The following is a 114,416-nucleotide window of genomic DNA, read 5'->3' as shown; positions in this document are numbered from 1 at the left end:
GTTCGAAATTATCGCATTCGCAGAAACACTAAGCGTGCTTGTTGCAGCCAGGCTTGGCTCAGATTTTCTGGACTGCGCACTGATTATGGTTTTCGTTCGCCTTCTCAATCTTGCGATCATGCATCGCGCACTCAAGCGCCTGGTGCCGTGGCTACGGGTCGGATTTGCTCACGGCAGCTTCGATGAGTTAAGACGGCTGTTTCTGCCAGCCGTAGCGGCAATGGCCATTCCCGCAGCGCTGGCGATAAATTTGCAGGGATTTGTCCTCGTAACCGGCTTACTCGTCTCCGCCTCTGCGGCGGCCATGCTGACTACCGTTCGGACGATAAGCCGCGTAACCGTGCAACTCGTAGGCACTATAAATAGAGCGACCATGCCCGAACTTTCAGCCGCCGGAGCAAGGCAACAACGAAGCACACTTCAGAAGATTATTTTGCTCAACTTCGCATCTGTCGCGCTGATCTTGATGCCCGGTGCTCTTTTGCTAGCTGTCATCGGTCCGGAACTAATCAGCTTGTGGACCCAGGGACACATTCAGCCTGACTGGATGTTGGTTGGAATCATCTCAACCGCGACCGTAGTGCATGGGCTTTGGTACTACTTATCAAACCTACTCCTCGCATCGAACTCTCATACGAACGTTTCTTGGTCGTTGCTAGCTATCTCACTGTGCTCGATCGCGATAGCTGCGCCAGTCGCCATGGCCTTCGGCTTGACCGGCCTCGGCAGCGTGATCCTTCTTAATGAATCGATTTCACTGCTTGCCGTGCTGCGGGCCGCCTCGAAGCAAAACATATTTAATGCGACCGAATTGAAGGCCGTAGCGAAGGCGACCCTTTGGGGCAGTCGATGAGTTCACTTCATTCCATTGCGTTCGTCTGGGACAATTTCGGTCCGATGCACGTCGACCGCGTCGATGCTGTAGCCGCGCATTTTGCAGGTAAGCGCAAGGTCGTCGGCATCGAAATCTGTAGCGAGAGCGACGTCTACGAGTGGCTTTCGGAAACAGGAAGCAAGTTTCGAAAGATTACGCTATTCCCCCAAAAGCAGCTCGGCACGATCGGCACGGTCGAGCGAGCGCGCAAGATCGTGTCGGCTTGTATAAAGGAGAAATCTACCGACATCTTTCTTTGCCACTATGATCATCCGGCGACCTTTCTTGCGGCTGTCTGCCTGCGCGCTCTCGGCCGGCGCGTGTACGCGATGGGATGCTCCAAATTTGACGACTATCAACGCACTCTATGGCGGGAAGTGGCTAAGAGTTTCTTCTACCTGCCCTATGGCGGGGGCATCTCGTCCGGCAAACGGGCGAGGGATTACATGCGTTTCCTTGGAATCCCGGAGCGCAAGATAAGCACCGAATACAATACGCTCTCGATCGACAGGATCCGCAAGCTCTCGGGACTGGAGCCAGCACCTGGTGGCATTCCGTTCGACCAGCGACATTTCACCTTGGTCGCACGCTTCGTACCCAAGAAAAACATTGCGACTGCCCTCGAGGCATATGCCCTTTACCGAGGCACGTCGGAGTTTCCACGCGATTTGCACCTCTGCGGATCTGGCCCATTAGAGAACGAGCTGAAGGCCCAGGCGGAAAGACTTCAGATTTCGCCTTACGTAACCTTTCACGGGTTCCTGCAAACGGATGGGGTGGCCAAACTCTTGGGCTCGACGCTCGCCCTCCTGCTGCCCAGTATTGAGGAACAGTTTGGCAATGTCGTCATCGAGGCGCAAGCCATGGGCGTTCCAGTGATCTTGTCCGACAATTGCGGTGCGCGAGATAACCTCGTGCGGTCTGGCGTAAATGGATTCGTTGTCGAGCCGGACAACCCTATTGGAATCGCCTATTTTATGGGTCAAGTTGCCAATAATGAGCCGCTCTATCGCCGCTTTGCCACTGCCGCGACCTCGACCGCCGCGCTCGCCGACTCGGACCAATTTGCCGCCGGCATAGCTGCCATAACGAATTGCCCCCCGGAGAGCGGCAAATGATGAGGATCAGCTTTCTTGCGGGATACTATCTGCTCAACTGCATGTTTGTCGCAGAGCCCTTTTCGATCGCGTTGACGCTGCCACTCTTTTTGCTCTGTTGTCTAAACCTGTATCTGATTGAAGAGCCACATTTCGTAGCCAAAGACATGCTTTGGCTGATTGTCTACCTGTTCTTTGTCATTGGCCCCTGCCAAGCGATCGGAGCCGGCTACATAGGCAAGTCGACAGGACCAGTAGTCGGCATACCTTTCTCGGACGCCGAACTGGTCGAGACGTCAGCTCTCGTTTTTCTTTTCTTTTCCGTCGCGACAGTGATTGGACAAATCGCCAAGACACCCGCACAGCATTCGCGGGCCGCCTCGCTCACCATGGAGTCTCAGGACGCGATACTTTTACTGATAGTTAATGTGGGCGCCTTCATGGGATTCGTGTTGTTCTCCGGAGGCATTGGCAACGTCCTCGCTTCGCGAGCGGAAAAATTGCGAGACGAAGCGTCTGCCGTTGCCGCCGTCTTTCTAGCACTCCAAATCGTTTCAACAGCCGTCATCGCCGCGATCTATAGAAGCGAGAACAAATCGCCACTTACTGTATTCGCAATAGCACCTGCAATTATTCTGCTCGTAGTCTCTCAAAACCCATTCAACACTGCGAGATATTTTTTGGTCGCGGCGTGGCTGCCGGTATTCTTCGTGTTCGTGAAGGGGCGAATTGGTAGCATCAAAGCTTATGCTGGAATTTTCGCATCGATCCTCGTACTTATGCCGGTCCTAAGTTTGACGAGCAGGTTCGGCCTTGGCAGAGACGCACTCTCCGCAATAGATCTTCAAGAGACGTTTTTTCGTATTCCTTACATCGACGTTTTTGACATGCTTGCGTATGAGATCAAATATCTTGAGCACAGCGACTATTTCTTCGGCCAGAAGACTTTGGGAATGCTCCTTTTCTTCGTCCCGCGAGCCATTTGGACAAGTAAACCCACAATTCTAGCACAGGATATGGGTGTCGAGCTCGTCGACGCAAAGATCGCCGGCACATCAAACCTATCTATGTTTTTTGCTGGCGAGTTCTACGCCGATTTCGGAATGTTGGGCGTGGTGATGGGTGCGGCTCTCGTTGCGCTGATAATCCTTAAAACCGGGATTGCGACGAAGCACTTGATCAACGGAATTGAGGTTCGCAGCTTTATCTACATGGCTGCAATCCCGATCCTAATCAGAGGCCCTTTCGGGGCCAATGCTCCGCTCTGCTGTCTCGAGTTGATATTTCTGGCAGCGATAAGCTTCTTCCTCGGCAGAAGAGCGCCAATGGTGCAGAAGCCTAACTCCTTACGCGGGAACACCAGACCCAGCAGAGTGTGATTACAACAGCCGGTGATCTAAGTGATATTGTTCAAATCATGCGCATCCTCGTCGTAACTCCATCCGTAACCCGCACAGGAGGAGGTGTCTCTGAGGTCGCAAGACTCGCGTCTTTAGGCCTATCTGAACGGGAACACCATGTGCAGGTTGCGACCTTGGCGGACGACTTCTTTGAACAAGACGTTTGGCGTTGGAAACAGTTGCCAGTGCGAGCACACCAACGCGTGGGTCCCAAGAATTTTGGTTTCTCGCCCGGACTTCTGCTTGGTCTCTTCAACAGTCGCGCTGACCTAGTCCACGTGCACGGCGTTTGGATGTTTCACTGCGCTGCGGTTCTGGCGTGGTCGCTGATCACCGGGGGAAGATACGTCGTCACCCCGCATGGCATGCTGGAGAAATGGATACGGCGGCGCTCGCCGTTACTGAAATGGATCGTCTCGCTACTATTTCACGATTGCTTCTTGCGTCGCGCTTCCTGCTTCCAGGTATTGACGGAAAAGGAAATCGAGGATGTGAGGGAGGTGGTTGAGAGCGCACCCGTACGGCTGATCCCGAACTACGTGGAGGTCGAATTGACCTCGTCAGCACCGACACGCCCCGCATGGTGGCGGCCGGAGTTCGATCAACGTGATGTCTATCTCTACTTCGGTCGAATACACGAGAAGAAGGGTTGCCTGGAGCTTTGCCACGCCTGGCATCAAGCCTGCGCCAAGAGCACAGAATTTCGTCAACGATCGGTGCTCGTTTTTTGCGGTTGGGTGGATCATCTGCCAAGCTTCGAGCCTCTCGTCGCTGAATTGCAAATGGAGTTAGGCAATATACACTTCGCGGGCCCACAATATGGCTCCGCCAAGGCCAGTACGCTCTCCGCCGCTACGTTCTTCATCTTGCCGTCGAAAAGCGAGGGACTTCCAATGGCGATATTGGAGGCATGGGCGCATGCAAAACCTGTCCTCATGACCAAGGAATGCAACCTGAGTGCCGCCTTTGCTGATCGTGCTGCGATCCAGATTGAGCAGGACGCCAGCTCGTTGTCCGAGAGCCTCATGTCTGCATCCCTGTTGACGGTGCAAGAGCGAGTTGAACTCAGCAGAAATGGACAGAACTTTCTCAGGAAGCACTACTCCAAGGCATCGGTCATCGACCAGCTGACCGCTCTGTATACGGAGGTGGTAAGTGCTCCCGGCGACGCACGTGTCGACGCAGGATTGGACGGCCATGAAATCCGCTAGTCGAATGAACCCAAGCCCTAAAGCTGGCGGCGCGACCTATCCGCTGCGCCATCGCATGGAGCGCGCCATCTGGAACGTGGTTTGGCTCCTGCTAGGAATTTGGACGCCCACTCCTCTCCATGCTTGGCGGCGGATGCTGGTGCGCCTGTTCGGCGGAAGGATTTCTGAAACTGCCAAGATTTATCCCGGGGTCAAGATCTGGTATCCGCCCAATCTCGAAATGCACGACTACGCCTGCTTGGGGCCCGGCGTAACCTGTTATTGCATGGACAACATCACGCTTGGACCATTCGCGCTCGTGTCTCAGGGCGCCCATCTCTGCGCAGGGACTCACGACGTGGACGACCCTGATTTCGCATTGGTGACGAAACCGATCCGCGTAGAATCCCACGCATGGGTGGCCGCGGACGCCTTCGTTGGTCCTGGCGTTACAGTACACGCATACGCGGTTCTAGGTGCGCGAGCGGTGACGATGAAAGATCTCGAAGAGCAGACGATATATGCTGGAAATCCAGCCAAGCGCCTCAGGATGCGGGCATCGGCCGTCGAAGTACTCGGCAGGGGTCGATGAATAAATCGATTGCAACTACTCACACGAGGGCATGTCGGCGATGAATTGGCGCAACAGTCTGTTAAGCCTGCGGGCGAGCCGGTTGGGAGAGTTCGCCATTGGGCTGCTTGATTTCGACTTGCCCTGGCGGCTCCCGAATATCTCGTTTCCTGTTTATCTCCAGTCATCCAAAAACCTCACGGAGATGCTGACCGCTGGCGGCAAGGAAGCCGGTGAGCGCGAGATATTTCGATTGATTTCTGGACGGAGCGAAATGCAGGACTTCTGGGATATCGGCGCCAATATTGGGCAATATACCTGGGAATTCATATCGGCCGGCTCCAACAAACGAGCGTTGCTGTTCGAACCTGATCAGCGCAACGTTGCAACGATTGAAAAGACAATTCTGCGTTCATCTCTTTCGACTTGCGAACTGATGAAATTGGCCGTGTGCGACCGGATTGGAACGCTGGAGTTCAAGCGTGACACCATCACCGGAAAGCAGGGCACGATCGTCCAGGATGCAAACATCGAACGAGTGATGGGTCGTGCCGCGCAATCTTCCATCATACCATGCACGACTCTGGATCGCGTCTACGAGGAGAGGCAGCGCGCTCCTGATATCATCAAGATCGACGTCGAAGGAGCCGAGCAGTCCGTCATCAATGGCGGAGCGCAGCTTTTTAGAGAGCACAGCCCAATAATCTTCATTGAGGTTCTTCCTCAGAACTTCGACGGCGTGAAGACTCTTTTGTCGTCATCGGGATATCAGATATTCGATGCCGTCACTCGGGGGGTGGCGCACGAGCATTCTTTCAATCTCATAGCCGTGAACCCTGCCCGGCATCGCGCGATATTTGACGATTTTTTTGCAGCGGGCAGGTAGGCTCAACCATGCTCTCCGTCATCATCCTCACCTACAACGAGGAAAAACACCTCGACCGAGCACTCGAGAGTGTTGCGGGGATCGCCAGTGAAGTATTCGTGGTCGATTCCTTCTCGACCGATAGCACCGTGGAAATCGCGAAGCGTCATAACGCGATTGTGCTGCAAAATCCCTTTGTCAATCAGGCGAAGCAATTTCAGTGGGCTCTCGACAACGCACCCATAAGAAGTGATTGGGTGATGCGACTGGATGCTGACGAGTACATTGAGGCTGATCTTGTCGCGGAGATCCGTGCTCGGATTCCAACACTTCCCTCCGAAGTAACCGGCGTCAACCTCAAGCGAAAGCTCGTGTTCATGGAGCGAACCATCAAGTACGGCGGACGAGGAATCCTCGTCATGACCCGCATTTGGCGGCGCGGCTACGGCAAGATCGAGGATCGCTGGATGGATGAGCACATCTTTGTTCGAGACGGCCGCACGGTGACTTTCCAAGGGGGATTTGCTGATCACAACCTGAGCGGCCTGTCCAGTTTTACCGACAAGCACAACAGGTATGCCACACGTGAGGCTGTCGAGGTCCTGAATCAGCGCTTGCATTTCATGAGGCCGACCGCCGCGCTTTCAAGAAGCGGAAGCTCTTCACAAGCCTCGATCAAACGCTTCCTAAAGGAGAGCTTCTACAATCGAATTCCATTCCAAATCAGCTCTTTAGCCTATTTTCTGTATCGCTATCTCTTCCTCCTTGGCTTCCTGGACGGCAGAGAGGGGCTGATCTACAATGTGTTACAGGGCTTTTGGTACCGTTTTCTGGTAGGATCAAAGGTCGAAGAGCTGGAAAGGGCCGTGCGCCATTTGCGCGAACCTGATGCTGTTGCCGCGGAACTGGCCCGGCTGACAGGGTTGAAGATCGAACCAACCGTTGCGCAGTCTTAGCTCGAGAAATTAATCGCGAGTTGCTGGGCCTTTTGTTTCGGAGCTCACATTGCTTTTGATCAAGACGCCAGTGGCTCCCTCATCCACAATGATTGAATTACTCGCTCGCTGAGACAGCTGATTTTTTTCAATTACCACATCGCGAACGCCGGGAGCAGCTTTTATATAACCCCTCACTTCAATATGCGCATCCTCCGACAACGTATTCGAACGGATGATCGTGGCCAGCGACAACGGGGCCGTATTGGGAGGCTTCTGAGAACCCCATGTTCCAATAAAAGCATCCCGCCACAAGTCGCCCTCGGCGATTTGGTTGTGCAAAAACTGAGAATACCACGTCGGCTGATACGCTCTGTAATACAACCCCCTGTTGAGCAGCCCCCAGGTCCGGCGTGAGATATTGTCCGCAACGACATGCTCAACGGACGAACCAAAGAGCTGCACGCCAGTGCTTGCGTCAGAAAGCTCGTTACCGACTATCAGGTAGCGGCGCTGCAATGTGGTGAGCGAGACGATGGAGGAATTGTCCGTCTGAACGTCGAGCGGATCATCGAGCAGAACGTCCAGCCCTTCAATTGAACGAATCCGCCGCACTTGTCCCATGCCCCGTCCCCCTAGAACAAAGAGACCCGCGCCAACGCATCTTTGTAAATCCTGCGGCCCATCCGTCTGCGATGGCTGCAGAGTTATTTTACGCCTGTCACCGCCAATGGAAGCCGCGTGGCCGTAGTAACATCCTCCAGGGCCATCGGAGGTCACCGCCTCTCGATCCCATCCGTTCATCATCTGGAGGCGATTGTGCAGAAACGCGACGCTTTGGGCGAACATCTCGTGCTTGCTGAGCGTGTTCAAGCCTCCCCCCGTACTCTGTAGGTCGCCTCCGATCACATCGTTGTCCTCGAAGATCACGCGATCTGCGCCACTAATGGAGTACCACCCCCAACGCCCGTTGTAGAGCTTGTTGCCTGTCACCCGCGCCGAGCGGGGACGCTCGAGATACAGGGAACGGCCCGAACCGTAGAGGTCGCAATCCTCGACAATGAGGTTCTTGCCGGTCAGGCGAACCGTATCCGGTCCGCCGGTCGAGAATTTCAGGGCGGCCTTGAGGCGGTCATTGGTCTGGTCCGGAGTGAGATGACCGCGATACATCGATGCGCGCACGGTCACGTTGCGCAAGACGATGTTTTGCGGCTCCGTAGCTTCGTCGCCCGGCGCACGAGAAAATCCACCGCTGATGATATGCGCGTGGTTGGAGGCCACGATCGTGAGGTCCTCGATCGCAAACTCCGTCGAGCCGTCGAGCAGGGCCAAAGGAGGCACAGGGAAGTCTGGCCAGATCAAGCGCACCAGCGTGCGCCCCTCGCCCTTCAGGCGGGTATGGGGTGGCAAGGTCAATCCATCTGAGAGGCGGTAGTAGCCGCGGGGAAGGAACAGCGTTCCTCCGCCTTTTTGCGCGAGGGACAGCAACGCCGACTTGAGCGCGGGCGTGTCGTCGCGCACGCCGTCAGCAACGGCACCAAAGGCCTTGGCATCGAGGGTCAGGTCGGGCCAAACCGCCCTCCCTTTCACCCGCCAGATGCCGACGTCCCGCCAATCATTGGAATCGCCATGACCATTCCAGAGCCTGACCGAATATTCGCCGACATCGAGATCGGCAGGGAGACTGAACGTGGAATCCCACGTGCTCGCGACGGATGGCTGCAGAGAGATCTCCGCGCCGGCGCCGCCAGCAGGCTTCAGCCGACCCACCGCCCCTTGTCCGGACGCAATGTTGCGGCCGAACACGCGAAGCCAGCCCCCCGGGCTGCTGCTCCCGCCGAGATCACCCTGCGGCCAATAGATGGTCGGGGCATTCAGGTCGAGGGCGGGAGCAGCATCGCTGCCAAGCGAGATGCGATAAACTCCTTGGGCCATGTCTTTCGGAATCGTGAATTTCAGCGACTCGTTGCTGACTTGCACGGGAATGACCTTGACGCCCTGAGCCGGAGGAGCTGCGCGCTCCGCTTGGTCGGCGACGCGCGTAACTTCAACGGTCTCGACCTTGGCAAGGCCATCACCAACGACGAGAACCGTCTCGTCCGGTCCCACGGGATCGCTGGCCCAGAACACGGAAGGTGCACCAACGGCCGGCTCGCAAGCCGAAAGGACGAAGGCAGACATCAATGGCGCGATGGTGACGCACGCAAACCGGTGCATGAACGGTCCTGCCCTTCAGCGCTACCGTTGGGTGATGGTGTAGCGGAAAGTCGTCACGCCCTTCATGCTGCCGAGAATCGTATCGACGCGCTTGTATGCCTGCAAGACGACTTCGTTGCAGTGATCGGAGTTCGCGTAACAAACCTTCGCCTTGATCAACTTCGCACAGTTGTTCTTGATGCTCACAATATGGTCTTGCATAGCAGGATTGGCGGCCCCGGCACGAGCAGCTGCCTCGACATCGAGGCACGGCCGTCCCAGCGGATCCCGTATCACGTTCGCTCCCGACTGGTCCAAACTGCGTTGCATGGTCAGCGCCGGGCCTGTGGTGGTGGTCTGCGCACGACCGCTGGAAACGCTGATGCAAAGGATGCACAGGGCCGTCAGCCACAGGCGATCCTGAACGAGACAGGTTGGAGCCATCACCAGGGTCTCTCCTTTTGTTTCACGCCTGGGACCTGAATGTCGTAGCCGTCCCGGAACAGCATGCGTGCGAACGCCTCCCGAGAGACGAGATCGACGCGCTGAAGCCCGGCAAGCAACCGATCGCGATGCGCCCATCCGATGCCGGTCAGATTTGCTTCCGTGTCGTTCCAAAAATCTGCATCCACCATCTCGGCGAACTCATCTACTACGCGTGCCTGAGCTAATTCGCTCAGCAGCGGGAATACGCCAAGCGCAACGCGATTGCGGCGAACCGCAATCCAGCCCTCATTCGGCCCGGCCAGATATGATCGTTCCAGGTGGGCCACCGTCTTTGGATCAAAGCCGCTGCGGCTCGTCTCGACCGAGTAGAGCATCAACCACAGAAACGAATCTGTGGGATTGACAGAGAGCGCCTCAACCAGCTTTTGCTCTGCCGCTGCGATCTCGGCATCCGCCTCATCGGAGCTCTTGCGCGCCATGGCCACTTCGGCAAGCCGAACCCGCGCGAGCGCACTGGCACGAAACAGTTCGGGCGGCGACAGGGCAGCCGCAGCTGCAGGCTCGATGAGCGCAAGGATTTCCGCCAATGCCTGCGCCTTCAACCGGTCATCCGAGATGATCCGTGCCGCTATGTCACGGGCCGGCAAAAGCCCCCGAAAGGACGGCAACACCATAAGAGACCAGAGCACGCTGGCAAGCCCGGACGCAAGCAACAGTCCACGCAGCAGAACCACGAACGGCCTAGGGCGGCTATTCGACATACCCGTAACGGGCATAATATTTCTGATAGTAGTAGCGGCCATGATAGGACTCGTAGCGCGCCAGCGCTTTCGTGTCGGCCTTGTTCAGGACGACGCCGAGAAGCTTGTCCTGGATTTCCGGCGAGCCGCGCAGATTGTGCCGGACCACATCGATCTTGGTCCGGCCCCACTCCACCACGAACACGTAGGAGTCGACGAACGCGGAGGTAACGCGCACGTCTACAACGGGCGCCATTGGTGGCATGTCCAGCACTACATAGTCGAACTGCGCGCGAAGCTGGGTCACCAGCGCGTGCATCGCCTTCGACGCCAGTATCTCGTTGGTGTGCAACAGCTTCGAAGTGGCGCCCGCTGGCAGGATCGACAGCTTCGTCTCGGCATCGACGATCAGGGCGTCCTCGAGCCGCGCCTTCTGCGCGACGACATCGACAAGGCCGATCTTCGCATCGGGCACCAATGCGCGCGACAATGAGGGGTTCCGCAAATCGGCATCGACGAGGATCACCCGCGCGCCGCCATGCGCCATCAGCTGTGCGAGGTTGGTCGACAGCGTACTCTTACCCTCGTTCGGCAAGGTCGACGTCGTAGCCAACACACGGTTCTCGCGCACGATAGAGTTGAGATCGACCGCCACCTTCACCGAGCGCACGGCTTCCGAGAAGCGTGACAGCGGATTGTTCACGATATAGCGCAGCAGATCAGGCTGAGGATTACCCTTCGCGGCGAGCTTGCCGCCCAGCATCCTCTCGCCGAGCCCGGGCGCCGCGGTCGCGGGACCGAGCGCTGGAAGAATCGCGATGCAATTGGCGCCGAGTTGTTCCTCGACCTGGCCAGTGGTACGGAACACTTTGTCGGTGAGCTCGCGCGCCATCGCCGCGCCGAAGGCCAGCATCATACCGCCGAGCAGGCTCGCCGCCAGGATGATCAGCGACTTCGGGTAGCTCTTCACCAGCGGCGTCGTTGCCGCGCTGATCACCCGTGCCTCGGTAATCGGGAACGATTGCTGCTGCACGCTCTCCATGTAGCGCTGGAGGAAGTTGTCGTACATCGCCTGGTAGGACTGGGCGTTGCTCTCGAGCTCGCGGAGCTGGATCTGCGCGTGGTTGGTGAGTTGCGACTCCGACACAGCATTGGCGAGGCTGGATTTGATGCTCTCCTCGCGCGTCACCGCGATGTCGTAATCGCTCTTGTAGGATTGCTGGATGCGCTTCAGCTCGTCGGTGATGTTCTTCTTGATCTCCGCCATCTGCCTGCGCAGGTTGACCGCCGCCAGGTGATCAGAGCCGTATTTCATAGCCCAGATCGATTCCTTGGACGCCATGTCGACGTACTGGGCGCGGAGCTTGACAATAGTGTCGTTCTTCAACGCGTCGGCGACGTTGGCGTCCGGAATGTCCTGCTTGAGGATGTCGTTCATGCGGTCGAGCCGTGCCTTGGCTTCGGCCGTGGCCGCGTGAGCCATCACAAGCTGACTATTGACCTCTGCAAGCTGCTGCTCGTTCATCAGCCGCCCACCGGTGTCGACGATGTTGTTGGCCGTCTTGAAATCCACCACTGCCTTTTGCGCAACGGAGGCTTGGGTGCGCAGCTCCTTGATGCGGTCCTGCAGCCATACGCTGGCCCGGCGGGTCGCCTGGTACTTCGCCTCGAGCTGGTCGACGATGTAGGCGTCTGCAATCGCATTGGCGATCTTCGCGGCCTTATTCGGATCTTTCGAGGTGTAGCCGATCTCCATCACATAGGTCAGGCCGAGGCGCTTGATGGTGCGGTTCTTCTCGAACACGCCAAGCGCCTTGCGAGTTTGCTCGAATTCGGACGATGGGCGGCCCTCCGAGAAAAGCCCCGAGACGGCGCCTATAATTGTGCCGAGCAGACCGCCCGCACCGCCTGTGAACTCGGGATCGTCTGTCAGATGGAGATCGCGGATCACAGCGAGGCTGATGTTCTCGGATTTCAGAATCTCAACCTGGGTCTCCACCGTCGCGGAATCGATCGCGATATCGCCAAGGACGGATTGCTGCTGGAACAGCTGCACCTTGCGGGTGTCGATCACCATCGAGGCGGTGGAGGTGAATTGCGGCGCGGCGGTGAAGAGATAGAGCAACGCCAGGATCACGCAGGCCGAGACGATCGCGACCATGGTCGGGAATTGGCGGCGGACGATCTCGACATACGAGGTGAGCGTCTGGGCCGGAGAGCCTTCAACCTCGGCGTAGTCGCGGTTGATCTCCGACGACGGCTTATTCACCTGCAGCATTGTGCAATTCCTGAAATCGTCCAGCGACTGGTTCTGGAGGACGGCATTGGGATGAGAAAGTCACGCGAGCAAAAACACTCGAAAAGAACCGGCACTTGAAGGCGAATATAACACGCGGCGAAACGCGGCTGAACTCAATTGATGCAGCGCAACGGTGCGCGCACATTATAATTTGCGCGGAAGCTTAACGCCGTAAACGCAAAACGGCGCCGCAAAGCGCCGTTCCGTCGTGGAGCGGTCCGGCCGGACCGCTCCTGCAAGCTCGTCGGCGCTCAGCGGCGCGGGCTGACGTTGTTCGAGGCGTTAGTGATTCCGGCGGTACCTGCGCCCGAGTTCGGTGAGACGGTGTTCGCATAGTGGAATCCGCCGAAGCTCGGCGCACCGTTGTTAGAACCGCCCGTGTTGCCGGGATTGCCACCCGGCCCGCCCGCGCCGGATGAGCCGCCCGCACCACCGCCGGTCGCGGCGATCGCGACGTCGCCGGTCGCGGCCTGGTAGGCGGCGATCACGTCCTGGTTGCCGGTGCCGGCGATCGCGGCCTGGATCTCATTGGCATAGGCCTGGTCGGACTGCGCGGCCATGCGGGCGACTTGGGCGAGGCCGCCGACGATCGCGCGCATCTGGTCCTTGGTCGTCGCGGGATCCTTCAAGAGCGCGATCAGGCCGGGAAGCGTGGTCGGATCGGAGGCGCCGAGATCGCGCACGCGCGAGATCAGCTGCGGGCCGCCGGTCGGATATTGCTGCAACAGGCTGCTGGGGGCAGCCTTGAACTCGGAAATGACGGTGGCCGGCAGCTGGCGCTGCGGCGGATAAATGGCGGCGCTGGCGGCCGACGAGATCGTCGCGGCGAGGGCCGCGGCGGCAGCCATGCGAAGCGCGATTCTGATAACGCTCATAAATCAACCTCCAAAAAATCAGCTGCCCCGATGTGCTTCCTCGGCCCGGGCAAATGGCTGTGCAGTGCGGAACCTATCGGAAGAGACGAGAGCTGTCCACTTATTCTAAAGACTTCGTAAACGGCGCAACTGCTTCAAATCTAGACACTTTTGTGAAGCTCGGGCAGCGTGCGCGCCGTGCGGGCAGCGGTTGTCGGACCGCCCTCGCCTCGCGGCCTGGTAGCGACGTGGTCCGCCCTCGGGCGGCCGTCCCTGGTCGAGAAGGATTGCGCCAGGCCCGCGCCGAAAAGCGCAAAGAACGGAATGCTGTAGCCGGGCACCTGGAGCGTGAAGTCGAGGCATGAATGCAAAAGCGACAGCGTCGCGGTCGCCGCAGCCGCCTGCGCGATGATGGCATCGCGCCGCCGTCCGAACACGCCCCGCGCCAGCACCAGCAGCATAATGGCCCAGCCGAGCGCCACCAGCAGCGCCATGGGAATGCCTACCTCGGAGGCAAGCTCCAGCGGCGTCGAATGCGCGGCATCCCAGACGCCGCGAATCGAGATGTTGGGGCTGCGGTAGGGCGGGAAGGCCCATTGGAAGGTGCCCATGCCGGTGCCGAACCACGGGTTATCGGCGATGATCCGAAGCGTCGATTTCCAGGCCTCGACGCGGCCCTCGTCGACCAGGCCCTGGCTGTCGAAGCGGCTCGAGACGCGGCCGCCGAGCAGCTGCAACAGGCCGAGCGCGACGGCGAGGCCGGAGCCCAGCGAGATCCAGATGCCCGTGCGCGGCGGCAGGTCTTTTCGCAGAAAGAGCGTGAACGCGACGATCATCGCCAGCAGCGACAGGCCGACGCCGGCGCGCGAGGTCGTCATGAACATCGCCATCAGGCAGATCAGGAGGCAGCTCAGCTGCGGCAGGATTTCTCTTGGCGGGATCGTGCGCAGATCGAGCGACAGACGCCGCCATTCGACATGCCGCTCCGGCAGGCGGCGGCGGACGTCCTCCAGGATCAGGAGCATCCAGATCCCCGCGGCCGAGCCGAAATACGCCGCCGCCGTGTTGCGGTTGATGAAGGTGCCGGTGACGCTGCCGAGATAGGCGTTCTTGTCCCGCCACAGGATCATGGTGGGCTCGATCAGGAACGAGAGCACGCCGTAAAGGGCGTAGGCCGCGCCCGAGATCGCGATCACCCACAGCAAGCGGCGCGCGCGCTCACGCTCGGCGCCGACGGTGATACCGAGCACGATGGCGAGGATGTTGGCGAGCGGCGCGCCGAGCGCGAAGAACGCCTCGTTCTTGACGATGGACGCGGACGGGGCGATCGGCACGCCGAGCAGATCCGAGGCCTGCTTCCAGATCGGCTGGAATGGCGCGACCCAGGGATGATCGGACAGCTGCTCATGCAGGACGAACGCGTAAGCGGCGACGATCACGCCGATGCCGGCGAGCAGCCAAAGATGCGGCGCCCGCAGATCGCGCGTCGGCGCGAAGATCACCGCGACCCCGAGACACAGGCACCAGAACGCGATCGACAGATCATTGGTCGAGCCGAACGGAAACGGCGCGCCCGCGGCCACGAAGAACAGGATGAAGGTCGCAGGCAGGCTCCATGACCAGCGAATCCTGGACCAGCTGATGTTGGGAGGCCAAAGGTGCATCGTCGTTCTGGAGCGAGCTCTGTTCGGGCGGGCTTTGCTTGAGCTTAGAGGAAGCAATCGATCGGATAGATCTTCAGATCGACGTTGAGACGGCTGTTCCGGGTCTGGGCCCGGAACGCATAGAATAGCCCAAAGCCATCGCTCCCCTGATCGAGTTTTATTCCGGGGGTTAACTCGTCGGGTGGGACGAGAAGGCCGATGTGCCGGTTGATGGCGGAGACCTCGACCCGCCCCTCCCCTTCGGCAAAATGCCCGCCGAGCTGGGTCACGGTGACCTTCGGCAGGCCGCGGCGCTGATGGCAGACGTCCTCCTCCCAGAGCTTGGTCTGTTGGACCAGCGGTTTGCCCGGGCCGTCAGGCACGACGATATCCGGGAAAGACGGGCGCAGCATCCCGAAGAACTTGCTCTCCTTGGAGTTCGCCGAGAGACGGACGGTGAAGGACAGCTCGCCCTTGGCCCCCTTCAGGCGCGACAAGATCGGAGCATCAGGCTCGGCCAGAACCATCACATCGATGCGGTGGCGGACGCCCAGCTCTGCGGCAGCGCCGAGAACCGTCCCGGCCGGTGCTAGCCCGAAGACGACAGGGACCAGAGCCAGACAGCGGCAAAATGTTCGAAAGCGCATGAAGCCCCTTGCCATGCTGCGGGGTCACCGATGGCCGGCGCGCCGTGCCGAGTGGCGCCCGGATCCAGATGCCGAACGCGTAGCCCCGACAGAACCGCTTCGATTGCTAAACGAAAATGGCACCGGGACAAAGCCCCGGTGCCATCGTCTTTGGTCGATCAAGTCGGCGTCTTACGGCGCCAGCTTGATGTTGTTGCGGAAGATCAGGGCGTCGTTGGAGAGGTTCACGGCATCGCTGCCGGTCGCCATGATCACACGCAGGTAGTTCAGGAACTTGGCAACTTCGACGTTGCGCGAGTTCGAGACGTAGATGATGTCGCCGTTCTTCATCATGACCTTGGTGGCGAGGAAGAAGCCGCCGGGATCGCGGAAGTTCACGTTGAAGATGACCGGGATCGTTTCTGACGTGTACTTGCTCACGTCGATGCCGAGCTGGGCTGCGACCTCGCGCGGCTCGCGGCGATAGAGATAGACGGCAGCCGGATCGGCCTGGCCATCCAAGAGGCCGCCGGCCTTGCCGACCGCTTCGCCGAGGTTGATGCGCCAGGCATCGAAGTTGAACTCGCCGCTCTGGCCGCTGGCGCCGAATGCCAGGAACTTCTGCTGCTCGCGATAGACGTAGATGCTGTCGTCCGGACGCACATAGACGTTGTTCTCGGGCGCCATCACGAGATTTTCGAACGGCACGGTCGCCCGCTTGCCCGCGCGCTCGAGCATGACCCAGGTCTCGAAGCCCTGGCCCTTGATGCCGCCGGCGCGGGTGATCGCATCGAGCACGCGATCCTTGGCACCCGCCGCGCTCGCCGGATAACGCGCCGGCGAATTGACCTCGCCGAGCACGCTGATGAGCTGGGTGCGCTGCGAGGACATCGCCACGACCGCCTGCGGCTCGATGGCGCGGTTGCCGATCTTCTCGATGATGGCGCGCTGGATTTGGACCGCCGTCAGACCCGCCGCCTTGACCTGGCCGGCATAGGGCACGGTGATGAAGCCGTCATTGTCGACCGATTGATCCGGGATGGTCACATAGTTACCCGGGCGGACGCCGGCTTCCGCCGGGATGAACAGACCACCAGCCGCAGCTTCGAAGATGGTGACGCTGACGACGTCGCCGATGCCGAACACGATGCTGGCGGGCGGACGTCGGTCGGTGAACACGCCGGCGAGCCCCTTGGGCTCATGGGTGTGCAGGATCTTCACCGTGGCCGGATTGAGCGGCACCAGCTCGTAGGCCGGCGCGTTTTCAGTCTGGATCTTGTTGTTGACGTCGTCCGTGAGCGGACCCGAGCCGGGATTGGTCGAGCACGCCCCGAGCGCTAAGGCAGCGGCCAGAAACGCCGGCTTGAAAAAATATGACTTGGCAAAGGAATGCATGAATCGCGCCCCAAGAGACCCCAATTAGCCTCGATTGGTACGGCGGCGCGGGCGGTGCGACAAGGGTTCCCGAGTGGTTAACGGTGCGATCGGTCGGCTACTGTTGCGTGTGGGCCACTGTTTGGGGCTTAGTTTAAGCCTTTGTGACTATTTGTTGTATTTCGTGTGCCCGGTCGGCGAGCAAACCGCCCAACTCAAGGGCTCGATGTGTCGAGCGCAAGGCTTCTTGACCTCGCGGCCGTCTGCTAAGGCTGGGTCTATTGAGGATAGGACTCCCGTGTCTGCCCCCCTTCTGATCACGCTGTTGGCAAGTTCCCTGTTTGGCGCGGCTGATCGCCCAGGCGATCCTGGCCCCTCCTGCATTGGCAGCGCGCCATCGTCATGCCAGGGCACATCCATCGTTGCCGTCGCCGCCCCTGCGTCCTCCTCCGTCTGGAAATTCACCCGGACCCAAGGGAGCAAGGACGGCGAGAGCTTCGCCGCCATCATGAAGACGGCGGACACGACCCAGTCGGACCCGGACTTCGCCGGCCTGATCGTCCGCTGTGCACCGAAGGGCAAGATCGACGTGCTGGTGGCCTTGATACGGCCCTTCCCGCCGCGGAGCCACCCCAAGGTCACCATCGCCGCGAGCGGCGGCGGCACGCTGACGTTCGACGCCAGCATGGCGGCCGCGGGCGCTGCCGTGCTGCTGCCCGACGAGGTCTCCGCCTTTGCCGCCGGCAAATGGCAGACGACGCCCTCGCTGTCCGTGGTCGTGAGGGAAAGCGACAGCGAGATCAAGGGTATGGTGGCCCTGAACGGGCTGCGGGAAGCCTACAATTCATTGCTGGCCAATTGCAGCCTATAGGCCAAATTTAGCCATACAACTTAAGGGTCTTTTTAGGGAGGGGAACCTAGGGTCCGGAGCACAGAGAGTGTTTCGGATGACCGCGTTTTTGATTTTCAGCTTTTTGGTAGGTGCCGTGCTGGGCCAACGCTTTCGGGTCCTGGTGCTGCTGCCGTTGACCTTCGTCATGGTGCTCGCCGCCGTCCCGGTCGGCTTGCTGGTCGATCTCACGATGCTCGAGAGCCTCAAGGGCGTGGTGTTCGCGGCCATTGCCCTGCAGGGCGGCTACCTCTTTGGGTCAGGCGCGCGCTTTGGCCTTGCTGCCGCGCGCGCTGGCCGCGTCTTCGCCCGGCCGGTCAAAACTGTGCGCTGACGACGCGCGCAGACCTTCGCTTGAAAACCAACCGCCCGCTTGTATGGTGACCTGACCGTTTCAGGATTCCCTTCGAGCGCCGTTTGTCCCTCGCTTATTTCGCCCTCATCGTTTCCATCGTTTCCGCTTCCGCTCTCGAATTCGCCGACGCCAAATTTGGTGTGCAGCTGGGGACGATGGCCGCAGCGCTCAGCTTGCTGGCGGCCGCCTTGAGCACGCGAAAGGCCGACTACGAGCACTATGTTCGCGCGACGTCCTGGGGCCGCTGGATCCTGATTGCCATTCCGCTGTGCATCGCCGCCCAGCTCGCCCCGCTTCCGCTGGGCGGCGCGCACCCGATCTGGTCCAGCGCTCACGACGTCCTCGGTGGCCTCTCGCTCGGGCCGATCACGGCCGATATCGGCTTGACGGTGAACGCGCTGCTGCTGGCGCTTGCTGCGATCTCGTCGCTCAGCGTCGCGATCCTGGTGGTCCGCAACCGCGGCCGGGCCGAGCTGGTTCTGTTCGTGCTGAGCGGAGTAACCGCGGCCTCCGCCTTGATCTTGGACCTGCATCGGCTCTCGCCGGCGCTTGCTGCAAGCGTACCCCATGACCTCACGACGACCTTGGCCGGCCTCGGCCTCATGCTCAATCTGGCGGTCATGCAGCTCGCAGCCGAACGGGCCGAAACCCGTCACTCGCTGCTTCGCTCGGTCGCGATCGGCCTTTGCGGTCTGGTCGGGGCCTTGGTCAGCGCCGCCGCGATCTTTGGGTTTTCAGGAACGAGCAGCGCGATCGCAGCGGCGTTTGGCGTCGTGCTGATCCTGCTGATCCTCGTCATCCGCAGACTGGACCTGTCGCCATTGGCCGCGGGCGCATTGTCGGTGGCGGCTCTGATCGGCGCGGCGATCGTGCTGACCTTTCTTTTCGACAAGAGCTCCGGACCGATCCTGCTGCGGCTCGTCCCGGAGATGGGGACCGAGACCAAGGCCGCCCTCGAGCGCATGTTGGCCGATACGCGCTGGTTCGGCGCCGGCGCCGGGACCTTTGCCGCGGTGGGCAGGATCTATCAGAGCGATGCCGGCGCCGTTTTATCCACGCCCTCGGCGGCCACTTCCGTGTTTGCGGGGATGGGATGGATCGGCCTGGCTGCCATGATCGCGGTGAGCCTGATCGTTTTGGTCCGCCTGTTCTTAGGCGCTCTGCAGCGCGGACGCGACTCGTTCTTTCCGGCGGCAGCCGCCGCCTGTGTTCTCTTTGCGCTGGTCCAGAGCTTTGCGGGTCCTGGATTGCTGCGCCCGGCAGCGATCCTGTGTCTTTCGGTAATCGTGGGATTGGGGCTGTCGCAGAGCGTCAGCCAATCCGGATCACGATAGAGCGCGGGTGATCAAACCGCACGATCTCCGAGTGAGGCCCAGTAGTTCGGATTCTTGGGCGACTGGATGCGGACCCAGCGATAGGGCTTCTTCGACCACGGCATGATGTGGCCGGAGAGATTGTCCAGCACGAAATCGCCCGAGAAGGTGCGCACCACGACCACGAGATGATGCTCGCCCCAGGTGGTCACGACCTCGCTCAGCAGCACCGCGCGCGCCGGAAAGCCTTTGGCGATCAGATCGTGGCGTTTTGTCACGGCGTAGTCGTTGCAATCACCGCTCGCCGGGTGCAGCAGCCATTTCTCGCCGCGCAGGCCTTCCAGGTTGGGCTCAGGACGGATCGCGGTATTGACCCGCTGGTTGACCTCTTGCATCTGCGCCATGCGCTCGGCCGTCAGCTTCAGGCGTCCGCCCCGGAAGACGATCTGCTGCGGCCGCGGCTTGCACTCGTCCTTGTACTTCAGGCAAAAGATGGTGAACGCCATCGGCGCCAGCGTCGGCTGGTCGAACTTGATGTATTGGATGGCGCCCCGCAGCCCCATGGGCGCGCCGACAAAGGCGGCTTCCGCGCTCCGCTGCGTCCCCGCAGCAACGACGACAGCGGCCACGGCCGCCAGGAACTTTACAACTTTGCGCATGTCGCGCTCCCCGTTTTTGTTGGGAAGGACGCTACGCGAGACCTCTTGAAATACGGCTCAAAGGCCGCGCGATGCTTTAATCAAAATGCGGGCGCGTTGGTTGCAAACAATTAAGAATACCGATGTGTGACTTGTTCTGCTAAGAGCGGTAACGAAGTTCCGCTCGTGACGCCAAGGCGATTCGACCGACCTGATGGGCCTTTCCTCGCGCTTTCGCAAGAAGACCAAGCCTCGGCTTCCCGACGGCGTTCGCGTCTATGCGATCGGCGACGTGCATGGCCGCGCCGATTTGCTTCAATCGCTGTTAACCGTGATCGACGTCGATCTTGCCCGCTCGGCCCCCGAACGCGCCATTCAGGTCTTCCTCGGTGACTATGTCGACCGCGGCCCGGACTCGCGCGCCGTGCTTGATCTGTTGATCGAACGCTCGAAATCGCACGAGACGGTTTGTCTGAGGGGCAACCACGAGGTCTTCCTGCTCGAGGTGCTCAAGGACCCCGCCCGCCTGCAGGAGTGGCGCCACTACGGCGGCCTGCTGACGCTGGTCTCCTACGGCATCACGCCGACCATGAATCCGTCCGCGGAGCAGCAGGTCGAGCTGATCGAGGGCTTGAAACGCGCGCTGCCGGCGGAGCACCTGGCCTTCCTCCAGCAATTGCCCTCGTCCTTCACCTGCGGCGACTTCTTCTTCGTCCATGCCGGGGTCAAGCCGGGCATCCCGCTCGATCGGCAGAAGGATGAGGACCTGCTCTGGATCCGCGAGGAATTCCTGGCCTCCGAGGAGCGCTTCGGCAAATACATCGTTCACGGTCATACCCCGGTCAGCGCGCCCGACATCCGCCCAAACCGCATCAACATCGACACCGGTGCATATGCGACCGGAAACTTGACGCTGCTGACGATCCAAGGCGATAGTCTGATGGCAATTTGAGGGCTCCGGCTGAACCTCAATCCCATCGTCGGCTCGCCCGCACAGGCCTCGTCAATTCCACCATGACCCGCATCAACCTGCTTCGCGTCATCGGCATCGTGACCGCAATCGTGCTGGCGCTTCACGCCGGCTTGGCATTCTATGGCGATCTCGTCCGACCGAACTTTCGCGCCAGCGACTTGTTCTCGGGCGAGATTCCGCCCGACAAGGCCAAGCTGGCGGCCGCCGGCGGCCTGGCACCTTTCTCATGGGATGGCGATCTGCTGGCGAATTATGCGGCCGCGATGGCCGCTGACATTCTTCACCGTCCGTCGATCGATGCAGGCGGACGGGCCAGCGAGAACAAGGCGGTCCAAGCCGCGGTCATCGCCGCCTTGAAAGTCTCACCGATCCGACCCGCGCTGTGGCTGACGCTCGGCACGCTACAGGCGCAGGCCGGCGAGGCGGTCACGCCGGCGGTGAAGATGTCCTACTTGAGCGGGTCGGTGCCGATCGACGTTGCCTTCTCCCGCGTCCAGACCGTGACCTCGAGCGCCGCTGCAACCGACGAAGAAATCAAGCTGCTGGCGCAATCCGACATCCGCGCGGCGCTGGCCCATCGCTCGCGTTACGAGCCGCTGCTGATCGCGGCCTATGTGCAGGCAACGCCGCAAGGCAAGTCGCTGCTGCTCGAGACCGCGAAAGTGACCGATCCCAAATTCAACGAGATCTTGCGGCGGTACTGACTCAGCGCACCGATTTCGGGTTCACGGGCACGAAATCCTGATCGCGGCGCGGCTGATCGGATCGGCCCTGGTAGACGAACATGCCCTTCTTGGTCGTGACGATGTCGCCTCGCTGCAGGCTGTCGTCGCGAAGCAGACGTTCGGTCGCGACGAGGTCCGGATCTTCCGGAATCGGCTTGTAGAGCTCCGGATGCTCCCGCCGCTCGCGCGAGACCTCCTTGGCGCGGCGCCGTGCGTCCTCGATCCGCTGCCGCCATTCGTCGCGCGAAATTTCCGGCTCACTGGGTGGAAGATAGTCGTTGACGGACGGCTCCGGCTCGGTCTGGGCCAGACATGACAGCGGACAGGCACAGAGGACCCATCCGACAGCGGCGGCCACCGCCGCCTTGACCGGCGCGCGCACCGATATCGAGCGATCCGATATGGACTTGCGGCGAGTGGATCGCACTCCGATGACTCCCAAGCGGGCCGCGCAGCAGCGAGGCCGCCGCAACTTCAGCTGATGCGGTTGCCAATTGCAACATTTTAAGAGGGCGTGGCCGTCCTATCAAAATACGAAAACAACCCCATGCACAGTAGCCGGCATCAGCCAAATCAATGGGTTACGCCTTTCCCGAAATTCGATTTGCTCCGTCGGGCAAAACAGGGGTAGGATGGCATGGTCTGGGAAAGGCCGACCGGATGATTGGTCTTTCCTGAGATCCAAATCGTATGATCGGCCTCAGGGCAACAGCTCCGTTCTAAGACCGCGTTAGGTCCTTGCTGCGAACTTTCGGCATCCGCTCGTGGAGTTACCGAGAATGCGTGCAAGATCGGTGTTGCTGTCAGGTGTTGCCTTCGCGGCTTTCGCCATGGCTGGCCCGACGGCGCACGCGAGCCCCCTCTGCATCAAGGACAGGACGCCGTTCGCCTTGTCGCACGATACGGTGAAATGGACGATGTCGATCGCGCCTGGAGCCGACTGCATCCAGGGCCTGCGTTGGTCGTACATGCAGATCTTCAAGGTCTCGGTCGTGAGCGGGCCATCACGGGGACAATTGGCGGTGGTCGGGTCCGGCTTCCGCTATTCGGCAGAACACGAGGCGCGCGGCAGCGACAAGTTCACGCTGCTGATCTCGGGCAAGAACCGGCACGCCGCAGGGACATCGACCCTGGAGGTCGAGGTCAATCCGCAATAGCCCGCTCTGCGATCTTGGCGGGTGTTCAGCGCGACTAAAGCGCGATGCGATTTGGATGAATCGCCATCGCGCTTTAGGTGATTGTTTGAGCATGATCTTTTCGGAAAACCGCTGCACACTTTTCCGGATCATGCTCTAACGGCGGCTTGAGCCACTGCCCCGGGTTCTATTCCCGTGATAGGGGCGGGCGAATCCGCCCCTCGTCACGGGCGGCTCGATCCGGCTCGGGATATTCGGCGTCGCGTTAGGGGGCGAAGGCTGCGACGGGTTGACGATGATCACATTGCGATTGGGCGTCGAGGGGTCATTGACGCCCTGGGCCCAGGCGCCGGCAGCAGGCACGACAAGCGCGAGTGTGATCAAGACTAATCGTTTCATGCGAGATCTCCCGAGCGAGAACGTCAGGGAGGCGACCACCGTTCCTTCACGGCGGTATCACGGTTCGTTGCGTGACCTCAGCGAGGCACGGGTGACCTCAGCGAGGCACCGCGATCAGCTTGCCATCCCTCCAGACGCCTTGGGCCGCCCGTCCGGCAGGAAGGCTCCCCGTCACATTCCGGACAGCGGTGGGCCGCGAGGCAGCCTGGGTCGTCTGTTTCTTTTTATCGGGCGTGGTCACGATGCTGGAGCTGGTGGTGTTGGCCTGATCCTTGGTCCCTTGCGCAGAAGCAGACTGAACCAGGAAAGCCAAGAACATGATTGCTGTCAAAATGCCGCGCATGGTCGAACACCGGAAAGAGGAGCTGGGCGAAATGTCACAGGTTTCTGACCAAAAGCAAGCTCTTCGAGACGGTCGCGCAGGACCTTGCAGCTCGGATCATCAAAGCGATTCACCGCGACCGGAGGGATCCGGGTGAAAAAGCCTAGCGAAACAGCACCATCCGAGCTAGTTGATCGGCCTTGATGACGGAGCCCGGCGACACAGCAGCCAACGCCTCGCAGGCGCAAGAGATCAAGGCCGGACTTGTCCGCCTGCTGACGGAGCGGATCCGCGAAATCTCCGACGACCCCAGGCAGATGCGGGATGCCGTGTACGAGCTGGCCCGCATCAAGCTTCTGGAACAATTCACCCACGCCGATGCGCGGGAAGCGCGAGCGCTCCAGCAAGTCCTCGAGCGCGCCATTCGGGAGGTCGAGCGGTCCTTTGAACGAAGCGGAACATCCTCATCCTCACCGCCAGAGGCCGCCGCAGCCTCCGCGGCGAATTCTCCGCCGGTCAGCCTCCCTGTTCCTCCGCCCATTCCGACGGCTACCGAGACGCCGCGCCATCCTGCCGCGCCGCCAAGATCGCTGGAGCAAGCCAAACGGAGCGGCGCCTTCAATTCTCTCGTTCGACTAACCGCCATCCTCCTGGTGATGGCGGGCGCCAGTACCGCGGTCGTCTATTGGCCACGGTTGAAGACACAACTGACCGCATTGTCGCAGGTGGCGCCGCCCGAGCGTGCGCCGAAGAGTCCGGAGCCTCAGCCAACCGCGATCCCGACCCCCTCGGTGGGCGAGACCGTGGAACGAACGCCTGACAGCTCAAAGGAGCCGGCGCCAGCTGCGCAGCCCTCGATGCCATTGCCGACGACGTTCGGCGTCTATGCCTTGAGCGAGGGCCAGCTCCATGAGCTCAAGCCGGTACCTGGAAAAATCCCGGACCGGCGCGTCGCGATCTCCGCCGCCATCAACACGCCGAGCGTGACCACATTGCCGGACGGCGATGTCAGATTCATCGTGTTCAGGCCCGACGGGGGTGTCGATGCAAGCGGGACCGAAGTTCGGGTGGTCGCGAAAGTCTCCCGGGCCATGGGCGTCGATGCCACCGGGAAGGCCGCCATGGTCAGCGCCGGCGATTCCTGGGTCATCCGCAGCATGTCCTACCCCTACAAGGTAGGTCCGGTCGAAGACCAGTCGAGAATGCTATTGCTCCAACCGGAGCAAGACGGCTTTACGCTCGCGCCCGGCCGCTACATCGTCGTCGTCAAGGGCATGGGCTACGACTTCACCGTGGCTGGAACGATCACCGATCCCAATCAGTGCGTCGAACGCATCAATGCGACCAACGGCGCGTTCTACTCGCCCTGCCCGCCGCCCCGACGCTAGCGCAGCCTTCCCGTTTCCTATTTGGTCGGCTTCTTGTCCTTTGGCGCGTCCGCCGGCATGTCGTCGACCTTGCCGTTGTTGGCGACACATTTCTGGAAGTATTCGCGCTGATCCTTGCCCGTTCCCTTGGCGCTCCCGGCCGCGGGATTGCCGATTTGTCTGGGCGGAAAGGCCTTGGCGACCGCCGCGTCGCATGCGCGCGCCACCTCGGCGGTGATGGCCGAGGCCGTCGCCGGCGCGGCCAGTGTCAAGACACATGCCAATCCAACCAACGTCCGCAATTTCTTGACCGGCACCTGTTCGCTCCTTCAAATCCGGATTCTTGCGGGAAGCATATCAAAAAGGATCGAAGCGCCAAACGGCAAAGCGGCACCGAATTGTCAGGCGGTCCGCCCTGCATGCCGCAGGGCTATCGCATTTGACTCTCGGCGGCGGCCTGCGCGCACGCCTCGTCCCTCGAGACGACCGCTGCGCGGTCCCTCAGGATGAGGCTAATCGGCGTCGGTGCCCGTTGAAACTGAACTGCTGCCGCGCACTCTGTCCTCATCCTGAGGAGCCCGCCTAAAGCGGGCGTCTCGAAGGATGGCCGCAGAGCGCGCAGCAAGATTGCCGACACTAAACGGTGATGAGATGAGGCTTGATTGCTCCAACGACGGAGGTGCGCTCCCTCTCCCGCTTGCGGGAGAGGGTTGGGGAGAGGGTGCTTCCGCGATGGGACAATCCCCAAGAGGAGAAAGCCCTCACCCGGCGCTTCGCCATAGCCGAGGCTTTGCCTCGGCGTCATTTGAGATGACGGCCGCCCAAAAGCGGCCTACGCCTCTCCCGCAAGCGGGAGAGGTGAACGAGCCGCAGCGATCGATTCGACCTAAAACTATTCCGCGTTAGCTGTTGAGCTGCGGCGGTTTGAAATCCGGAAAACGCGTCAGCATTGCGGTCTTGACGAACTTCAAGTGAGCGATGCTGCTCGCCAATTCCTTGAGCCGTCGCTGGCCGTTCGAGATGTCGGCCGCGAAGAGATCCTGATGATAATTATCGAGCGCTTCCCGCTCGAGATATTCATCGGTGCCGTTACCGAAGGTGACGGACGCACGCGCAAGGGCATCGTCAACACGCCGGTTGAGCCCGGCCTGCTCCCTCTCCGCCTCCTGCAACGCTGTTTCGATCGCCGCCAGGACGGCACCGATCCGCACGCGGTCGGTCTCCGCATCACGCTCGACGGAGCGGGCTTTGAAGCCTTTGTCCTCGCGCCGGGAGCCGAGAAGATTGTGTGCGCGCGCTCTCAGGAACAGCTGAAACATCTGGGCCATCCCACATTCGAGATTAAGGCGGCTACCATCGGTCAGACATAGTTAACAAAGCCTAAACCCTGCGCCCGTCCTGCCTGGCTTTGTGCGATCCACGCCCGCCAAGCTCCTTCGTGCTTGGAATAGAGCTCGAGCCATCGGACTTCGCCCTCCGCGGCGGCTCCTTTCCGCGCGTGGATCCCGGATGCGAATTGCACTGTCTCGGTCGATGCAAGATCCAGCGCCTCGAACTCCGCCGTCTCTTCCGGAGACAGGCCGATCAGAACACGATGCCCTTGGGCGTCGACGAAATATCTGCGGGGCGCGATGTGCCTTTGATCAGTCATTCGAATGCCCCTCGTTCAGGATCCAGGGCCCCGGAAGATCTTTGAGCCGCCGATCAAAGATACGAACAAACGCGATCAAAATGAGGACGCAAGTCGCGCCCAGCAACGCAATCAAATACGCCATTCACGCCACCTGTGCGAGCCGCTAAAAATATCGAGGCGGCTAAACTCTCGCCATGACCTAATATGTTTTAGGTTGCCTTTTTAGGTTGCCCTTCCGAAGCTCTCAAGGACCGCACTATGTTAACCTAACTGCGCATGGTTATCCGACCCGGCCGCAAGCCAAGATCAGCAAGCCAGGATCAGCTCCGGCTCAACATCGCGCCCACGGTTCCGCCATTACGATGGATGCTCGCTTTGCCTGGCTCCCATCGATGCCGGCGTGTAGGGCGCATAAAGACGATATCGTGCCGATCGCTTGCGCGAGCGCCACGCCCGCACACCATAGCCAGAGCAAAAGCCGGCTGCAAAAATCGAAATCAAAAGCAAAATTGCAAGCATTTGGAATGTTCCCAATTTTCGGAACGGTCCTCCCGGTACATTTCAACGTGATGCTGCGACGACTTCAAGATCATCGGCGCTGAAACTTTTGTCAGACGAACATGAAGTTTGTGCAACGTGCTGCTCGATGTTTGGTCGTCATGACAGGTTATCGCATTTGAGAGCTTTTCGTTGCGGCCCATCCTTCGAGACGCCCGCTTGAGGCGGGCTCCTCAGGATGAGGGCGGAGTGCGCGGCAGTAGTTTCAACGGGTACTGACGCCGATTAGCCTCATCCTGAGCCCCCAGCGCCGAAAGCGGGCGCTGCACATGGAACCATGAACCACCTGCCAGACGTCGTCTGACAGGTGGTTCATGGAGAGGAGGCGCGTAAGCGCCGTCTCGAAGGACGAGGCGTGCGCGTAAGCTGCCGACGCGAGTCATATGCGATAACCCCTGCAGAGGATGACGCAATCTCTCATTGTTCGAGAGCGATATCCAGCTGGCGATGTTAACCCCTGTTCACTTCGGCAAGCGGCGTCATGCGAAGCGGCTGAGCGCACTGTGCTCGGGCACAGCTGCGATCTGCACGACATGCCTCCGACATGTCCTCAATCGCGTCTGGTGCGCCGTCGCCGACGGCACTGCTGACGAAACATCCGTGGTTATACGGAGCGTCCTGCACCAACTTCATCCCGGTAAGGTTGAGAGGTTAGCTTAATCCGCGTTGTTTGTTGCGAACTCTCGCGCTTTGCTTATCCATCTCTCGCACCGGGCTCCCCCAAGCCCGGCCCCACCCAAGCAAAGCCGTCGAGCGAACATGGGTCCGCTTGGCGGCTTTGTCGTTGTGTCGACGAGAGGATCATTTCGGTTATGGCGCGCAGGCCCTGGTCGTTCAAGGAAGATCGCCGGCTCATGGAGTTGGCCAAATCTTCAGCCTCGCTGGAGCAAGCGGCGAAAGTTCTCGGACGCTCGCCCGATGCGATCAAGCGCATGGCGTTGCGCCTTGGTCTTTCGTTGAAGTCGAAGGCGGCGAAGAAAACCTGACTACAAAAACGGCAACGCTCGCCGCATGCGGGCGGCGAGCATTGATTGAGCGTCCCGTCCGGTGGTCTAGCCTGCTCAACTAGTTGTGCGACTTCTTCTGGGAGCCCATCCCCGGGCTGGTGCCGTAATTTGGCGTCCCCGTTCCCTTGAACGCGCCACCCATGCTGTCAGAACCGGAATTGGTACCCGTGCCGCTGCGGGTCGCGGTGGGCTGCGTGCCCGATGGCGTGTCTTTGGTCCCCTGCGCCGAGGCCACAGAGCTCCCGACAGCTAACGCCAGGAGGAGGCTTAACGTCCTAATCATACGGCTCAACTTTCCATGCTTGTTTCCATCCCCGGGCCGCCGGACCATTGGTCAGGCCATCGCTCGGGTGGGCCTTCCGGGCCGGTCTCCGTTAAACCCTATCTTGGCCCCCGCTGGCTAGGATCAATCTCCAAGTCTTGCTCGAAGCTCTTGCTCGAAGCCTCGCCTGATTTCGCCTGAACCGGATGAGACTGCTGCTGCACACTCGTTCCTCATCCTGAGCCCCCAGCGCCGAAAGCGGGCGCTGCACATGGAACCATGAACCACCTGAGAGACGTCGTCTGACAGGTGGTTCATGGAGAGGGCCCGCCAACGGCGGGCGTCTCGAAGGATGGGAGAGATCGCGCCCATATCCGTTTGTCCTGATCTGATGAGGGGCTGAGCCGTCTGAACGCATCACCTTGAAAGCGGGCTCGTGCGAGCAAGGCCTTCGACGGCGGCAGGGGCCTTTAACGATATTCTCGGCTTTCGATCCAGGCCGACGACCAACCTTGTATGTTGGCGCCATGCGCAGGAACCACCTCATTGCAGCCGCGAGCATCTGCCTTGCCCTGATCGTCTACGCCACGCTGGCGAAACTGTCGGGCAGGCCGGCGCTCATGGGGCATCACGAGGCGTACTGGGTCGTCGTGATCGAGCGCTTCAGCGCCTATGGGCTGCTCGGCTTCCTTCTTTCCTTCCTGCTGCCCGGACGGTTCGGTTTGGCTTGCTCTCTCGTCATAGCCGTCGCCATGGGGCTGGAGTTCATGCAAGCCTTCATACCCGACCGGGATCCGGGCTTCCTCGATGTGTTGCAGAAGGCGGCGGGAGGCACCGTGGGCGTCATGCTCGCCCAGATGATCTTGGCGTTCCTGCCCAGACCACCATCCTAAAGCGGCCGCCGTCCCCTCAGCGAGATGGCCGGTGGACGCACCCCCTCAAGCCACCCCACGCCTGTTGTGGAGCTCGGAGGGAGCCAGGAGCTCAGCCATTTGCCGGTGGGTGTTGTGCAGCGCTTCAATGGCGCAATCGAGATCGAGATCCGCTTCACGAACGGATGCAAAGAATTTGGCCGTCAGCGCCAGATCGAGCTTGACGCGCGTTGCGCCGTCGCGGCTCTTCCGACGATCGAGCGACAAATGGATGGCGCGGTCCCGGGCTTCCGTTGCACCGCAGCCGCAAAGCGCGCCGAGCTCGTCGTATGTCATCCAGATTTGAGGCATGTTCTTCCACCACGCTAGATCGACCGCAGACTAGCTCTCGCTTCTAAAGGCAGAGTTGCTGCAACGCGGCCGCGGCGCGAATTCGAGACAACAGCGTCAATGCAATGCTAATCGTGGCGGCAGGCGCGAGCGCGAGTGGAGCTGCGCGGATCATTGCCGATTTGGCTTTTGCTTGGGCGAGCCCGCCTTGAACAGAGGCCGCGGGCGGGAACGGCCGTCGAACCCCTTGGGCAGCTTGTCGGCGCTGAGCTTTACGACCGCGCACCGGGCGTCGGCAGGCGGTGCGTCTTCCTGGCTGTAGATCAGCGTCGCTTCGAACCTCACGTCGGGCGCTTCGCGCGCCGTGCCCGAACAGGTCGCCATCGCACCGCTATACACGCCGGAGAGCTCGACCTCGACCTCGTCGAGCCCGAACACGGTCGGCGGCCCGTCGGCATGTCGCCGTGTGGTCAGGACGGCCGTGAAACGCTGGTCGTCATCGAACCGATAGGAGCCGCCATAGGTGAAGAAGCTGTCACTGCCCGAGATCCGGCCCTGGGCCAGATGCACGATACCGGTGCCTTGCGCTTGCGCGGTTCTGAACCACGCCGCGTATTTGCCCTCTTTCAGCATGGAAACGTCCGCCCGTGAATTCCATGCGTATTTGCAACGAACCGTGGGGGCGCGACAATGACCGTCGCGGCGAGCATTCCGCCACGGTTAACGCCCTGCAAAGTCAATCCGTCAAATTTCCGCGGGCGCGAGGCGACCCCGCAGCAGCATCAAAACAATTCTATGCCGTCGTCCGCAGTCTCGACTGCCTCGACCCGGCGCGTGGTGGCGACCGAGGTCAGCCCGAGCGTTTGCAGGAATTCCCGGTGGACGTCCCGCTCACGCTCCATCGTGTAGCGCGCAAACAGCTCGTCGAGCATCGCTTCGTCCTGCGCTTGCGGCCGCGGCTTCTGCGCGCCCGCGCTCGCGGTCTCGAGCCGCGCCGCGACGGCAGGCAATGCCGCCGAGCCTTCGCCGAGCGTGCTCATCAGGCCTTGCGCCGAATTCATCAGCCCGTCGAATTCCTCACCTTCATTGACGAGCCGGCTCATCAGCTTGCCGAGCCGTTCGTTGCCGGCCTCGACCTCGCGCAGCGCCTGCAGGATCTGCGGCTCAAGCTTGGCGAGCTGCGTGGGATCGCCCTGCACGCGGAGCCGCTTCAGCTCCCCGGCCGACCGCTCGATGCCGTCGAGCACGGGCCTCAGACGCCCTGCTCCCACCGAGACCTGGTCGGCGGTGGCCTTGAGCTCGTTGGCGATGACGACGAAAGCGCTGCCGCGGCTGCCGAGATGGCTCGCCTTGAGGCCCGCATTCATTCCGATCAGCGTGATGTCGACCGTCGCCTCGGCCAGCCCGGCGATCGCCTGGCGGAATTTCGTCAGCGTGTCCTCGACGATCGCGAGCGCCTCGTCCACCGAGCGGCCGGCGCCCTCGCAGGTCGCGATCAGGGTCGAGGCGTGTGCCAGCGTCTGCTTGATGCGGGCCAGGAACGATGACGAAGCGCCGTCCTCGCCGCCGAAGAGCGTGCGGCCGTGGCCGACGACACTGCCCGCATCGTGCAGGATGGCGGTCAGGGCGCGAACGATCTGACCGATGTCGCCGCCGAACTCGCGCTGGGCATCTCTGAGCTGGGCCGCCTGCAATTGACAAATCGTGCGCGCGCCGTCCTCGCTCGCGACGGGTTCGGGAACGAGGCTCGGGGCGGGTCCCGAGGCGAGCGTGAGGCCGTGCGAGACATGCTCGAGACGCTGGCGCGTGCTGTCACCGGCCTGCAAGGAGATGATCGCGCTGCCCACCGCCTCGGCGATCTTCCTGGTGCTGGAGCTCGCGAGATCGGCGAGATGGCTGCCGTTGCTGCGCTGATCGCGCAATCCGGAATAGGCGGAGCCGAGCTCGGCGCTCTCCGCCGCCAGTTGATTGCGGTAGCGGCTCTCGAACTCCTTCTGCCGGCCGAATGCGGTGGCGACCGCCTCGGACAGGCGCTGCTGATCCCGCGCGCAGCCCTCGATCGCGCCCTGCACGGCCTTGCCGAGATCGTAGGCCTCCTGCGTGAAGGCGAGAAAGCCCTCGCGGTCGCCGTCGAGCGAGGCCGCCTCGATCCGCGCACTGCGGGCGATGATGGTGATCATCTGGATGTGCTTGACCAGCGGCTTGAGCAAGGCAGATGCCTCGGCCGTGCTCTTGCCGATGGTCTCGAGCAGCGCGGTCTCGGCCGGCAGCGCCTGCGCGAGGTCGCTGAGCCGCGCGGCGATCTCCTGCAGCGCGGTCGCGGCCCCCTCGATCTCTGCACCGGAGAGTTCCGAGGAGAGCGTTGCCAGGCCCTGGTTCAGCTCCTTGAAGATGAGATGGCCGCGTCCGAGCTCGTGACCGACGCGTGCGAACACCTCCTCGATGCGCGAGGAGACGTCCTCGATCCCCGCGATTGCCTCGGTGAGCGTATTGGCCGGAATGAGCGACATTGCCATCAACCTGCCACCGCCGGATGCCCGGCCTGATACCAAAGCATGATCTCGCGCGGGATGTGGTGCAGCGACACGACCCTCTCGACGCCGCCATGAGCGATGGCTTCCTTGGGCATGCCGAACACCACGCAGCTCTCTTCATCCTGCGCACGCGTCGCGGCGCCAAGCTTGCGCATCTCCAGCATTCCGCGCGCGCCGTCATCACCCATGCCGGTCATGATCACGCCGAGCGCGTTGGCGCCGGCATGCTGGGCGGCCGAGCGGAACAGCACGTCCACCGACGGACGATGCCGCGACACCGGCGGCCCATCCTTGATCGCGATCTGGTAGCGCAGGCCGATACGCTGGAGCAGCATGTGCCGGGCGCCGGGGGCGATATAGGCGCAGCCCGGCAGCACCGGCTCACCGTCCTCGGCCTCCTTGACCCGGATCTGGCAGACGCTGTCGAGGCGTCTGGCAAAGGCCGCGGTAAAGCCCGCCGGCATGTGCTGGACGATCACGATGGGAGGACAATGCGGCGGCAGCATCTCGAGGACGTCGTTGAGCGCTTCGGTGCCGCCCGTGGAGGCGCCGATGCACACGATGCGTTCCGTGGTCGGCCGGACCTTGCCCTGCACCGGCGGCGGGATGATGGCATCGGCGGTCAGCTTCTTCTCGACGGCGCGACGTTCCGCGCGCGGACGCCCCCGGGCGCGGGCGGCCGCCTTCACGGCCCCACGCAGCCGCGTGGAGCATTCGAGCAGCGCCTGCCGCGTGTCGATCTTCGGCTTCGGCACGATGTCGCCCGCGCCCGCCTCGAACGCCTCGAACATCACATTGGAGCCCTCTTCGGTGAGCGAGGAGCAGATGATCACCGGGATCGGATGCTGCGCCATGATCTTGCGCAGGAAGGTCATGCCGTCCATGCGCGGCATTTCGAGGTCGAGGATGATGACGTCTGGCAGCTCCTTCTCGAGCCGCTTGGCCGCCACGAACGGATCGGAGGCAGTCGCCATCACCTCGATCTCAGGATCTTCAGAGAGGATCGTCTGAAGGATTTGGCGCACCGACGCCGAATCGTCCACGATCAGCACGCGAACTTTCCCCCTCGGCATCGTGGTTGCGCTCCGGCTAGACCTGGAAGATGGTTGGCTGAATCTGCTTCAGCCCGGGCACGGCACTATGAATCATCGATTCCGAATGTCCGACCAGCAGATAGCCGCCCGGACGCAAATGGCCGCACAATTGCTCGACCACCTTGCGCTGGGTCTCGCGCTCGAAATAGATCAGGACGTTGCGGCAGAAGATGATGTCGACGTCGCGATCGACGGGATAGGACTTGTCCATGAGGTTCATCCTCATGAAGTGCGTCATGCGCCGTAACTCGGGCACGATCCGCACCTCGCCGCGCGACCTGTCCCGCGACGATGAAAAATAGCGCTTCACGAACGGCTCCGGCACCGGCGCGAGCACGTCGCGGGTGTAGATCGCCGTCCTGGCGAGGCGCAGCACCGCGGTCGAGATGTCGGTGCCGAGGATGCGGTACTGGAAGCGCGAGCCGCTCCACGTCATGTCGTCCAGCACCATCGCGGTCGTGTAGGCCTCCATGCCGGTGGAGCTCGCCGAACTCCAGATCTTCAGGTTCGCGTTCTTGCGTCCATGCGATTTGAGCAAAGCGGGGACCGCGACGTCCCTCATGAAGGTGAAGTGCTGCGGCTCGCGGAAAAAATCGGTCTTGTTGGTCGTCACCACGTCGATGAGATGAGTAAGCTCGGTCTCGAAAAGATCCGCCTCGAACAGGTTCTCGACATATTCATTGAGGCCGGAGAAGTTCAGCGCGCGCACGCGCTTGTGCAGCCGCCCCTCCAGCATCAGCCGCTTGCCCTGCGGCAGCTTGATGCCGACCTGGCTCTCGATCAATTCGGCGATGGTCCGGAAGTGGCGGTCGGACAGATGCACGGCCGTGTCCTGTATGGCGGGCATCATGGACGACAGCCCGCGTCCGGGACGGCCGCCTGCACTGAATGTCGGGCCATCCTGGCCATCTTGAATCCCACGCGTTCACGTCACCGCTGAAAGCGGACCGGTCCACACCGAACGAACCGGTCCGCAGGAGCCCTCGCGGGTCCTAGCGCTGGAAATCGGCGTCCCGGTCGTCCTCGCCGTCGTTCATATCGAAGGCGAAGCCGCCGCCACCGGCGACCTTCGCCGCGCGCGCCGGCTTGGCCTGCGGCTTCTTGGCCGGACGCTCGGCCGCCGCCATGGAGGCCGCCATGGAGGTTGCCTTGGCGCGCAGCTGGTTGACCGCCCGGTCGATCGGCGCGGGCTGGCCTTTTCCACCCTGCTCGATACGGAAATAGGCAATGGTCGACTGCAGCTGTTCGGCCTGCGAGGCGAGCTCCTCCGAGGTCGAGGACACCTGCTCGGATGCGCTGGCGTTCTGCTGGCCGACCTTGTCGAGCTGCTGGATCGCCTGGTTGATCTGGGCCGAACCGACGTCCTGCTCGCGGCAGGCCGCGGTGATCTCCTCGACGAGCTCGGCCGTCTTCTTGATGTCAGGAACCAGCTTGGCGAGCATCGCGCCGGCCTCCTGCGCCACCTTGACGGTGTCGGCCGAGAGCGTGCCGATCTCGGCCGCGGCCGCCTGGCTGCGCTCGGCGAGCTTGCGCACCTCGGAGGCGACCACCGCAAAACCCTTGCCGTGCTCGCCGGCGCGCGCCGCTTCCACCGCCGCGTTGAGCGCGAGCAGATCGGTCTGCCGCGCGATCTCCTGCACGATCGTGATCTTCTCGGCGATGGTCTGCATCGCGTTGACGGCGCGCCCCACGGCGGCGCCGCTGGCCTCGGCGTCCTTGGCGGACTGCGCGGCGATCTTCTCGGTCTGGTTGGCGTTGTCGGCGTTCTGCTTCACGTTCGAAGCCATCTCTTCCATCGAGGAGGAGGCTTCCTCGGCGGACGAGGCCTGCTCGGTCGCGCCCTGCGAGAGCTGCTCGGCGCTGGCGGAGAGCTCCTGGCTGCCGGCGGAGACGTTCTGCGCCGCGGTCAGCGCTTCCGACACGATCTGGCGGAGCTTCTCCACCATGCGCTCCAGCGCAAGGCCCAGCGTGTCCTTGTCCGACAGCGGCTTGGCCTCGACCATCAGATTGCCTTGTGCGATCTCGTTGGCAATGGCGGCCGTCTGATTCAGGTTCTTGGTCATCGCGTTTAGCGACTTGACGAGATCGCCGAGCTCGTCGTTGCTGACGACCTCGATCTTCCGGCTGAGGTCGCCAATAGCGACGGCATCGGCGAGGTCGACGGCGCGCGACAGGGCGCGACTGATGCTCAGCGCGATCCAGGTGGCGGCAACCACTGCAATCAGCAAGGATACCAGCACGAGACTCATCAGCACGATTTCGGCCCGGCTTCCCTCGATCTTGGCGGCCTCGCTCTCGTCGACCATCTGCTTCTTGACGTAGCTGATGTACTCGTTTGCCGCATCAAGTGCCGGCGTAGAGGTCCTCACGCCTTCGGTCATCGAACGTTCGGCGGCCTTGACCTTGTCCTGCTTTGCCAGCTTGAGCGTCTGATCCTGCGCGACGGTCCAATTGGCGTAGGCGACCGAAAACGCGTCGATCATTTTCCTGCCGTTTTCGCTCGCCCCCTTGTAGGCCTCGTCCTTGGCCCTCACCGCACGTTCCCGCAATTGAGCGATCTGGCTGATGAACTTGTCCTGGTCGGCTTCAGAGGCGAGAATGGCGTTCTTTTCGGCCCGAACCTGGAGCAGGACGCTTTCCTGCAGCTCCGCCACCTTCGCCAGCCGACCGGCCCGAGCAGAAAGGTGTTCAGCCGTTACGACCATGTCGCTCAATTTGAGATAAGCGACCCCGCCGGCAATCATGGAGAGCAGGATGACGACGCCGAAGGCGCTGGCGAGCTTGGCTTTGACGGTGAATCTCATGTCAGTCTCGTTGGTTCGAATTGGGGTGCTTACGCGTGACCACGCTTCACTCTTGCAAACTCAGGCAGCGCGAGGCGCGTCCGCGCCGGCATCGCGCCCTTCCGGGATCTTGTCGTTCGCCATCAGCTTGGCGAGGTCGAAAATGACGACGAACTTTTCGCCCTTGCGGCCGATCCCGGCGGCATAATCGGATTGCCATTTGCCGCCGACCTCCGGGATCGGCTCGATCGCCTGCTCGTCGATGTCGGTGACCTCGAACACACAGTCGGCGACGAAGCCGACGCCGACCAGGCGGTCCTTCATCGGCACGTCAAGGATGATGATGCGGGTGGCTTCGGTGGCCGGCACGCTCGGCAGGCCGAGCTTGGTCCGGAGGTCGACGATCGGATAGCCGCTGCCGCGCACGTCGATCATGCCGAGCAGGAAGTTCGGGGCGTGCGGAAGCCGCGAGATCGGCCGCATGTCGAGGATCTCACGGACATTGCGGATGCTGATGCCGAACGTCTCGCCGGCGAGCCCGAGCGTCAGATATTGCGAGGTTGCGGCCATGATGCAGTCCAAGGATCCGGAGGTTGGCGAATGAATGCGGTCCGGCGCGAGGCCGGACCGGTTGATCAGCGCTGGAATTCGGCGTCGCGGTCGTCTTCGCCGTCATGCATGTCGAAGGCGAAGCCGCCGCCGCCGGCGACCTTCATCGCACGCGCCGGCTTGCGGACGGGAGCCGGCTTCTTCGCGCCGCGATCGACCGCCGCCATGTGCGCAGCCTTCATGTGCGCAGCCTTGGCCCGGAGCTGGCCGACGGCGCGGTCAATCGGCTCGGCCGCGGCATTCTCCTTGCGCGTCGCTTGCTCGATCCGGAAGAACGAGATGGTGGACTGGAGCTGCTCGGCTTGCGAAGCGAGCTCCTCCGAGGTCGAGGACACCTGCTCGGACGCGCTGGCGTTTTGCTGGCCGACCTTGTCGAGCTGCTGGATCGCCTGGTTGATCTGGGCCGAGCCCACGTCCTGCTCGCGGCAGGCCGCGGTGATCTCCTGCACCAGCTCCGCGGTCTTCTTGATGTCGGGCACGAGCTTGGACAGCATTTGCCCCGCCTCTTGCGCGACCTTGACGCTCTCGGTCGAGAGCGTGCCGATGTCCGCTGCCGCCGCCTGGCTGCGCTCGGCGAGCTTGCGCACCTCGGAGGCAACCACCGCAAAACCCTTGCCGTGCTCGCCGGCGCGGGCCGCTTCCACCGCCGCGTTGAGCGCGAGCAGATCGGTCTGCCGCGCGATCTCCTGCACGATCGTGATCTTCTCGGCGATGGTCTGCATCGCCTCGACGGCACGACCGACTGCGACACCGCTGGCTTCGGCGTCCTTGGCCGATTGCGCCGCAATCTTCTCGGTCTGGTTGGCGTTGTCGGCGTTCTGTTTCACGTTGGAGGCCATCTCCTCCATCGAGGAGGAAGCTTCCTCCGCCGACGAGGCCTGCTCGGTTGCCCCCTGCGAGAGCTGCTCGGCGCTGGCGGACAGTTCCTGGCTCCCGGCGGAGACGTTCTGCGCGGCCGTAAGCGCCTCTGCGACGATTTGCTTGAGCTTCTCGACCATCGCGTTCAGCGAAGTCACCAGATCGCCGATCTCGTCGTTGCTGGTGACCTTGATCGACTGGCTGAGATCGCCGTTGGCAACCGCACCGGCGAGTCCGACCGCACGGCCGAGACCGCGGGCGATGCTGAGCGAAATCCAGATCGCGGCGATCAGGCCGATGGCAAGCGAAGCCACCACGGCCGAGATCAGCAGGAACTGTGCGCGATTCCCATCCTCGTGCGCCTGGGCAGACTGGGCGGCCATGTTCTTCTTGACGTTGGAGACATAGACGTTGGCAGCTTCCATGGCCTCGCCGACCGCCTTTCGAACCTCGGTCATAGAGCGCTCGGCGGCCTTCGTCTTGTCGGTCCGGGCCGTTTTGAGCGCATCGTCCTGAACTGCGTTCATATGCGCATAGGCGGCACCAAAATTGTCGAGGAGCTTCTTGCCTTCGGGTGAAGCCGCGGCGTGGATCTCTTCCTTGAGCTTCAAAAGCGTCTCGCGCTGCTTGGCGATCTCGGCAATGAAGCGATCCGCCTCGCCTTCAGGCGCGAGAATGAGGTTCTTCTCGGCGCGGACTTGGAGCAGGATGCCCTTCTCGATTTCCGCTGCACGGTCCATCCTGCCGGCGCGCGACACCAGGCTGTCCGCGGTGTCGATCATCTCGCTCAGCTTCACATAAGCGAGGCCGCCCGCCGCCATCGAGAGCAACAGGACCACACCGAACGCACTGGCAAGCTTTGCCTTGACGGTAAATCTCATTTCCAGCCCCTACCCCGGTCTCGCCCGAGACCTCATTTCAATTCAGAATGCGTTCCATGTTCGGAACGATGACGAACTCTTCGCGCCACTTGGCGATGAAGCGAATGAACTCCGGCTTCCAGTGCATACCGACGCGCGGCGTCTGCTGCACGTCGGTCTGCGAGATCTCCGTGACCTCGTAGACCTTGTCGGCGGTGACGCCGACCAGCACGGGCTCGCCGTCGAGCTCGAGCTCGATGACCACGATGCGCGTGTCGGCCGAGTTGTCGAGCTGCGGCATGCCGAAGCGAATGCGCAGATCGGCGAGCGGAATGACGTTACCGCGCACATTGATCACGCTGGGAACGAAGGCGCGCGCGCCTGCCACCTTGGTGACGGGGACGGGATCTATGATCTCGCGCACGAGACCGGCGTCGAGTGCAAATTTCTCCTCGCCGAGGCCGATCATCACGACCTGCATTGCGCCGGACCGATGCTCGCCCGCCAAATCCTGGTTCATCACGCCGCCTCGTTGATGTGCTGCTTCTCGACCTTCGACTGCGCGAGCGAAACCAACTGCGCGACGTCGAGGATCAGCGCCGCCGTGCCGTCACCGAGGATCGTCGCGCCGGAGAAGATGGTGACGTCGGAGTGCAGCTTGGAGAGCGACTTGATCACGGTCTGGTGGTTGCCGATGATCTGGTCGGCGACGAGGCCGACGCGGGTCTCTCCAGTCGAGATGATGATCGTCTTCTGATGCCTGTCGGGCACGCCGGACGCGGCCATGAGCTCGCGCAGGCGCAGGAAGGGCACGAGATTGCCGCGCACATTGAGGAAGTTGCGGCCGCGCGAACGCTCGTCCTCGGCCGTCAGCTCGACGCATTCCTCCACCGCCGACAGCGGAATGATGTAGCGGCCTTCGCCGACGCGGATCAGCAGGCCTTCGATGATCGCGAGCGTGAGCGGCAGGCGCAGCGTCACGGTGGTGCCCTGGCCGGACCTGGTCGACAGGTCGATCGAGCCGCGCATGTTCTCGATGGTGCGCTTGACCACATCCATGCCGACGCCCCGGCCCGACAGTGCCGAGATCGTCTGCGCGGTCGAGAAGCCCGGGTGGAACAGGAATTGGTGGATCTCGTGATCGCTCAGCACGGCGCCGGGCGCGATCAGCCCCTGCTCTTCCGCCTTCGCGCGGATGCGCGCGGTGTTGAGACCGCCGCCATTGTCCTTCACGGTGACCAGCACCTGCGCGCCGGAATGCACGGCGGCGAGCTCGATCCGGCCCTGCTCGGTCTTGCCGTTGGCAGCGCGCGTGGCGGTGTCCTCGATGCCGTGGTCGATCGCATTGCGGATCAGGTGCACCAGCGGATCGGCCAGGCACTCGATCATGGTCTTGTCGAGCTCGGTATCCTCGCCCGAGGTGACGAATTCGACCGGCTTGGACAGATCCCGCGACAGATCGTGCACGAGGCGGCGGAAGCGGCCGAACAAGGAGCCGATCGGCACCATGCGTGCACCCATCGTGGTGTCGCGCAAGGAAGAGGCAAGACGCTCGATCTCCTCGGCGATCATCTTGATCGAGAGGTCGGAGCCGGAGGCGGCGAGCTGGGTCAGCCGCGCCTGGGCGATGACGAGCTCGCCGACGCGGTCCATCAGCTCGTCGAGGCGCTCGGCCTGGACGCGGACGGTGGCGATGCCACGCTCTTCGCGCTTGGCCTCGGCTCTCGGCTCCGGCCTGGCTTCAGGCTTCGGCTCAGCCTTTGCGGCAGGCTGCTCGGCGGCCGGCGCGGCAACAGCCTCGATCGCCGGGGCAGCCATCTCGACCGCAGCCACCGGCTCCTCGTCGAGGAGCTGGAACAGCGGCGCCGGGGCCGGCGCTTCGACCTGCTCGAGCGGCGAGAGCGTCAGCTTCATCTCGTCCTGGACGAACATGAAGACGTCGTCGATCGCGTCCTTGTCGCAGGCCGCGTGCAGCTTGACGTCCCACTTCAGATAGCAGTCTTCGGGCTCCATCTCGTCGAGGAACGGGATGCCGTCGGTGATCGGGACGACGAAGCAGGGGCCGAGCTTGCAGAGATCTTCCAGCAGGTCGAGCGGGTTCGAGCCGTTCCGCAGGATGTGGGATTCGAATTCCAGATACAGGTGCCAGCCGGCCTGCTTGCTCTCGGCTGGCGACAGCGGCGGCGCTTCTGCGATCGCGGCGACCGGAGCTGCAGGCTGATCCGCCGAGACGAAGCGCCTGAGATCGTCGAGGATGGCTTCGCCGATGATGTCGTCGGTGGACTGCGGATCCTCGATCAGTGCGCGGATGTAGTCCTTGGCGGCGAGCGCGACCGAGATCAGCTCCTGCGTCGGCTTGATCTCGCCCTTGCGGACGCGGTCGAAGGCGGTCTCGAATTCGTGGGTGAAGGAGGCGACCTTGTCGAAGCCGAACATGGCGCCCGACCCCTTGATCGTATGCAGGGCGCGGAAGGCGGAATCGACCAGCTCGCGGTCGTCGGGACGCTGGCCGAGATCGAGCAAGGCCCCTTCAAGAACTTCGAAGAGCTCGCTGGCTTCCTGACGAAAGACCTCGGTCGGGTCCATTGCGCTCATGTGCGCACCAGCTTGCCGACCACGGCGAGCAACTGTTCAGGCTTGAAGGGTTTGGTGATCCACCCGGTGGCGCCGGCGCTCTTGGCCTCCTGCTTCACCGTATCGTTGGATTCGGTGGTCAGGAACACGATGGGCATGCCGACCGCGCTCGGCAGCTTGCGCAATGCGCGGATCAACTCCAGCCCGTTCATGACAGGCATATTGAGGTCGGTGATGACGAGGTCGAGCTTGCCGGCCTGCGCCTTGGCGAGCCCTTGCGCGCCGTCGCCGGCCTCGATCACGTTGTGACCGGCCGGCTCGAGCACGACCTTGATCATTTGCCGGATGCTGGGGGAATCGTCGACGGTCAGAATCGTGGCCATTAGATGCCATCTTTCTTTTGCGGGAAATGCTGATCGATCAGCGCCTCGCTGGCGAAGCCGGCGCGGCGAAGGGTGTTGCGCAAAGACTGTGAGAAGGAGGTCAGAACCACCGGGCGGCCTTGAGCCTCGCCCGTCTTGGCGGTCGACAGCAGAAGCTGGATCGAAGTCACGTCGGCCTTGTCGACACTCGAACAGTCGATCTCGAGCCGCTCCTGGCGGCCGAATGCCTCGCGAATGAGCTCATAGACGTTGCGGATCGCCGCAATGCTGCAATCGGCGGGCAACCGCAACGACCACTTCGGCTCCATGGGATTGAGCGCCATCGCTGCATCCGCCTCTGCTAAAATTCCGCTACACGTTTGACGCGAATCGGGTGAGCAAAACCCTAACGCGAGCATCCGTACAACTACGGGTCACATTCCCGTGGAATTCGCGCGGCTGCGTGCAAGCGTGCACAGCCTGCTCAAATGCGAGGCGCGCATACCCGCCGCGCGGCGCTTCCATGCGGCGCATTTGCTTCGCGTTAAATTTGCGCGGGCTATGGCTTGGGTTCGTGCCTTTGCCAGCGAAGAGAGCCCCGGCCGCCGATGCTGACCCAAGCGCTCCTGGTTGACGACAGTCGCTCCGTCCTCAACTTCCTGAAACGTCACATCGAGGCTGATGGCTTGGTCGAAGCCACCACATTCCTCGATCCCGTGGAGGCGCTGGCCTGCGCGCAGGAGCGCGTCTTCGATCTGGTGCTGGTCGACTACGAGATGCCGCATATGGACGGCATCAGCTTCATCCGCAGCTTCCGCAGGCTTCCCGGCTGCGCCGACACCCCGATCGCGATGATCACCTCGCGTCAGACCGATGACGTCAAGATGGAAGCGCTGCAGGCTGGAGCAACCGACTTCCTGCCCAAACAACCACAAAGCGTCGAGATGACGGTGCGCCTGCGGAATTTAATTCAGCTTGGTGCAGCCGTACGCAAGCTCAACGACCGCGCCGCGCATCTGGCCAGCGAAGTCGCGGTCGCGACACGAAAGCTCGGCGAGCGCGAGGAGGAGATCATCCTGCGGCTCGCGCTCGCGGTCGAATACCGCGACAACGACACCGGCGAGCACACGCTGCGGGTCGCCAGGTACAGCCGCATCATCGCCGAGCAGCTCGGCCTGCCGCCCCGGCTCTGCCGCGACATCTATCTCGCCGCGCCCCTGCATGACGTCGGCAAGGTCGCCATTCCCGACAATATCCTGCTCAAGCCAGGCAAGCTCACCGACGAGGAGATGGCGGTGATCCGGACGCACGCGACGATCGGCGAACGAATCCTGGCCGATTCCAGCTGCGAGCTGATCCGGCTCGGTGCGCAAATTGCCGCAGGTCATCACGAGCGCTGGGACGGCGCGGGCTATCCGAACGCCCTTAAGGCGGATGAAATCCCGGTCGCCGCGCGCGTGGTCGCAGTCGCCGACGTCTTCGACGCCCTCACCACGCGGCGGCCGTACAAGGAGCCGATGCCGCTCGAGGTGGCGCGCGCTTACCTGGCTGAGAACGCGGGCCGGCAGTTCGATCCGGCCTGCGTCGAGGCCTTCCTGTCGCGCTGGGACGAAGTGGTCGAGATCGCCGCCGGTCAGCGGACGACCTCTCTTCAGAGGACCGAGGCTACCCTCGTTCCCGCTATGGAGAGTGGGGGCGGAGAGCCGTCCGGTCGAGAGCCATTCGGCCGAGGCCGTCCCGACCGCCTGACCTGATCAATCCCCCAACATCTTGCCGCGGCTCCACTTTTCTGCGATCGCCGGTTTGAACCTGTTCCTGCTAAACTGGCACCAACAACTAAGAGTGATTCTGGTCACACTTGCCCGGGCGGCCTGCTGCTAGGCATCGAACCAGGACGGGGCACCCGAGCATCGTCGAATTGGATGAGAATTCCCATGAAAAGCCTGATCGGCGCCAGTGTCGGCGCATTCTGCCTTGCGGCTCCCGCTTTGGCTGAGACTCCTGCCGCGATCGTCGAGGACGTCCAGGGCAAAGTCGATGGCATCGCGTTCATGGACTATGTGGCGCCGGGCAAGATCATCAAGCTCGGACCCAAGGCCAGCATCACGCTCAGCTACCTTAAATCCTGCCAGCGCGAGACGATCAGCGAAGGTGTCGTTCTGGTCGGTGCCGAGCAGAGCACCGTGCAGCTGGGCGAGGTCAAGCGGGAAAAGGTGCCCTGCGACACCAATGCGGCAAAACTGTCCGAGCGCGAGGCGAACCAGAGTGCCGCGACCACCTTCCGCACCATGCGGTCGGACACGAAGGGCGCGCCGGCCAAGCTGCCGACGCTCTACGGCGTCTCGCCACTGGTGCAAGCCAAACCCGGCGGCACGCTGGTGATCGAGCGCACCGACGGCAAGGAACCCACGATCAGCGTGCCGCTCAAGGGCGATGCCATGATCGGCGGCAAGTTCTATGATTTTGCCAAGGCCGGAAAGTCACTGACCCCGGGCGGCAGCTATCTCGCCATTCTCGGTGCCAAGCGCTACACCTTCCAGATCGACGCCAGCGCCACCTCCTCGCCGACCCCGATCATCGGCCGCCTGCTGCGTCTCGAATAGACGGCCGCGCGATGCGGCGGATCGGCAGGCGGGACATCGTTGCGGCGATCCTGATCGCGCTCCTTGCGGGCGCGGTCTTCACGTCACCACCGCTTCAGACACTGCAAGGTCTCTCCCTCGACATCCTCACGGCGCTGCGCGGCAATATCCTTGGCGACCGCCGCGATCCCGCGACATCGCCGGTCGTCGTCGTGGCCATCGACGGGGAGACCTACGACACGCCACCCTTCAAGGGGTCGCCGACGCAGACCTGGACGCGCGAGATCGGCCGGGTGCTCGGCAGCATCAGCGAGGGCGGCGCCAAGGTGATCGGCTTCGACGTCATCTTTCCGAGCTCGATCGAGCAGTCCGAGATTCCCTTTGGCGAGGCGTCGCTCGGCAGCCGCGTGAGGGGATTTGACCGGGACTATCTCATCGCTCTGCGGCAGCTCTCCGACGGCGGCAAGCTCGTGCTCGGCGAAATCCTCAGCAACGACCATCCGGACAGGCCCTACCGCGCGCAGCAGCTGGCGGTGAAGAACAATGTCCGCGCTCTCAACGTCCACACAGACCCCGACGACGTGATCCGGCGGATGCCGCTGAGCTTCTCCATCGACGGCAAGCCGGTTCCGGCGATGGCGGTCGAGCTTGCCGCGCGGGCCCTCGGTACCAAGCCCGAGATCGGTCCGTCGGGCGCGACGTTGTCCGGCTATGCCATCCCGAGCGCGGTCCCCAACACGCTCACGCTCAATTTCCGCGGCCTTGGCCGCGACGTCCCGGCCTATTCATTCGCCGACCTGCGCGCCTGCGTCGAGAAGGGCGACCGCGATTTCTTTCGCCGCGCCTTCGAGGGCAAGGTCGTGCTGCTCGGCACCATCCTCAATTTCGAGGATCGCAAGCTCACCTCGATGCGGCTGTCGGGCGGATATGACGGCTCGCGGGGGGCGCGATGCGCCCTGCCCGCCCCTGCCGGCACCGCACAGAAGACCCGCAGCGACATTGCAGGCGTGTTCGTGCACGCCACCGTGGTCCGCAACCTGATCGAGCAGGACGCGGTGACCGAGCTCGGCTTTCCCATGCGGCCCATTCTCACGATTGCGCTCGCAGCAATCATCGCCTGCGCGGCCTGCATGCTCGCACCTGGCGGCGCGGTGATCGCCTGGCTCGCGCTCACCGCCGTTTACGCAGCCGTCGCCGTCGGCGCGTTCGTGCATGCGCTGGCGCTGCCGCTGACCGAGCCCGCGCTCGCAAGCCTCGCCGCGCTCGCCATGATGATCGGCTATCGCTTCGTGCTGGCCGATCGCGACGAGCGTTTCCTGCGCAAGAGCTTTGCGCTCTATCTCGCGCCCGAGGTGATCGAGACCATGGTCGCCTCCGGCAAGATGCCGGCGCTCGGCGGCGAGATGCGCAACGTCACCATGTTCTTCTCCGACCTCAGCGGCTTCTCCTCGATCGCAGAGACGATGACGCCGGGCGAGCTGGTCACGCTGATGAACGAATATCTCTCCGCCATGACCGACATCATCGAAGGCCATGGCGGTTACGTCGACAAATATATCGGCGATTCCATCGTCGCCATGTTCGGCGCGCCGGCCGACGATCCTGCACACGCGCGCAATGCTGTGCGTGCCGCGCTGAAGTGCCACGAGAAGCTGGCCGAGCTCAATGCCGGCCATCCCGCCTTCGCCGGTCATGGCTTGTCGCATCGCATCGGACTCAACAGCGGCGAAGCCGTGGTCGGCAATATCGGCTCGCGGCGCCGCTTCAACTACACCGTGATGAGCGATACCGTGAACGTCGCCTCGCGGCTCGAAGGCGCCAACAAATATTACGGCACCGCGATCATGGCATCGGAAGCGACGGTCGCGCAGACGGGTGGCACTTTCGCCTGGCGCGAGCTCGACTCGATCAGGGTGCAGGGGCGCGGCGAGGCGATCAGGGTGTTCGAGCCGCTGGCGGAGATGGGCGCGGAGGCTGCCGCGCAGGCGAAGGTGGCGGCCGCGTATGCGGAGGGACTGGCGTGCTGGCGGGCAAGAGAATTTGCCAAGGCGGCCGATGCATTCGGACGGACGGCGGAGAGCGATCCGGCGTCGGCGCTGTTTGCCAAGCGTGCCCGAGCGCTTGCGGCAAATCCACCGTCGTCGGATTGGACGCCGGTCAATACGCTGGAAGGAAAGTAGCGGTCTCAACTGCGAGCGGTCTTCCCCTCTCCCCTTGTGGGAGAAGGAAGAAGAGCGCGCAGTGAACCATCGCTCTAAAACGGCAGACCCACATAATTCTCCGCGAGCAGGCGCTGCGCCGTCTCGGACGAGAGCAGATAGTCCAGCTCGGTCTGTTGTAGCCGATCCTCGTATTCGAGCCGGTCGGGGAAGCGGTGCAGCAGCATCGTCATCCACCAGGAGAAGCGTTGTGCCTTCCAGATCCGCGCCAGCGCCTTGGCGGAATAGCCTTTGAGACCGGAATCGTCACCGCTCTGATAGTGCCCGAGAAGAGCGTGGTAGAGATAGTAGATATCGGAAGCGGCGCTGTTCAGTCCGCGCGCTCCGGTCGGCGGCACGATGTGGGCTGCATCGCCGGCGAGGAACAGCCGGCCATAGCTCATCGGTTCGGCGACGAAGCTGCGGAGCGGCGCGATGCTCTTCTCGATCGAGGGTCCCGTGATCAGGCGGCCTGCGACCTCATCCGGCAGGCGGCGCTTCAGCTCGGCCCAGAACGCATCATCGCTCCAGTCCTCCACCTTGTCGGTCAGCGGCACCTGGATGTAGTAGCGGCTCAGCACCTGCGAGCGCAGGGAGCAGAGCGCAAAGCCGCGCTCGTGCTTCACATAGATCAGCTCGGGAGACACCGGTTTGGTGCGCGACAGCACCCCTAGCCAGCCGAACGGATAGACTTTCTCATATTCACGCAGCACGTCCTTCGGGATCGACTTGCGGCTGACGCCGTGAAAACCGTCGGCGCCGACGACATAGTCGCAATCGACGCGGATCGTTTCACCGTTCGAGCGATAGGTGACGTAAGGACGGTCCGATGTCAGATCGTGCGGCGTCACATCCTCGGCATTGTGCACGACCTTGCCGCCGAGCCGGTCGCGCGCCTCGTAGAGGTCGCGCGTCAGCTCGGTCTGGCCGTAGACCAGCACCGAATTGCCGCCGGAATGCTTGTGCAGGTCGATATGGGACAACACCCCGTCATGGGCGATCTCGAACCCATTATGGATTTCGCCCTCGCGGTCCATCCGCTCGCCGCACTGCGCCTCGCGCATCAGCTTGGCAAAGCCGTGCTCGAGCACGCCGGCGCGGATACGGGCGAGCACGTGATCGCGGCTGTATTTCTCCAGCACGACCGTATCGATGCCCTTGAGGTGCAGGAGCTGGGACAACAGCAGCCCGGACGGCCCACCGCCGATGATACAGACCTGAACTTTCATTTTTGCGTCCTCCCGTCGGCACTTTTTTGCAGAATCAACGCTGCAAACGGATGGAGGGTTTCGCCATTGTCTTGTACTATTCGAACATGAAGAACGCCGCCCCTGCCCCGCCGATCCGGGTCTACAATCTGTTCGGCGAGTCCGGAGATCTGCCCGACGTCGTGCATTGCGAGACGATCGCGTCGCGGTCGGTGCTGCACGACTGGACGCTGGCCGTGCATCGCCATGCCCGGCTGCACCAGGTGCTGCTGATCGAGCGCGGCGGCGGCGAGGCGACACTTGACGGGCGCGTGGTGCCGCTAAAGCCGATGCAGATCGTCAACGTGCCCGTCGGCCACGTCCATGGCTTCCGCTTCGTGCCTGATACCCAGGGCTGGGTCCTGACGATCGCGGCGGAGATTCTGGATGAGGCGCTGCTCTCGGCCGAAGGCCTGCGCGGTGTCCTGTCGCAATCGGGCGTGGTGCGCGGCACGTCGCAGATCCGCGCCATCATGAAGCAGATTTTCGCCGAACACGCCGCCCGCGATTTCGGCCGTGCGCATGTGCTCCGCGCCTTGTCGTCGGCCATGGTCGGGCTCGTGGCGCGTGCGCTCGCGGGCGAGAGCGGCGGCAACGGTACGGCGGAAAGCGGATTGTTCCGCCGCTTCGAGGCACTGCTGGAGCAGCATCATCTGGAGCGCTGGAGCGTCGCCGACTATGCCGAGGCGCTGTCGGTGACACCGACGCATCTCAACCGGATCACGCGGGCGGCGACCGGCGACACCGCCTCGCACCTCATCCTCAACCGGCTGATCCGCGAGGCGCGGCGCAACCTCGTCTACACCAACCTGCCGGTCTCGACCATTGCCTATTCGCTCGGCTTCGATGATCCCGCCTATTTCAGCCGGGTCTACGCCGCAGCCACGGGCGTATCGCCGCGCGCGTTTCGCGCGCAACTCCATGGCGACGAAGGCTGACGCATCGGACGAAAGACCCGGGCCACATGTGGTCGACGCCGACGCTGCGAACCGCGATGGCTCCCCTTGCCACTTACCTTCGTATATGGCGTCCCATCCTTTGGATAGGGGCCCTTTACCTCCGTACAATTGAGCAGAGGCTGCGCACGCCTTAGTGTGACTGCATTCGGCGCCCTGGCGCCGGTGGCATGGAACCTCCCTAACCTCGGCGCAAGGCGGCCACCCCTGTCCGGTCGTCTGCGCCGCCTTTTCAGCAAGCTATCGGGCGCCTTCAGTTATTTTCCGGCCGACACACCGCGCCATTTCGGCTGGATCGTCGGCTTTCGTGTTGAACCGGGGATTTGTGCATAATGTCTTCGTTTGGGAAGATCGCGCTCTTTATCGACGGATCCAATCTCTATGCGACCGCCAAGGCGCTCGGCTTCGACATCGACTACCGGCGCCTGCTCAGTGAATTTCAGAGCCGAGGTACGCTGCTCCGGGCCTTCTACTATACGACCGTCATCGAGGATCAGGAATATTCGTCGATCCGTCCGCTGATCGATTGGCTCGACTACAACGGATACACCGTCGTCACCAAGCTCACCAAGGAGTTCATCGACGCCACCACCGGCCGCCGCAAGGTGAAGGGCAGCATGGATGTCGACCTCGCCGTAAGCGCGATGGAGCTCGCCCAGCATGTCGATCAGATCGTGTTGTTCTCAGGCGATGGGGATTTCCGTTCGCTGGTGGAGGCCTTGCAACGCCGCGGTGTCCGCGTGACGGTCGTCTCCACACTCTCCACTCAGCCGCCCATGGTCGCCGACGACCTGCGCCGGCAGGCGGATGTCTTCATCGATCTGGCAGAACTGAGACAAAAGGCCGGGCGCGATCCGGTCGAGCGCCCGGCATCGCGCGAGATGCGGCAACCACCGCAATTCCTCACGCGCGGAACGATCAAACGCGACGACCGGGTCGAGTGACCCTGCGCGACGACCGCCGGATATTCACACGTCGAAGAACACCGTCTCCTCCGGCCCCTGCAAATTGATCGTGAAGGAGTACACGATCTTGCCGGCGCGCTCGGTGCGCTTTGCGATCAGCGTCGCGCGCCGGGCCGGCTGCTCGATCAGGTTGAGCACGGGATCGGCGGCGTTGGCGGCCTCTTCATCCGAGAAATAGAGCCGCGTGTTGAGGCCGATATTGATGCCGCGCGCGACGATCCAGACATTGATGTGGGGTGCGCATTTGCGCCCCGTCTTGTCGGTGATCGCGCCGGGCTTGATGGTCTCGAAAGTGACGAGGCTGCTGTCGAAGTCGGAGCCGGCGCGGCCCCAGCCGCGAAACTCTTCCTCCAGCGCACCGGCCGAGCGATCCGCGGGATGGTTGTAGCGACCGTTCGCATTGGCCTGCCAGATCTCCAGCAGCACGTCGCGCAGCGGCGTCCCGGTGCCGTCGAGCACCTTGCCTTCCAGCGTGATGCGTTCGCCCTTGGTGTTCGGCGTCACCAGCACGTTCGAAAAATTCTTCTCGAAGATGTCGAAGCCGGCCATCGCCGGGATCAAGCCGATATGGACGTAAGGCCCGGCCGTCTGCGAGGCGGTTTCCTTGAGATAGTTGAGCGGCTGCGGCATGGTCTCAGTTCCCCGCGGTGCGATTTTCGAAATAGGTGGAGCGCTGGCCGCGCAGCACGATGTCGAAGCGGTAGGCGAGCGAGTCGAACGGCGTCGAGGCGTTGAGGTCGAGTGGCGCCACCAGGCGATCGAGCGCATCCTTGTCCGGGATCGTCGTCAGGATCGGGCAGACCGGGATCAGGGGATCGCCTTCGAAGTACATCTGCGTGATCAGCCGCTGCGCGAAGCCTGAGCCGAACACCGAGAAGTGGATGTGGGCCGGACGCCAGCTGTTCACATAGTTGCGCCACGGATAGGGGCCCGGCTTCACGGTGCGAAAGTAATAGTAGCCGGTGTCGTCGGTCAGCGCGCGGCCGCAGCCGCCGAAATTCGGGTCGATCGGCGCCAGATACGTGTCCTTCTTGTGCCGGTAGCGGCCGCCGGCATTGGCCTGCCAGAACTCGACCAGCGTGTTCGGCACGCCGCGGCCGGTCTCGTCCAGCACGCGGCCGTGGACGATGATGCGCTCGCCGACGGGATCGCCGTCCTTGGCGTAATTGCGGATCAAATCATTGTCGAGCGGGCCGAGATCATTGTGCCCGAACACCGGCCCCGTGATCTCCGAGATCGAGTTCTCCAGCGACAATAGAGACTGGCGCGGCGAGCGCAGCACCGAGGATTTGTAGCCCGGCGCATGCGCCGGCGGATGAATGGAACGATCGCGCTGGAAGAAGCCGCCGTCGCCGAGCGGCGGCGTAAAGGGCTCGGGACGGTTGAGGCGGGGATCCCGCAAGGCTGGCGCCTGGGCATTCATCGGCGTTGCTTCTCCCTGAAGGCGCCCGAGGGCGGGGGCGCGGCTTATCGGGAGATCATGGGCCGGGCTATTCCACAGATAAATAGATCGATTATAATATATTTCATGAAGGAAATCGATCATTTGGCTCTCGACGGCCACGCCCTCGAACTATTCCTCGCCGTGCTGGAGGAAGGTTCAGTGACGGCGGCAGCCACGCGGCTCGGCCTGACGCAGTCTGCGGTCAGCCACGCCTTGAACAAGCTGCGGCGGATCGCGGGCGATCCGCTGTTCGCCAAGTCCGGCCGTGGCATCGTTGCGACCGCCCATGCCCAGGCGCTGGCCGGCAAGGCCCGCGCGCTGATCGACGAGATGCGCAGCTTTGCCGGCGGCGTCAGCTTCACGCCGGCGCAGGCCCAGCTGTCGCTGACGATTGCGGCCAACGACTTCCAGCGCGACCTGCTGCTGCCACGCTTCTTCAACCATCTCGCCGCGCAGGTGAAGAGCTTGAACCTGCGCGTGATCCCCTCGCAATCGCCGTCGCCGGCGATGCTGCGCGAGAACCGCTGCGATCTTCTGATCACGCCGCTGCCACCATCCGGCGTCGACATCGTGCAGAAGCGGCTGCTGAGGGATCACTACGTCTGCTACTACGATGCAAAGGCACGTGCCGCGCCGGCCAGCCGCAACGCTTATCTCGCGGCGCGCCACATCACCGTGGTCTATACCGACAATGAACGGCTCGACTTCGACCGCCGGCTGGCAGCGAACGGGCTCCACCGCGACATCGCGATCTCCGTGCCGAGCTTCTCCGGCGTGCCGGCGTTCCTGCGCGGCTCGCAGATGCTTGCGAGCATGCCGAGCCTGCTCGCATCCGGCGTGATGCGCGGTTTTGCGCAAACGCCGATACCGCTCGCGTCCCGCGCGCGGACCCTGGCCGAGCTGCCGATGTTCATGGTCTGGCACCAGCGCTACCAGAAAGACCCGGCCCATCGCTGGGTCAGGAGCCAGCTCGAGGCCGTTGCGGCGACGGCCGCCAAGTCCTGATATCAGGTCCTGATATCAAGTCCTGATATTCGATGCCGCGCTCCGCAAGACTGCCCTTCCCAAACCCACTGGTTGCGTAGGGGGAGCCGCGCTAAAATCCCTTCATGACAGTGACCGACATTGCGAGCCGGACCTACAATCACAGCTGGCGGCTGGATCCCATCATCCGCAGCCTGCTTGATACCGACTTCTACAAGCTATTGATGTTGCAGATGATTCGGGAGGATTACCCGAGTCAGCGGGTGACCTTCTCGGTCATCAACCGCTCGCGCCATGTGCGGCTCGCCGAGATCATCGACGAGGGCGAGCTGCGCGCCCAGCTCGACCACGCCCGCACCATCCGCTTCAGCAAGAAAGAGCTGATCTGGCTGGCCGGTAATACGTTCTACGGCAAGACCCACATGTTCTCGGCGGACTTCATCCGCTGGCTGCCCGAATTCCGCCTGCCCGAATACGAGCTCCGCAAGGTCGAAGGCCAATACGAGCTGCATTTTCACGGTCCCTGGACCCACACCACGATGTGGGAGATCCCGGCGCTTGCGATCCTCAACGAGCTGCGCTCGCGCGCGGCGACGAAGGGCCGCGGCCGCTTCGAGCTCGACGTGCTCTACGCCCGCGCCAAGGCCAAGCTGTGGACCAAGGTGGAACGGCTGCGCAAGCTGGAGAATTTGCGGCTGTCCGACTTCGGCACCCGCCGCCGCCACGGCTTCCTGTGGCAGCGCTGGTGTGTGGAGGCGGTGAAGGAAGGCCTCGGCTCGTCCTTCATCGGCACCTCCAACGTGCTGCTCGCGATGGACAACGATCTCGAAGCCATCGGCACCAATGCGCATGAGCTGCCGATGGTCGCGGCCGCGCTCGCCAGGGACGACGAGGAATTGCGCTGGGCGCCTTACCGCATTCTGGATCAGTGGCGCCAGACCTATGGCGGCAACCTGCTGATCGCGCTGCCCGACGCCTTCGGCACCAAGGCCTTCCTGCGCGATGCGCCGGAATGGGTCGCCGACTGGACCGGCTTCCGCCCCGACAGCGCGCCGCCGATCCAGGCCGGCGAGGAGATCGTCGCGTGGTGGCAGAAGAAGGGCCGCAACCCCAAGGACAAGCTGCTCGTCTTTTCCGACGCGATGGACGTCGGCTCGATCGAGGAGACCTATCATCACTTCGCCGGGCGCGTGCGGCTCTCCTTCGGCTGGGGCACCAACCTCACCAACGACTTCGTCGGCTGCACGCCGGACGGCTCGTTCGAGCTCGATCCGATCTCGCTGGTCTGCAAGGTCTCGTCGGTCGACGGCCAACCTGCCGTCAAGCTCTCCGACAATCCGGAGAAGGCGACCGGCTTGCCCTCGGAAATCGAGCGTTACCTGCGCGTGTTCGGCGACGCCGGTCGCGTGCGCAAGCCGGTGCTGGTGTAGCAGCTGACCAGATTTCTCTCGATCGAGTAAACTGCGCACGATGAAGGCGAGGCATTGGTTGGCCGATACCCGCAGGCTATCGCATATGCTTTCACGGGGACTGTCCGCGGGCTTGCTCCGCCTCTCCCGCTTGCGGGAGAGGCCGACGCGCTCGCAGAGCGCGGCGGGTGAGGGCTCTCGCCACGCAGGGACATCCTCGGCAAATTCTCAACAACCCCAACGCGGAGACACCCTCTCCCCAACCCTCCCCCGCAAGCGGGGGAGGGAGCCCAGTGCCGATGCAGCAGCATCGTGCAGACCATATGCGATCGCCCTGCCGATGCCGCGCCGGTTCCGATCGACCGGCATTTGAGGCGATCTGCGCAAATCCACTTCACGACGCCTTCACCCTGCGGCGCAGTCGCCCGCGTTTTTCAGGTCGAGTTAAGCAACGTTGTCCTCTACTTTGCGTTGCAGGCGCAACGCTCCGCTGGGATCGTTGATCGATTTGGGGAACGCAGGGTGTCTCGCAGAACAGCGACGTCGACGAAGGGGCATGGTTTCCTTCACGTCATCAAGCTCGTCTCGCCTTTCGTGATGGTCGTTGTGCTCCAGGCCGCGGTCGCGGGATTCAGCCTCGAGGTGATGTCCTCGGTCCGCGCCTATGTCGCCGGCGAAGCATTGTGGTCACGCTCGCAGAAGAACGCCGTCTATTCCCTCAATCGCTATCTGCATTCGGGCGAGCCGAGCCAGTTCGCGCAATATCGAGCTGCGCTCGCCGTTCCCATCGGCGACGAGTTCGCGCGCTGGGCGCTCGAACGCGATCCGGTCGACGTCGAGGCTGCCCGCATCGGCTTCCTGCAAGGCGGCAACCATCCCGATGACGTACCGGGACTGATCTGGCTGTTTCGCTACTTCAACCGCGTCAGCTTCCTTCAGGACGCGATCCGCGAGTGGGCCGCCACCGATCCCATGCTGCTTGAGCTGAGCATCTTCGGCGAGGTCATCCGGTCCGAGTTGGAGAACGGCCCCATTCAGGACGATGACCGCCTGCAATTCCTGTCGTCGCGGCTCTCGGAGCTCAACACGCAGTTCACTGTTCATGCCAACCGGTTCTCCACCGTCCTTGGTGAAGGCTCCCGTGCCATCAAGCTGACGCTGACGTTCATCAACATCGTCACGGCCGCAACGCTGATCCTGCTCCTGATCTGGCACACGCGCCGATTGGTGCTGCAGCGGCAGGCGTTCGAAGACGCCTTGCATGCCGAGAAGGAGCGCCTCGCCTGGCAGGCATCGCACGATTGGCTGACCGGCCTTGCCAATCGCCGCGCCTTCGAGGCGCGCCTGCAAGGTGAGCTGGACAATGCCGCGGCAGGTCCGCTCACCCTGATCCTGCTCGACCTCGACCAGTTCAAGAACGTCAACGACAGCTGCGGCCATCTCGCGGGCGACCGCTTGCTCTGCCAGGTCGCGCGCCTGTTGCAGCACCACAGGCAGTCATATGATCTGGTGGCCCGGCTCGGCGGCGACGAGTTCGGCCTGATCCTGCCGCAGTGCTCGCCGTCAAACGCCGTCGACATCGCCGAACGACTGCGACGATCGCTCGAACTGTTCAGCTTCGCCTGGGACGATCGCTGCTTCGCGGTGACCGCCAGCATCGGCGTCGCCTGCATCGCCGACCGCACCACCACGCTCGAGGATGCGATGCGGCGCGCGGATGCGGCCTGCTACCGCGCCAAGGAAAAGGGACGCAACCGGGTTCAGGTCGACGGCGGACGATCGGACGTCGTCGTCGTTGCGGCACGGCCGCGCGAGGCCGTCGCGGCGCGAGGCTGACAGCGGTCCGCGTCATCTCGACCCGCGCCAGCCCATTGCGGACATCGGCCCCGGGGGAGCGAAACGGCGCAATTCTGTGACGCCGCAGCCACATTGCTCCCAAAAAAGCTGCGCCTTTCGCATTTCGCCACACCACCTTGCGCGCCGGTCCACGATGGCCGGGACCTCCCCCGCTAAGCGTAGCACCCGGCTAGCGTTGCGGCCCGAATCCGCTCGGACCGTGCCATCAGAGGAGTTTGCAGGTGCTTTGGAATGGTTTGCTTGCCCGGCCGGAGATCCGTCGCGCGAAGGCGCATCGGCGGCACGCATTTCTCCTGAGCACCGCCATCGGCGCGCTCGCCATAGGCGGCGCGCTGCCGTGGTTCGCCGCGCCGGCAGAGGCGGCGTGCGTGATCACCGGAAGCGGTACGCAGCTCGGACTCCAGTCGGGCGATTCCATCACCTGTACCGGTGCAGGGAACACCACCGTTCAGACGAGCTCGGCAGTCAGCGGCGTTACGGTCAATATCGGCGATGGCATCTCGACATCGCTGGACGGCGCTGCCTTCCCTGGCGTCATCTTCGACACCGCATCAAATGGCGCGATCAATGTCCGCAACAACGCAGCTATCACCTCCGCCAATGCGGGCATCCTCCTCTCCGGAGGCAGCAGCAACACGTTGACGGTAGAGGCCGGGGCGACCATTGGCACGACGAGCCAGGGTTCGGTCGCGGTCGATTTGGACGTTTCGAGCAACAACATCATCGTCATCCAAGGTACTGTCGGGAATCTCTCTTCCGGCACGATAGGACTCGGTATCGTCAACGCGTCGGCCAACAATCAGGTGAACATTCTGTCGGGCGGCGTTGTCCAGGCGAGCAATAACAACGCCGTCAACCTCAACGGAGCGGGCGACGGGAACGTCATCAGCAACGCTGGTACGATTTCGAGTGCTTCGAATTACGCGATTTTCGGCTCGGTCAGCCAGGACACGATCATCAACTCCGGAACGATCAGCGGCAATTTCGCCAACAGAGCCGTCGATCTCAAGGACGGCAGCGATGTCTTCGAGTTGCGCGCCGGCTCGAGCATCATGGGGTGGGTCCTGGGCGGCAACGGAACGGATACGCTTCGCTTCGGCGGAACAGCCAACAGTGCGTTCGACCTCAGCACCTTCGGCGCAGCCAATCAGTTCCGGGAATTCGAGGCACTGCAAAAGACCGGCAGCTCGACCTGGACGCTGACGGGCTCGACGACGGACATAGCGACCATGAATGTCCAGGGCGGCAGCCTCGTCGTCAACGGCGCGATGCCCAACATTGCGACGACGGTCAGCGGCGGCACCCTCGGCGGCAACGGCGCCATCGGCGATCTCACGGTGCTGTCGGGAGGCAGGGTCGCACCCGGCAGCTTCAGTTCGTTCACGGCCTACGGCAACGCCGCATTCAACACCGGTTCGACCTACGCGATCTCCGTCAACGCGGCCGGGCAATCCGACAAGATTCTTGCCGTGACCGCGACGTTGAACGGCGGCACCGTCGCCGTTACCACGCTTGCCGGCGCCTACGGCGCATCGACGCAATATACGATCCTCAGCACGACGACCGGCGTCACCGGCTCCTTCGCAAGCGTCACCCTGGGCGGATACTATCCGCAGTTCTTCACCTCCGCCCTCAGCTATGACGGCTTCTCGGTCTTCCTGACACTCAACTACAACAACAGCGCCTTCCCCGTCGTCGCCCAGACGCAGAACCAGAAGGCCGTGGCCGGCGCATTGAGTGCATTCGGCCCCAACCTGCCCTTCCTCGCCTCGTTTGCAGGCCAGAGCGACGCCCAGCTCCGTTACAGTCTGGACCAGCTTTCCGGGGAAGCCGCAACAGGAGCCCAGCAGGGCGCTTTCCAGTTCACGGGCCAGTTCCTTGGCCTTATGCTCGATCCATTCGTCAGCGGACGCGCAGGCGCGGGCAACGCCACAGGCGATACCGTGCTCGGCTTCGGCCCCGCGCGCGCCGCGTTACCGGATGATATTGCGCTCGCCTACAACAAGGTCCTGGGCGCACCGGCTGCGAAAGCGCCAGCCTTTGCGGAGCGCTGGACGGCCTGGGGCGCGGCGTTCGGCGGCACCAACCGCACCAGCGGCGACCCCGTCGTGATCGGCAGCCACGACCTCAGCGCGCGCGCCGGCGGCGTCGCGGCCGGCGCCGACTATCATTTCAGCCGCGACGCGATCGTTGGCTTTGCGCTCTCCGGCGGCGGCACCAGATGGGACCTCGCGCAGGCGATCGGCGGCGGCAAGAGCGATGCAATGCAGGTTGGTGTCTACGCCGCGGTGCGTACGGGCCCGGCCTATGTCGCCGCCTCGCTCGCTGTGGCCAACCACTGGATGTCGACAGACCGCCTCGCGCCGTTCAACAACCAGCTCACCGCGAAATTCAACGCTCAAACCGTCGGCGGCCGCATCGAGGGTGGCTATCGCTTCGCCACGCCGCTCGGCGGCTTCACGCCCTACGCCGCGTCGCAGGCGCAGGCATTTCGCACGCCGACTTATATCGAGACTGATCTGGCGAGCAGTGGTTTCGGCCTGACCTATCAGGGACGCACGGCCTCCGATACACGAAGCGAGCTCGGTGCGCGCTTCGATCGGACGACCCTGGTCTCGCCGAATGCGGTCCTGACGTTGCGCGGTCGCGCGGCCTGGGCCCATGATTGGGTGAGCGATCCGACGCTCGTCGCCGCCTTCCAGGCGCTGCCCGGCGCGAACTTCATCGTCAACGGCGCGACGCCGGCGAAAAACGCCGCGCTCGCATCCGCCGGCGCCGAGCTGAAGTTTTCGAACGGTGTTGCCCTGTCGGCCAAGTTCGACGGCGAGTTTTCGGCCCACAGCACCACTTATTCCGGTACCGCGAGCCTGCGCTACGCCTGGTAGCGGCGCCGCCTCATCAGGATAGCCGTGCGCCGACCGGCAGAATCCCGAGCCCTCTGAGTTGGGTATCGACGAACTGTTCGATCTGCTGGCGCAGCATCTGCGGCGGCACGGCCACCATGCGCTCCTCGAGCCCGAGCGAGATGATGCCGTGCATGGCGGAAAACAGCGTGCGCGACAGCAGCGCGATCTTCACGTCATCCGCATCCGGCAAGAGCCGCACCAGGGGTGGATGCATCAGCGCGAAAGCGTCCATCACCATTTGAAGGATGTCGTCCGGATAAGGTCGATCGTCCTCCATCCGATGCTCGAACAAGGAGCGCAGCAGATTGGCGTGTCCCGCAAAGAAGTCGAGATAGGTCTCGGCAAGCCCATAGAGCTGGCGAACCGGATCTTCGGCCGGAACCCCGCGCAGCCGCGCCGTGAGTGCCTGAACCGTCTCCCGATTGACGGTCAGGATGACCCCGTCAAAGTCGCCGAACTCGTTATAGACGCTGCCGACCGAGCAGCCGGCGGCCTCGGCAACGTCCCTAACCTTCAATGATCTCAACCCTTTAGCTGAGATGATACCGCGGGCGATCTCCAGGATTTGGAGCCGGCGCCGATATTTTTTTTGGTCGCGCAGTGATTCTTCTTGAACATTGTTCATTTTAGAGCTACTCATGTGAACATTGTTCAATTTAACCCGGAGACCTGCAAAATGCAAACCCTCGCTGTTGATATCGCCGCCACCTTCGTCGATGACGCGGCCGCCCTCGTGACCGGCCTCGGCCGGCCCCTGCTGCGGTTCGCCATGGCGCCGGTCAATCGCATCGCCAATGCCTGCGACGTTGCGGGCGTGCTCGCGGAACGCCGGGCGACCTTCCGGATGTGGCGGGCCAATCGCGCCCGTGCACGTCACGAAGGCCGGCGGTTCAGCCTGCTCGGCCGCCTCTCGCCCTTTCGCCACCTCGCCCATCTCACCTGACGCACAGCCGGCACGTTCCGATCGGCTCGAATGCAAGAAGCGGTTGCAAGGAAGGAATTACCATCTCCCGACTTTCGCACCCGATCTCGCAGGCCTTGGCGATGCGGTTCAGCTTTTCCTCACCGCCCCACGCGATATCCCGCTAACCGCGGCCCTTCCGCTTGGACCGCGGCCGCGACCAGATATTTGCGAACCTAACGAGACCACTTGGAGACCAACAGGATCAGAGGGATCGAGGGGACAAAGCAGACCGGCGCCCGTCGCCACCTGCAATCGTTCGTCCCATACCCTTCCGGTCGTGACGCTTCACAGACAACGTAACGAACCTCAGGCTGCCTTTCCAAACAGGATTAGTCATGATCAGGGATTTGATGTCGTCACGCCGCTTCGCGCCGCTGTTCTGGGCGCAATTCTTCTCGGCGCTCAATGACAACGTGCTCAAGAACGCACTCGTCATCATCCTGCTTTACAGCGCGGCGACCGGCCACGGCGATGCGCTGGTGACGGTGGCAGGCGCCGTCTTCATCTTCCCCTATTTCATCCTGTCCGGGCTCGGCGGCCAACTCGCCGACAAATACGTCAAATCCGTCGTCGCAAGGCGGCTCAAATTCGCCGAGATCTTCGCTGCTGGCTTTGCCGCCGCCGGCTTCTTCCTGCACTCGGTGCCGCTGCTGTTCGCAGCGCTCGCGCTGTTCGGCACCATCGCCGCCCTGTTCGGCCCCGTGAAATACGCCATGCTGCCGGACCAGCTCGAGCTCGGCGAGCTCGCGACCGGCAACGCGCTGGTCGAAGGCGCGACCTTCATGGCGATCCTGCTCGGCACCGTCGCCGGCGGCCAATTCGTGGCGGGATCTGCGCATATGGGTTGGGTCGCCTCGGCCGTCGTCGTGCTGGCCCTGTTGTCCTGGGCGTTCGCGTCCCGCATTCCGCAGACAACGCCCTCCGCGCCCGATCTGCCCGTCGATGCCAATCCCTGGACCTCGACGCTCAGCCTGCTCAAGACGCTCTATGCCGACCACCGGCTGTGGGACGGCACCGTGATCGTCTCCTGGTTCTGGCTGGTCGGCGCCATCGTGCTATCGCTGCTGCCGGCGCTGATCAAGGACGTCGTCGGCGGCACCGAAGGCGTGGTGACGCTGTGCCTTGCGATCTTCGCGATCGGCATCGCCATCGGCTCGCTGTTTGCCGCCAGCCTGAGCCATGTCCGCCCGAACCTCGCGCTGGTGCCGATCGGCGCCATCATCATGGGGTTTGCCGGCCTCGATCTCGCCTGGGCCATCGCCGTGACCACCAAGGGGCAGGACATCACCGCGGCCGGTTTCGCGACCTCGTTCGCCGGCCTGCGCATGCTGATCGACTTCGTCGCCTTCGCATTCGGCGGCGGCCTGTTCGTCGTGCCGTCCTTTGCCGCAGTCCAGGCCTGGTCGGTGCCTTCCGAGCGCGCGCGCATCATCGCCGCCGGCAACGTGCTGCAGGCTGCCTTCATGGTGATCGGCTCGCTGTTCGTCGCGCTGCTGCAGGCGGCCGGCCTTCATGTCGGCTGGATCTTCTTCGGCCTCGGCGTCGCCAGCTTCGGCGCGGTCTGGTTCGTGCTGACGAAGTGGGGCAAGGAAGGCGTGCGCGATTTCGGCGGACTACTGTTCCGCGCGCTGTTTCGCACCGAAATCCGCGGGCTGGAGAATCTTCCGCCTCCGGGCACGCGCATGCTGATCGCGCCCAACCATGTCAGCCTGATCGACGGCCCGCTGCTGCACGCCGTGCTGCCGATCGACGCCAGCTTCGCGGTCGATACCGGCATCGCCAAGGCCTGGTGGGCCAAGCCGTTCCTGCGCGTCGTCAAACACTACACCATGGACCCGTCCAAGCCACTGGCTGCGCGCGACCTGATCAAGCTCGTCGCCACGGGCGAACCGGTCGTGATCTTCCCGGAAGGACGCATCACCGTCTCCGGCTCGCTGATGAAGGTCTATGACGGCACCGCGATGATCGCGGACAAGGCCGACGCCGTGGTCGTGCCCGTTCGCATCGAAGGCGCGCAGCGCTCGCATCTCAGCTACCTCAACTCGAGCCAGATCAAGCGCTCGTGGTTTCCGCGCGTGACGGTTACCATCCTGCCGCCCGTCAAGCTTCCGGTCGATGAGCAGCTCAAGGGCAAGGCGCGCCGCAATGCCGCCGGCGCTGCGCTCCAGGACGTGATGATCGATGCCTTGGTAAAGAACGCCATGCTCGATCACTCGCTGTTCGAGGCGCTCGGCCACGCCTATCGCGACCGCGACACCGGCAAGGTCATCATCGAGGATGCGCTCGGCACCAAGCTGACCTATCGCAAGCTCATCCTCGGCGCGCAGGTCCTGAGCCGCAAGCTGGAGAGCGGCACCGCCACCGGCGAGAATGTCGGCGTGCTGCTGCCGAACTCCGCAGGCGTCGCCGTCGTCTTCATGGCGCTGCAGAACATCGGCCGCGTGCCGGCGATGCTCAACTTCTCGGCCGGCCCGGTCAACGTCCTCGCCGCCATGAAGGCCGCGCAGGTCAAGACCGTGCTGACGTCGAAGGCCTTCATCGAGAAGGGCAAGCTCGACAAGCTGATGGCGGCGATCTCCGCTGAAGCCCGCGTCGTCTATCTCGAGGACGTCCGCGCCTCGATCGGCCTCGCCGACAAGATCAAGGGCCTGCTCGCCGGCACGGCGCCGCGCGTCGCCCGCCAGGCCAGCGATCCCGCCGTCGTGCTGTTCACCTCGGGTTCTGAAGGCACGCCCAAGGGCGTGGTGCTGTCCCACCGCAATATCCTCGCCAACGCGGCGCAGGCGCTGGCGCGGGTCGACGCCAACGCCAACGACAAGGTGTTCAACGTGCTGCCGGTGTTCCACTCGTTCGGGCTGACCGGCGGGATGATGATGCCGATGCTCGCGGGTATTCCGATCTACATGTACCCCTCGCCGCTGCACTACCGGATCGTGCCCGAGCTGATCTACCAGACCGGCGCCACCATCCTGTTCGGCACTGACACGTTCCTCACCGGCTATGCGCGCTCGGCGCACCCTTACGACTTCCGCACCCTGCGCCTCGTGATCGCCGGCGCCGAGGCGGTCAAGGACCGCACCCGGCAGGTGTTCATGGAGCGCTACGGCATCCGCATCCTCGAAGGCTACGGCGTCACCGAGACGGCGCCGGTGCTGGCGATGAACACGCCGATGGCCAATCGCCCCGGCACTGTCGGCCGCCTGTCGCCGCTGATGGAAAGCCGGCTCGATCCGGTCCCCGGCATCGAGGAAGGCGGCCGCCTCTCGGTGCGCGGACCGAACGTGATGCTCGGCTACCTCAGGGCCGAAAATCCCGGCGTGCTCGAAAAGCTTCCCGAGGGTTGGCACGACACCGGCGATATCGTGGCGATCGACTCGGCCGGCTTCATCACCATCAAGGGCCGCGCCAAGCGCTTTGCCAAGATCGCGGGCGAAATGGTCTCTCTGTCGGCGGTCGAAGCCATCGCGACGGCGCTGTGGCCGCAGGCCGCTTCGGTCGCGGTATCGATCCCCGACCAGCGCAAGGGTGAACGCATCGTGCTGCTGACGACGGAGAGGAGCGCCGAGCGCAGTGCGATGCAGGCCCAGGCCAAGACCATCGGCGCCTCCGAGCTGACGGTGCCCGCGACGATCATGGTGGTCGACAAGGTGCCGCTGCTCGGCACCGGCAAGACCGACTATGTCACCGCGACGGCGATGGCCCGCGAACAGGCATCCGCGCCGGAGCGCGAGGTGGCGTAGACGAGATGTCCGAGGCGCCTCAATCAGGCGGAGTTCCCGGTCACGCCGCCGTCCGCCGCTCCTGCGCGTAACGCACCAGCGCGGCAAAGCGGTAGATGCCGTGCACGAACTTGCCGTAGGGCATGGTGATGAACAGCGCGAACACCGCGCCGAGATGCAGCGCCAGCAGCGGCCCCATCGCGCCAGTCTCACGTAGGAGCAAAAGAGCCATGCCCGTGACGCCGGTCAAGAACAGCATGGCGATGAAGCCGACGTCCATGCCGTAGCGGTTCTCGTCGAGCAGCGCCGGATCGCGTCGCATCCTGGCCGTGAACAGGCCGACCGGTCCGACGATCAGGCCGATGCCGCCGAGCGTGCCGAGCAGCACGGGCAAGTCCCACCACGGATACGGCGCCTCGCGCCCGAGCAGATAGTGATAGAGCGTCGCGACCGACGTCGCGGCGAAGCAGAGCAGGAAGCCGGAGAAGGTCAGGTGGTGATACAATTTGCGCCGGTCGGTCGGCTTGTCGTCCTCGTTGTAGCAGCCAACGCCGCCGCCATGGAGATAGCGCAGCTCGCCGGCATCGCGGATCGCCTGAAAGATCGAGCCGCCATCGGCACGATTGCCGATGGGCGCGCCGATGTCGCGCCAGAAGGCGCGCACGCTCATGACGAGGGCGAGGATCGCGTAGAGGAATGCGGCGCTGAACAGCGCGGCCATCGCATTGTGCGGCATCAGCCTGTAGAAGGCGCCCGGTCCTGTATGGACACCGAACAGCACGCCGCGGTCGTTCAAGGCGGCGAAGCCGAGGATGAAGGCGGCCATGCTGAGCGCGGCGATGATGCTGATGACGAGGCCATTGCGCGCGAAGGCGCCGGATAGCGCCTGCGGCCAGGCATAGGCCGCATAGGATTCCGCGCGCGCGACCGCCAGCGTCTTGGGGACGTTGACGTCGAACTCGTGCGGCGGCGAGAACTGGCAGTCGACGTAGCAGGCCCCGCAGCCATGGCAGAGATTGGCGAGATAGTTGAGGTCGCCGTCGGAGAAGGCGCGCCGCATCTCCATGGCGGGAAAGACCGCGCACAGACCCTCGCAGTAGCGGCAGGAATTGCAGACCGTCATCAGACGGTCGGCTTCGTCGAGAATTCTAGTTCCGTGCATGTTTCGCCGCTTCCCGTCCCGCGATCCGCCCGAACACGCTGCCGATGGTCATACCCATGCCGGCGGCATAACCCTTGCCGAGCACGTTGCCGGCCATGATCTCGCCGGCCGCGAACATGTTGGCAGACGGCTTGCCGCCCTTCATCAGCATCCGCGCCTCCTTGTTCACGCGCGTGCCGAGATAGGTGAAGGTGATGCCGGGCCGCACCGGATAGGCGAGATAAGGCGGCGTCTCGATCCTGCGCGCCCAGTGTGTCTTCGGCGGGGTGATACCGTCGGTGCGGCAGTCGTCGAGGACGGTGTGGTCAAAGGTGCCGGGCTGCACCGCTGCGTTGAACTCAGCGATGGTCTTTTCCAATGCGACCGGATCGAGCTCGAGCTTTCCAGCAAGCTCTGCGATCGTTCGCCCGGCGATCGGCGGGAACAGCGTCGGCATGAAGCTCGTGACCACGGTCGAGTCGAAGATGATGTAGGCGATCTGGTTGGGCTGCGCTGCGACCAGGCGGCCCCAGATCGCGTAGCGCTTCGGCCAGATGTCCTCGCCTTCATCGTAGAAGCGCTGCGCGTGCTTGTTGACGACGATACCGAACACGACCGAGTCATGGCGCGTGATGATGCCGCCGTCGAATTTCGGCGCGCGGGCGTCGATCGCAACCGCGTGGCACTGGGTGGGATCGCCGACCTCCTGCACGCCCTTGTCGAGCAGCATCTTCAGGATCGAGCCGCGGTTATAGGGCGTGCCGCGGATCAGGAAATTGTCGGCGGCTTCGCCCCAATATTGCTTGAGCCATTCGATGTTGGCCTCGAACCCGCCGGCCGCAGCGACCAGCGAGGTCGCGCGGATCTCGGTCTCGCCCCTGATCGGCCGCTTGAGGCGCGCGGCGAGGAACATGCCCTCCTCGATTACGAGGTCGGTGACCTCGGCGTCGTATTTGATGTCGACGCCGAGACGTTCGGCGGTCAGATACAGCGCGTTCAACATCGCGCGGCCGCCGCCGAGGAAGAAGGAATTGGTCCGGCCGAGGCTCAGCGTGCCACCGAGGGAGGGCTGCCAGCGCACGCCCTGCTCCACGATCCAGTTGAGGATGTCCTTAGACTCCCGGATCATGTGGCGCGCAAGCACCTCGTCGGTCTGCCCGCCGGTAACGCGCAGCAAGTCTTCCCAGAACTCGTCCTCGGTGTAGGGGCCGGTGAGGATTTCGGTCGCGGCGTCATGGGCACAGCGCATGTTGCGGGTGTGGCGGGTGTTCCCGCCGCGGTAGAATTTTGGCGCGCCTTCGAGCACGAGCACGGAGGCGCCGCCGCGGCGCGCCGCGATCGCCGCGCACAGCGCCGCGGTGCCGCCGCCGATCACCAGGACGTCGTATTTGCTGCTCATGCCGTCCGTCCGATGGCGCACGAGGTTGGAGACATTCTGCCTCGGCGGCCATGTCCGACCATGTCTGCCGTTGCGCACTTTTGTATACAAAGATATACATATGTGATGCAAGCGGCGTCTCTGCATGGGCAGGATGCGCATCGAGGGATAATGGCCAGGCGCCCGGCAAAGGCAGGTGGAACGATCGCGCGCGGCGGCGGCATTGCGCTCGGCGAAGCGGTGTTCCGTTCGCTCTGCGAGGCGCTCCAGGCCGGCAGCTACCGCGCCGGCGACCGGCTGCGCGAGGAGGAGGTTGCGCAGCGGCTGAAGGTGAGCCGCACGCCGGTACGCGAAGCGCTGGGCCGGCTCGCCGCGCGCGGCTTCGTCGAGCCCGCCGGCGGCCGCGGGCTGATCGTCCGCAATCTCGACATCTCAGAGGTGCTCGAGCTCTACGCCATGCGCGAGATCATGGAAGGCGCCGCCGCGCGCCTCGCCGCCGCGCACGCTTCAATGACGGAGATCGACGCGCTCAGGGATATCGAGCAGGCTTTTGCCGAGGCATCCGCGACCGATGCAGCCGAGATGGCGCGGCTCAATCGCGCCTTCCACGGCGCGATCTGCCGCGCCGCGCGCAACCGCTATCTCGACAACGCGTCGCGGGAATTGCAGGACTGGATCGCCCTGCTCGGTCCGACCACCTTCACGGTGACAGGCCGCCCTTCGACCAGCCATGGCGAGCATCAGGCCATCATCGACGCCATCGCCGCGCACGACGGCGACAAGGCCGAGCAGCTCGCGCGCGCGCATATCCGCGAAGCGCTGCGCTGCCGGCTCAAGCTGTTGCAGAAGCAATAGGCGAGACGCTCACGCCAGCACGTCGGCGACGAGCGCCTTCAGCACATCCCGCACATCGCCTGGCTTGAGCCGCACCTGCAAGCCGCGCTGGCCGCCATTGAGATAGACCAGCTCATGCGCGAGCGCGCTCTGCTCGATCACGGTGCCTACCTGCTTGCGCTGCCCGAACGGGCTGATGCCGCCGACCTTGTAGCCGGTGACGCGCTCGGCCTCGGGCGGCTTCATCATCTGCGCCGACTTGCCGCCGGCAGCAGCGGCGAGCTTCTTCATCGAGACTTCCTGGTCGGATGGCACGATCACGCAGACCGACTTGCCGTCCACCAGCGCCATCAGCGTCTTCAAGACCCGCGCCGGATCCTCACCGAGCGCGGCGGCGGCCTGGAGGCCGATGCTGGCGGCGTCAGGATCGTAGTCGTAGGTGTGGACGGTGAAGGCAACACCGGCGGCTTCAAGCGCGCGCGTGGCTGGGGTGGCTTTGGACATGGGTAATGTCTAGCACCGTCATTGCGAGGAGCGAAGCGGTGTGGGGAAGCCGTCACCACACATTCGCTGTCATCGCCCGGCTTGACCGGGCGATCCAGTATTCCAGAGGCCGGCGTTGAAGAGTTCGCTCTCATCGCATTCGCCGCGGGGTACTGGATGCCCCGGTCAAGCCGGGGCATGACAGCGAATTTCGCGGCAAGCCTCGTGCGCGATGACGACGAGGTGGCCCCTACTCCGCCGCGTCCCGCATCTCGGCGCGTTCGGCCCTTGCCGCGCAGAACTTGAATTCCGGAATCTTGCCGAATGGGTCGAGCGCCGGGTTGGTGAGCAGGTTCGCCGCCGCTTCCGCGTAGCAGAACGGCATGAACACCATGTTCTCCGGCACGTCGCGGTCGGAGCGGACCTTGACCTCGACGGCGCCGCGGCGGGTCTCCAGGCGGATGAAATCGCCCGGCGCGAGGTTCTTCCTGCGCATGTCCTTCGGCGACATGAACGCGACCGCCTCCGGCTCGATCTGGTCGAGCACCTGGGCGCGGCGCGTCATCGAGCCGGTGTGCCAGTGCTCCAGCACACGGCCGGTGGAGAGCACCATCGGATATTCGTCGTCGGGAATCTCGTCCGGCGGGATGACCTTTGCCGGCACGATCTTGCCGCGACCGCTCGCGGTCGGGAAGCCGGTCGTGAAGATGATCTCGTTGCCGGGCTTGTCCGGAGCGTCGACGGGATAGGTCACCGCGCCTTCGCGCAGCAGCCGCTCCCAGGTGATGTTCTTCAGCGACGGCATCAGCTCTGCCATCTCGGTGAAGACGTCGCCGGGGCCGGAGTAATTCCAGGGCAGGCCCATGCGCTTGCCGATCTCCTGGATGATCCAGAGATCCTGCCGCGCGTCCCCTGGCGGCTTGATCACCTGGCGCGCGAGCTGCACGCGGCGATCGGTGTTGGTGAAGGAGCCTTCCTTCTCCGCGAAGGCCGAGGCCGGCAGGATAACGTCGGCGTGGAAGGCGGTCTCGGTGACGAAGAGATCCTGCACCACCAGATGATCGAGCATGGCGAGCGCGTGGCGCGCATGCTGGAGATCGGGATCGGACATCGCGGGATTCTCGCCCTCGATATACATGCCCTTGATCTCGCCGGCATGGATCGCATTCATGATCTCGACCACGGTCAGGCCGCGGACGGGATCGAGATCCTGGCCCCAGAGCTTCTCGAAAGCGCCGCGCAGGTCGTCGCGGCCGACCGGCTGGTAGTCCGGCAGGAACATCGGGATCAGGCCGGCATCGGAGGCGCCCTGCACGTTGTTCTGGCCGCGCAGCGGATGCAGGCCGGTGCCGGGGCGGCCGACCTGGCCGGTGATCAGCGCGAGCGCGATCAGGCAGCGCGCATTGTCGGTTCCGTGGACGTGCTGGCTGATGCCCATGCCCCAGAAGATGATCGAGGATTTTGCCCGCGCATAGGTGCGCGCCACCTCGCGCAGCGTCTGCGCCGGGATGCCGCAGATCGGCTCCATCTTCTCCGGCGTGAAGTCCTTGATCTTCTCCTTGAGGTCCTCGAACCCCTCGGTGTAGCCGGCGATGTACTGGTCGTCGGTCAGGCCCTCGGTGATGATCGTGTTGATCATCGCGTTCAGCATGGCGACGTCGGAGCCGGGTTTGAACTGCAGATGCTTGGTCGCATGACGCGACAGCGACTGCCGGCGCGGGTCCATCACGAACAGTTTTGCGCCATTCTTCGCCGCGTTCTTGATATAGGTTGCCGCCACCGGGTGGTTCACGGTCGGGTTGGCGCCAATGACCCAGATGACCTCGGCATCCATGGCAGCCGCGAATGGCGCCGACACTGCACCCGAGCTGAGACCTTCGAACAGCGCCGCGACTGAAGACGCGTGGCACAGGCGGGTGCAATGGTCGACATTGTTCGAGCCGAAACCGGTGCGCACCAGCTTCTGGAACAGATAGGCCTCTTCGTTCGAGCCCTTGGCCGAGCCGAAGCCGGCCAATGCCTTCACGCCCTTCTCGTCGCGGATCTTGACGAGGCCCTTGGCGGCGATATCGAGCGCCTCTTCCCAGCTCGCCTCGCGGAAATGTGTGAACGGATTGGCGGGATCGACCTGATCGTTGGCATCCTTCTTCGCGTTCGGCAGCCGCACCAGCGGCTTTGTGAGGCGATGCGGATGGTGGATGTAGTCGAAGCCGAAGCGGCCCTTCACACAAAGACGATTATGATTGGCGGGGCCGTCACGGCCCTCCGCATAGATCACCTTCTCGTCCTTGACCTCGTAGGTCACCTGGCAGCCGACGCCGCAGAACGGGCAGAGCGAGTCGACCTTCTTGTCGGCATAGGTGACGCGGGTCTGCTTGTCGTCGAGCATCACGGCCGGCATCAAGGCGCCGGTCGGGCAGGCCTGCACGCATTCGCCGCAGGCAACGCAGGTGGACTCGCCCATGGGATCGTCGAAGTCGAACACGATCTTGGCGCCGGCATTGCGATAGGCCATGCCGATGACGTCGTTGACCTGAACCTCGCGGCAGGCGCGCACGCAGAGGCCGCACTGGATGCAGGCATCGAGATTGACGCGCATCGCCGGATGGCTGGCGTCGGTCGCCCAGCGCTCCGCGGCGGGGAAGCGGCTCTCGGTCACGCCTGTCGCCTCGGCCCAGTGCCAGAACTTCGAATCCGGATCGTGCGAGGTCTCGCGCGCCGGCTGATCGGCGACGAGCAGCTCCATCACCATTTTTTGCGCCGACACCGCACGCGCGGATTCCGTCTTCACCTTCATGCCGACCGAGGGCGTGCGCTTGCAGGACGCCGCCAGCACGCGCTCACCCTCGATCTCGACCATGCAGGCGCGGCAATTGCCGTCGGGGCGATAGTCCGGCGCCGGCGAATAGCACAGGTGCGGGATGTCGCGGCCTTGGCGTTTTGCGACCTGCCAGATCGTTTCGCCGGGCCTGGCTTCGACCTGCTTGCCGTCGAGCTCGAACGTAATCTTCGTCATTCCGCCGCTTCCTTGAACTCGTCAGGGAAATATTTGATCACGGAGGACAGCGGATTCGATGCCGCCTGTCCGAGCCCGCAGATCGAGGCATCGCGCATCGCCTGGCTCAATTCTTCCAGCAAGGCCCGGTTCCAGACCGGCCTCTGCATCAGCAGCGCCGCCTTCTGGGTTCCGACGCGGCACGGCGTGCACTGGCCGCAGCTCTCGTCCTCGAAGAACTTCATCAGGTTCAATGCAGCTGCGCGCACGCTGTCCTTCTGCGACAGGATCACGATCGCGGCCGAGCCGATGAAGCAGCCGTATTTCTCCAGCGTGCCGAAATCGAGCGGGATGTCGTCCATCGACGCCGGCAGGATGCCGCCGGAGGCGCCGCCCGGCAGATAGGCGTAGAACTGATGACCGTCAGCCATGCCGCCGCAATATTCGTCGATCAATTCGCGCACGGTGATGCCTGATGGCGCGAGCTTCATGCCGGGGTTCTTCACGCGGCCCGAGACCGAGAAGCTGCGGAGGCCGTGCCGCTCGTGGCGGCCATGGCCCTTCCACCAGTCGGCGCCCTTCTCGACGATGTCGCGCACCCACCACAGCGTCTCAATGTTGTTGATCAGCGTCGGTAGGCCGAACAGGCCGACCTGGAACGGATACGGCGGCTTGTGCCGGGGCAGGCCGCGCTTGCCCTCGATGCTTTCCAGCAGCGAGGATTCCTCGCCGCAGATGTAAGCGCCGGCGCCGCGGCGCATGTGCAGCGTCGGGCCGCCCGGCGGGAGCTTTGCGATCTCGCGCTCCAGGATCTGACGCGAGGCCGGATATTCGTCGCGCAGATAGATGTAGACGTCGGAGGCCTGCACCACATGGGCGCCGATCAGCATGCCCTCGATGAAGCGGTGCGGATCGGTTTCGAGGTAATAGCGGTCCTTGAACGTGCCTGGCTCGCCCTCATCGCCATTGATCGCCATCAGCCGCGGCCCGGGCTCGCCAAGCACCGCGCGCCATTTGCGTCCGGTCGGGAAGCCGGCGCCGCCGAGGCCGCGCAGGGAGGCATCGTCGAGTGCCTTCAGGAGATCGTCCTTCGACAGCTCGCCCGAGCGGACGCGGCCCAGCAGCTTGTAGCCGCCGCCGGCAACATAGGCCTCGTAGTCGACATATTTCGGCAGATGCGCGTGAGTGTCGCCGGCCTTCGCGGCTGCCATCACATTCGCGACAGTCGCATGATCGACGAAGTTGTGACCGACTTCGGCGGCAGGCGCGGTATCGCAGCGCCCGACGCAGGGCGCGCGCACGACGCGGATGCCGGGACCTGACGCGCTCTGCAGATCCTGGAGCAGCTTCTCGCCGCCAAGCATCGCGCAAGTCAGCGAGTCGCAGACGCGGATCGTCAGCGGCGCGATATCGGGCTCACCTTCCTTCACCACGTCGAAATGGGCGTAGAAGGTCGCGGTCTCGAACACCTCGGCGAAGGCGAGCTTCATCTCGTCGGCGAGCGCGGCCAGATGCGCAGCCGAGATCTGGTGGTACTTGTCCTGGATCAGGTGCAAATATTCGATCAACAGATCGCGCCGCCGCGGCCTATCGCCGAGCAACAGCTCGATCTCACGCGCGGCCGTGGGATCGACCTGCCGCCCCTTGGGGGTCGCCTTGGCGCGTCGGCGTCCCTCACCGGGATGCTCGAACGGGCGGACCTTGTGCACGTCGTGGCTCATCGATTCGTCTCGATCTCGTCTTCTAGAACGGCTCCAGTTCTAGCTTCTGGCATGCCAAATGCCAAGCAAATTATCGTGCTCGCGGAAGCAGTTAAGTGCAGCCCAAGAGCGGCCTAAAGGGCAACCCTGGATCGCTGCCCGGACACGGCCTTGCGTTTGTTCAACGCGCCAACTGATAGAACGAAGCCTGAATTGGTCTGGAGATCAATAAAGGCTTCTTATGCTGCGATAGCGAAATCGTATCGCGCTCCGGCTCCGAGGCTACGGCGGGAGCGCGCAAGGTGCGCTCCCGCTCGCGATGAATGTGCGATCAGAAGATCTTGACCGCGCTCTCCAGCGTCTTCCACACACCCCAGGCCAAGGGAACGCCGACGAAGGCCCAGAACAGCGCCGCCTTGGCGTCGAGCCCGCCAAAGCCGATGCCGTAGGAACCGTGCGGCCCCGCGGCTGCAGCGCTCGCGCTCGCCGCCTGCAGCTTGGCGACATCGGCGTCCTTCATGTGCCACTTCGAATCGACCGGCTTGATCAGGTAGTTGCAGATCAGGCCCGCGATCAGCATGGCGCACAGGATGTACATGGTGGTGTTGTAGAGTTGGTCGCGCGGCACGCCGGCCGCAAGCTGGAACTCGCGGATGTAGTTGACCACGACGGGGCCGATGATGCCCGCCGTCGACCATGCCGTCAGCAACCGGCCGTGGATGGCGCCGACGAACTGGGTGCCGAACATGTCGGCGAGATAGGCCGGCACGGTCGCGAAGCCGCCGCCATACATCGAGAGGATGATGCCGAAGCCGACCACGAACAGCAGCTTCGAGCCCATCGCCGCGAAGGTCGGCGCCAGCGCATAGAGCGCGATGCCGAGGACGAAGAACGTGTAGTAGGTGTTCTTGCGGCCCATGAGGTCCGACATCGAGGCCCAGAAGAAGCGGCCGCCGATGTTGAACAATGACAAGAGACCGGCGAAGCCCGCAGCGATGGCCGCGATCGCAGCTTTCTGTTCGACCGAAAGCTGGCTGAAGGTCAGCTCCGGATGCCCGATCAGCTTGCCTGCGAAGATCTCCTGCAGCATGGGCGAGGCCATGCCGATCACGCCGATACCCGCCGACACGTTCAAGCAGAGCACCCACCAGATCAGCCAGAATTGCGGTGTCTTGTGTGCGTTGTTGAGGTGCACATGCTGCTCGGTGATCATCGACTTCTTCTCACTCGGCGGCGTCCAGCCCTCGGGCTGCCAGCCGGCCGGCGTCACGCGATAGGCGAAGGCGCCGATCATCATGAAGACGAAATAGACCACCCCCATCGTGACGAAGGTCTCCCAGACACCGACGGAGGTGGGCGTCTTGAAGTAGTTGATCAGGAGATTGGCCAGGGGCGCTCCGATCATGGCGCCGCCGCCAAATCCCATGATGGCCATGCCGGTCGCCATGCCGCGGCGGTCCGGAAACCATTTGATCAAGGTCGACACCGGGGAAATGTAGCCGAGCCCAAGTCCGACGCCGCCGATCACGCCGCAACCAAGCCACATGATCCAGAGCTGGTGGACGTAGACGCCGAAGGCACCGATCAGAAGCCCGCCGCCCCAGCAGCAGGCGGCGACGACGCCCGCCTTGCGCGGACCGGCGCGCTCGAGCCAGCCGCCCCAGATCGCGGCGGAGACACCGAGCAGGACAAAGAACAGCGTGTACATCCACCCGAGGCTGGCGACCTTCCAGTCGCAGCTCGTCGTGAACAGTTCCTGCCACAGCGACATGTCCGGGCAGGCCTTCGGCGCGCTCAGACCGATCGCGCGCGACAGCGGCAGCCAGAACACCGAGAAGCCGTAGGCCATGCCGATGCACAGATGGATGCACAGCGCTGCCGGCGGCACCAGCCAGCGATTGAAGCCGGCCGTCGCGACCGTGCGTTCACGATCGAGGAAGCCGGAAGCACCAACCGGTGCAAGAACGGTATCGGCAGTCGTCATAAGCATTCCCTCCCAAGCGCGGCCTTGCCGGCACATCGGTTTGAGACCGGTCGTGCGTGCCTGGCGGCCGCACATGACAGGTCGGACTTCATGCCGAAGCGGAATCGTCTGGTGCGCATCGCGTCATGTGCGCCGAGCAAGCAGCTGATCGCGAGTGACGTTCCTTCGCCTCGCAAGCAGCGTTGCCGTGACGGCTATCGCGCCCTCATCCCCCTCAACACCCTGTCGTGAGATGAGCAACCCACGTGCCAGAAGCCGCATCGTGACGATTCAACGACTTCCCGCAACGCAATATATTGCAGAGGACAGAATGTCCTGAATCCCTCGGACAAAATGTCCAATCAGGTCGCTTCCGGCAGCCACACCGTGAATGTACTCCCGGAACCGACGCGGCTTTCGGCCGTGATCTGCCCGCCCTGGCGCTTGATCAGCGTCTGGCTGATGGAGAGGCCTAGCCCCGTGCCTTGCCGCCGCTTCGTGGTGTAGAAGGGGTCGAATATCTTTTCGATCACCTCAGTGCTCATGCCGATGCCGGTATCAGTGACCTCGATGGCGACGCCTTGATGCCCGTCGCGCTCGGCATCGAAGGAGCGGAGCGTCAGGGTTCCACCTTCCGGCATGGCGTGGATCGCGTTGACGATGAGATTGACCAGGACCTGCTGCAGCTCGTTGCGGTTCATCAGCACGAGCCGGTTGGCGCGGTCATCCCTGACCACGGCGATCTCGGTCTTGTTCAGAAGATGCTGCACCAGCGGCAGACAGTCGGAGATGACGATTGCCGGCGCATGGCGCTCGACATAGCCGGCATATTCCTCCGGCCTTGCAAACTGCAACAGCTTGGTCACGATCTGGCTGATGCGGTGAATCTGCTCGTCGAGCAGGCGAAACTCGACCTTCACCTTGTCGGCATCGGCCCCGAACACGCTGCGGATGACGTCGAGATTGCCCTGCATCACGGCGATCGGATTGTTGATCTCGTGGGCAACGCCGGCGGTGATCTCGCCGATCGCAGCCAGCTTCTCGGACATGATGAGCTGCTTGGTGGTCGCCTCGAGCTTGAGATTGGCGTGCTCGAGGTCCCGGGTGCGCTCGCGCACGCGGACGTTCAGTTCCTCATTCCATTCCCGGAGCTGCCGGTCGCGTTCCTGGATCTGGTCGAGCAGGCTGTCGAGATGAACCGCGACACGGCCGATCTCGTCGCCCAGCACCGGCATCTTGGTGCGGGCGGAGAGGTTCCCGCGCTCCACCTCGGTGATCGTCGCCGTGACGCGCTCCAGCGGCATGAAGATGGAGCTCGCCCAGCGCAGGAAGATCGGCACGGTCGCGGCGGTGATGGCGATGAACGCGGCGATGATGATCACCAATGTCTGGTATTTGGCGTCGCTGAACGGCTTCTCCAGAAAGCCGACATAGAGCATGCCGACCCGCTTGCCATAGCTGTCGACCAGCGGCTCGTAGGCGGAGATGTACCAGTCGTTGACCACGAAAGCGCTGTCGAGCCAGGTGCGTCCCTCGCCCAGCACGGCCGAGCGCACCGCCGCCGACACCCGCGTGCCGAGCGCGCGCCGCCCCTCGAACAGACGGACGTTGGTGGATATCCGTACGTCGTCCAGGAAGAGCGTCGCGGTGCCCTGGCTGCCCTCCGGCAGGCTCGCCGCGCGATAAACGAGATCGTTGATCGTGTCGATGAATTCGAGATTCTGGTTGAGCAGGGTGCCGCCGACCAGCGCCGCGGCGCCACCGTCAGGCAGCATCGCCCGGCTCGCCGCATGCACGACCATGCCGCGCGTTTCCGTGCTGCGGTCGGTCGGCACCGCGTTCGGGGTCGGCACGAGGTCCAATCGCGCGCGCTCTGCCAGGGCCGGCGAGATCGCGGCGAGCTCGTCATTGCCGAAAATGTCGACGCCGGTCGCAGGGACCTCGCCCGACAGCGCCGACTTGATGATCGGCCAGTCACTTCTCGGTCGACGCTGCAACGGCGGCGACGAGGCCAGGACATCGCCGCGACCGTTGGTCAGATACAGGAAATCGAGACCGATTTCCTTGCGGGTCTCGTCGAGCAGATCCTGCAGGGAGCCGCGGGCATCCGGCGCCAGCACCTCGTGGAAGCGGGCCGACAGGCTGAGCGCCCGGAGCTGGACGCCGGTCTTCTCCAGGATACGGGCGAGATATTGGTGGGCGATGGTGAGATCGCCGTTCACCTTGGAGATCAGGGTCGCGTCGAATTTCGCGTTCCAGCGATAGATCGCAACGCCGAGCAGGAGCGGCAGGATGACCAGCATCGGCAGCAGCGCGATCGCGAGCAGCCGGAAGCGGACGGAGCGTCCCCGCACGGGCTCGCCGCTACGGCCGGCAGCATCAGACATCCCACAACGCGCATTTGCGGTCGATGGTCTTGCGCGAGATACCGAGGCGCCGCGCCGCCTCCTCGCGATTGCCATTGACCTCCTTCAGCACGCCGAGAATGTGACGGCGCTCGAGCTCAGCGAGACTGTCGGCGGGCGCCGACTGACCGTTGGTGCGGGGACCGGCGAAATCGTCGGGGAAGGCGCCGAGGATCAGCGTGCGCTCGATCAAATTGCGCAGCTCGCGCACATTGCCCGGCCAGTCGTAGCTTGCGAGCGCCGCCCGCACCGAGGCGTCGATCGGCACCGGCGGCATGCCGAGCTGAACCGACAGCTTGCTCATGAAGATGGCGGCAAGCTCCTGCACGTCATCGCCGCGATCCTTCAGGAGCGGCAGGCGGATCTGCATGACGTTGAGCCGGTAGAACAGATCGGCTCGGAAACGGCCCTTCTCGACCTCCTTCTGAAGCTCGGCATTGGTCGCGAAGATGAAGCGCAGGTCGACCGGAACTTCACGCTCGGAGCCTACGGGTCGGACGCGGCGGTCTTCGAGCACGCGGAGCAGCTTGCTCTGCATCGGCAGCGGCAGCTCCCCGATCTCGTCGAGGAACAGCGTGCCGCCATGCGCATACAGGAACAAGCCCTCGCGCCCGGAATCGGCGCCGGTGAAGGCGCCCTTGATGTGTCCGAACAGCTCGGCCTCGATCATCTCGGGCGGGATCGCCGCGCAGTTCACGGGAACGAAGGGCTTGTCGGCGCGATCGGACAGCGAGTGGATCGAGCGCGCGGCCACTTCCTTGCCGGTGCCGGATTCGCCGGTGAGGAGAACCGAGGTCGGCAGGCGCGCGACGCGTGCAATGGTCTCACGTACGCGCAGCGTTGCTGCCGATTGTCCGATCAGATTGTCGCGCAGGAAGGTGCGGTCGGACGAGGCACGCAACGCATAGCGCAGGACATAATTCTCGCGCTGGAGGCGGACACGGTCGAGGCATCGTGCCACCGCGTTGAGGATCTGGTTGGAGCGGAACGGCTTGAGCACGAAATCGGCCGCACCGGCGCGCAAGGCCTGGATCGCAGTGTCGAGGTCGGCATAGGCGGTGATCAGGATGGCGTCGGCGAAAAAGCCGACGGCGCGCTGCTCGGCGAGCCAATCGACGCCATTCTTGCCCGGCATGATGTTATCGAGAATGACGACGTCGTAGCGGTTGGAATCGAGCTTGCGCGAGGCCTGGTCGGTATCGGCCGCCTCGTCCACCAGCTTGCAGCGCGGCGCAAGCGTGCGCACCAGGAAATTGCGCATGCCCGGCTCGTCGTCGACGATCAGGATGGAGGCCTGCGCCAGCGCGCTGAACTCCGGCCCTGCAGCCGTCTTGCCGAGCTTGACGGCAGGCTCGCGGCCCACCGGGGGACTTGCGGCTGCGCCTGTCCTCGATGTTGAGAAAGTCATGCCCGATGTCTAGGTTTGAAGGTCTTAGGTTCGAGATCAGCCACGGCGATAGCCGGCGCCTTTCGCACTGCAGCGAAGCTTCGGCCGTTTCCCCCGCGGGCACAGCATAGTCAAACGTCGCCGCCGTGAACATTCGCCTTTCTACGGGGCGTCGCCCTTTTCGACCAGGAACACGATGCGCGCCTCGTTGCGCTCCGTGATCTCGACCTTGTCGCCGGTCTCGCGAATCAGGTTCGGAATGTCAATCACCGACAAGGGATCGGTGCAGTGAACCTCGAGCTGATCACCCGGCTGCAAAGGCTTGAGCGCCTTGCGCGTCTTGAGGGCGGGCAGTGGGCATTTCAGTCCGGTGAGATCGAGCGTCGTTCTGGTCATGGCCGCAACATGGCGGGACGAAGCGATGGCGTCAACGGAACGCCTCTAGAGCAGATCGGCGTAGGACAGGAAGCCCACGTGCTGCCCCGGCTCGACATTCGTGATGTCCTCGCCGAGCTCGACGAGGCCGTCGGTCTCGACCAGCGAGGACAGCAGCCCGGCCCCTTCGCGCGGGAACTTGACCGCCTCCAGTGCGCCGTCCTCTCCGCGTCGCAAGGAGACGCGAACATATTCGCGCCGGCCTGCCTTCTTCTTGTAGGTGAAGGCTGCGCGCAGCGGGATGGGCGTCAGCGGCTCCGGCAGACTGCCGGCGAGCGCCAGCACCGTCGGCCGCACCACATGGACGAAGGTGACGAAACTCGCGACGGGATTGCCGGGCAATCCGATCAGCGGCACGCCGTCGATGATGCCCATCGCCACGGGACGGCCGGGTTTGATCGCCATCCGCCACAGCACCAGCGAGCCGATGCTCTCGACCGCCGCCTTGACGTGATCCTCCTCGCCGGTCGAGACGCCACCGGTGGTGAGGATCAGGTCATGGTGACCTGCAACCTGCTTCAGGCCGCTGGCAAGCGAGGTTCGCTCATCGCGCAGAATGCCGAGATCGCTGACCTCGCAGCCGAGCCGGCGCAGCATCGCCATCAGCATGAAGCGGTTGGAATCGAACAGCTGCGAGGCGGTGCGCGGCTCGCCCGGAGATGCCAGCTCGTCGCCGGTCGAGAACACCGCGACACGGATGCGCCTGACGACGTCGAGCCTCGTCAGGCCGAACGCGGCGGCAAGGGCGACATGCTGCGGCCGCAAGCGCTGGCCGCCGCGGAGCGCGACCTGACCTTGCGGAATGTCCTCGCCTGCGGGACGGACATTGGCGCCGGGCTTCAGGCCCGGCGGCAACACGATCCTGCCGGACTCATCGATGCGGACGTCCTCCTGCATGAAGACGGTCTCCGCATCCGGCGGCATCGGCGCGCCGGTGAAGATGCGCGCGGTGTGACCGGGCTTGATTGGCGCTTGCGCAAGGCCGCCGGCCTGGATGCGACCATCGAGCGGGAACGCCTGCTCTGCGCTTGCCGGAAGGTCGGCGTTGCGCACGGCGTAACCATCGACCGCGGAGTTGGTGAACGGCGGCAGCGGCAAAGGTGCGGCCACATCGCGCGCGAGCACGCGCCCGTCGGCATCGACGAGCGCCACGGTCTCGAGGTCGGTAATCGCGTTGACGCGCGTCGTGATGAGGCCAACGGCTTCGTCGACCGACATCATCGGGCCGCCGAAGGCAAAGCAATCGTCCGACAGTTGCGCCATGGTGCCTCGTCAGCGTGTCGCGGTGCTTCTTGCCACCACTTCCTCGACCGGCATCGCCGCACGCAGCAGCAACGCGGCTACGGCGGGGATATCATCGAGATGGACGGTCGGCAGCCGAGTTTCAACCGCGGTGTCGCTCGCAATCCCGGCAATCCCGGGATCGTCCGGAAACAGCAGCGGTTTGCCGTTGGCGGCGCGATGCACCTCGATCTTGCGATGCGGCTCGCGCTTGTATCCCTCGACCACGACGAGATCGACCGCGGAGAGCTTCTCGAGCAGCTCCGGCAGCCGCGGCTCCGCCGCCCCGCGCAATTCATGCATCAAGGCCCAGCGGTTGGACGAAGCGACCAGCACCTCAGCCGCGCCGGCCTCGCGATGGCGCCAGGAATCCTTGCCGGGCACGTCGACGTCAAACTGGTGATGCGCATGCTTAATCACGGAAACACGCAGGCCTTGCGCGTTGAAATGCGGGATCAGCCGCGTCAACAGCGTGGTCTTGCCCGCACCGCTCCAGCCTGCAAGGCCGATGACCTTCATCGTAACTCGATCTCCGCCAGCCCCACGACGCAACCGGAACCGCCTTCTCCATCGTCTTGAGCATGCTTATATCGGCTTGAGCGGAATGTCATGCTAACCTCGCGGCCATGATGAAGATCGACAAAGCCCCGGTGCCCCTGATCGTCCCCAATCCGGACGACCCGCGCCTGACCCAGAGTGTGGCCGGCACCGACCAGACCGGCGCCAGGGTCGAGATCAAGGTCCCGATGGAGCGGCCACTGACGCTCTACCTGAACGCCCAGGAGATCGTCACCATGATGACGATCGGCGACTACCCCGAATATCTGGCGCTCGGCTACCTGCTGAACCAGAACATGCTGAAATATAATGACGTGGTCACCGAGGTCGAATACGACGACGACCTCCAGGTGGTGGTGGTGCGCACCTCACATCACACCAATTTCGAGGCCAAGCTGAAGAAGCGCACGCAGACCTCGGGTTGCGCGCAGGGCACCGCCTTCGGCGATCTGTTAGAGGCCGTCGAGAGCGTCGCACTGCCCAAGGCCGAGCTGCGCACCTCCTGGCTCTACCAGATGACGCAGACCATCAACACCATGCCCTCGCTGTACCTGGAGGCCGGCGCAATTCATGGCTGCGTGCTGTGCAAGGAAGGTGCCCCGCTCTGCTACACCGAGGACGTCGGCCGCCACAACGCCGTCGACAAGATCGCAGGCTGGATGTACCGCCACGGCGTCGATCCCTCCGACAAGATCCTCTATACCACCGGACGGCTCACCTCGGAGATGGTGATCAAGACCGTCCGCATGGGCATTCCGATCCTGGTGTCGCGCTCCGGCTTCACCGCCTGGGGCGTCGACCTCGCAAGGCAGGTTGGACTGACGCTGGTGGGACGCACCCGCGGCAAGCGCTTCATCGCGCTCGCGGGCGAGGAGCGGATCGTCTACGACCAGAACCTCGCTTACGTCGAGGAGGAGTCAGCCAAGCACAAGCGCAAGGGCGAAGGTGGTGACGACTAGAATTTCGGCAACGCATGTTCCTTCGACTCTTGGCGTGCTGCTCGCCGGCGGGCTGGCACGGCGCATGGGCGGCGGCGACAAGCCGATGCGCACCATCGGCGGCCGCACCATTCTGGAGCGCGTGATCGCGCGCCTTTCGCCCCAGTGCAGCGGGCTGATCCTCAACGCGAACGGCGATCCCGCCCGCTTCGCCGGGTTCGGCCTGCAAGTCGTCGCAGACGACGTGCCCGGCTTCCCCGGCCCCCTCGCCGGCATCCTCGCGGCGCTCGACTGGACTGCGGCAAACCGGCCGGAGACCGAGTGGGTGCTCAGCGCCGCGGGCGACTGCCCGTTCCTGCCGCGCGATCTCGTCGCACGGCTGCATGACGCGCGCGCGCGTGAGAACGCGCAGCTCGCGGTCGCCGCATCTGGCGAACAGTCGCATCCGGTGATCGGTCTTTGGCGCGTCGCCTTGCGCGACGAGCTGCGTCACGCACTGGTCGTCGAGGATCTCCGCAAGATCGACCGCTGGACCGCGCGCTATCCGCTCGCAACGGTGACATGGCCGAACGAGCCGCTCGACCCGTTCTTCAATGCGAACACGGTCGAGGACATTGCCGAGGCCGAGCGGCTGGCGGCGCTGGATGAGCGTGCCGCTCAAGCCGCCAGCGGCACCGACCAAGCGTCGTAGCCATAGACCCAGCTCGCATCTACGCGGGCCGGAAGCCCGCTCGCTCCAGTGCCGCACGCGCAGCGTCCGAGCCGAGCGCATCGAGAAAGGCCCGCACGGCCGGCCGGTCTTTGCGCGCCGTCACCAGCGCGAAGTCGTAATGCTCTTCCGCCAGCGGAATGAAACCGAGGCCGACCGCATGGGCGACCGGCGCAATGGTCATGCCCCAGTCGGCGCGGTGCTGTGCCACGGCCGCCGCAACCGCATTGTGCGAACGCGGCTGGTTCCAGTAGCCTTCCGGGCGCGCACCGCCGAGCAGCCGGTCGATCAGGATACGCGTGCCGGCGCCCTGGTTGCGATTGACCATGATGCAGGTGGAGACGGCGAGCGCGGCCGCAACCGCATCCTTCGCGTTCAGGCCCACGAAGCGCGCGTCACCCTTGCGGAAGACAATGCCCTGCATCCGCCGCCAGCCGGGGACGAGCTCGAGCCCCTCGACGAGATAAGGCGTGTTGTAGGTCTCGCTCTTGTCGTCGAACAGGTGGATCGGCGCGAGATCGCATTCGCCGCGCTTGGCCGCTGCAAGGCCGCCGAGGCTGCCGACAGCGATCGAACGCACGGTCAGGCCGGCATGCGCGAGCTGCGCGGTGACGAGATCGAGGCCGGTGCAATGGCTGCCGACGATGACGAGATCGGGCACGCGTACATGCGGCGTGAACAGCGTCACGTCGGCTTCAGTCCCGGCCGGCATCTGATCGGCGAGTGCATCGATGCGCAGAAAACCATCGGCCTGCGCAAATGACGTGATCGCCCCAGACCCTTTGCCGGTGGGATAGGCGATGAGGCCCTCCCTGCCCTGCACCAGCGAGACCATGACGAATTCTGTGCGGCCGAGCTCGGAGGCGACGCGCACCGGCACGGTCGCGTTGACCTTGGCATCGGAGCGCGGCGGCAGTCCGGCCATCCTGCGCAGCACGGGCACGATCATGTCGTGGAAGGTGAACATGGCCGAGGTTGGAAATCCCGGTAGGATCACCACCGGCTTGCCGTCGCACACCGCAAGGCACAGCGGCTTGCCCGGCTTGAGCGCAACGCCATGCGCGATGATGCCTGGCTGACCGAGCCGGCCGATGATGCGATGGGAGAGATCGCCCGCGCCTTTCGAGGTGCCGCCCGACAGCACCAGCATGTCGGAGTCCGCAAGCGCGCGGCGCATGGCGGATTCGAGCTCAGCTTCATCGTCGGGAATGGCGCCGAGGAAGACGGCTTCGCCGCCATTCTCGTCGACCGCGGCCGCGACGATGGCGCCGTTGGTATCGTAGATTTCGGCAGGCCCGAGCGCCTCGCCGGGCTGAACCAGTTCGTCGCCGGTGGAGATCACGGCGACCCGCGGCCTGCGCGCGACGGTCACCTCGGCAATGCCGCAAGCCGCCAGCATGCCGATCTCGCGCGAGCCAATGATGGTGCCCGCGCGCAGCAGCGCCTCGCCGCGCGCCATGTCGGATCCGGCGTACGAGACGAATTGCCCCGGCGAGACGGCGCGACGGACATCGATCGCATCTTGGCCGGCCGGCTGGGTGTGCTCGACCATGACCACGGCATCGGCGCCGCGCGGCAGCGGACCGCCGGTGGCAATCGGCGTCGCGGTCCCGGCCGCCACCTGCAGCGTCGGCGCGGTGCCGCAATGAATGGTCTCGCCATTCAGCGCAAGGAGCACGGGCGCGCCCTCGCCGGCCGCCGCAAGGTCGGCGGAGCGCACGGCAAAATCGTCGACATTGGAGCGGTCGAACGGCGGCACGTCGATCGGCGCGGTGATATCGTCGGCGAGTGCCGTGCCGAGCGCAGCAGCGAGCTTGCGCGATTCTCTCCGAAGCGCGCGTGGGAACAAGGCCGCCTCGAAGCGCGCGAGGGCCTCCTCGCGCGAGAGGATCTTGAGGAACTGCTCCTGCTCGAGCGCGCTGCGGTCTGGTGATTTCGGGATCATCGTCATGCCAGGACCCATATCACTCCCGCATCAGATGGGCATCGACCGGCGTACCTGCCGCAAATCCCTCGTCACTAGCGGGAATGCGCAGCCATGCGTCCGCACGGGCGATTGCCTGAAGCGGCCATTCGCCCACGGCAAGCGGCATCCAGGCACGAGGTTCCTCGGCCAGCAAAGCGATCTCCGTGATGCCTACACTGGATGCGATTTTTCGCGCCAGCGGCAGGGACACTTTTGGGCGCGGCCGACGCGCCGACAAACGATCGACGAGCGGCAGCGCGAGCGCGAGCCACGCCGCAAGCGCATGATCGGGCGAGCCGGGCAAGGCGACGACGGGAACTTGCCCCAGCCGTCCGACCGCGGCGGTGCGCCCGGGCTGGAGCGCAAGGCCGTGCGCCATCACCTGGCCGCGCTGGGCCAGGGCCGTGACGGCGGCGTCCTGGCGGCCGACGCCGCTACCGCCGATGGACAGCAGAAGATCGCAGGAGGACGCATCGAGTGCATCGGCAATCGATGCTTCATCGCGTGCACGAGCTTGACGCGATTCCACGTCCAATCCCGCAGCGCGCGCGATCGCGGCGATCATATGCATCGTTGCCGTTGCGCCCGGCACGTTGACCATGCGCAGCCGGGGCCGCCGCACGCCGATCTTCTCCAGACCCGCAACGCGCGCCAGCAGCAGATCCGCCGCACCGATGGGACGGCCCGCGGCGCCGGCAGGCGTGCGTTCCGCGATGTCGCCGCCGGCGCGCCGGACGCCCTGCCCTGGCACGCCCTCCGCCAGCACCTGGGCAAGCGGCCCCGACATCTCCACCGCGTCGGCGTCGAGCACACAATCGCATCCCACCGGCATCGCGTCACCGGCCTCGACCCACGACGGTGCTTCTGTCAAGGGCAGCGGCGAGTAAGCGGACGCGCCGACGAGATCATTGGCGGGTAGCGCCCAACCGTCTGCGGCCGCGATGTCGCGCGAAGGATAGGCGGCAAGCGGCGGAGTGCCCGCCGCGATGCAGCCGATCGCGTCCGCCAGCGGCACCTCCACCGGCGCGACGGGATCGACGCCTCGCAGCAAAGCGGCGAGCGCGGTGTCGAGCGGCGTGAGCGAGGACGGCAGGCGCTGGGTCATGCGCCATGATGGATCATGCATCGTCCGGTTTGGCAACCGTCGGCGATGCCGGCCTCAGCCGCCCGACCTGTCCGAATTGGGGAAGAACAGCTGCTGCCCGTCGACCTTGTAGCCGGCGATCGCCGTCTGTCCCTCCGGCGACGTCAGCCAGTCGATGAAGGTCTGCGCGAGGTCCTTCTTCACGTTCGGGAACTTCGCAGGGTTCACCAGCATCACGCCATACTGGTTGAGCAGCCGTCGGTCGCCTTCGACGACGATGTCGAGATCGCCGCGATCCCTGAAGGCGATCCAGCTGCCGCGATCCGACAGCACATAGGCATTCGCGGCGCGCGCGGCCGCGAGCACCGAGGCCATGCGCGTCCCGGCCTCGCGATACCAGGCGCCCTTGGCGCCGGCGATGTCGATGCCGGCGACGATCCAAAGCGCGAGCTCCGCGGCGTGGGTGCCCGACCGATCGCCACGCGTCACGAACGGCGCGCCCTTGGCTTCGATCGCCTTCAGCGCCGTCGCGATGTCCTTGCCCTTCACGCCCGCGGGATCGCTCTTCGGCCCGATCAGCACATAGTCGTTGTACATCACGTCGTAGCGCTTCACGCCAAAGCCGTCGGCAACGAATTTCTCCTCCTGAGGCCGCGCGTGCATCAGCACGACGTCGACCTCGCCCCGTCGCGCCCCGTCGAGCACTTCGTCGGCGCGCCGCGCGATCACGGTTACGTCGATGCCGGTCTTGTCGCGGAAGAGCGGCAGCAAATAGTCGAGCAGGCCGGACTCCTGCGTCGCCGTCGTCGTAGCGAGGACCATGCCGCGGTCCTCCGCGGACGACGCCGCGACGCCCGCGACAAGGCCGCAGAGAAGCGCAAATGCAACGGACAGGCGGCCCATGATCGGGGTTCCCCTTAGCAATGACGAGATCATGATGATGATCGATTGCGCCGCGCTCGTGACGCGTTTTCACGCGGCGCAGCCGGGAAATTTCGGCAACGCCGCCGAGACGCGCCGCGCCAGCGATCGATTCAGGATCGTTCACCAAAGCGGAAATCGCGCGTGCGGATGTGTTGCAAAGCAGCGAGATGATCGGGCATGGTTCCCGCGGACAAAAATCTGAAATGCAGAATTCCACCTGCGTCGGACGTCAAAAAGAAGCAAGAATTTGCATAGGAATGCAGGATGGAATTCCTGACGACCAGCGAAGCCGCCGATTACCTTCGGCTCGGCGAACGCAAGCTTTACGAACTCGTCACCACGGGTGCGATCCCCTGCAGCAAGGTGACGGGGAAGTGGCTCTTCCCACGGCACGAGCTCGACCTCTGGGTCCTGTCGGGCCTCGCGCGTCCGGCCGGCATGTTGATCGCCGAGCCGCCGCCGGTCGTCGGCGGCAGCCGGGACGAACTGTTGGATTGGAGCCTGCGCGAGTCCGGCTCAGGGCTCGGATCGATGAGCGAGGGCAGCGCGCGCGGGCTCGAGCGCTTGCAGCGCAACGAGGTGATGGCTGCGGCGGTGCATTTCCACGCTTTGGACGCCGAAGGCAATCTCGCCGGCGACGCCAGTGTCGAAGCCCTGCGGGGAGCTCCCGACCTGCATGATGCGGTGCTGGTCGCGTTCGTGCGCCGCGAAGCGGGTCTGGTGCTGCCACACGGCAATCCCAAGCACCTGCACGGCCTGACCGACGTGCTCGCAACTGGCGCCCGGATGGCGACGCGGCAACAGGGCACGGGCGCGCAGATGCTGCTCGACGTGCTGCTGAAGCGCGCGGGCGCCTCGACGCGGGATTTGCGCCGCATCGAGACGCCGGCGCTGACCGGCCCGGATCTTGCCGAACTGGTCCGCGCCGGGCAGGCCGATTGCGGCATCGCGACGCGCGGCGCGGCGCGCTCGGCCGGTCTCGATTTCGTGCCACTGGTCTGGGAGAACTTTGACCTTGCGATGCGGCAGCGCAGCTATTTCCGTCCCGCCATGCAGACCTTGCTCCGCTTCCTGAACGAACGGCGGCTGCGCCAGCGTGCCGAGGAGCTGACCGGCTACGATCCCTCGCCCGCAGGACTGATCCGCTTCGCTGCCTGACGTTGACGCCTGCCCCCAAATAGTTGCAAAAGAAACCAATTCAGCCGGGCACACCCGGATGCAACACCGGCCAACGAGCCGGCTCAGGGGAGGACAAGCGTGAATCCAACCAGATTTGGTCTGCCGGTCGCGGCCGCCTTTTCAGCGATGCTCTTGCTGCCGGGCACGGCAATGGCGCAGGTGTCCGACAACGTCGTCAAGATCGGCGTGCTCACCGACCTGAACGGCCCGGCCTCGGCGCCGACCGGCCAGGGCTCGGTGACCGCGGCACAGATGGCGATCGCCGATTTCGGCGGCACCGTGCTCGGCAAGCCGATCAGCGTCGTGATCGGCGACCACCAGCTCAAGGCCGATGTCGGCGGCGCCATCGCGCGGCGCTGGTTCGACGTCGAGCAGGTCGATTTGATCGTCGACGTGCCGGTCTCGGCGGTCGGGCTCGCGGTGCAGAACATCGCGAGCGAGAAGAAGCGGCTGTTCATCACCCACTCCACCGGCACCGCCGATTTCCATGGCAAGTTCTGCTCGCCTTACGCGATCCAATGGGTGTTCGACACCCGCGCGCTCGCGGTCGGCACCGCGGATGCCGTGGTCAAGCGCGGCGGCGACAGCTGGTTCTTCATCACCGACGACTACGCCTTCGGCCATTCGCTGGAGCGCGACGCCTCCGCCGTCGTCACCGCCAATGGCGGCAAGGTGCTGGGCTCGGTGCGGCCGCCGCTGGCAACGCCCGACCTCTCCTCCTTCGTGCTGCAGGCGCAGGCCTCCAAGGCCAAGATCATCGGCATTGCCGCAGGTCCCCCCAACAACATGAACGAGATCAAGACCGGCGCCGAGTTCGGCGTGTTCAAGGGCGGCCAGCAGATGGCGGCGCTGCTGGCGCTGATCACCGACATCCACGGGCTCGGCCTGCAGGCAGCGCAGGGCCTGCTCCTCACCACGTCGTTCTACTGGGACATGGACGACAAGACCCGCGAATGGTCGAAGCGCTATTTCGCCAAGATGAACAAGATGCCGTCGATGTGGCAGGCCGGCGTCTATTCCAGCGTGATGCACTATCTCAACGCCATCAAGGAGACCGGCACCGACGATCCGCTCAAGGTCGCGGCCAAGATGCGCGAGAAGCCGATCGAGGATTTCTTCGCCCGCAACGGCAAACTGCGCGAGGACAATCTGATGGTGCACGACCTCTGGCTGGTGCAGGTGAAGACACCGGAGGAGAGCAAATATCCGTGGGACTATTACAAGATCCTCACGACCATCTCCGGCGACAAGGCGTTCGGGCCGCCGGACCCGGCGTGCGCGATGGTGAAGAAGTGACGATCGCTCAAAGCGATCGTCATTCCGGGGCGGTGCGTAGCACCGAACTCAGGTGCGCAATTGCGCACCTGAGAATCTCGAGATTCCGGGTCTGGTCCTTCGGACCATCCCGGAATGACGGTCGCTTATGCGACCGTCATTTCGCCACCCCGATCTCGCGAAAATACTTCATCACGCCCGGATGAATCAGCTCCACCTTCGGTGCCGCCGCGACCGTGTTCGCGGCCGTGGTCTCGCAGGCCTGCGCGAGCTTCTTGCAGAAGGTCGCCTCGACACCGTGCAGCGTCTTGGCGAGACGATAGGCGACATCGTCGGGCAAATCCTCGCGCGTGAGGACGAAGCTCCAGGAGCCGAGCGAGGCGATCGGCTCGGTCTGCTTCGGATAGGAGCCGGCCGGCACGGTGAGCGGCTTCAGGAACCCATGCTTGGCGCGGATGCGCGCGATCTCGTCCGCAGCTGGCGCGATGAAGCGCGCGCCCGATGCGCTCGAGGCGACCGCGGCAAAGCCGGGCCAGCCGATGCCGGCGCCCCAGAGCGCGGCGACGCGGCCGTCCTCGACCATCGCCGGGCCGTCGCCGGCGCGGTCGAGATAGATCGCCTTGAAGTCCTCGTCCTGCTTGAGGCCGAGCCCATCGAGCACATAGCGCGCCAGGATCGGCAAGCCCGAGCCCTTGGCGCCGAACGCCACGGGCTGGCCGACGAGATCGCGGATCGTCATGTAGGGACTATCCGCGCGCACCACGAACATGCCGGGGTTGGAATAGATCGCCGTGAGGATCTTCAAGCGAACCGGCGCCCGGCCAATGCCGGCGAAGGCCTCATAGGCCGGCTCGCCGGCGACAAGCGCGAGATCGAGCTCGCCCTTCTCCAAAAGCGGGATGTTCTCGTTGCTGCCCTTGGTGTTGCGCGGGGCGATGGAGATTTGCGGATCGGCCGCGTTCATCACCTCCGCGAAGGCATTGCCATAGAGCGGAAAGCCGCCGCCGGGGGTTGCGGTGCCCAAGCTGATCGTTGAGCTGATCGTCGTGGTCGGAATGGCGCTGCCTCCGGTTTGGGCGGCGGCGGGGCTTGCGAGCAGCGCCGCGCCGAGAAGGATGGGGATCGCGAATTTCATGATCGTTCCCGATGACCTGCGTCAACACCGACTCAAGGGACGATGTAGGCAGCGGCCCGATTTTGTGAAAGCATGCAGCCCAACGACAATAGAACAATGGGAGATGTCATGTTGCGAATTTTGCGGAACGGTGTTTTCGGGCTTGCGGTTCTCTTAGGTCTTTTCAGCGCCACCCCTCCCGCCGCCGCCGGCTACCCCGACCGTCCCGTGCACTGGCTGATCGGCTTTTCCGCCGGCGGCCCGGTCGACATCGTGGCGCGGATCATGGCGCAGTGGCTGTCGGACCGGCTCGGCCAGCAGGTCATCGTCGAGAACCGCACCGGCTCCGGCGGCAACATCGCCGCCGCCGCCGCGATCAATTCGCCGCCGGACGGCTACACGCTGCTGTTCGTCGCGCCCAACAACGCGATCTCGACCTCGCTCTACAAGAAGCTGCCGTTCGACTTCTTGCGCGACACCGTGCCGGTGGCCAGCATCATGCAGCTCACCAACATGCTGGTGGTCTCCAACGCGTTTCCGCCGAAGACGGTTCAGGAGTTCATCGACTATTGCAAGGCCAATCCCGGCAAGATCTCCTTTGCCTCCTCCGGCAACGGCACCTCGGTGCACATGTCGGCCGAGCTGTTCAAGGTGATGACGAAGTGCGACATGGTGCACGTGCCCTATCGCGGCTCGGCCATCGCCTTCCCCGACATCATCTCCAACAAGGTGCAGCTGATCTTCGACAACCTGCCCTCGGCCATGGAGCAGGTGAAGGGCGGCAACGTCCGCGCGCTTGGCGTGACCTCGCCGCAGCGCTGGCCGAGCGTGCCCGACGCGCCCGCGATCGCCGAGACCGTGCCGGGTTTCGAATCGGTCGGCTTCTACGGCATCTCCGCGCCGAAGGGCACCCCGCCCGAGGTGATCGAGGTGCTCAACAAGGCCGTCGGCGAAGCGCTGAAGGACCCGAAGGTGATCGCGCGCCTCACTGAAGTCGGCGGCATCCCCAAGCCGATGGCGCCCGCCGAGTTCGGCAAGCTGGTCACGGATGAGACCGAGAAGTGGCGCAAGGTGGTGGAGTTCGCCGGGGTCTCGGTGGACTAGGCGGCGGCCCCGCCCGCTTGCATGCGAGACATCTGGGGGACCCCGCGGGTCCCCCTCAAACAAAAAGTCGAAAAACAACCCCATGCACAGTAGACGAGGCCAGCAATTACAAGGAGTTACGGAAGCGGCAAACGAGCCTTGCCGAAGTTCGATTTGACCTGTCGGGCAAAACAGGACTATAAGGGCATCATCGCAGATTTCGGGTATTCAAAAATTCGGGCGCGATGGCGTTCCCGTCCACTAGCGCCAGCATTGCACCCCCGCTTCCATCCCTGTAAACGAACCGCGCACCGTTGCCGGCGCGCGTTCCCGCGAGCTGCCTCGCGGCGGGGCCTGTAGCTCAATGGTTAGAGCCGGCCGCTCATAACGGTCTGGTTGCAGGTTCGAGTCCTGCCGGGCCCACCAGCCTTCGCTCGCTTCGCGAGCTTCGGCTTGGCAAGCCAGCCCAGGTCCCTCCAAAGCGAAGCGAGCGAAGGCTGTCTCGCCGAAGCCTTGGCGAAGGCGGACCGGCGCCACCCCCGCTCCCAACCAAAATATCGAAAACACCCCCATGCAAAGTAGAAATGGCAGTTGGTGGCGAGGATGACGGTGACGCCGCGCCATTTGACACGTCGGGCAAATCAGCTGCACCAACCCATCGTCGCTCATTGCCCTGCGGCGCCTGAAGTTCGCTATCGCAGCTTGCCGAGCCACAGCGCGGCGAGTGCTGAGCGATTCCGGACGCCGAACTTGGCGTAGATCGACTTGACGTGGAAATGCGTCGTGTTCGGACTTTGGTCGAGTTTCTGCGCAATCTGCTTTTCCATGTGTCCGTCGAGCAGTCCCAGCAGCACCTTTCGCTCGGCCGGCGTCAGGGGCGCGTTGGCGATGAGCAGGCCGTGGCTGAGCAGCTGCTGCCGGTAGAACCATCTCAACCCGCGCATCACGAAGCCCAGGAGGTTGCTGTCCAGTGCGGAGAACCGGGGCGCCTGAGCATCGCGAAACACGAAGAGGTGAATCCGCACGTCGTCATTGAGCGCGCAACGCACCGATATGCTGTCGGCGTGGCCGACTTCGAGGTAATGGCGCCGATAGTGCTCACCTTCGAACCATTCGGGCGGCAGTGCCTCGAAGAGCAGGCGGGTGCGGAACGGCTCGTCCCCTGACACGGCCAGGATCTGCGACAGGTCGACGTCGGAGGACCAGAGGGTGTCGAACTGCTCCTGCACGGAAGCCGCCACCGCCGGTACCGGATGCAGGAGCCGAACCAAGCGTGGACGCCAGCCGAACAAAGCATCCTTTGGCGCGGGCGAAGGCAATCGCACAACAACGGCCCAAAGCGCATTCTGTGCCGCGACCATGGCACAGAGTGTGGTTAGCAAATGGATAAGTGCGGCATCCCCGTCGCCAGCGGAGAACTCGGCCAGTCGATCCCAGAGCGCATAGACGTTGTCACTTTGTGGATTGGTGGAATCCGCAGATGGATGCATGTCGCCCCAAAAGGGTGTGAAGGTCACTGATCTTCGACGAAGCATAAGGGACATGGGACCACCTTTCCAGGTAGTACCCAAGCGCATCAAGGCACACGATATTCAGCACGGAATCCATGGCCCGACGAGGGCATTCGGCCATAATACACAGGCGATGCTACTCGCCCGGGCACTCAGGAAATGCTTCAGGACCCTAGTTTGGCTTCCTAGCCCTACCGGAGCGATTTTGATTGGGAGATTTTTTCGTGGTTGCTCTTGTCAGGAATGACCTCGGTCTTATCACCGCCGATCTCAACGTCGAAAATGGCCCAAACGCTTATCTTGTTTTGTGGGACCGGCCTCCTCGCATCGTTGGCGCACTACCGAGTGCCCCAGACGCTTGGGAGGGCCCAACGTGATCGACTTGGACGGAGTCTCCGCCCAGGTGTTATCCGACACCATCGGCGCGATCTATGACTGCGCGCTCGATCCGCATCTGTGGCCAGACACTTGCCGAAGGATTGCCGATCTGTGTGAAAGCACAGCGGGCGGCATATGCGTCCACGACATGCGGCACGTGCAAAATGATCAGCTGTTCGTGTTCGGATACCAACCGGAATTCCTGGAAACACTGGGAAAGCACTACTCAGAAAGTCCGATGGCGGCAGCAGACATCGTCTCGAAGATCGGCGACGTCAGTGCTCTCTCCATGATGCGCCGCGAACTGTTGGGAAGCCGTTTCGCTCGAGAAGTGCTGGAGCCGTTCGGACTACTGGACATAGTCTGGTTCCCGGCGTTGCGGACTGGCGGTCGCATGGCCTCCATGCACGCCTCACGGACCGGGAAGGCGCCGCATTACCAGCAACTCGAGATCGGCCTGCTCAAGCTTCTTTCCCCGCACGTCTGCCGTGCCCTCACCATCTCGGACGCGCTGGATATCAGAGCGCTGAGGTCGGAGATGCTGGAAAAGACGCTTGATGCGCTCGTCACAGGTGTTTTCCTCACGTCACCCGATGGCCGCGTAGTCTATATGAATGCCGCTGCCCAGAGGCAGATCAAAACCGGCAACGCCATTCGCATCGTGAACAACCGGATTTGTCCCACCAATCCCGCCACGCGCGCCGCGCTGTCGAAGGCCATTGATAGGGCGTCGCGCGACGATATCGACCTGGATACAGGCGAGCATTCCCTTGCGATACCGGATATCGATGGCGCCGGCTATGTCGCGACTCTCCTTCCGGTCGATCGCGGTCAGCGCAGCGGCATTATCGCGCCGTTTGCGGCATCGGTAGCTGTGTTCACAAAGGATCCTGCTGAGGCGCCGCTGATGCCGGGCGAAGCTTTTGCCAGACTTTATCAGCTGACCGGCGGCGAACTCCGCGTGCTGCTGGCGCTTACCCAGGGGTTGGGCGCCAAGGAGGCAGCCGACATGCTCGGCATCAGCGAGCCGACCGCGCGCACCCACCTGCAGCACATCTTCTCCAAGACCGACACGACCCGGCAAGCGGATCTCCTGCGCCTGTTGCAGAACTCGATGCCTCAGGTTCGGGCCCCACAGTAGCCGATTCACGAATTCCTGAGGCGGCCTATCCCTAAATCGGCACCGCGCCCTATGGGCGACGGGACCGGCGCAGTTGCGATCTGGGTTAGGTCCGTTTCGCCTGCCAGGACTATGTCGCCATCATCCACAATGTCGGCGGCACGGCCAGCGAACGGCTGGCCGCGGAGGTGGTTGGCGTGGCCGACGGGCTCGAGCAGTACGACCGGAAGGCGGACAGTAATAGCAGTACCAGCCTCATTGGTTCCGATGATGCGGCGGCTGCGGTCGATTGCATAACATCAAGCATCGCCAATCCTGGGCACTTGCAACCGAAGGAACCGTCATGCGCGCACACCCCGTTGTCGCGGTCGCCATACTTATCCTGGTCGGGGTCGGGGTGAAGCTGACTTTCTTCTCCGCTCCGATTGCTGCGGCGGGCGTGAGCTCCACCAAGACCGTGAGTATCGACGTCTCCGGGATGCACCGTGCGATCAAAAGTCTTCCGGCGGAGAATTTCCACGACATGACATTCGTCTTTTCCAGTGGTGGTTGATCGAACGATCTAAACCCGCTGCGAACGCTCACACCGTCTCTATATTTTTCATACTCGGAGAAAACCGATGTCCGCCACTCTCACCCACTCTGTGAAGCCAGGGCGCCGCGACACGCCACGGCGCATCACGCCAGCCCTCATGGAATTCTACAGGACGCGGGCCCACGAATTGCGCGCCGAATATTATCGCGACATGTGGCGGGCGGTATGGACGCGGCTGACCAGGATCGGACGGCGGAGGTCGATTGCCTAACATCGCGCACGGCCAAACCTTAAGTTATCATGCCAATTCCTCCAACCGCCGCCATCGCAAGCCTCTTCGCCGGAGCATTTCGTTGATCGCGCCCTCCAAAGAACGCATGAATCTTTTGAGGTCCAGGTCGCCCGTGGGGCCTGCTTTGTCTGGGCATTCCGGGAGATAGAAGAAGCCCCCCGTCGCCGAGAGCGGAATCGCGAGCTCGTGCATGAAGCACGACGCTCGCTAACGCCCAGCCATTAGCCAACTCCTGGAGATAATCATGCGCGCCGTTGCAATTGCTGCGATTACAAACGCTTTTGTCCGGGTATTCCCCGCATCGTCATTACAGGCAAACGTCCTCAAGCAGACCGCGTTGTTCTGTGGAGCCACCCTCTTGGTGTGGCTGCTGTCGATGACTTATGGGCTGGATCTAAGTGCCGGATTCTTCTAGCCGATCAGCATCTTGTCTTTGCGTTTGCTTCGGTATCAAAGCCCCTTGAGCCACATCTGCTGGGTCGTCGCGCTCTTCAGGGGCAAGTTCATAGAAGGATGCGGAAATGCACTGCTCAGACGTTTTGCTCTGCGGCTCGACGTCCTGGGTTGAAGCCGCCGGCTATCTCGCATCTCTTCTGGTCTTCGCCACGTTTTGCATGAAGACGATGCTCCAGCTCAGGATCGCGGCCATCTTGAGCAATGTCGCGTTCATCGCATACGCGTTCTTCGACCGCTTGTATCCAATCCTCATCCTTCACTCGGTTCTGCTGCCTCTTAACGTCGCCCGAACAGTCCAAATGCTCCGCGTCAGGCGAATTGTGGAGCAAGCATCCAAAGGCGAATTCACAACCGACCCGCTATGCCCGTTCATGAAAGCGGCGACGTGGAAGGCCGGGGAGATCATTTTCAGGCAAGGCGATTACGCCGATCGCATCTATGTGCTTGCAAAGGGAAGCGTACGCCTGAATGAAATCGATCTCGTTCTGGGGGCGGGAGAGCTGTTCGGGGAAATTGGCGTTTTCTCGACGGCACATGAGCGCACCCAGACGGCTCAGGCAATTTCCGATGTCGAGCTGCTCTGGCTCACCGAGGGCGAACTCGCCCAGGTGTGCCATGCGAATCCTGCCCTGGCTTTCCACTTCCTGAAGCTGTCGATCAACCGCCTGCTGGCCAACACAGGACGCCACCTGCCGGCGCACACAGGCCGCATGCAGGCTCTTGAGAGCCCGGCGGCGAGTGCCGTTCGACGAATGCCGAACGACGCCAGCAGGCCGAACACTTCGCCTGGCTGGGCCGCCGCGCCTCCGGATCTCGAGACCTCAATCGTGAATCTCAGTGCGAAGACGGTCGGCTAAAGCGCGATGAGATTAGGTTGAATCATCATCGCGCTTTAGCTTGTTATGCAAGCATGATCTCCGCGCAAACGCGTTGCGTTGGTCGCGAGGGAAAACCGCTTCGCACTTTTCCGGATCATGCTCTAGCTGGTCTGACATACTGGGGTCGTTTGCGGGAGGGGCGGAATCCTGCGCTCCAAGCCGCTGCGCCATGGCGGCCTGAACGAGGTACACTTGCGCCTTTGTACTGTCCGGGGAGTTGTTGAATCGGATGAATCATTTGTGATTCGAGCGGTTTTCCTGGCGTCCGACCCGATCGACGCCCATAGCTCCGAGCCTTTGAATCAACTCCTCGACGGGCATTAGACGAGGACGGCTATACGCGGTCGCCAAGCAGACGGAGCGCTCGTCGCGAAAAAAATCGATATCCATCTGCTGGCGGCCCACCAGCCGCTCGAGCTCGGCGATGCGGGCATTCGCACGCGTGAGCGCAGAACGCTTGTCGTCATAAGTCGGTACAGGCTTGAGCTTCCGCGGACCAGGCTTGGGTCCGGGCTTGCGGTTTAATCCCTCCGGCCCGTGCGCCTTCCACGCCTTGACCCAGTCGTGCAGAATCTTGCGTGATATCCCAAGTTCACGAGCCACAGGCAGAACGCCTTCGCCTCGCTCAACCCGCCTGATCGCCTTCAATTTGTAGGCCGTCGGAAACTGACGGTTCTTTGCTCGTACTGCCACAGGTCATCCTCAAAATGCCTGTCACAGGAATTATCGTGTCTCACTTAAGGGGTGCAGTCCAGTGCATTCAATAGCCAAGCCGCTTTCGTAGGGCTCGCGAACAACGACGGCGGCGACATTCCAGCAATGTCCCCAATCGCGTCTCAAACCAACTCCAACCTCAGCGAGCGCCCGACCATCCGCGCGGCGCGCTGGAGCGTGGTCAGCGTGACATTGCCGTCCTTGGGGTCGAGCAGTCGACCGATCTGACTGCGCGAGGTCTTCATGCGCTGGGCCAGGTTGTTGCGCGATATGTTCTTCTCCTTCATCGCCTGCTCGATCTGCCAGGCGAGGACTTCCTTGACGGCGATGGCTTCGAACTCGTCGCGCTTGCCTTCTTCGCCGAGGAAATCATCGAGCGTGGTCAGTTTGGCGGCGGAGCGAACGGCTTTCTTGTTCCTCGCCACGGTCCTCCTGCCGGCCATGCTGGTCTCCTTCATTTCTCAAACTCACGGCTTCTGCGGCGCGCAAGGGCCCGTTCGTCCAATGGGGTCTTCTGGGTTTTCTTGGCTCGCAATGACAAACAAACCGGCCCGCACCCCCTTCACCCCTCCACCCTATACAACCTCCACCTTTCCGGCACCCCCTTCAGCCTATGCACGCCGTGATCCCGCAGGCTGATCGCCGCCTGCGCCGTGATCAGCTCCTTCACTGCGCTCGACACCAGCACCTCGCCGGCGCGCGCCTTCGCCGCGACGCGGGTGCCGATGTGGAAGGCGAGGCCGACCATTTCGCCGCCGCTGATGGTGTATTCGCCGGCGTGCAGGCCGACCCGGATCTCGAGGCCGAGCGTGCGCACGGCTTGCTGGAGCGCGGTCGCACAAGCGATTCCGGCTGCGGGCTTCTTGAAGGTCGCGAGCACGCCGTCGCCGGTGGTCACGACTTCCTTGCCGCGCGCGCTCTTCAGCTCCTTGCGGACGGCGGCATAGTAGTGGCCCATCACCTTGGTCCAGCGCGCATCGCCGAGCTTGGCGGCCTTCGCAGTCGAGCCGACGATGTCGACGATCAGGATGATGGCGAGCGCCTGCTTGAGCTCGGCACTGCGTGCGGCCGACGGGCGCCGATTCGCGATCGGTCCGGTCAGCGGCTCGTAGCGATGATTGCGGCGCCGCGCGATCGCGGCTTTCGTGTAGTCCTGCGCGCGCTGCGCGGTGCCGCAACGAACCGTCTTCTCCTGTGGCAGACGCGACCAATAGACCTTGCGCCCGTCGCCGGCGCCATGCACCTCCACGGCGCCCCACTTCAGGAAGACCGCCGAGCCGACGCGCCTGACGCACCACGCCTTCGACGTGTACCCGGAGACGTTGGACTGATGGACACCGATGCGAAGGAATTTCGGCATGAACGTGCGGCCAAAGACCGTTTGGGCGTAGCTTTCGCAAAGCGTAGTCGCACAACCCCGCGTTGGCAACAGTGCTGCCAACCCGCCATGCCGCCCTGCCCGGCAATCGCATTTGGGAGCGACTTCTCTGTGGCCATCCTTCGAGACGCCCGCCGTTGGCGGGCCCTCAGGATGAGGATGGCGTGCGCGGTCGCAGTTTCTCGAAGGGCGAGGCGCGCGCGGCTTGCGGAAAATGCTATTTGCGATCGCCCTGCGCCCCCAAGCTCGCGTCCTAAATTCCTCTGCCGCCGCCCTGCTTGCCGATCATGCAGCGCCATGCAGCCAGGCGTTCGGCCGGATGCTGCGCCATCCATTCGGCGAGCTGCGGCGCGCCCATCAGGCAGGACTGCATGGTCACGTCGGCGAAGTCCGAGGTCGTGACGATTTGTTCACGACAGCTCGTCGGCGACGAGAGGCTGCAGAGCACGGCGATGATCCTGATCATCTCACGCGAGCTCCTTCGACCAGTCGTATTCCGCTCTTGCGGCCGAGCGCGTCGCCGATTTGGCGGCATCGACGCTCGAGGCCTTTTCGGCGCGCCGCTGATAATCATCGGCCAGCAGCTTCAGCCGCGTCGCAACCACCTCGTCGGTCATGCTCCGCGCCGCGCGCAGCAGGCTCTGCGCCGTTTCCATATATTGCTTGCCTCGTCCTGACATCTGGAGCGTCATGGCATCCTCGCTCGGTTCTCTGGAGATGTGTCGAAGGCGATGGGGAAACGTCCCAGCCAGTCGCGATCGTCCCGGCGGCGCGTCGCCAAGCGCTCGACGCACGTCTTCGAGCACAGAGGCTTGCGCCATGCATAATACCTGATGAGACCGAACCTGCCGTCGCAGACGGCACAGCGTCCGGGTCGATCATGAAGAGTTCCAGAGCAGGTTGGCATTGACGTCTCCTCTCGTTGTCGCGCCTGATGTCGCCGATCACCTCTTCTGTTGCACCAGGCTCGCCTCGTCTCCCGATGAAGCGGGGCATTCGTCGTCCGGGCCACCGTTGAGACCAGCTTACGAGTCCTGCGCGGCGATCTCTTTCAACAAGTCGTCCTCATTTGCCCATCCGCACGACGCGCGGCACGGCCCATGAAGGGGCCGGCGAACGCCCGTTTTGCGCGGCACGGCGTCCATCGACTAGAGGAGGCGCAGCCCAAATCGATGTGCTATCCTCCCGTGGGGGCGGCAGGAGAGAGAACCGATGGCAACGAGTGTGAAGCAAATGCTGGAAGCTGCGAACGCGGCAGTCCCGAAGATCACGTCGGAGCAAGCGGCCGAGATGATCAGAAGCGGCAACACGCTGGTCGTCGACGTTCGCGATGCGCCGGAGGTCGCCGCCAGCGGCAAGATCGCGGGCGCCGTGCATGTCTCGCGCGGCATGCTGGAGTTTCGCGCCGATCCGGAATCGCCCTATCACGACAAGGCGTTCGACAAGACCAAGACCGTCATCCTCTACTGCGCATCCGGCGGCAGATCGGCGCTGGCCGGGAAGGTGCTGAAGGATATGGGCTACGAGAAGGTCTACAATGTCGGCGGCTTCAAGGACTGGTCGGGGGCGGTCGAGAAATAGCGGGAGCAAGCGGCGCGGTTCCGTTGAAGGATGCGGCAGCAGCTTCAGCGGGCCCAATTGGCCTCGTCCTGCGGAGACCGCTGGAAGCGGTCGTCTCAAAGGACGAGGCGCTTGCGCGGACCGTCCAGCACGTCATATCCGCTAGCCTTGGCCTCACCCCGGATATGCAAACAGCTCGATCGGATCACTGAAGCCGCGCACCTCGTGCCTGCCGACATGCTCCAGCTCGAACTGCTTCGCCACCAGCTCGGCGAAATCGCGTGACAGCAGCACGTTCTTGCCGACCTTCTTGGTCAGCGCTTCGAGGCGGGAGGCCATGTTGACGGCCGGGCCGATCACGGTGAAGTCGAGCCGGCTCGATGATCCGATATTGCCGTACATGACGTCGCCGACATGCACGCCGATGCCGTAGTTCAGCGGCGCGCGGCCGGTCGCGCTGTTCCGTTCGTTCAGCGCGGCCATGGCCTTGCGGGCCTCGGCCACGGCATGCAGCAGATTGGCGCAGGCATTCGGCTCATGAAGCGGGAAGATGGCGAGCAGTCCGTCACCGATGAATTTCAGGATCTCGCCGCCGTGCCGCACAATCGGCTCCGACATCGCGTCGAAATAGTCGTTGAGCAGGTCGATGACGTCGTCGCGCGGCCAATTGTCGGAAATCTTGGTGAAATCCCGCAAGTCGCAGATCATGATCGCGGCGCGCACCGTCGTGCCGCTGCCGCGCCTGGTGGCGCCGGCCAGGATCAGCTCGCCGGCATGGGTGCCGACATAGGTCTCCAGCAGCGTCCGTGCCAGGCGGTTCTTGACGCGGATCTCGCTGACCAGCGCCAGCACCGGCAACAGCTTCTTCAGGCCGGCGACATGGGCATCGTCGAACCCGCCGGGCCGATCGGTCGCGAAAGTGACGATGTGCCGCTTGCCGAGCGTATGGTAGAGCGGCCAGGCGACATAGTCGGTGAGGCCCCTGGCGCGCATCTCGTCATAGAGGGCGTGCTGGCGGCCGAGCGAGGAATCCTGTTCGAGCCTCTCGCGCACCTCGGCGGCGCCGTCATGGATTTCGTTGGCGGCGCTGCCGATATATTCGGACCGTTCGCGAACGTCATAGTCAACCAGCGCAATCTCCGCCTCGCGCATCCCGTCGGACCACATCATGCGGGCCCCCAGCCACTGCGGGTGATTGATCAGGATGTGAAGCGTCGCGCGCTTCACCGGAATGCCCGCCTGCTGGAGGCGGATGCACATCTGCGCGAAGATGTTGTCGATGAAACGCTCGTCGCGCGTGCCGTTGGTCAGCCAGTCGACGACCCCGTCGGCCTGCGTGGGGACATGGTTGTGTGGCGCGTTCATATCCTGCCCCTCGGGCTGCGGTCTTTAGCAAAGCAGATATCGTGCTCCGGCCGGGCGGCGTCAACCTAGCCAGTTGCACGGATTGTGCAGCGGCGACCGGCGCTAGCCGAGGAGCCGGATCGACCCCAGCACCGCCAGACCGGAGACGAGCGCGAGCTGGAATGGCCCGGCCAGCTCGACCTTCAGCGTGCCGTTGCGGGGAATCGCAAAATTCTCGTCGTCGAGACGGATGCGGCATTCGCCGCGGGGTGCGTAGACCAGATGCGTGCCGGCGGCGAGCCGCCGGTTGCCGGGCCCCGTGAGCGCGACGAGATCGATCTCCGCCGCACCGCGCCGCGCCATGAGGTTCACGACCTCGACCGGACCCGCCTCGAGCTCGGTCACGATCTCGAGCTCGCCGGTGAAGCGCACCGTCGTAAAAGGTTCACGCTCGTCGAAGTCCTGCCCAGGGGCCTTCAGCACCAGCCCGCGCCCATCGACGACCATCTGCAAGCGGTCGATGCCGGGCATATGGGAGAAGGGACCGGGCGCGACGATCGGCGTCGACGCAAAGCGCCAGAGCAGGCTGTCCCAGTTCTTCTGCGGCACATCGGCCCGATGAGCGTCCGCGATGTCGGTGAAGATGCCGCCGCCGTTCTTCCATGGCGAGCGGGTGTAGTTTTCAGGGTCGAGGAATGTGGTTTTCATGTCTTGAGATCGTCCGGGAACGATAGGGGTATGTACCCGAGTTTGTCGCCCGGATGATATCGCTATTTCGACGCCAATGCCGCCACCGGCCGCCAGGCCGCATCGGGCGCGGCTGCAGCGAGGTGCCGGCAGCGGTCGCGCATCAGCTCGGCCGGACGATCGTGGCCGCGCCGTTTCAACACGGTCTCGAAAGCGGCGAGCGCATCGGCGAACCGCCGCTCGCGATAGGAGCCAAGGCCGCGTTCGTAGTCCGCGATCCAGGATCCGCCTTCACTTGCGTCATCATTCACCATTCCGATCAGCTCGTGAACGGAGATCCCCTCCTCCCGCCCGTAGACCGCGACGCTGTCGACCTCGCGCGTGATGACGGCACCGCGCGCCAGACGTTCGGTCGCCGCGCCGATCAGGATCTGCGTGCCATAGGATTTGTTGGCGCCTTCGAGCCGGCTCGCAACATTCACGGCATCGCCGATCACGGTATAGTTCAGCCGCAGCTCCGAGCCGATATTGCCGACCAGCATGCGGCCGGAATTGATGCCGATGCGGATCTGGAGCGGCTGGCCGAGATCGTCGACGAGGCCCGACTGCTCGACCGCCCTGCGGCAGGCGAGCGCGGCGCGGCAGCATCGCGCGGCGTGATCGCCTTGCGGCTGCGGCGCGCCCCAGAACGCCATCACGGCATCGCCGATGAACTTGTCGATGGTCCCGCCATTGGCGACGATGATCTCCGACGTCAGGTCGAGATAGCGCGACAGCAGCGGCACCACGCGATCGCCGAGCCGCTCCGACAACCCGGTGAAGCCGGCGATGTCGATGAACATCACGCTGAGCTCCTGGACGCTGCCGCCGGGCCGCGCCTCGACGCCCTGGCGCAGCAGGCCGCGGACGAGATCCGCCGGAATGAACTTGCGGAAGGCGGAGAGGCCGGCCGCCATCTCGGCGATTGCACTGGACAAGCTCGCGATCTCCTTGAGCCGCGACGGATGGCGGCGGACCTGCTCCAGCGCGAAGGCCTCGACATGGCGAAGCTCGCCGACGACGCGCGACAGCGGCGCGGCGATGACGGACCGCGCCAGCATCGCCGAGGCCAGCGCCGCGAGCACGGCGCCAATGGCAAGGCCGAGGATCAGGCGGTGCAACGTCGTCTCGACCGGCCCAAGAAATTCGGCCTCCGGGATGATGGTCGCGGGCGACCAGCCGGGAAACGGCAAGGGCGTCAGCGCAACCTCGTAGGCCGCGCCGCCCGAGGTGAGCCGGGTCCGCCAGGCCTCCTTGCGGCCGGCCTCACCCGCCTTGTCGAGCGCTGCGCGCGCCAGTGGGAGAAGCGTGATATCGGCGCGCGCAGGGTGCAGCTCGTCGGCCTCCTTGTCCGGCGCCGCGACGAGCTCGCCGCTGCCGTCGACGATGAAGGCGGGGCCCGTATGTCCGACCTCCAGCTGCGACATGAAGCGCGCAAGCCTGGTGTATTCGATGATGACGGCAAGCACGCCCTGCCGCTCCTGATAAACGTCGATCGGGCCGGCGAAAGCGATCGACGGCCGCTCGCCGGTCGCATGGTCCGACACCCTGAACCATTGCGGGTCGTCTGCGCCGAGCCCGGCCTTGAACCAGGCCTGATCGGCGACATGGAATGAGGTCGGCTCGAAGCGGCGGTTGGCGAACTCGATGTCGCCGGGCACCACGTCATATTCGTCGACGCGGCGCTGGCCTTGGTGATCCGTGAGCGAGATCTCCATCATTTCCAGGCGCCGATCGCCGAGCTTGTGCGCGGCGAAGAAGGAGCCGTCGGGCCAGCCGAACGCGACCCAGGAAATCGTCGCCTGCGACTGCAATTGCGAGAGAAACACGAACTCGCGCTTGTCGGCCTCGCGGGTGTCGAGCACGTTCTGGAGGAACAGCGTGCGGATCGCGGTGTGGGCGGCGCGCGCCTCGTCGACGATGGCCGAGACCTCCTTGCGCACCGCCGCCACGATCTGCTCGTTGATAGTCGAGGCGAGCTGCCGGCTGGTCGCCTCCGCCGTGCGCCACCAGAGCAGGCTGGAGAGCGCCGCGGTCAGCAGGATCGCAGCCAGCACCAGCGCGGATACCGCAAGGCGGATGCTGACCGTCAGCCCTGCGATCGCATGAAGCCGTCGTCCGGGATCGACCTTCATCGCTGTCTTCGCCTGCGCCTCGTTGCGAGCCACTGATATTGCCATACGCCGCCGGCGCTCGTTCGTTACGTCTGGCAGGAGCGGGCGCCGGTCGCCAATGCCCGGAGGCTAACGTCTCGATAGAACCTGGGCATTGGCTTTGCGCCGCCGCTTGCCCGCTAATCCCCGCCCAAGCGCACCGCCCGTGCGCCCCATCCAATCGGTCTCACGGATTCGTGAGCAGCCTGCCGGTAACGCGGGCGGCGCGCGGAACGAAGGAGATCATGCGCGCATCCCCTGCCGGGCGATGCCATCTCGAACAGGAGAACCTCGATGTCTGCCAAACATGCCGTCACCTCCCTCGTCCTCGCCGGTGCGGTGTCGACTGCGCTCGCGACCCTTGCCTCCGCCGGCCCCCTGACCAAGGCCGAAGCCGATGCCGCCGTCGCCGCCAAGAAAGAGAAGTGCTTCGGCGTCGCGTTGAAAGGCCAGAACGATTGCGCGGCGGGACCCGGCACGACCTGCCAGGGCACCTCGACCGTCGACTTCCAAGGCAATGCCTGGAAATTCGTGCAGGGCGGCACCTGCACCAGCATCGAGCTGCCGGGCGGCAAGAAGGGCTCGCTCAAGCCAGTCTGACGGCCGGTGCCACAGCGCCATTAAGCACGAACGGAGCCGCACGATGAGCACGGTGATCAAGCAGGTCCCACCAGCAGCCATGCCGCTCCGTTTCGCAACGCCCATCGGCGGCGTTGCCGGGACGAGCTTCAAGCCCGAGCACCTCCCTGATATCCTCGAGGCCGGACCTCGGCGTGGCTTCTTCGAAGTCCACGCCGAGAACTACATGGGCGCAGGCGGCCCGCCGCATCGTGCGCTGGAGACGATCCGCCGCGATCATCCGCTTTCGCTGCACGGCGTCTGCATGTCGATCGGCGGCCCCCGGCCGCTCGACAAGGCGCACCTGGCGCGCTTCCGCAGCCTCGTCGCGCGCTATCAGCCGGCGCTGGTCTCTGAACATCTGGCCTGGTCGACGCATGAGACCAGCTTCTTCAACGATCTGTTGCCCCTGCCCTATACCGAAGCGACGCTGGCTTGCGTCTGCGATCACATCGACCAGGTGCAGGAGGCGATCCGCCGTCCGCTGCTCCTGGAAAACCCGTCGACCTATGTCGCCTTCCGCGAATCGTCGATGCGCGAGACCGAGTTCATCCGCGCCATTGCGGAGCGCACCGGCTGCGGGCTGCTGCTCGACGTCAACAACGTGTTCGTATCCGCAATCAATCACGGATTCTCGGCGCTCGACTACCTCGCGGACTTCCCGTTGTCGCGCGTCGGGGAAATTCATCTCGCGGGCCATGCCGAGCAGACTGATGACGAAGGCGACCTGCTCCTGATCGACAGCCATGACGGCCCGGTCGCCGACGCCGTCTGGAAGCTCTACGAGATCGTGATCCGGCGCCGCAGCGCCGTCCCGACGCTGAACGAATGGGACAGCAAGATTCCGGACTGGCCGGTGCTGCAAGCGGAGGCCGCTGCCGCACAGGCGATCCTCGACCGCCATCAGTCCACAGCAATGGCAGGAGACCGTCATGCTGCCTGAAGCCGGCTTGTCTTTCGCCGCGTCGTTCGCGCCGGCGCTGCTGGACCCGGCGCGCAGCACGCCCGAGGTCGTGACCGGCCCGAACGGCAAGGCCGCCAACCGGCGCTACGACGTCTACCGCAACAACGTCACGGTCAGCCTGATCGATGCGCTGGCCGCGATCTATCCGGCGGTGCAGCGCATCACCGGCACCGACTTCTTCCGCGCCATGGCGCGCTTCCATGTGCGCAGCAATCCGCCGACATCGCCGCTGCTGTTCGAATACGGCCGCGATTTCCCGGAGTTCATCGCGCAGTATGAGCATGCGCAGGCCATGCCCTGGCTCGCCGACGTCGCGCGGATCGAGCGGGCCTGGCTCGATGCCTATCACGCCGCCGACGCCGTGCCGCTGTCGCCGGCCCGGCTCTCGGCGGTGAGACCCGACCGTTTGGCCGATCTGGTGTTCATTCCGCACCCGGCCGCGCGATGCCTGCGTTCGGACTACGCCGCCGTGACGATCTTTGCAGCCAACCGCGACGAGGCACCGGTCATGCGGATCGATGCCTCCACGCCGGAGGATGCCCTGATCACGCGAGGCGAATTCGACGTCACCGTGCGCCGCCTTCCGCCCGGCGGCGCGGTGTTCGCGGACGGCCTGATGTCGGGGCGGCCACTCGGCGAAGCCGCGGCGTCGGCGCTGGAGGCTGCGAGCGAGTTCGACATCGCCGCGAACATCGCCGGGCTGATCGAAGCCGGCACCTTCACCTCGCTCTCTTGCGGAGACCCATCATGATCACGGACCAACATATCAGCACCGGCAGCGGCCTTCCGTCGCCCGGCGCGCTTCTCGACAGGGCCAATCATCTGGTGCAGACGCTCGCGACGCCGTCGCTCGTCCAGCTCGTGCTGCGCCTCGCGCTGGCCGTGCCGTTCTGGCGCTCGGGCATGCTCAAATGGGGCGGCTTCCTCCAGCTCAACGACACGGCGGTGACGCTGTTCAGCGACGAGTTCATGCTGCATCTGCCGGGCGGGCCCTATCACTTTCCGGCACCGACGGTGATGGCCTTCCTGTCGGGCTCGGGCGAGATCATGTTCCCGATCCTGCTGGTGCTGGGACTGGGCACGCGGTTTGCGGCGCTCGGCCTGCTGTTCATGACCGTCATCGTCGAGCTCACGGTGCCCGACGGCTGGCCGATTCACCTCACCTGGGCGGCGATGGCGCTTGCCCTCATGGCTTACGGACCGGGGCTCATCTCGCTCGACCATCTCATCTGTCGCGCGCGGTCGCATGCGCGATAGGCACGCGATTATTTGTATCCACAAGCACTCCGTCATCCTGGGTGCGCGCCCTTGCGCGCCTCGAAGGATGACGTCAGTGCGTGTGGCTGACGCCGTTAGGCCTCTTATATCCCGCTCAGACCGCTATCCGCCCCAGGCGTCTGCGCGGTGACGTAGACGCTTTCGGACGCGAAAAATCGGTGATCCGTGGTAGGGTGAGCCTCACGTCCGAACCTTCAGCGAGGCAAGCATGTCCGACACTGACAAGGTTTTCGCCGGCTCGATCCCAAAACTCTACGACGAATATCTCGTCCCGATGATCTTCGCCGTCTACGCCGACGACATCGCAAGACGCGTCGCCGCGCGCTCTCCCTCCGTGCTGCTGGAGATCGCGGCAGGCACCGGCGCGGTGACGCGCGCCGTCGCGGCAGCGCTGCCGCCCGGCATCCGCTACGTCGCGACCGATCTGAACGAACCGATGCTCGCGGTTGCCGCGCAGCGCCAGGCGGGTGACGATCGCATCACCTGGCGCCAGGCTGACGGAATGGCCCTGCCCTTCGATGACGCCGGGTTCGACGTGGCCTGCTGCCAGTTCGGCGCGATGTTCTTTCCGGACCGGATCAAGGCTTATGGGGAGGTGAAGCGGGTCCTGAAGCCGGACGGCACGTTCGTCTTCAACGTCTGGGATCGCATCGAGGACAATGTGCTGACGCAGGAAGCCACGGTCGCGCTCGAAGAGCTGTTTCCAGACGATCCGCCGCGTTTCATGATCCGGACGCCGCACGGCTATCACGACAAGGCCGTCATCAGAGGCGACCTCGAACGAGCGGGCTTCCGCGACATCTCGATCGAAACGCGATCTGAAATCAGCCGCGCGCCGTCGGCCGAACATGTCGCCATCGCGCTCTGCCAGGGCACGCCGCTGCGCAGCGAGATCGAGGCAAGGGATGCCAGCAAGCTTCAGGCTGCAACCGATATCGTTGCCGAGGCGATCCGGAGGCGCCATGGGTCCGGACCGGTCGAAGGCAAGATCCAGGCGATCGTGGTCGAGGCGCGCGCGTAGCTTGCAACGCGCGGCGACGCAGCACGCTTACCAAAAGCCCCGCTGCATCGGCTGCGCCGGCTGATAATACTGATACTGGCTGCGCCGGCGCGGATTGGACGGCTGCACGTAGGGATCGCGCTGCTGGAAGAAGAAGCCGAAACCGTTGCCGCCGTTGTCCCAGCCGTCGTCGCTCGCGATCATCGCAGGCGCGGTCGGCTTGCGCGTGATGAAGCCGCCCTGCGGCTCGTTGCTCAGCACCGCCACGAACTCGGTCCGGTAATTGGTCTCGCTGCTCAGCGGCTCATCCGAGATGATGATCGAGGAGCGCGGCAACGCGGTCGGCCCGATGCGATCCCACACGTCCTGCGGGATGGTGATGCGGTCGAGCGCATTGCGCGCCTCGTCGCCGCTGGCGATCGTGACAACGCTCCAGCGCAGGCCCGTATCGGTCTTCGCCATCGCCGTGAAGATATGCGTGCCGAGCGGCTGGTCGGGATTGCGGATCGTGACGGGAACCTCGATGCTGGTGTCGAACACCTCGCCGCCGCCGTCGGGCGCCGGCTTGTGCGTGTTCCGCCGCACGTAAAGCTTCTGCGTCGCACGGCTGATGTAAACCGAGACCGGCTCGCCCGCGAGCTTTGCATCGGTCGCCGCCTTGACGGCGTCGGCTTTCCTGGCCGCGGCCGCCTTCGCGCCTTCCTTCGTGGCGACCGCCGCATCGCGCTTCGGCTGCGCGGCGGCCTTGGCGGCGTCGAGCTGCGTCGCTGCATCGGCAGCCTTGGCTGCCGCCTTCTGCTTCAACTCCTCGGCCTTGGCGCGGGCCTGATCGGTCTTGGCGTTCGCGAGCGTCTTGTCGGCGAAGGTGAGCTCGGCATCCGCGCGGGCCTTCTGCTGCTCCAGCTTGCGCAGCGCGGCGGGGAGCGAGGCAGCTTCTTTCGCAGCGACGGAAGCCGCCTTCTTGGCCTCGTCGGCAGCCCTCGTGGCCTCCTCGGCCTCGACGGAGAGCTTGTCGGCCCGGCTGGGCGCTGCCGCGATGGCCTCTGGCTTCGGCACGAACAGCGAGGGGTGAGAGAAGTCGGTCGGGACCGAGTCATACGGCGAGATGATCACCCGCATCCCGATATAGGTCTTGTCGAACAGGTTCTCCGCAAAGCCGAACGGCATGCGCACGCAGCCGTGCGAGGCGGCATAGCCGGGCAGCGGTCCGCCATGCAGCGCGATACCGTTCCAGGTGATGCGCTGCATGTGCGGCATCCAGGCATCGTCATACATGGTCGAGCGATGCTCCCTGTCCTTCTCGATGATGGCGAACACGCCGGCCGGCGTCTCGCGTCCCGTGGTCCCGGTCGATACCGGCGCGCGCAGGATCCAGCCCTCGGCATCGTAGAAAGTGACCTGCTGGCTCTTGATCGACACGATCGCCATGATCGGCTCGCCGGCCACACGCGGCGCCACCGCTTCAGTCACCTGGCGCGGCTGCTTGGCGGCGGTCGCCGGGCCCGCCGCCGTCAATGCGACCATCGCCGCCAGCGCCACAATTCCGGGAGGCCCCCAACGCCGCATCGCCACGGTGGATTGCGCCGTCGTCAGTCGGTTTTTCATGCCATCCTCGGTCGAAATGCCAGTCCGACTGTGCCGGTCACGCGCCAGATTGGAATCATTACATTAAGAAATCGCAGCCGCCTTACGTTCCGTCTGTGGCGAGATTCGGCACATTCCGGCGACAAATCTTTCATATACGACGGTTCGCGCCCGCGAAAGGCGGCCTTCAGGCGAGGCTGGCCCGAAGCTGGCCCCGAACAGTGCGGCAGAATGTCCGGTTAGCTGCCCGGGGGATGCGTCGCGACGGCGACGCCCCACCGGCGCGCAACTAAACGCCCAGCGCCTTGCGGTTGAACGTGCGCAGAAATCGCAGCGACAACGTTCGCACGTTCGCAACATTCAGCAGCCAGGCCGCAGCTGCATAGGCAAGGCCGCCGGCGAGGCTGACGATGACGAGCGACACGAAGCCAGTGCCGCCCGCTTGCGATCGCGCAACCAGAATCGCGGCCGCCATCACGGCTGCGGAGGCGGCAACGCCGCCGACACGATTGAGCTCGAACGGGACCGGGTGAGCCCGATACATCAGGACGACGGCGACGAGGAAGCCGATCGCCTCGGTCGCCAGCGTCGCCAGCGCCGCGCCGTAAAGGCCGTAGCCGCCAATCAGCGCGAACATCAGGATCACGCTGATCACCAGCGTGAGAAAGGATTGCGCCGCCAGCATGAAGGGCCGCTCGGCGAGCTGGAAGCTGATCTGCACGTAGAACTGATTGGCGATACCGAAGAAGCGGGCGAGCACCAGGGTCGGCAGCAGCGCCGAGACACCGGCGCGGAAGTCGATGCCGACCAGCGTGCCGGCGACCTGGTCCGCCGCAAGCGCGAGCCACACCGCAACGGGTGCCACGACGACCAGCAGCAGCTCGAGACTTTCGGTCAGCCGCTCCCGCGTCGTCTCGCTGCTGTTCTCGGACAACGACCGGAACACCAGCGGCACGGTTGCCGCGGCAACGCTGGATGCGATCATCACCATGAACTGGCGCGGCAGATCGGCGGCAACGCCGAAGATGCCGGCGGCATCCTTGCCGAGCAAATAGGCGACAATGAGCCGGTCGCAGGCCGAATAGACCGCAACGGACAATCCTGCCAAGGTCAGCGGCAGGCCGTAGCGCGCCAGCTGCATGAACTGGCTGCGCTGGAAGCGCGCGATCCTGGTGCGGTCACCGACCAGGTTCAGGATGATGCCCGTGAGCGACCCCAGACCAAACGCGGCGAGCAGCCCCAATCCACCCCAGCCGAGCCAAATGCCGAGCAGACCGAAGCCGACGCTGGAGACGCTGCGCACGATCGAGATCATTGCGAACCGATAGGGCCGCAATTTGGCCCGCTCGAACTCCTGGCCGACATCGACCGCATTGGCCATGACCGCGACGAACATGCTGGCGAGCAGCAGCTCGACACTGATGTCGCTGCGGAACAGGACAACCAGCGGGGTGGTGGCGCAAAGCACCGCGACCGTGAGGGCAAAGGCGACCATCGCCGTGCCGCGAAAATCGACCTCCGACGACATCGCCTGATAACGGGACACCGACAGCTTGATCCAGGCGAAGAAGATCGCGCCCAGAATGCCCGCAAGACTGATGCCGACGACATAGACGCCGTACTCAGCCGGGCTCAGGAGCCGCGTATAGGCCGTGACAGCGAAGAAGCCCACCGCCGCAGGCAGGATGTAGGCGACCAGATAGATCGAGAAATGGCGGTTCAGCATGCGAGCACGGGACCGGCAGCGGCCTTGCGAGTGTGGCGACGGTTGATCCAATCGGATCTTGGCGGGCGAACGAACTGCGCCGCAGCATCACTCAAGAGTGTCACATAAGTCTGCAGATCGGGCGGCGAATGCGGCTTTGAAGCCGCTTTCGCGCGTTAGCGTTAAATTTGCCCTTCCTCGAGCGGCAAAGCCTGATCATGGAGGGAAACCATGACTTGCGGACGGCAGAGGTTAACCCAACAAGGCAAAACCCCGGCGTCGCAAGGCGCCGCTTGGTACCATGGCGCGTTGGATCGACGAGGACTGCGGTGACCAGGCTCGACAGACGCGAATTTCTCCTCGGCAGCGCCGCAGCACTCGCGGCGGGCGCAACGGCGTCCGCAGGGCCGGCGTCGAAACGCGCCCAGCGCCGTCCCGGCTTTGGCGCGGCGGCGACGCTGTGGGACCTGCAAGCCGATCCCAGGCTCGGCGAAGCCATCAGCACCTATTGCACGCAGGTGGTGCCGGTGCTCGAGCTGAAATGGCCGATGCTGCGGCCGGACGCCCATACGTTCGCCTTCGAACGCGCCGACGCGATCCTGGATTTCGCGCGAGACAACGATCTGACGATGCGTGGCCATGCGCTCGCCTGGTATCACGACATTCCGGACTGGACCAAGCAGCTCAAGACGACCCGCGGCGTCGAGCGCGCCTATCTCGACCACATCGGCACCGTCGTCTCCTACTACAAGGACAAGCTGACGTCGTGGGATGTCGTCAACGAGCCGATCCCGGACAATCCGCGCGGCCCGAAAGACCGGCGCGACACGTTCTGGACGCAGCATCTGGGTCAAGGCTGGATTCCGTTGGCGTTCCGCACGGCGGCTGCAGCCGATCCCTTCGTCAAGCTCGCGATCAACGAATACGACATCGAGTCGGCGAAGGACTCCTTCATCGCCAAGCGCGCCGCCTATCGCAACCTCATCATGGACCTGCTCGACCAGGGTGTGCCGCTGCACGCCGTGGGGCTGCAATCGCATCTGCACGCCGAGCTCGAGATCGACACGCACGGGCTCGCCGAATTCGTGACCGAGCTGCGTTCCTGGGGACTCGAGGTGCTCGTCACCGAGCTCGACGTCGACGATCAGAAGCTGATGGGCAATCCGGCGGAGCGCGACGCCATCGTCGCCAAGCGCGTCGACGATCTCTTGACCGCCGTTTCAACCAGCGGCCCGGTGCGCTCGATCCTCACCTGGGGCCTTTCGGATCGCTACAGCTGGATCAACGGCACCTTCGCCCGCGCGGACAAGCAGCCGAACCGCCCGCTGCCGCTCGACGGCGAGTTCAAGCCGAAGCCGTTCATGGACGTCATCAGCAAGTTCACGAAGGATGCGTGAAGGCTACAGCGAGATGGGATCAGCCTTAATTGCTGCAACGACGAAGGTGCGCTCCCTCCCCCGCTTGCGGGGGAGGGTTGGGGAGAGGGTGCTTCCGCAATGGGACAATCCCCCAGAGGAGACAGCCCTCACCCGGCGCTTCGCGCCGACCTCTCCCGCAAGCGGGAGAGGTGGACGACCCCGCGGCCGCTCTATTCAGCCCAAAACCATTCCGCTTTAGCGTGTCTTCGGCGTTTCGAACGCGGCCGCGTCGTCCATGTGGTCCGGCGCCAGGCTCGGGCTGCGACGATCGCGCGAGGAGAGACGGAACACGTCGCGGATGTCGTCGATCGAGGTCGAGGAATAGGACTGGATGCAAAGCGCGACCCGCTCGGGCGAGGCCGTGCGCATCATCGCTTCGATGGCGGGGCGGTCGAGGGGCGTGTCGTCCCAGTGCGAGACCGCGATGCTGTCTTCGGTGATCCGGTGCCTCGCCAGATGTTCCGGCGAGGTCGCGACGAAGTTTCCGTAAAGCAGATATTCGGAGAATTTCTTCTTCCGGCACAGCGCCAGAGCCCAGCTCAAGCCCGTCGCCGACTTGATCGCGTCGGTCATCGCCCGGGCCGTGTCCTTGTCCCAGACCAGCGCATTGCCGACATAATCGTCCGCCGGGAACGAGCGCTCCTTGATGCCCAGAAGCTGATCGACGGTGCGCAGCCAGAGGCCATGCAACGGGTGATCGGCGCCGATCGCCTCGCGCGTGACGAACAGCGGCGTCGTCTCGGCGCCGGCATATTGGCCGACGTCGAATTCGCGAAAGAACAGATTGTCCGAATCCAGGATGCAGACGCGCTGCTCCGGCGCGTTGAGGACGCCGGCGATCTTCAGGATCTGCTGGATGTGCCAGCCGTGCACCGGCGACGACAGCAGCGACAGCCAGACGCGGCGCTTGCTGATGAACTGGAGCGCCGGCGGCAGCGCGAACAGCCATTTGGGCAGATAGCGCGAGGCCGGGACGATGACCCGCTTGTCGGAAGCGAAGCGCGCGAACAGCGGCACATCCTCATCGTTAACGAGAACATAATGCCGCGTGTATCCCGTCAGCCAGGCGTCGATGCTCTCGCTGAGCAGCGAAAAGCGTTCGATATCCTTGGCGTAGCTGGCGGTCAGCAGTGCAACGGAATGCATGGGCGCGCTCGAATGGCGATCAGGCCGCACTCATAGCTGCGCGCGGAGAGATTGGAAACTCACGATCGGAATCAAGGTAAAATGAAACGAAGCATTAGCCATCCGACGGCAGCCCCTGCGCGAGGCCGCGAAAGCGCAGCGGTGCCAGGGCCGAGGCGCGCTGCCACCAGTCGGCGACGCGGTCGTCGAGCGCGGTCACGCCGCGGCCCTGGCCGGGGAAGATCCGGATCTGCTGCACCGCCTCGGCTTCGAACCCCCTGCCCTTGCGCGCGATCCTGATCGCCGCGCCCTCGCGGTCCCGCTGGGTCAACGGCACCAGCAGGCGACCGCGCGGACGGAGCGAGTGCAGCCAGATCGGGTGCGGCTGCGAAAAGCCGGCATGGACGATGATCACGTCGGCGGGTTTGCCGACGTCCTTGCATCCGTCGCCGTTGACGACCCTGACGTTACCATAGCCGCGCAAGCAGCTCGCCGCTCGGGCCGCAAGCCGCTCGTCGCATTCGATCGCATGCACGCTGCCTTTTGGGCCAACCATCTTCGACAGCACCGCGGAGAAATAACCCAGTCCGCAGCCGATCTGCACGACACGGTCCTTCTCCCTGACATCGAGCATGTCGATGAAATGCGCCCACAGGCTCGGCAGGCCGGTGTCGAGCTTGCGGCGTGCGTCGATCGCGACCAGCACATTGTCGTAGAGATGAACGGGATCTGCGTTGGGCGTCAGGCGATAGCTGCGCGCCGTCTCGCTCTTGATGCGCCAGGGTCCGCTTGGCAGAAAATCCTCGCGCGGAACGGCGGCAAGCGCGGCGAGCAGGCGCTTCGAGGCAATCCGCTCGCGCCGGGCAATCAACTCCACATAGCGCGCTCGCGTGGCGGCAAGATCGCTCATGTCACAGATCGGCCTGCTCGCGAACGGGCGTGTCCGTCCCGAGCTCGTTGACGAGCTGCATCGCCTGCTTCAGGTCTGGGGTGTAGAAACCTTCGCTGAATTTGTTCACGATCGGTATGAGCAGGAGACTTGCGTGCTCGCGCTTGCCGGATTCATGCGACAGGCGCGCGAGACTGACGGCGGTGCGAAGCTCCCAGGACAGCGCACCCTGCTTGCGTGCGATATCGAGCGACAGGCCGAACAGGTCCTCGGCCTCCTGTACCGCGGCCGGGTCGCCACCCGACAGCGTGATCTCGCCTTGCAGGCGATAGACCTCGGCGAGATAAGAGTGATCGCCGGTCCGTCTTGCCGTCGCGAGCGCACCGTCGAGCGCGCGCAAGGCGGCGTCGCGCATGCCGAGCTTGGCGTAGGTTTCCGCGAGCAGGCAGCGAAACCAGCAGCCGGCGAGCCAGGAATCCATCGCCTCGTACTCGTCGAGGCCGAAGCGCATCTGGCTGAGACCCTCGTCGGCTTCGCCGAGCTGAGCCAGCGCCCAGCCGCGCAGGATCGTCGCCTGCTGCTTCCAGTGCAGGAAATTGTGCTCGGTGGAGATGATCATGGCGCGGTTGGCATGGTCGCGCGTGCCCTCGACGTCGCGCAAATGCTGACAGAGATATGCCCCGAACACGAGCGCGAACGCGAGGGTGAAGGGGTGACGGATCTTCTCCGCATTCGCGATCGCCTGCTCGCTGTGCTGGCGCGCCGCGTCGGGCCGACCGAGGAACCACAGGAGGTAGCCGAGATAAGACAGCGAGACGACGCCGGGGTCGATGCCGTGGCGCTCCATCAGGTCGGAGTGCAGATCGGGGCTGAACAGGTTGATGCAGCGATGCAAATGGTGCTGCGAGGCTGCGAAGCGGCCGCGATAGAGCATGGTCATCGCGATGGCGCGGTGCGCCTCGATCAGATAGCCGGTCTGCTGCGCCGGCTGCGTCCGGTCGTTCAGCCGCTCGCGCTTGGCGAACTTCAACAGCTCGACGCTGAGATCGTGCGCGCGTGTGAGATCGGCGCGGATGAAGTGGCACACCCAGAGCCCGCGAGTCGCAGCGAAGACCTTTTCGTCATCATCGAGCTGATGGCCGAGCTCCAGCGCGCGGATGTAG

General features: G+C 63.9%; 103 protein-coding genes, 1 tRNA gene and 1 pseudogene (2 of these 105 running past the window's edge). 46 read left to right on the top strand and 59 right to left on the bottom strand.

Annotated features, from left to right (window positions below):
• The 7 genes in view from CVM73_RS08725 to CVM73_RS08695 are tightly spaced (at most 38 nt apart) and all read left to right on the top strand, a layout consistent with a single transcriptional unit that may run on beyond the window.
• Window positions 1-853 carry the 3' portion of a lipopolysaccharide biosynthesis protein gene (locus tag CVM73_RS08725; RefSeq protein ID WP_146006579.1) on the top strand. 413 nt of this gene lie to the left of the window's left edge, so 853 of the gene's 1,266 nt are visible here — the last part of the coding sequence; the start codon falls outside the window, past its left edge; it ends in the stop codon at window positions 851-853.
• The gene (locus CVM73_RS08720; protein WP_100231588.1) at window positions 850-1,992 is read left to right on the top strand and encodes a glycosyltransferase; all 1,143 of its coding nucleotides are present in this window, start codon (window positions 850-852) and stop codon (window positions 1,990-1,992) included. Before CVM73_RS08725 ends, CVM73_RS08720 begins: the two co-directional genes overlap by 4 nt.
• Window positions 1,989-3,350, top strand: a complete 1,362-nt coding sequence (locus tag CVM73_RS08715) for a hypothetical protein (RefSeq protein WP_100231587.1) — start codon at window positions 1,989-1,991, stop codon at window positions 3,348-3,350. The genes CVM73_RS08720 and CVM73_RS08715 overlap by 4 nt, the downstream gene beginning before the upstream one ends.
• Before the next feature lie 38 nt (window positions 3,351-3,388).
• The gene (locus tag CVM73_RS08710; protein ID WP_100231586.1) at window positions 3,389-4,582 is read left to right on the top strand and encodes a glycosyltransferase; all 1,194 of its coding nucleotides are present in this window, start codon (window positions 3,389-3,391) and stop codon (window positions 4,580-4,582) included.
• Window positions 4,569-5,153, top strand: coding sequence for an LbetaH domain-containing protein (locus CVM73_RS08705; RefSeq protein WP_100231585.1), 585 nt, complete (start codon window positions 4,569-4,571; stop codon window positions 5,151-5,153). Before CVM73_RS08710 ends, CVM73_RS08705 begins: the two co-directional genes overlap by 14 nt.
• 31 nt (window positions 5,154-5,184) lie before the next feature.
• Window positions 5,185-6,018, top strand: coding sequence for an FkbM family methyltransferase (locus tag CVM73_RS08700; RefSeq protein ID WP_100231584.1), 834 nt, complete (start codon window positions 5,185-5,187; stop codon window positions 6,016-6,018).
• An 8-nt stretch (window positions 6,019-6,026) separates the two neighbouring features.
• Window positions 6,027-6,953 carry a glycosyltransferase family 2 protein gene (locus CVM73_RS08695; RefSeq protein WP_100231583.1) on the top strand — a complete coding sequence of 309 codons (927 nt, stop codon included), beginning with the start codon at window positions 6,027-6,029 and terminating at the stop codon, window positions 6,951-6,953.
• Between the two features lie 9 nt (window positions 6,954-6,962).
• Here the strand turns inward: CVM73_RS08695 and CVM73_RS08690 are convergent, their stop codons facing one another.
• The 8 genes from CVM73_RS08690 to CVM73_RS08655 all read right to left on the bottom strand — a co-directional run bounded on the left by CVM73_RS08690 (window position 6,963) and on the right by CVM73_RS08655 (window position 17,132).
• Window positions 6,963-9,149, bottom strand: coding sequence for a glycosyl hydrolase family 28-related protein (locus CVM73_RS08690; RefSeq protein WP_100231582.1), 2,187 nt, complete (start codon window positions 9,147-9,149; stop codon window positions 6,963-6,965).
• 21 nt (window positions 9,150-9,170) lie between these two features.
• Complete coding sequence (locus CVM73_RS08685; protein ID WP_100231581.1) at window positions 9,171-9,575, bottom strand: hypothetical protein; 405 nt, start codon at window positions 9,573-9,575, stop codon at window positions 9,171-9,173.
• Window positions 9,572-10,378 carry a hypothetical protein gene (locus tag CVM73_RS08680; protein ID WP_146006578.1) on the bottom strand — a complete coding sequence of 269 codons (807 nt, stop codon included), beginning with the start codon at window positions 10,376-10,378 and terminating at the stop codon, window positions 9,572-9,574. The genes CVM73_RS08685 and CVM73_RS08680 overlap by 4 nt, the downstream gene beginning before the upstream one ends.
• Window positions 10,326-12,593, bottom strand: coding sequence for a polysaccharide biosynthesis tyrosine autokinase (locus CVM73_RS08675; protein WP_100231579.1), 2,268 nt, complete (start codon window positions 12,591-12,593; stop codon window positions 10,326-10,328). The genes CVM73_RS08680 and CVM73_RS08675 overlap by 53 nt, the downstream gene beginning before the upstream one ends.
• Window positions 12,594-12,865: 272 nt before the next feature.
• Window positions 12,866-13,489: a hypothetical protein gene (locus CVM73_RS08670; protein WP_100231578.1), complete on the bottom strand. Its 624-nt coding sequence runs from the start codon at window positions 13,487-13,489 to the stop codon at window positions 12,866-12,868.
• A gap of 140 nt (window positions 13,490-13,629) precedes the next feature.
• The gene (locus CVM73_RS08665; protein ID WP_100231577.1) at window positions 13,630-15,132 is read right to left on the bottom strand and encodes an O-antigen ligase family protein; all 1,503 of its coding nucleotides are present in this window, start codon (window positions 15,130-15,132) and stop codon (window positions 13,630-13,632) included.
• A 44-nt stretch (window positions 15,133-15,176) separates the two neighbouring features.
• Window positions 15,177-15,758, bottom strand: a complete 582-nt coding sequence (locus CVM73_RS08660) for a hypothetical protein (protein ID WP_245452252.1) — start codon at window positions 15,756-15,758, stop codon at window positions 15,177-15,179.
• Between the two features lie 171 nt (window positions 15,759-15,929).
• Window positions 15,930-17,132, bottom strand: a complete 1,203-nt coding sequence (locus CVM73_RS08655; RefSeq protein ID WP_100231576.1) for a polysaccharide biosynthesis/export family protein — start codon at window positions 17,130-17,132, stop codon at window positions 15,930-15,932.
• A gap of 277 nt (window positions 17,133-17,409) precedes the next feature.
• Between CVM73_RS08655 and CVM73_RS08650 the strand changes: the two genes are divergently transcribed.
• The 3 genes from CVM73_RS08650 (at window position 17,410) to CVM73_RS08640 (ending at window position 19,689) form a co-directional block, all read left to right on the top strand.
• A complete protein-coding gene (locus tag CVM73_RS08650; protein ID WP_245452251.1) occupies window positions 17,410-17,982 on the top strand; it encodes a hypothetical protein in 573 nt (190 codons plus the stop codon).
• 76 nt (window positions 17,983-18,058) lie between these two features.
• Window positions 18,059-18,334 (top strand): hypothetical protein, encoded by a 276-nt coding sequence (locus CVM73_RS08645; RefSeq protein WP_100231575.1) that lies wholly within the window; start codon window positions 18,059-18,061, stop codon window positions 18,332-18,334.
• Window positions 18,335-18,738: 404 nt separating this feature from the next.
• On the top strand, window positions 18,739-19,689 hold the full coding sequence (locus CVM73_RS08640) for a hypothetical protein (RefSeq protein WP_245452250.1): 951 nt from the start codon (window positions 18,739-18,741) through the stop codon (window positions 19,687-19,689).
• Window positions 19,690-19,700: 11 nt separating this feature from the next.
• Here the strand turns inward: CVM73_RS08640 and CVM73_RS08635 are convergent, their stop codons facing one another.
• Window positions 19,701-20,327 carry a transglutaminase-like cysteine peptidase gene (locus CVM73_RS08635; protein WP_100231573.1) on the bottom strand — a complete coding sequence of 209 codons (627 nt, stop codon included), beginning with the start codon at window positions 20,325-20,327 and terminating at the stop codon, window positions 19,701-19,703.
• Window positions 20,328-20,520: 193 nt separating this feature from the next.
• On the opposite strand from CVM73_RS08635, the gene CVM73_RS08630 reads away from it, so the two are divergent.
• Both CVM73_RS08630 and CVM73_RS08625 read left to right on the top strand, forming a co-directional pair.
• Window positions 20,521-21,258, top strand: a complete 738-nt coding sequence (locus tag CVM73_RS08630; protein WP_100231572.1) for a metallophosphoesterase family protein — start codon at window positions 20,521-20,523, stop codon at window positions 21,256-21,258.
• Window positions 21,259-21,320: 62 nt separating this feature from the next.
• A complete protein-coding gene (locus tag CVM73_RS08625) occupies window positions 21,321-21,983 on the top strand; it encodes a hypothetical protein (RefSeq protein WP_100231571.1) in 663 nt (220 codons plus the stop codon).
• A 1-nt stretch (window position 21,984) separates the two neighbouring features.
• Here CVM73_RS08625 and CVM73_RS08620 read toward each other — a convergent pair whose 3' ends face one another.
• Window positions 21,985-22,431, bottom strand: coding sequence for a hypothetical protein (locus tag CVM73_RS08620; protein ID WP_245452249.1), 447 nt, complete (start codon window positions 22,429-22,431; stop codon window positions 21,985-21,987).
• A 352-nt stretch (window positions 22,432-22,783) separates the two neighbouring features.
• Here CVM73_RS08620 and CVM73_RS08615 point away from each other — a divergent pair, with 352 nt between their 5' ends.
• Window positions 22,784-23,161 carry a hypothetical protein gene (locus CVM73_RS08615; RefSeq protein WP_208639182.1) on the top strand — a complete coding sequence of 126 codons (378 nt, stop codon included), beginning with the start codon at window positions 22,784-22,786 and terminating at the stop codon, window positions 23,159-23,161.
• Window positions 23,162-23,636: 475 nt separating this feature from the next.
• Here CVM73_RS08615 and CVM73_RS08610 read toward each other — a convergent pair whose 3' ends face one another.
• Window positions 23,637-23,882, bottom strand: coding sequence for a hypothetical protein (locus tag CVM73_RS08610; protein WP_100231570.1), 246 nt, complete (start codon window positions 23,880-23,882; stop codon window positions 23,637-23,639).
• A gap of 182 nt (window positions 23,883-24,064) precedes the next feature.
• Between CVM73_RS08610 and CVM73_RS08605 the strand changes: the two genes are divergently transcribed.
• Window positions 24,065-25,249: a hypothetical protein gene (locus tag CVM73_RS08605; protein WP_100231569.1), complete on the top strand. Its 1,185-nt coding sequence runs from the start codon at window positions 24,065-24,067 to the stop codon at window positions 25,247-25,249.
• Window positions 25,250-25,266: 17 nt separating this feature from the next.
• On the opposite strand, the gene CVM73_RS08600 is transcribed toward CVM73_RS08605, so the two are convergent.
• The 3 genes from CVM73_RS08600 to CVM73_RS08580 all read right to left on the bottom strand — a co-directional run bounded on the left by CVM73_RS08600 (window position 25,267) and on the right by CVM73_RS08580 (window position 26,879).
• Complete coding sequence (locus CVM73_RS08600) at window positions 25,267-25,500, bottom strand: hypothetical protein (protein ID WP_245452248.1); 234 nt, start codon at window positions 25,498-25,500, stop codon at window positions 25,267-25,269.
• 630 nt (window positions 25,501-26,130) lie between these two features.
• A complete protein-coding gene (locus CVM73_RS40850; protein ID WP_027572839.1) occupies window positions 26,131-26,547 on the bottom strand; it encodes a hypothetical protein in 417 nt (138 codons plus the stop codon).
• Between the two features lie 41 nt (window positions 26,548-26,588).
• A complete protein-coding gene (locus tag CVM73_RS08580) occupies window positions 26,589-26,879 on the bottom strand; it encodes a hypothetical protein (RefSeq protein WP_100231566.1) in 291 nt (96 codons plus the stop codon).
• A 1,352-nt stretch (window positions 26,880-28,231) separates the two neighbouring features.
• Between CVM73_RS08580 and CVM73_RS40080 the strand changes: the two genes are divergently transcribed.
• The gene (locus CVM73_RS40080; protein ID WP_167406723.1) at window positions 28,232-28,405 is read left to right on the top strand and encodes a hypothetical protein; all 174 of its coding nucleotides are present in this window, start codon (window positions 28,232-28,234) and stop codon (window positions 28,403-28,405) included.
• Between the two features lie 810 nt (window positions 28,406-29,215).
• A complete protein-coding gene (locus tag CVM73_RS08570) occupies window positions 29,216-29,581 on the top strand; it encodes a VanZ family protein (RefSeq protein WP_100231564.1) in 366 nt (121 codons plus the stop codon).
• A gap of 45 nt (window positions 29,582-29,626) precedes the next feature.
• Here the strand turns inward: CVM73_RS08570 and CVM73_RS08565 are convergent, their stop codons facing one another.
• From CVM73_RS08565 to CVM73_RS08510, 12 genes are all read right to left on the bottom strand, one after another.
• Window positions 29,627-29,911 carry a hypothetical protein gene (locus tag CVM73_RS08565; RefSeq protein WP_100231563.1) on the bottom strand — a complete coding sequence of 95 codons (285 nt, stop codon included), beginning with the start codon at window positions 29,909-29,911 and terminating at the stop codon, window positions 29,627-29,629.
• Between the two features lie 150 nt (window positions 29,912-30,061).
• Window positions 30,062-30,523 (bottom strand): hypothetical protein, encoded by a 462-nt coding sequence (locus CVM73_RS08560; protein WP_100231562.1) that lies wholly within the window; start codon window positions 30,521-30,523, stop codon window positions 30,062-30,064.
• Window positions 30,524-30,672: 149 nt separating this feature from the next.
• Window positions 30,673-32,400, bottom strand: a complete 1,728-nt coding sequence (locus tag CVM73_RS08555; protein WP_100231687.1) for a chemotaxis protein — start codon at window positions 32,398-32,400, stop codon at window positions 30,673-30,675.
• A 5-nt stretch (window positions 32,401-32,405) separates the two neighbouring features.
• The gene (locus CVM73_RS08550; RefSeq protein ID WP_100231561.1) at window positions 32,406-33,497 is read right to left on the bottom strand and encodes a protein-glutamate methylesterase/protein-glutamine glutaminase; all 1,092 of its coding nucleotides are present in this window, start codon (window positions 33,495-33,497) and stop codon (window positions 32,406-32,408) included.
• 16 nt (window positions 33,498-33,513) lie between these two features.
• The gene (locus CVM73_RS08545) at window positions 33,514-34,368 is read right to left on the bottom strand and encodes a CheR family methyltransferase (RefSeq protein ID WP_100231560.1); all 855 of its coding nucleotides are present in this window, start codon (window positions 34,366-34,368) and stop codon (window positions 33,514-33,516) included.
• Window positions 34,369-34,510: 142 nt separating this feature from the next.
• Window positions 34,511-36,322, bottom strand: a complete 1,812-nt coding sequence (locus CVM73_RS08540) for a methyl-accepting chemotaxis protein (RefSeq protein WP_100231559.1) — start codon at window positions 36,320-36,322, stop codon at window positions 34,511-34,513.
• A gap of 60 nt (window positions 36,323-36,382) precedes the next feature.
• Window positions 36,383-36,871, bottom strand: a complete 489-nt coding sequence (locus CVM73_RS08535) for a chemotaxis protein CheW (protein ID WP_100231558.1) — start codon at window positions 36,869-36,871, stop codon at window positions 36,383-36,385.
• 65 nt (window positions 36,872-36,936) lie between these two features.
• Window positions 36,937-38,649 carry a methyl-accepting chemotaxis protein gene (locus CVM73_RS08530; protein WP_100231557.1) on the bottom strand — a complete coding sequence of 571 codons (1,713 nt, stop codon included), beginning with the start codon at window positions 38,647-38,649 and terminating at the stop codon, window positions 36,937-36,939.
• Window positions 38,650-38,686: 37 nt separating this feature from the next.
• Window positions 38,687-39,148, bottom strand: coding sequence for a chemotaxis protein CheW (locus CVM73_RS08525; protein WP_167406721.1), 462 nt, complete (start codon window positions 39,146-39,148; stop codon window positions 38,687-38,689).
• The gene (locus CVM73_RS08520) at window positions 39,148-41,223 is read right to left on the bottom strand and encodes a chemotaxis protein CheA (RefSeq protein ID WP_100231555.1); all 2,076 of its coding nucleotides are present in this window, start codon (window positions 41,221-41,223) and stop codon (window positions 39,148-39,150) included. The genes CVM73_RS08525 and CVM73_RS08520 overlap by 1 nt, the downstream gene beginning before the upstream one ends.
• Window positions 41,220-41,585 (bottom strand): response regulator, encoded by a 366-nt coding sequence (locus CVM73_RS08515; protein WP_100231554.1) that lies wholly within the window; start codon window positions 41,583-41,585, stop codon window positions 41,220-41,222. The genes CVM73_RS08520 and CVM73_RS08515 overlap by 4 nt, the downstream gene beginning before the upstream one ends.
• Complete coding sequence (locus CVM73_RS08510; RefSeq protein ID WP_100231553.1) at window positions 41,585-41,908, bottom strand: STAS domain-containing protein; 324 nt, start codon at window positions 41,906-41,908, stop codon at window positions 41,585-41,587. Before CVM73_RS08510 ends, CVM73_RS08515 begins: the two co-directional genes overlap by 1 nt.
• A gap of 264 nt (window positions 41,909-42,172) precedes the next feature.
• On the opposite strand from CVM73_RS08510, the pseudogene CVM73_RS08505 reads away from it, so the two are divergent.
• The 3 genes and pseudogenes from CVM73_RS08505 (at window position 42,173) to CVM73_RS08495 (ending at window position 46,326) form a co-directional block, all read left to right on the top strand.
• Window positions 42,173-43,313, top strand: a pseudogene (locus CVM73_RS08505) (HD domain-containing phosphohydrolase).
• A gap of 185 nt (window positions 43,314-43,498) precedes the next feature.
• Complete coding sequence (locus CVM73_RS08500) at window positions 43,499-44,167, top strand: hypothetical protein (RefSeq protein WP_167406719.1); 669 nt, start codon at window positions 43,499-43,501, stop codon at window positions 44,165-44,167.
• An 11-nt stretch (window positions 44,168-44,178) separates the two neighbouring features.
• Entirely contained in the window at window positions 44,179-46,326 is a 2,148-nt protein-coding gene (locus tag CVM73_RS08495; protein WP_100231551.1) for an adenylate/guanylate cyclase domain-containing protein, read from the top strand.
• A gap of 74 nt (window positions 46,327-46,400) precedes the next feature.
• Here CVM73_RS08495 and pobA read toward each other — a convergent pair whose 3' ends face one another.
• Window positions 46,401-47,573 carry a 4-hydroxybenzoate 3-monooxygenase gene (gene pobA / locus CVM73_RS08490; protein ID WP_100231550.1) on the bottom strand — a complete coding sequence of 391 codons (1,173 nt, stop codon included), beginning with the start codon at window positions 47,571-47,573 and terminating at the stop codon, window positions 46,401-46,403.
• A 50-nt stretch (window positions 47,574-47,623) separates the two neighbouring features.
• On the opposite strand from pobA, the gene CVM73_RS08485 reads away from it, so the two are divergent.
• Window positions 47,624-48,529 (top strand): helix-turn-helix domain-containing protein, encoded by a 906-nt coding sequence (locus CVM73_RS08485; protein WP_100231549.1) that lies wholly within the window; start codon window positions 47,624-47,626, stop codon window positions 48,527-48,529.
• A gap of 350 nt (window positions 48,530-48,879) precedes the next feature.
• Window positions 48,880-49,491 (top strand): LabA-like NYN domain-containing protein, encoded by a 612-nt coding sequence (locus tag CVM73_RS08480; protein WP_100231548.1) that lies wholly within the window; start codon window positions 48,880-48,882, stop codon window positions 49,489-49,491.
• 24 nt (window positions 49,492-49,515) lie between these two features.
• On the opposite strand, the gene pcaG is transcribed toward CVM73_RS08480, so the two are convergent.
• Entirely contained in the window at window positions 49,516-50,142 is a 627-nt protein-coding gene (gene pcaG, locus CVM73_RS08475) for a protocatechuate 3,4-dioxygenase subunit alpha (protein ID WP_100231547.1), read from the bottom strand.
• Window positions 50,143-50,146: 4 nt separating this feature from the next.
• Window positions 50,147-50,935, bottom strand: coding sequence for a protocatechuate 3,4-dioxygenase subunit beta (pcaH, locus tag CVM73_RS08470; protein ID WP_100231546.1), 789 nt, complete (start codon window positions 50,933-50,935; stop codon window positions 50,147-50,149).
• Between the two features lie 105 nt (window positions 50,936-51,040).
• Between pcaH and CVM73_RS08465 the strand changes: the two genes are divergently transcribed.
• The 4 genes from CVM73_RS08465 (at window position 51,041) to CVM73_RS08450 (ending at window position 58,091) form a co-directional block, all read left to right on the top strand.
• Window positions 51,041-51,961 (top strand): LysR family transcriptional regulator, encoded by a 921-nt coding sequence (locus tag CVM73_RS08465; protein WP_167406718.1) that lies wholly within the window; start codon window positions 51,041-51,043, stop codon window positions 51,959-51,961.
• A 104-nt stretch (window positions 51,962-52,065) separates the two neighbouring features.
• Window positions 52,066-53,370 (top strand): nicotinate phosphoribosyltransferase, encoded by a 1,305-nt coding sequence (gene pncB / locus CVM73_RS08460; protein ID WP_100231544.1) that lies wholly within the window; start codon window positions 52,066-52,068, stop codon window positions 53,368-53,370.
• Window positions 53,371-53,871: 501 nt separating this feature from the next.
• A complete protein-coding gene (locus CVM73_RS08455; RefSeq protein WP_100231543.1) occupies window positions 53,872-55,185 on the top strand; it encodes a GGDEF domain-containing protein in 1,314 nt (437 codons plus the stop codon).
• 242 nt (window positions 55,186-55,427) lie between these two features.
• Window positions 55,428-58,091 carry an autotransporter outer membrane beta-barrel domain-containing protein gene (locus CVM73_RS08450; protein WP_245452247.1) on the top strand — a complete coding sequence of 888 codons (2,664 nt, stop codon included), beginning with the start codon at window positions 55,428-55,430 and terminating at the stop codon, window positions 58,089-58,091.
• A 13-nt stretch (window positions 58,092-58,104) separates the two neighbouring features.
• Here the strand turns inward: CVM73_RS08450 and CVM73_RS40075 are convergent, their stop codons facing one another.
• The gene (locus tag CVM73_RS40075; RefSeq protein WP_208639186.1) at window positions 58,105-58,737 is read right to left on the bottom strand and encodes a TetR/AcrR family transcriptional regulator; all 633 of its coding nucleotides are present in this window, start codon (window positions 58,735-58,737) and stop codon (window positions 58,105-58,107) included.
• Window positions 58,738-59,411: 674 nt separating this feature from the next.
• On the opposite strand from CVM73_RS40075, the gene CVM73_RS08440 reads away from it, so the two are divergent.
• A complete protein-coding gene (locus tag CVM73_RS08440; RefSeq protein WP_100231541.1) occupies window positions 59,412-62,816 on the top strand; it encodes an acyl-[ACP]--phospholipid O-acyltransferase in 3,405 nt (1,134 codons plus the stop codon).
• A 40-nt stretch (window positions 62,817-62,856) separates the two neighbouring features.
• On the opposite strand, the gene tcuB is transcribed toward CVM73_RS08440, so the two are convergent.
• Together tcuB and tcuA are read right to left on the bottom strand one after the other, a co-directional pair.
• A complete protein-coding gene (gene tcuB, locus CVM73_RS08435) occupies window positions 62,857-63,957 on the bottom strand; it encodes a tricarballylate utilization 4Fe-4S protein TcuB (RefSeq protein ID WP_100231540.1) in 1,101 nt (366 codons plus the stop codon).
• Entirely contained in the window at window positions 63,944-65,335 is a 1,392-nt protein-coding gene (gene tcuA, locus CVM73_RS08430; protein ID WP_100231539.1) for an FAD-dependent tricarballylate dehydrogenase TcuA, read from the bottom strand. Before tcuA ends, tcuB begins: the two co-directional genes overlap by 14 nt.
• A gap of 150 nt (window positions 65,336-65,485) precedes the next feature.
• On the opposite strand from tcuA, the gene CVM73_RS08425 reads away from it, so the two are divergent.
• On the top strand, window positions 65,486-66,169 hold the full coding sequence (locus CVM73_RS08425) for a GntR family transcriptional regulator (protein ID WP_100231538.1): 684 nt from the start codon (window positions 65,486-65,488) through the stop codon (window positions 66,167-66,169).
• Window positions 66,170-66,178: 9 nt separating this feature from the next.
• Here the strand turns inward: CVM73_RS08425 and ybaK are convergent, their stop codons facing one another.
• The 9 genes from ybaK to mobB form a co-directional block, all read right to left on the bottom strand.
• Window positions 66,179-66,652, bottom strand: coding sequence for a Cys-tRNA(Pro) deacylase (ybaK, locus tag CVM73_RS08420; RefSeq protein WP_100231537.1), 474 nt, complete (start codon window positions 66,650-66,652; stop codon window positions 66,179-66,181).
• 229 nt (window positions 66,653-66,881) lie between these two features.
• Window positions 66,882-69,647 (bottom strand): formate dehydrogenase subunit alpha, encoded by a 2,766-nt coding sequence (gene fdhF / locus CVM73_RS08415; RefSeq protein WP_100231536.1) that lies wholly within the window; start codon window positions 69,645-69,647, stop codon window positions 66,882-66,884.
• Window positions 69,644-71,347, bottom strand: a complete 1,704-nt coding sequence (locus CVM73_RS08410) for an NADH-ubiquinone oxidoreductase-F iron-sulfur binding region domain-containing protein (RefSeq protein ID WP_100231535.1) — start codon at window positions 71,345-71,347, stop codon at window positions 69,644-69,646. The genes fdhF and CVM73_RS08410 overlap by 4 nt, the downstream gene beginning before the upstream one ends.
• Before the next feature lie 310 nt (window positions 71,348-71,657).
• The gene (locus CVM73_RS08405; protein WP_100231534.1) at window positions 71,658-73,310 is read right to left on the bottom strand and encodes an OFA family MFS transporter; all 1,653 of its coding nucleotides are present in this window, start codon (window positions 73,308-73,310) and stop codon (window positions 71,658-71,660) included.
• A gap of 341 nt (window positions 73,311-73,651) precedes the next feature.
• Entirely contained in the window at window positions 73,652-75,676 is a 2,025-nt protein-coding gene (locus tag CVM73_RS08400) for a sensor histidine kinase (protein WP_100231533.1), read from the bottom strand.
• Window positions 75,669-77,102: a sigma-54-dependent transcriptional regulator gene (locus tag CVM73_RS08395; protein WP_100231532.1), complete on the bottom strand. Its 1,434-nt coding sequence runs from the start codon at window positions 77,100-77,102 to the stop codon at window positions 75,669-75,671. Before CVM73_RS08395 ends, CVM73_RS08400 begins: the two co-directional genes overlap by 8 nt.
• Before the next feature lie 141 nt (window positions 77,103-77,243).
• Entirely contained in the window at window positions 77,244-77,477 is a 234-nt protein-coding gene (locus tag CVM73_RS08390) for a sulfurtransferase TusA family protein (RefSeq protein WP_100231531.1), read from the bottom strand.
• A 45-nt stretch (window positions 77,478-77,522) separates the two neighbouring features.
• Window positions 77,523-78,779: a molybdopterin molybdotransferase MoeA gene (locus CVM73_RS08385; protein ID WP_100231530.1), complete on the bottom strand. Its 1,257-nt coding sequence runs from the start codon at window positions 78,777-78,779 to the stop codon at window positions 77,523-77,525.
• A gap of 9 nt (window positions 78,780-78,788) precedes the next feature.
• Entirely contained in the window at window positions 78,789-79,316 is a 528-nt protein-coding gene (gene mobB / locus CVM73_RS08380; RefSeq protein WP_100231529.1) for a molybdopterin-guanine dinucleotide biosynthesis protein B, read from the bottom strand.
• Window positions 79,317-79,423: 107 nt separating this feature from the next.
• Here mobB and CVM73_RS08375 point away from each other — a divergent pair, with 107 nt between their 5' ends.
• Both CVM73_RS08375 and mobA read left to right on the top strand, forming a co-directional pair.
• Window positions 79,424-80,314 (top strand): formate dehydrogenase accessory sulfurtransferase FdhD, encoded by an 891-nt coding sequence (locus CVM73_RS08375; RefSeq protein WP_100231528.1) that lies wholly within the window; start codon window positions 79,424-79,426, stop codon window positions 80,312-80,314.
• Window positions 80,304-80,984: a molybdenum cofactor guanylyltransferase MobA gene (gene mobA, locus CVM73_RS08370; RefSeq protein WP_208639180.1), complete on the top strand. Its 681-nt coding sequence runs from the start codon at window positions 80,304-80,306 to the stop codon at window positions 80,982-80,984. The genes CVM73_RS08375 and mobA overlap by 11 nt, the downstream gene beginning before the upstream one ends.
• A gap of 19 nt (window positions 80,985-81,003) precedes the next feature.
• Here mobA and CVM73_RS08365 read toward each other — a convergent pair whose 3' ends face one another.
• The 3 genes from CVM73_RS08365 to CVM73_RS08355 are packed head-to-tail and all read right to left on the bottom strand — an operon-like array spanning window position 81,004 to window position 84,955.
• A complete protein-coding gene (locus tag CVM73_RS08365) occupies window positions 81,004-82,953 on the bottom strand; it encodes a molybdopterin biosynthesis protein (protein ID WP_167406716.1) in 1,950 nt (649 codons plus the stop codon).
• A gap of 13 nt (window positions 82,954-82,966) precedes the next feature.
• Window positions 82,967-84,073, bottom strand: a complete 1,107-nt coding sequence (locus CVM73_RS08360; protein ID WP_100231526.1) for a molybdopterin-binding protein — start codon at window positions 84,071-84,073, stop codon at window positions 82,967-82,969.
• A 54-nt stretch (window positions 84,074-84,127) separates the two neighbouring features.
• Entirely contained in the window at window positions 84,128-84,955 is an 828-nt protein-coding gene (locus tag CVM73_RS08355) for an ABC transporter substrate-binding protein (RefSeq protein WP_100231525.1), read from the bottom strand.
• 31 nt (window positions 84,956-84,986) lie between these two features.
• Here CVM73_RS08355 and CVM73_RS08350 point away from each other — a divergent pair, with 31 nt between their 5' ends.
• The 3 genes from CVM73_RS08350 to CVM73_RS08340 all read left to right on the top strand — a co-directional run bounded on the left by CVM73_RS08350 (window position 84,987) and on the right by CVM73_RS08340 (window position 87,451).
• Complete coding sequence (locus tag CVM73_RS08350; protein ID WP_158237554.1) at window positions 84,987-85,178, top strand: hypothetical protein; 192 nt, start codon at window positions 84,987-84,989, stop codon at window positions 85,176-85,178.
• Between the two features lie 62 nt (window positions 85,179-85,240).
• Window positions 85,241-86,134: a substrate-binding domain-containing protein gene (locus CVM73_RS08345; RefSeq protein WP_100231523.1), complete on the top strand. Its 894-nt coding sequence runs from the start codon at window positions 85,241-85,243 to the stop codon at window positions 86,132-86,134.
• Between the two features lie 99 nt (window positions 86,135-86,233).
• Window positions 86,234-87,451 (top strand): ABC transporter substrate-binding protein, encoded by a 1,218-nt coding sequence (locus CVM73_RS08340; protein WP_100231522.1) that lies wholly within the window; start codon window positions 86,234-86,236, stop codon window positions 87,449-87,451.
• 136 nt (window positions 87,452-87,587) lie between these two features.
• Here CVM73_RS08340 and CVM73_RS08335 read toward each other — a convergent pair whose 3' ends face one another.
• Window positions 87,588-88,565 (bottom strand): TAXI family TRAP transporter solute-binding subunit, encoded by a 978-nt coding sequence (locus CVM73_RS08335; RefSeq protein ID WP_100231521.1) that lies wholly within the window; start codon window positions 88,563-88,565, stop codon window positions 87,588-87,590.
• Between the two features lie 108 nt (window positions 88,566-88,673).
• Between CVM73_RS08335 and CVM73_RS08330 the strand changes: the two genes are divergently transcribed.
• Both CVM73_RS08330 and CVM73_RS08325 read left to right on the top strand, forming a co-directional pair.
• On the top strand, window positions 88,674-89,648 hold the full coding sequence (locus CVM73_RS08330; RefSeq protein ID WP_167406715.1) for a Bug family tripartite tricarboxylate transporter substrate binding protein: 975 nt from the start codon (window positions 88,674-88,676) through the stop codon (window positions 89,646-89,648).
• A 329-nt stretch (window positions 89,649-89,977) separates the two neighbouring features.
• A tRNA-Ile gene (locus CVM73_RS08325) sits at window positions 89,978-90,053 on the top strand.
• A 266-nt stretch (window positions 90,054-90,319) separates the two neighbouring features.
• On the opposite strand, the gene CVM73_RS08320 is transcribed toward CVM73_RS08325, so the two are convergent.
• Window positions 90,320-91,144, bottom strand: coding sequence for a helix-turn-helix transcriptional regulator (locus CVM73_RS08320; RefSeq protein ID WP_245452246.1), 825 nt, complete (start codon window positions 91,142-91,144; stop codon window positions 90,320-90,322).
• A gap of 367 nt (window positions 91,145-91,511) precedes the next feature.
• Between CVM73_RS08320 and CVM73_RS08315 the strand changes: the two genes are divergently transcribed.
• From CVM73_RS08315 to CVM73_RS08300, 5 genes are all read left to right on the top strand, one after another.
• Window positions 91,512-92,657 (top strand): helix-turn-helix transcriptional regulator, encoded by a 1,146-nt coding sequence (locus tag CVM73_RS08315; protein ID WP_100231684.1) that lies wholly within the window; start codon window positions 91,512-91,514, stop codon window positions 92,655-92,657.
• Window positions 92,658-92,979: 322 nt separating this feature from the next.
• Window positions 92,980-93,189, top strand: coding sequence for a hypothetical protein (locus tag CVM73_RS08310; protein ID WP_100231518.1), 210 nt, complete (start codon window positions 92,980-92,982; stop codon window positions 93,187-93,189).
• A 67-nt stretch (window positions 93,190-93,256) separates the two neighbouring features.
• Window positions 93,257-93,442, top strand: coding sequence for an RSP_7527 family protein (locus CVM73_RS39095; RefSeq protein WP_146006576.1), 186 nt, complete (start codon window positions 93,257-93,259; stop codon window positions 93,440-93,442).
• A 265-nt stretch (window positions 93,443-93,707) separates the two neighbouring features.
• Complete coding sequence (locus CVM73_RS40065; RefSeq protein WP_167406714.1) at window positions 93,708-93,878, top strand: hypothetical protein; 171 nt, start codon at window positions 93,708-93,710, stop codon at window positions 93,876-93,878.
• A gap of 106 nt (window positions 93,879-93,984) precedes the next feature.
• Window positions 93,985-94,776 carry a cyclic nucleotide-binding domain-containing protein gene (locus tag CVM73_RS08300; RefSeq protein ID WP_100231516.1) on the top strand — a complete coding sequence of 264 codons (792 nt, stop codon included), beginning with the start codon at window positions 93,985-93,987 and terminating at the stop codon, window positions 94,774-94,776.
• 255 nt (window positions 94,777-95,031) lie between these two features.
• Here the strand turns inward: CVM73_RS08300 and CVM73_RS08295 are convergent, their stop codons facing one another.
• From CVM73_RS08295 to CVM73_RS08275, 5 genes are all read right to left on the bottom strand, one after another.
• On the bottom strand, window positions 95,032-95,490 hold the full coding sequence (locus CVM73_RS08295) for a helix-turn-helix domain-containing protein (protein WP_100231515.1): 459 nt from the start codon (window positions 95,488-95,490) through the stop codon (window positions 95,032-95,034).
• A 143-nt stretch (window positions 95,491-95,633) separates the two neighbouring features.
• Window positions 95,634-95,954 (bottom strand): helix-turn-helix domain-containing protein, encoded by a 321-nt coding sequence (locus CVM73_RS08290; RefSeq protein ID WP_100231683.1) that lies wholly within the window; start codon window positions 95,952-95,954, stop codon window positions 95,634-95,636.
• 119 nt (window positions 95,955-96,073) lie between these two features.
• On the bottom strand, window positions 96,074-96,871 hold the full coding sequence (locus CVM73_RS08285; RefSeq protein WP_100231514.1) for an adenylate/guanylate cyclase domain-containing protein: 798 nt from the start codon (window positions 96,869-96,871) through the stop codon (window positions 96,074-96,076).
• Window positions 96,872-97,142: 271 nt separating this feature from the next.
• Window positions 97,143-97,355, bottom strand: a complete 213-nt coding sequence (locus tag CVM73_RS08280; RefSeq protein ID WP_100231513.1) for a hypothetical protein — start codon at window positions 97,353-97,355, stop codon at window positions 97,143-97,145.
• 1 nt (window position 97,356) lies between these two features.
• On the bottom strand, window positions 97,357-97,581 hold the full coding sequence (locus CVM73_RS08275; RefSeq protein ID WP_245452245.1) for a hypothetical protein: 225 nt from the start codon (window positions 97,579-97,581) through the stop codon (window positions 97,357-97,359).
• Between the two features lie 520 nt (window positions 97,582-98,101).
• Between CVM73_RS08275 and CVM73_RS08265 the strand changes: the two genes are divergently transcribed.
• Window positions 98,102-98,470 carry a rhodanese-like domain-containing protein gene (locus CVM73_RS08265; protein WP_100231511.1) on the top strand — a complete coding sequence of 123 codons (369 nt, stop codon included), beginning with the start codon at window positions 98,102-98,104 and terminating at the stop codon, window positions 98,468-98,470.
• 153 nt (window positions 98,471-98,623) lie between these two features.
• Here CVM73_RS08265 and CVM73_RS08260 read toward each other — a convergent pair whose 3' ends face one another.
• The 3 genes from CVM73_RS08260 to CVM73_RS08250 form a co-directional block, all read right to left on the bottom strand.
• Window positions 98,624-99,814 carry an adenylate/guanylate cyclase domain-containing protein gene (locus tag CVM73_RS08260; RefSeq protein WP_100231510.1) on the bottom strand — a complete coding sequence of 397 codons (1,191 nt, stop codon included), beginning with the start codon at window positions 99,812-99,814 and terminating at the stop codon, window positions 98,624-98,626.
• A gap of 102 nt (window positions 99,815-99,916) precedes the next feature.
• Window positions 99,917-100,501: a HutD/Ves family protein gene (locus CVM73_RS08255; protein ID WP_100231509.1), complete on the bottom strand. Its 585-nt coding sequence runs from the start codon at window positions 100,499-100,501 to the stop codon at window positions 99,917-99,919.
• A 62-nt stretch (window positions 100,502-100,563) separates the two neighbouring features.
• The gene (locus CVM73_RS08250; RefSeq protein ID WP_100231681.1) at window positions 100,564-102,654 is read right to left on the bottom strand and encodes an adenylate/guanylate cyclase domain-containing protein; all 2,091 of its coding nucleotides are present in this window, start codon (window positions 102,652-102,654) and stop codon (window positions 100,564-100,566) included.
• Between the two features lie 312 nt (window positions 102,655-102,966).
• Here CVM73_RS08250 and CVM73_RS08245 point away from each other — a divergent pair, with 312 nt between their 5' ends.
• The 5 genes from CVM73_RS08245 to CVM73_RS08225 all read left to right on the top strand — a co-directional run bounded on the left by CVM73_RS08245 (window position 102,967) and on the right by CVM73_RS08225 (window position 106,553).
• Entirely contained in the window at window positions 102,967-103,272 is a 306-nt protein-coding gene (locus tag CVM73_RS08245; protein ID WP_100231508.1) for a BufA1 family periplasmic bufferin-type metallophore, read from the top strand.
• 43 nt (window positions 103,273-103,315) lie between these two features.
• Entirely contained in the window at window positions 103,316-104,233 is a 918-nt protein-coding gene (gene bufB, locus CVM73_RS08240) for an MNIO family bufferin maturase (RefSeq protein WP_100231507.1), read from the top strand.
• On the top strand, window positions 104,223-105,005 hold the full coding sequence (locus CVM73_RS08235) for an HvfC/BufC N-terminal domain-containing protein (protein ID WP_100231506.1): 783 nt from the start codon (window positions 104,223-104,225) through the stop codon (window positions 105,003-105,005). The genes bufB and CVM73_RS08235 overlap by 11 nt, the downstream gene beginning before the upstream one ends.
• Entirely contained in the window at window positions 105,002-105,511 is a 510-nt protein-coding gene (locus CVM73_RS08230) for a DoxX family protein (protein ID WP_100231505.1), read from the top strand. The genes CVM73_RS08235 and CVM73_RS08230 overlap by 4 nt, the downstream gene beginning before the upstream one ends.
• A 229-nt stretch (window positions 105,512-105,740) precedes the next feature.
• On the top strand, window positions 105,741-106,553 hold the full coding sequence (locus CVM73_RS08225) for a class I SAM-dependent methyltransferase (protein WP_100231504.1): 813 nt from the start codon (window positions 105,741-105,743) through the stop codon (window positions 106,551-106,553).
• A gap of 27 nt (window positions 106,554-106,580) precedes the next feature.
• Here the strand turns inward: CVM73_RS08225 and CVM73_RS08220 are convergent, their stop codons facing one another.
• Together CVM73_RS08220 and CVM73_RS08215 are read right to left on the bottom strand one after the other, a co-directional pair.
• Window positions 106,581-108,137 (bottom strand): L,D-transpeptidase, encoded by a 1,557-nt coding sequence (locus CVM73_RS08220; protein ID WP_100231503.1) that lies wholly within the window; start codon window positions 108,135-108,137, stop codon window positions 106,581-106,583.
• 268 nt (window positions 108,138-108,405) lie between these two features.
• A complete protein-coding gene (locus CVM73_RS08215) occupies window positions 108,406-109,842 on the bottom strand; it encodes a lipopolysaccharide biosynthesis protein (RefSeq protein WP_100231502.1) in 1,437 nt (478 codons plus the stop codon).
• A gap of 308 nt (window positions 109,843-110,150) precedes the next feature.
• Between CVM73_RS08215 and CVM73_RS08210 the strand changes: the two genes are divergently transcribed.
• Window positions 110,151-111,218, top strand: a complete 1,068-nt coding sequence (locus tag CVM73_RS08210) for an endo-1,4-beta-xylanase (RefSeq protein ID WP_100231501.1) — start codon at window positions 110,151-110,153, stop codon at window positions 111,216-111,218.
• Window positions 111,219-111,434: 216 nt separating this feature from the next.
• On the opposite strand, the gene CVM73_RS08205 is transcribed toward CVM73_RS08210, so the two are convergent.
• The 3 genes from CVM73_RS08205 to CVM73_RS08195 all read right to left on the bottom strand — a co-directional run.
• On the bottom strand, window positions 111,435-112,385 hold the full coding sequence (locus tag CVM73_RS08205) for a DUF6492 family protein (RefSeq protein ID WP_100231500.1): 951 nt from the start codon (window positions 112,383-112,385) through the stop codon (window positions 111,435-111,437).
• 94 nt (window positions 112,386-112,479) lie between these two features.
• Window positions 112,480-113,274, bottom strand: a complete 795-nt coding sequence (locus tag CVM73_RS08200) for a protein-L-isoaspartate O-methyltransferase family protein (protein WP_100231499.1) — start codon at window positions 113,272-113,274, stop codon at window positions 112,480-112,482.
• A 1-nt stretch (window position 113,275) separates the two neighbouring features.
• Window positions 113,276-114,416: the 3' end of an ATP-binding protein gene (locus CVM73_RS08195; RefSeq protein WP_100231498.1), read on the bottom strand. Its footprint extends 2,324 nt past the window's final position; 1,141 of the gene's 3,465 nt are visible here — the last part of the coding sequence; its start codon lies off the right edge, out of view — the gene reads right to left on this strand; its stop codon occupies window positions 113,276-113,278.

This window comes from Bradyrhizobium forestalis (genome assembly GCF_002795245.1).
GTDB lineage: Bacteria > Pseudomonadota > Alphaproteobacteria > Rhizobiales > Xanthobacteraceae > Bradyrhizobium > Bradyrhizobium forestalis.
Note: the sequence above shows the minus strand (reverse complement) of the source record. Positions and strands in the feature narration are given on the sequence as shown.

Coding starts and splice junctions, on each gene's coding strand:
- CVM73_RS08655 (WP_100231576.1), bottom strand. CDS start 17,132: ATGCATTCCTTTGCCAAGTCATATTTTTTCAAGCCGGCGTTTCTGGCC.
- CVM73_RS08625 (WP_100231571.1), top strand. CDS start 21,321: ATGACCCGCATCAACCTGCTTCGCGTCATCGGCATCGTGACCGCAATC.
- mobB (WP_100231529.1), bottom strand. CDS start 79,316: ATGAAGGTCATCGGCCTTGCAGGCTGGAGCGGTGCGGGCAAGACCACG.
- CVM73_RS08535 (WP_100231558.1), bottom strand. CDS start 36,871: ATGGCCGCAACCTCGCAATATCTGACGCTCGGGCTCGCCGGCGAGACG.
- CVM73_RS08230 (WP_100231505.1), top strand. CDS start 105,002: ATGATCACGGACCAACATATCAGCACCGGCAGCGGCCTTCCGTCGCCC.
- CVM73_RS08200 (WP_100231499.1), bottom strand. CDS start 113,274: ATGAGCGATCTTGCCGCCACGCGAGCGCGCTATGTGGAGTTGATTGCC.
- CVM73_RS08710 (WP_100231586.1), top strand. CDS start 3,389: ATGCGCATCCTCGTCGTAACTCCATCCGTAACCCGCACAGGAGGAGGT.
- CVM73_RS08480 (WP_100231548.1), top strand. CDS start 48,880: ATGTCTTCGTTTGGGAAGATCGCGCTCTTTATCGACGGATCCAATCTC.
- CVM73_RS08300 (WP_100231516.1), top strand. CDS start 93,985: ATGCACTGCTCAGACGTTTTGCTCTGCGGCTCGACGTCCTGGGTTGAA.
- CVM73_RS08670 (WP_100231578.1), bottom strand. CDS start 13,489: ATGAGCGTTATCAGAATCGCGCTTCGCATGGCTGCCGCCGCGGCCCTC.
- CVM73_RS08515 (WP_100231554.1), bottom strand. CDS start 41,585: ATGGCCACGATTCTGACCGTCGACGATTCCCCCAGCATCCGGCAAATG.
- CVM73_RS08390 (WP_100231531.1), bottom strand. CDS start 77,477: ATGACCAGAACGACGCTCGATCTCACCGGACTGAAATGCCCACTGCCC.
- CVM73_RS08540 (WP_100231559.1), bottom strand. CDS start 36,322: ATGAGATTCACCGTCAAAGCCAAGCTCGCCAGCGCCTTCGGCGTCGTC.
- CVM73_RS08345 (WP_100231523.1), top strand. CDS start 85,241: ATGGAATTCCTGACGACCAGCGAAGCCGCCGATTACCTTCGGCTCGGC.
- fdhF (WP_100231536.1), bottom strand. CDS start 69,647: ATGACGAAGATTACGTTCGAGCTCGACGGCAAGCAGGTCGAAGCCAGG.
- CVM73_RS08290 (WP_100231683.1), bottom strand. CDS start 95,954: ATGGCCGGCAGGAGGACCGTGGCGAGGAACAAGAAAGCCGTTCGCTCC.
- CVM73_RS08285 (WP_100231514.1), bottom strand. CDS start 96,871: ATGCCGAAATTCCTTCGCATCGGTGTCCATCAGTCCAACGTCTCCGGG.
- CVM73_RS08330 (WP_167406715.1), top strand. CDS start 88,674: ATGTTGCGAATTTTGCGGAACGGTGTTTTCGGGCTTGCGGTTCTCTTA.
- CVM73_RS08570 (WP_100231564.1), top strand. CDS start 29,216: ATGCGCAGGAACCACCTCATTGCAGCCGCGAGCATCTGCCTTGCCCTG.
- bufB (WP_100231507.1), top strand. CDS start 103,316: ATGAGCACGGTGATCAAGCAGGTCCCACCAGCAGCCATGCCGCTCCGT.
- CVM73_RS08205 (WP_100231500.1), bottom strand. CDS start 112,385: ATGCATTCCGTTGCACTGCTGACCGCCAGCTACGCCAAGGATATCGAA.
- CVM73_RS08395 (WP_100231532.1), bottom strand. CDS start 77,102: ATGACTTTCTCAACATCGAGGACAGGCGCAGCCGCAAGTCCCCCGGTG.
- CVM73_RS08525 (WP_167406721.1), bottom strand. CDS start 39,148: ATGAACCAGGATTTGGCGGGCGAGCATCGGTCCGGCGCAATGCAGGTC.
- pcaG (WP_100231547.1), bottom strand. CDS start 50,142: ATGCCGCAGCCGCTCAACTATCTCAAGGAAACCGCCTCGCAGACGGCC.
- CVM73_RS08695 (WP_100231583.1), top strand. CDS start 6,027: ATGCTCTCCGTCATCATCCTCACCTACAACGAGGAAAAACACCTCGAC.
- CVM73_RS08350 (WP_158237554.1), top strand. CDS start 84,987: ATGATGATGATCGATTGCGCCGCGCTCGTGACGCGTTTTCACGCGGCG.
- CVM73_RS08705 (WP_100231585.1), top strand. CDS start 4,569: ATGAAATCCGCTAGTCGAATGAACCCAAGCCCTAAAGCTGGCGGCGCG.
- CVM73_RS08580 (WP_100231566.1), bottom strand. CDS start 26,879: ATGACTGATCAAAGGCACATCGCGCCCCGCAGATATTTCGTCGACGCC.
- CVM73_RS08560 (WP_100231562.1), bottom strand. CDS start 30,523: ATGCTGAAAGAGGGCAAATACGCGGCGTGGTTCAGAACCGCGCAAGCG.
- CVM73_RS08440 (WP_100231541.1), top strand. CDS start 59,412: ATGATCAGGGATTTGATGTCGTCACGCCGCTTCGCGCCGCTGTTCTGG.
- tcuA (WP_100231539.1), bottom strand. CDS start 65,335: ATGAGCAGCAAATACGACGTCCTGGTGATCGGCGGCGGCACCGCGGCG.
- CVM73_RS08630 (WP_100231572.1), top strand. CDS start 20,521: ATGGGCCTTTCCTCGCGCTTTCGCAAGAAGACCAAGCCTCGGCTTCCC.
- pncB (WP_100231544.1), top strand. CDS start 52,066: ATGACAGTGACCGACATTGCGAGCCGGACCTACAATCACAGCTGGCGG.
- CVM73_RS08690 (WP_100231582.1), bottom strand. CDS start 9,149: ATGCACCGGTTTGCGTGCGTCACCATCGCGCCATTGATGTCTGCCTTC.
- CVM73_RS08615 (WP_208639182.1), top strand. CDS start 22,784: ATGCGTGCAAGATCGGTGTTGCTGTCAGGTGTTGCCTTCGCGGCTTTC.
- CVM73_RS08250 (WP_100231681.1), bottom strand. CDS start 102,654: ATGAAGGTCGATCCCGGACGACGGCTTCATGCGATCGCAGGGCTGACG.
- CVM73_RS08605 (WP_100231569.1), top strand. CDS start 24,065: ATGACGGAGCCCGGCGACACAGCAGCCAACGCCTCGCAGGCGCAAGAG.
- CVM73_RS08635 (WP_100231573.1), bottom strand. CDS start 20,327: ATGCGCAAAGTTGTAAAGTTCCTGGCGGCCGTGGCCGCTGTCGTCGTT.
- CVM73_RS08715 (WP_100231587.1), top strand. CDS start 1,989: ATGATGAGGATCAGCTTTCTTGCGGGATACTATCTGCTCAACTGCATG.
- CVM73_RS40065 (WP_167406714.1), top strand. CDS start 93,708: ATGCGCGCCGTTGCAATTGCTGCGATTACAAACGCTTTTGTCCGGGTA.
- CVM73_RS08485 (WP_100231549.1), top strand. CDS start 47,624: ATGGAGGGTTTCGCCATTGTCTTGTACTATTCGAACATGAAGAACGCC.
- CVM73_RS08220 (WP_100231503.1), bottom strand. CDS start 108,137: ATGAAAAACCGACTGACGACGGCGCAATCCACCGTGGCGATGCGGCGT.
- CVM73_RS08465 (WP_167406718.1), top strand. CDS start 51,041: ATGAAGGAAATCGATCATTTGGCTCTCGACGGCCACGCCCTCGAACTA.
- CVM73_RS08565 (WP_100231563.1), bottom strand. CDS start 29,911: ATGCCTCAAATCTGGATGACATACGACGAGCTCGGCGCGCTTTGCGGC.
- CVM73_RS08720 (WP_100231588.1), top strand. CDS start 850: ATGAGTTCACTTCATTCCATTGCGTTCGTCTGGGACAATTTCGGTCCG.
- CVM73_RS08375 (WP_100231528.1), top strand. CDS start 79,424: ATGATGAAGATCGACAAAGCCCCGGTGCCCCTGATCGTCCCCAATCCG.
- CVM73_RS40080 (WP_167406723.1), top strand. CDS start 28,232: ATGGCGCGCAGGCCCTGGTCGTTCAAGGAAGATCGCCGGCTCATGGAG.
- CVM73_RS08665 (WP_100231577.1), bottom strand. CDS start 15,132: ATGCACCTTTGGCCTCCCAACATCAGCTGGTCCAGGATTCGCTGGTCA.
- CVM73_RS40850 (WP_027572839.1), bottom strand. CDS start 26,547: ATGTTTCAGCTGTTCCTGAGAGCGCGCGCACACAATCTTCTCGGCTCC.
- pcaH (WP_100231546.1), bottom strand. CDS start 50,935: ATGAATGCCCAGGCGCCAGCCTTGCGGGATCCCCGCCTCAACCGTCCC.
- CVM73_RS08500 (WP_167406719.1), top strand. CDS start 43,499: ATGAAAAGCCTGATCGGCGCCAGTGTCGGCGCATTCTGCCTTGCGGCT.
- CVM73_RS08215 (WP_100231502.1), bottom strand. CDS start 109,842: ATGCTGAACCGCCATTTCTCGATCTATCTGGTCGCCTACATCCTGCCT.
- CVM73_RS08335 (WP_100231521.1), bottom strand. CDS start 88,565: ATGAAATTCGCGATCCCCATCCTTCTCGGCGCGGCGCTGCTCGCAAGC.
- CVM73_RS08425 (WP_100231538.1), top strand. CDS start 65,486: ATGGCCAGGCGCCCGGCAAAGGCAGGTGGAACGATCGCGCGCGGCGGC.
- CVM73_RS08410 (WP_100231535.1), bottom strand. CDS start 71,347: ATGAGCCACGACGTGCACAAGGTCCGCCCGTTCGAGCATCCCGGTGAG.
- CVM73_RS08310 (WP_100231518.1), top strand. CDS start 92,980: ATGCGCGCACACCCCGTTGTCGCGGTCGCCATACTTATCCTGGTCGGG.
- ybaK (WP_100231537.1), bottom strand. CDS start 66,652: ATGTCCAAAGCCACCCCAGCCACGCGCGCGCTTGAAGCCGCCGGTGTT.
- CVM73_RS08405 (WP_100231534.1), bottom strand. CDS start 73,310: ATGACGACTGCCGATACCGTTCTTGCACCGGTTGGTGCTTCCGGCTTC.
- tcuB (WP_100231540.1), bottom strand. CDS start 63,957: ATGCACGGAACTAGAATTCTCGACGAAGCCGACCGTCTGATGACGGTC.
- CVM73_RS08255 (WP_100231509.1), bottom strand. CDS start 100,501: ATGAAAACCACATTCCTCGACCCTGAAAACTACACCCGCTCGCCATGG.
- CVM73_RS08265 (WP_100231511.1), top strand. CDS start 98,102: ATGGCAACGAGTGTGAAGCAAATGCTGGAAGCTGCGAACGCGGCAGTC.
- CVM73_RS08700 (WP_100231584.1), top strand. CDS start 5,185: ATGTCGGCGATGAATTGGCGCAACAGTCTGTTAAGCCTGCGGGCGAGC.
- CVM73_RS08530 (WP_100231557.1), bottom strand. CDS start 38,649: ATGAGATTTACCGTCAAGGCAAAGCTTGCCAGTGCGTTCGGTGTGGTC.
- CVM73_RS08680 (WP_146006578.1), bottom strand. CDS start 10,378: ATGGCCGCTACTACTATCAGAAATATTATGCCCGTTACGGGTATGTCG.
- CVM73_RS08235 (WP_100231506.1), top strand. CDS start 104,223: ATGCTGCCTGAAGCCGGCTTGTCTTTCGCCGCGTCGTTCGCGCCGGCG.
- CVM73_RS08520 (WP_100231555.1), bottom strand. CDS start 41,223: ATGAGCGCAATGGACCCGACCGAGGTCTTTCGTCAGGAAGCCAGCGAG.
- CVM73_RS08660 (WP_245452252.1), bottom strand. CDS start 15,758: ATGCGCTTTCGAACATTTTGCCGCTGTCTGGCTCTGGTCCCTGTCGTC.
- CVM73_RS08545 (WP_100231560.1), bottom strand. CDS start 34,368: ATGATGCCCGCCATACAGGACACGGCCGTGCATCTGTCCGACCGCCAC.
- CVM73_RS08555 (WP_100231687.1), bottom strand. CDS start 32,400: ATGTCGCTCATTCCGGCCAATACGCTCACCGAGGCAATCGCGGGGATC.
- CVM73_RS08645 (WP_100231575.1), top strand. CDS start 18,059: ATGACCGCGTTTTTGATTTTCAGCTTTTTGGTAGGTGCCGTGCTGGGC.
- CVM73_RS08225 (WP_100231504.1), top strand. CDS start 105,741: ATGTCCGACACTGACAAGGTTTTCGCCGGCTCGATCCCAAAACTCTAC.
- CVM73_RS08355 (WP_100231525.1), bottom strand. CDS start 84,955: ATGGGCCGCCTGTCCGTTGCATTTGCGCTTCTCTGCGGCCTTGTCGCG.
- CVM73_RS08610 (WP_100231570.1), bottom strand. CDS start 23,882: ATGCGCGGCATTTTGACAGCAATCATGTTCTTGGCTTTCCTGGTTCAG.
- CVM73_RS39095 (WP_146006576.1), top strand. CDS start 93,257: ATGTCCGCCACTCTCACCCACTCTGTGAAGCCAGGGCGCCGCGACACG.
- CVM73_RS08550 (WP_100231561.1), bottom strand. CDS start 33,497: ATGCCGAGGGGGAAAGTTCGCGTGCTGATCGTGGACGATTCGGCGTCG.
- CVM73_RS08275 (WP_245452245.1), bottom strand. CDS start 97,581: ATGACGCTCCAGATGTCAGGACGAGGCAAGCAATATATGGAAACGGCG.
- CVM73_RS08280 (WP_100231513.1), bottom strand. CDS start 97,355: ATGATCAGGATCATCGCCGTGCTCTGCAGCCTCTCGTCGCCGACGAGC.
- CVM73_RS08365 (WP_167406716.1), bottom strand. CDS start 82,953: ATGACGATGATCCCGAAATCACCAGACCGCAGCGCGCTCGAGCAGGAG.
- CVM73_RS08260 (WP_100231510.1), bottom strand. CDS start 99,814: ATGAACGCGCCACACAACCATGTCCCCACGCAGGCCGACGGGGTCGTC.
- CVM73_RS08400 (WP_100231533.1), bottom strand. CDS start 75,676: ATGTCTGATGCTGCCGGCCGTAGCGGCGAGCCCGTGCGGGGACGCTCC.
- CVM73_RS08675 (WP_100231579.1), bottom strand. CDS start 12,593: ATGCTGCAGGTGAATAAGCCGTCGTCGGAGATCAACCGCGACTACGCC.
- CVM73_RS40075 (WP_208639186.1), bottom strand. CDS start 58,737: ATGAACAATGTTCAAGAAGAATCACTGCGCGACCAAAAAAAATATCGG.
- CVM73_RS08360 (WP_100231526.1), bottom strand. CDS start 84,073: ATGACCCAGCGCCTGCCGTCCTCGCTCACGCCGCTCGACACCGCGCTC.
- CVM73_RS08245 (WP_100231508.1), top strand. CDS start 102,967: ATGTCTGCCAAACATGCCGTCACCTCCCTCGTCCTCGCCGGTGCGGTG.
- CVM73_RS08495 (WP_100231551.1), top strand. CDS start 44,179: ATGCGGCGGATCGGCAGGCGGGACATCGTTGCGGCGATCCTGATCGCG.
- CVM73_RS08385 (WP_100231530.1), bottom strand. CDS start 78,779: ATGGCGCAACTGTCGGACGATTGCTTTGCCTTCGGCGGCCCGATGATG.
- pobA (WP_100231550.1), bottom strand. CDS start 47,573: ATGAAAGTTCAGGTCTGTATCATCGGCGGTGGGCCGTCCGGGCTGCTG.
- CVM73_RS08510 (WP_100231553.1), bottom strand. CDS start 41,908: ATGGCGCTCAATCCCATGGAGCCGAAGTGGTCGTTGCGGTTGCCCGCC.